At 67.3% G+C, this 95,212-nt stretch carries 90 protein-coding genes and 1 pseudogene; 56 read left to right on the top strand and 35 right to left on the bottom strand.

Going from position 1 to position 95,212, the window contains the following annotated elements:
• The first annotated feature begins 269 nt into the window (after positions 1-269).
• From RMCB_RS16520 to RMCB_RS16500, 5 genes are read left to right on the top strand one after another with little or no spacing between them, the layout of a single operon-like run.
• Complete coding sequence (locus RMCB_RS16520) at positions 270-1,895, top strand: GMC family oxidoreductase (protein WP_062829630.1); 1,626 nt, start codon at positions 270-272, stop codon at positions 1,893-1,895.
• An 8-nt stretch (positions 1,896-1,903) separates the two neighbouring features.
• Positions 1,904-2,296, top strand: a complete 393-nt coding sequence (locus tag RMCB_RS16515) for a hypothetical protein (RefSeq protein WP_029373919.1) — start codon at positions 1,904-1,906, stop codon at positions 2,294-2,296.
• A 26-nt stretch (positions 2,297-2,322) separates the two neighbouring features.
• Complete coding sequence (locus RMCB_RS16510; protein WP_062829629.1) at positions 2,323-3,750, top strand: purine-cytosine permease family protein; 1,428 nt, start codon at positions 2,323-2,325, stop codon at positions 3,748-3,750.
• 9 nt (positions 3,751-3,759) lie between these two features.
• Positions 3,760-5,205 (top strand): purine-cytosine permease family protein, encoded by a 1,446-nt coding sequence (locus RMCB_RS16505; protein WP_062829628.1) that lies wholly within the window; start codon positions 3,760-3,762, stop codon positions 5,203-5,205.
• Positions 5,206-5,230: 25 nt separating this feature from the next.
• Entirely contained in the window at positions 5,231-6,730 is a 1,500-nt protein-coding gene (locus RMCB_RS16500; protein WP_029373918.1) for a PucR family transcriptional regulator, read from the top strand.
• 7 nt (positions 6,731-6,737) lie between these two features.
• Here RMCB_RS16500 and RMCB_RS16495 read toward each other — a convergent pair whose 3' ends face one another.
• The 4 genes from RMCB_RS16495 to RMCB_RS16480 are packed head-to-tail and all read right to left on the bottom strand — an operon-like array spanning position 6,738 to position 10,579.
• Positions 6,738-7,706, bottom strand: a complete 969-nt coding sequence (locus tag RMCB_RS16495) for an ABC transporter substrate-binding protein (protein ID WP_062829627.1) — start codon at positions 7,704-7,706, stop codon at positions 6,738-6,740.
• The gene (locus RMCB_RS16490) at positions 7,703-8,455 is read right to left on the bottom strand and encodes an ABC transporter ATP-binding protein (protein WP_062829626.1); all 753 of its coding nucleotides are present in this window, start codon (positions 8,453-8,455) and stop codon (positions 7,703-7,705) included. The genes RMCB_RS16495 and RMCB_RS16490 overlap by 4 nt, the downstream gene beginning before the upstream one ends.
• Before the next feature lies 1 nt (position 8,456).
• The gene (locus tag RMCB_RS16485) at positions 8,457-9,323 is read right to left on the bottom strand and encodes an ABC transporter permease (protein WP_234792136.1); all 867 of its coding nucleotides are present in this window, start codon (positions 9,321-9,323) and stop codon (positions 8,457-8,459) included.
• Positions 9,293-10,579, bottom strand: a complete 1,287-nt coding sequence (locus RMCB_RS16480; RefSeq protein WP_062829625.1) for an aryl-sulfate sulfotransferase — start codon at positions 10,577-10,579, stop codon at positions 9,293-9,295. The genes RMCB_RS16485 and RMCB_RS16480 overlap by 31 nt, the downstream gene beginning before the upstream one ends.
• Positions 10,580-10,733: 154 nt before the next feature.
• On the opposite strand from RMCB_RS16480, the gene RMCB_RS16475 reads away from it, so the two are divergent.
• On the top strand, positions 10,734-11,741 hold the full coding sequence (locus RMCB_RS16475; protein ID WP_234792134.1) for a LacI family DNA-binding transcriptional regulator: 1,008 nt from the start codon (positions 10,734-10,736) through the stop codon (positions 11,739-11,741).
• 9 nt (positions 11,742-11,750) lie between these two features.
• Here the strand turns inward: RMCB_RS16475 and RMCB_RS16470 are convergent, their stop codons facing one another.
• The 3 genes from RMCB_RS16470 to RMCB_RS16460 are packed head-to-tail and all read right to left on the bottom strand — an operon-like array spanning position 11,751 to position 15,686.
• Complete coding sequence (locus RMCB_RS16470; protein ID WP_062829623.1) at positions 11,751-12,161, bottom strand: GlcG/HbpS family heme-binding protein; 411 nt, start codon at positions 12,159-12,161, stop codon at positions 11,751-11,753.
• A gap of 27 nt (positions 12,162-12,188) precedes the next feature.
• A complete protein-coding gene (locus RMCB_RS16465; protein WP_062829622.1) occupies positions 12,189-13,577 on the bottom strand; it encodes an MFS transporter in 1,389 nt (462 codons plus the stop codon).
• A gap of 57 nt (positions 13,578-13,634) precedes the next feature.
• A complete protein-coding gene (locus RMCB_RS16460) occupies positions 13,635-15,686 on the bottom strand; it encodes an NADH:flavin oxidoreductase (protein WP_029373911.1) in 2,052 nt (683 codons plus the stop codon).
• Between the two features lie 132 nt (positions 15,687-15,818).
• Here RMCB_RS16460 and RMCB_RS16455 point away from each other — a divergent pair, with 132 nt between their 5' ends.
• The 11 genes from RMCB_RS16455 (at position 15,819) to solA (ending at position 28,652) form a co-directional block, all read left to right on the top strand.
• Positions 15,819-17,414 carry an FCD domain-containing protein gene (locus tag RMCB_RS16455; protein ID WP_062829621.1) on the top strand — a complete coding sequence of 532 codons (1,596 nt, stop codon included), beginning with the start codon at positions 15,819-15,821 and terminating at the stop codon, positions 17,412-17,414.
• 217 nt (positions 17,415-17,631) lie between these two features.
• Positions 17,632-18,960 (top strand): SPFH domain-containing protein, encoded by a 1,329-nt coding sequence (locus RMCB_RS16450; protein ID WP_062829620.1) that lies wholly within the window; start codon positions 17,632-17,634, stop codon positions 18,958-18,960.
• 3 nt (positions 18,961-18,963) lie between these two features.
• Positions 18,964-20,418 (top strand): TFIIB-type zinc ribbon-containing protein, encoded by a 1,455-nt coding sequence (locus tag RMCB_RS16445; protein ID WP_234792132.1) that lies wholly within the window; start codon positions 18,964-18,966, stop codon positions 20,416-20,418.
• Between the two features lie 9 nt (positions 20,419-20,427).
• A complete protein-coding gene (locus tag RMCB_RS16440; protein ID WP_062829619.1) occupies positions 20,428-20,724 on the top strand; it encodes a hypothetical protein in 297 nt (98 codons plus the stop codon).
• A 224-nt stretch (positions 20,725-20,948) separates the two neighbouring features.
• Positions 20,949-22,805, top strand: a complete 1,857-nt coding sequence (gene dnaK, locus RMCB_RS16435; protein WP_029373906.1) for a molecular chaperone DnaK — start codon at positions 20,949-20,951, stop codon at positions 22,803-22,805.
• Positions 22,802-23,431, top strand: a complete 630-nt coding sequence (gene grpE / locus RMCB_RS16430; protein ID WP_029373905.1) for a nucleotide exchange factor GrpE — start codon at positions 22,802-22,804, stop codon at positions 23,429-23,431. The genes dnaK and grpE overlap by 4 nt, the downstream gene beginning before the upstream one ends.
• A gap of 37 nt (positions 23,432-23,468) precedes the next feature.
• Positions 23,469-24,647 carry a molecular chaperone DnaJ gene (gene dnaJ, locus RMCB_RS16425; RefSeq protein WP_029373904.1) on the top strand — a complete coding sequence of 393 codons (1,179 nt, stop codon included), beginning with the start codon at positions 23,469-23,471 and terminating at the stop codon, positions 24,645-24,647.
• A 28-nt stretch (positions 24,648-24,675) separates the two neighbouring features.
• A complete protein-coding gene (locus RMCB_RS16420; protein WP_029373903.1) occupies positions 24,676-25,053 on the top strand; it encodes a heat shock protein transcriptional repressor HspR in 378 nt (125 codons plus the stop codon).
• Positions 25,054-25,058: 5 nt separating this feature from the next.
• Complete coding sequence (locus tag RMCB_RS16415; protein ID WP_062829618.1) at positions 25,059-25,952, top strand: LysR family transcriptional regulator; 894 nt, start codon at positions 25,059-25,061, stop codon at positions 25,950-25,952.
• Positions 25,871-27,448 carry an MFS transporter gene (locus RMCB_RS16410; RefSeq protein ID WP_131805544.1) on the top strand — a complete coding sequence of 526 codons (1,578 nt, stop codon included), beginning with the start codon at positions 25,871-25,873 and terminating at the stop codon, positions 27,446-27,448. Before RMCB_RS16415 ends, RMCB_RS16410 begins: the two co-directional genes overlap by 82 nt.
• Positions 27,449-27,500: 52 nt before the next feature.
• Entirely contained in the window at positions 27,501-28,652 is a 1,152-nt protein-coding gene (solA, locus tag RMCB_RS16405) for an N-methyl-L-tryptophan oxidase (RefSeq protein WP_063979625.1), read from the top strand.
• 11 nt (positions 28,653-28,663) lie between these two features.
• Here the strand turns inward: solA and RMCB_RS16400 are convergent, their stop codons facing one another.
• The 3 genes from RMCB_RS16400 to RMCB_RS16390 are packed head-to-tail and all read right to left on the bottom strand — an operon-like array spanning position 28,664 to position 31,798.
• Positions 28,664-29,566, bottom strand: coding sequence for an aldose 1-epimerase (locus tag RMCB_RS16400; RefSeq protein ID WP_062829615.1), 903 nt, complete (start codon positions 29,564-29,566; stop codon positions 28,664-28,666).
• Between the two features lie 43 nt (positions 29,567-29,609).
• Positions 29,610-30,776, bottom strand: a complete 1,167-nt coding sequence (locus RMCB_RS16395; protein ID WP_029373898.1) for an FAD-binding oxidoreductase — start codon at positions 30,774-30,776, stop codon at positions 29,610-29,612.
• Positions 30,777-30,787: 11 nt separating this feature from the next.
• Positions 30,788-31,798 carry a hypothetical protein gene (locus RMCB_RS16390; RefSeq protein ID WP_062829614.1) on the bottom strand — a complete coding sequence of 337 codons (1,011 nt, stop codon included), beginning with the start codon at positions 31,796-31,798 and terminating at the stop codon, positions 30,788-30,790.
• Positions 31,799-31,898: 100 nt separating this feature from the next.
• On the opposite strand from RMCB_RS16390, the gene RMCB_RS16385 reads away from it, so the two are divergent.
• The gene (locus RMCB_RS16385) at positions 31,899-32,528 is read left to right on the top strand and encodes a TetR/AcrR family transcriptional regulator (protein ID WP_062829613.1); all 630 of its coding nucleotides are present in this window, start codon (positions 31,899-31,901) and stop codon (positions 32,526-32,528) included.
• 2 nt (positions 32,529-32,530) lie between these two features.
• Here the strand turns inward: RMCB_RS16385 and RMCB_RS16380 are convergent, their stop codons facing one another.
• The 4 genes from RMCB_RS16380 to RMCB_RS16350 form a co-directional block, all read right to left on the bottom strand.
• On the bottom strand, positions 32,531-33,151 hold the full coding sequence (locus RMCB_RS16380) for a hypothetical protein (RefSeq protein WP_062829612.1): 621 nt from the start codon (positions 33,149-33,151) through the stop codon (positions 32,531-32,533).
• Positions 33,152-33,205: 54 nt separating this feature from the next.
• Positions 33,206-33,517 carry a type VII secretion target gene (locus tag RMCB_RS16375; protein ID WP_062829611.1) on the bottom strand — a complete coding sequence of 104 codons (312 nt, stop codon included), beginning with the start codon at positions 33,515-33,517 and terminating at the stop codon, positions 33,206-33,208.
• Positions 33,518-33,544: 27 nt separating this feature from the next.
• Positions 33,545-35,353, bottom strand: coding sequence for an EspA/EspE family type VII secretion system effector (locus RMCB_RS36835; protein ID WP_264028617.1), 1,809 nt, complete (start codon positions 35,351-35,353; stop codon positions 33,545-33,547).
• Positions 35,354-35,513: 160 nt separating this feature from the next.
• Positions 35,514-36,182, bottom strand: a complete 669-nt coding sequence (locus RMCB_RS16350) for a GAP family protein (RefSeq protein ID WP_062829610.1) — start codon at positions 36,180-36,182, stop codon at positions 35,514-35,516.
• A 117-nt stretch (positions 36,183-36,299) separates the two neighbouring features.
• Here RMCB_RS16350 and RMCB_RS16345 point away from each other — a divergent pair, with 117 nt between their 5' ends.
• From RMCB_RS16345 to RMCB_RS16330, 4 genes are all read left to right on the top strand, one after another.
• Positions 36,300-36,890 (top strand): TetR/AcrR family transcriptional regulator, encoded by a 591-nt coding sequence (locus RMCB_RS16345; protein WP_062829609.1) that lies wholly within the window; start codon positions 36,300-36,302, stop codon positions 36,888-36,890.
• A 105-nt stretch (positions 36,891-36,995) separates the two neighbouring features.
• Complete coding sequence (locus tag RMCB_RS16340) at positions 36,996-37,721, top strand: cysteine hydrolase family protein (RefSeq protein ID WP_062829608.1); 726 nt, start codon at positions 36,996-36,998, stop codon at positions 37,719-37,721.
• 26 nt (positions 37,722-37,747) lie between these two features.
• Complete coding sequence (locus tag RMCB_RS16335; RefSeq protein WP_062829607.1) at positions 37,748-38,695, top strand: aldo/keto reductase; 948 nt, start codon at positions 37,748-37,750, stop codon at positions 38,693-38,695.
• A 46-nt stretch (positions 38,696-38,741) separates the two neighbouring features.
• Complete coding sequence (locus RMCB_RS16330; protein WP_234792140.1) at positions 38,742-39,302, top strand: DNA-3-methyladenine glycosylase I; 561 nt, start codon at positions 38,742-38,744, stop codon at positions 39,300-39,302.
• A 19-nt stretch (positions 39,303-39,321) separates the two neighbouring features.
• On the opposite strand, the gene RMCB_RS16325 is transcribed toward RMCB_RS16330, so the two are convergent.
• Entirely contained in the window at positions 39,322-39,945 is a 624-nt protein-coding gene (locus RMCB_RS16325) for a CYTH domain-containing protein (RefSeq protein WP_029373887.1), read from the bottom strand.
• Between the two features lie 184 nt (positions 39,946-40,129).
• Here RMCB_RS16325 and clpB point away from each other — a divergent pair, with 184 nt between their 5' ends.
• The 6 genes from clpB to RMCB_RS16295 all read left to right on the top strand — a co-directional run bounded on the left by clpB (position 40,130) and on the right by RMCB_RS16295 (position 47,866).
• Positions 40,130-42,676, top strand: a complete 2,547-nt coding sequence (gene clpB / locus RMCB_RS16320) for an ATP-dependent chaperone ClpB (protein WP_062829605.1) — start codon at positions 40,130-40,132, stop codon at positions 42,674-42,676.
• Between the two features lie 159 nt (positions 42,677-42,835).
• Entirely contained in the window at positions 42,836-43,696 is an 861-nt protein-coding gene (gene ttfA, locus RMCB_RS16315; RefSeq protein ID WP_029373885.1) for a trehalose monomycolate transport factor TtfA, read from the top strand.
• A gap of 87 nt (positions 43,697-43,783) precedes the next feature.
• Positions 43,784-45,136, top strand: a complete 1,353-nt coding sequence (locus tag RMCB_RS16310; protein WP_062829604.1) for an ABC transporter substrate-binding protein — start codon at positions 43,784-43,786, stop codon at positions 45,134-45,136.
• Positions 45,133-46,005, top strand: coding sequence for a carbohydrate ABC transporter permease (locus RMCB_RS16305; RefSeq protein ID WP_062829603.1), 873 nt, complete (start codon positions 45,133-45,135; stop codon positions 46,003-46,005). Before RMCB_RS16310 ends, RMCB_RS16305 begins: the two co-directional genes overlap by 4 nt.
• Positions 46,002-46,805 carry a carbohydrate ABC transporter permease gene (locus RMCB_RS16300; protein ID WP_062829602.1) on the top strand — a complete coding sequence of 268 codons (804 nt, stop codon included), beginning with the start codon at positions 46,002-46,004 and terminating at the stop codon, positions 46,803-46,805. The genes RMCB_RS16305 and RMCB_RS16300 overlap by 4 nt, the downstream gene beginning before the upstream one ends.
• Positions 46,802-47,866 carry an ABC transporter ATP-binding protein gene (locus RMCB_RS16295; protein ID WP_062829601.1) on the top strand — a complete coding sequence of 355 codons (1,065 nt, stop codon included), beginning with the start codon at positions 46,802-46,804 and terminating at the stop codon, positions 47,864-47,866. The genes RMCB_RS16300 and RMCB_RS16295 overlap by 4 nt, the downstream gene beginning before the upstream one ends.
• Positions 47,867-47,916: 50 nt before the next feature.
• On the opposite strand, the gene katG is transcribed toward RMCB_RS16295, so the two are convergent.
• Positions 47,917-50,151 carry a catalase/peroxidase HPI gene (gene katG, locus RMCB_RS16290; RefSeq protein WP_062829600.1) on the bottom strand — a complete coding sequence of 745 codons (2,235 nt, stop codon included), beginning with the start codon at positions 50,149-50,151 and terminating at the stop codon, positions 47,917-47,919.
• 34 nt (positions 50,152-50,185) lie between these two features.
• On the bottom strand, positions 50,186-50,638 hold the full coding sequence (locus RMCB_RS16285; RefSeq protein ID WP_029370394.1) for a Fur family transcriptional regulator: 453 nt from the start codon (positions 50,636-50,638) through the stop codon (positions 50,186-50,188).
• Between the two features lie 105 nt (positions 50,639-50,743).
• Here RMCB_RS16285 and RMCB_RS16280 point away from each other — a divergent pair, with 105 nt between their 5' ends.
• Genes RMCB_RS16280 through RMCB_RS16265 form a run of 4 tightly spaced genes read left to right on the top strand, consistent with a single transcriptional unit; the run spans position 50,744 to position 54,195 of the window.
• Positions 50,744-51,520 carry an SDR family NAD(P)-dependent oxidoreductase gene (locus RMCB_RS16280; RefSeq protein ID WP_029370395.1) on the top strand — a complete coding sequence of 259 codons (777 nt, stop codon included), beginning with the start codon at positions 50,744-50,746 and terminating at the stop codon, positions 51,518-51,520.
• 6 nt (positions 51,521-51,526) lie between these two features.
• The gene (locus RMCB_RS16275; protein ID WP_062829599.1) at positions 51,527-52,417 is read left to right on the top strand and encodes a hypothetical protein; all 891 of its coding nucleotides are present in this window, start codon (positions 51,527-51,529) and stop codon (positions 52,415-52,417) included.
• Positions 52,414-53,067, top strand: coding sequence for a TrmH family RNA methyltransferase (locus RMCB_RS16270; RefSeq protein WP_062829598.1), 654 nt, complete (start codon positions 52,414-52,416; stop codon positions 53,065-53,067). The genes RMCB_RS16275 and RMCB_RS16270 overlap by 4 nt, the downstream gene beginning before the upstream one ends.
• A gap of 15 nt (positions 53,068-53,082) precedes the next feature.
• Positions 53,083-54,195 (top strand): glycoside hydrolase family 76 protein, encoded by a 1,113-nt coding sequence (locus RMCB_RS16265; protein ID WP_062829597.1) that lies wholly within the window; start codon positions 53,083-53,085, stop codon positions 54,193-54,195.
• A 6-nt stretch (positions 54,196-54,201) separates the two neighbouring features.
• Here the strand turns inward: RMCB_RS16265 and RMCB_RS36580 are convergent, their stop codons facing one another.
• The 8 genes from RMCB_RS36580 to RMCB_RS16225 form a co-directional block, all read right to left on the bottom strand.
• Positions 54,202-55,527 carry a hypothetical protein gene (locus RMCB_RS36580; protein WP_234792131.1) on the bottom strand — a complete coding sequence of 442 codons (1,326 nt, stop codon included), beginning with the start codon at positions 55,525-55,527 and terminating at the stop codon, positions 54,202-54,204.
• Positions 55,470-56,282, bottom strand: coding sequence for a GntR family transcriptional regulator (locus RMCB_RS16255; protein WP_084388507.1), 813 nt, complete (start codon positions 56,280-56,282; stop codon positions 55,470-55,472). Before RMCB_RS16255 ends, RMCB_RS36580 begins: the two co-directional genes overlap by 58 nt.
• A gap of 110 nt (positions 56,283-56,392) precedes the next feature.
• Positions 56,393-56,905, bottom strand: a complete 513-nt coding sequence (locus tag RMCB_RS16250) for an NUDIX hydrolase (RefSeq protein ID WP_062829595.1) — start codon at positions 56,903-56,905, stop codon at positions 56,393-56,395.
• Between the two features lie 92 nt (positions 56,906-56,997).
• The gene (locus RMCB_RS16245; RefSeq protein ID WP_062829594.1) at positions 56,998-58,362 is read right to left on the bottom strand and encodes an MFS transporter; all 1,365 of its coding nucleotides are present in this window, start codon (positions 58,360-58,362) and stop codon (positions 56,998-57,000) included.
• On the bottom strand, positions 58,359-59,138 hold the full coding sequence (locus RMCB_RS16240; protein ID WP_062829593.1) for an enoyl-CoA hydratase/isomerase family protein: 780 nt from the start codon (positions 59,136-59,138) through the stop codon (positions 58,359-58,361). The genes RMCB_RS16245 and RMCB_RS16240 overlap by 4 nt, the downstream gene beginning before the upstream one ends.
• Before the next feature lie 4 nt (positions 59,139-59,142).
• Positions 59,143-60,342, bottom strand: a complete 1,200-nt coding sequence (locus RMCB_RS16235) for an acyl-CoA dehydrogenase family protein (RefSeq protein WP_062829592.1) — start codon at positions 60,340-60,342, stop codon at positions 59,143-59,145.
• Between the two features lie 44 nt (positions 60,343-60,386).
• Entirely contained in the window at positions 60,387-62,447 is a 2,061-nt protein-coding gene (locus RMCB_RS16230; protein ID WP_062829591.1) for an acetate--CoA ligase family protein, read from the bottom strand.
• On the bottom strand, positions 62,444-63,271 hold the full coding sequence (locus RMCB_RS16225; protein ID WP_084388505.1) for an SDR family oxidoreductase: 828 nt from the start codon (positions 63,269-63,271) through the stop codon (positions 62,444-62,446). The genes RMCB_RS16230 and RMCB_RS16225 overlap by 4 nt, the downstream gene beginning before the upstream one ends.
• A gap of 252 nt (positions 63,272-63,523) precedes the next feature.
• Between RMCB_RS16225 and RMCB_RS16220 the strand changes: the two genes are divergently transcribed.
• Entirely contained in the window at positions 63,524-64,153 is a 630-nt protein-coding gene (locus RMCB_RS16220; protein WP_029370408.1) for a TetR/AcrR family transcriptional regulator, read from the top strand.
• Between the two features lie 9 nt (positions 64,154-64,162).
• Here the strand turns inward: RMCB_RS16220 and RMCB_RS16215 are convergent, their stop codons facing one another.
• The gene (locus RMCB_RS16215; protein ID WP_062829590.1) at positions 64,163-65,119 is read right to left on the bottom strand and encodes a LysR family transcriptional regulator; all 957 of its coding nucleotides are present in this window, start codon (positions 65,117-65,119) and stop codon (positions 64,163-64,165) included.
• A 22-nt stretch (positions 65,120-65,141) separates the two neighbouring features.
• Between RMCB_RS16215 and RMCB_RS16210 the strand changes: the two genes are divergently transcribed.
• Genes RMCB_RS16210 through RMCB_RS16175 form a run of 8 tightly spaced genes read left to right on the top strand, consistent with a single transcriptional unit; the run spans position 65,142 to position 73,620 of the window.
• The gene (locus RMCB_RS16210) at positions 65,142-66,311 is read left to right on the top strand and encodes an XdhC family protein (RefSeq protein WP_072278489.1); all 1,170 of its coding nucleotides are present in this window, start codon (positions 65,142-65,144) and stop codon (positions 66,309-66,311) included.
• Between the two features lie 55 nt (positions 66,312-66,366).
• Entirely contained in the window at positions 66,367-67,257 is an 891-nt protein-coding gene (locus tag RMCB_RS16205; protein WP_062829588.1) for an FAD binding domain-containing protein, read from the top strand.
• 3 nt (positions 67,258-67,260) lie between these two features.
• The gene (locus RMCB_RS16200; protein WP_062829587.1) at positions 67,261-67,737 is read left to right on the top strand and encodes a (2Fe-2S)-binding protein; all 477 of its coding nucleotides are present in this window, start codon (positions 67,261-67,263) and stop codon (positions 67,735-67,737) included.
• Positions 67,734-70,133, top strand: coding sequence for an aerobic carbon-monoxide dehydrogenase large subunit (locus RMCB_RS16195; protein WP_062829635.1), 2,400 nt, complete (start codon positions 67,734-67,736; stop codon positions 70,131-70,133). The genes RMCB_RS16200 and RMCB_RS16195 overlap by 4 nt, the downstream gene beginning before the upstream one ends.
• Positions 70,134-70,144: 11 nt before the next feature.
• Positions 70,145-70,930: an XdhC family protein gene (locus RMCB_RS16190; RefSeq protein ID WP_062829586.1), complete on the top strand. Its 786-nt coding sequence runs from the start codon at positions 70,145-70,147 to the stop codon at positions 70,928-70,930.
• Positions 70,920-71,807, top strand: coding sequence for an AAA family ATPase (locus tag RMCB_RS16185; protein WP_062829585.1), 888 nt, complete (start codon positions 70,920-70,922; stop codon positions 71,805-71,807). The genes RMCB_RS16190 and RMCB_RS16185 overlap by 11 nt, the downstream gene beginning before the upstream one ends.
• Positions 71,804-72,436, top strand: coding sequence for an SRPBCC family protein (locus RMCB_RS16180; RefSeq protein ID WP_062829584.1), 633 nt, complete (start codon positions 71,804-71,806; stop codon positions 72,434-72,436). Before RMCB_RS16185 ends, RMCB_RS16180 begins: the two co-directional genes overlap by 4 nt.
• Complete coding sequence (locus RMCB_RS16175) at positions 72,433-73,620, top strand: vWA domain-containing protein (RefSeq protein WP_062829583.1); 1,188 nt, start codon at positions 72,433-72,435, stop codon at positions 73,618-73,620. Before RMCB_RS16180 ends, RMCB_RS16175 begins: the two co-directional genes overlap by 4 nt.
• Here RMCB_RS16175 and RMCB_RS16170 read toward each other — a convergent pair.
• Positions 73,617-74,264 (bottom strand): DedA family protein, encoded by a 648-nt coding sequence (locus tag RMCB_RS16170; RefSeq protein WP_062829634.1) that lies wholly within the window; start codon positions 74,262-74,264, stop codon positions 73,617-73,619. The genes RMCB_RS16175 and RMCB_RS16170 overlap by 4 nt on opposite strands.
• A gap of 136 nt (positions 74,265-74,400) precedes the next feature.
• On the opposite strand from RMCB_RS16170, the gene fbaA reads away from it, so the two are divergent.
• A complete protein-coding gene (fbaA, locus tag RMCB_RS16165; protein ID WP_029370419.1) occupies positions 74,401-75,438 on the top strand; it encodes a class II fructose-bisphosphate aldolase in 1,038 nt (345 codons plus the stop codon).
• Here fbaA and RMCB_RS16160 read toward each other — a convergent pair.
• Entirely contained in the window at positions 75,435-76,199 is a 765-nt protein-coding gene (locus RMCB_RS16160) for an Rv0361 family membrane protein (protein WP_062829582.1), read from the bottom strand. The genes fbaA and RMCB_RS16160 overlap by 4 nt on opposite strands.
• Positions 76,200-76,263: 64 nt before the next feature.
• Between RMCB_RS16160 and RMCB_RS16155 the strand changes: the two genes are divergently transcribed.
• Positions 76,264-76,680 carry a DUF3151 domain-containing protein gene (locus RMCB_RS16155; protein ID WP_029370421.1) on the top strand — a complete coding sequence of 139 codons (417 nt, stop codon included), beginning with the start codon at positions 76,264-76,266 and terminating at the stop codon, positions 76,678-76,680.
• 25 nt (positions 76,681-76,705) lie between these two features.
• Here RMCB_RS16155 and RMCB_RS16150 read toward each other — a convergent pair whose 3' ends face one another.
• Positions 76,706-77,602, bottom strand: a complete 897-nt coding sequence (locus RMCB_RS16150; RefSeq protein ID WP_029370422.1) for a cation diffusion facilitator family transporter — start codon at positions 77,600-77,602, stop codon at positions 76,706-76,708.
• A 124-nt stretch (positions 77,603-77,726) separates the two neighbouring features.
• Here RMCB_RS16150 and RMCB_RS16145 point away from each other — a divergent pair, with 124 nt between their 5' ends.
• Positions 77,727-78,158 (top strand): hypothetical protein, encoded by a 432-nt coding sequence (locus tag RMCB_RS16145; RefSeq protein ID WP_062829581.1) that lies wholly within the window; start codon positions 77,727-77,729, stop codon positions 78,156-78,158.
• A 7-nt stretch (positions 78,159-78,165) separates the two neighbouring features.
• Here RMCB_RS16145 and RMCB_RS16140 read toward each other — a convergent pair whose 3' ends face one another.
• The gene (locus RMCB_RS16140) at positions 78,166-78,945 is read right to left on the bottom strand and encodes a site-2 protease family protein (protein ID WP_029370424.1); all 780 of its coding nucleotides are present in this window, start codon (positions 78,943-78,945) and stop codon (positions 78,166-78,168) included.
• Positions 78,946-78,973: 28 nt separating this feature from the next.
• Entirely contained in the window at positions 78,974-79,564 is a 591-nt protein-coding gene (locus RMCB_RS16135) for a hypothetical protein (RefSeq protein ID WP_062829580.1), read from the bottom strand.
• A gap of 85 nt (positions 79,565-79,649) precedes the next feature.
• On the opposite strand from RMCB_RS16135, the gene RMCB_RS16130 reads away from it, so the two are divergent.
• Genes RMCB_RS16130 through RMCB_RS16120 form a run of 3 tightly spaced genes read left to right on the top strand, consistent with a single transcriptional unit; the run spans position 79,650 to position 82,247 of the window.
• Positions 79,650-80,945: an adenylosuccinate synthase gene (locus RMCB_RS16130; RefSeq protein ID WP_062829579.1), complete on the top strand. Its 1,296-nt coding sequence runs from the start codon at positions 79,650-79,652 to the stop codon at positions 80,943-80,945.
• On the top strand, positions 80,942-81,571 hold the full coding sequence (locus RMCB_RS16125) for a PaaI family thioesterase (RefSeq protein ID WP_062829578.1): 630 nt from the start codon (positions 80,942-80,944) through the stop codon (positions 81,569-81,571). Before RMCB_RS16130 ends, RMCB_RS16125 begins: the two co-directional genes overlap by 4 nt.
• A gap of 19 nt (positions 81,572-81,590) precedes the next feature.
• Positions 81,591-82,247, top strand: a complete 657-nt coding sequence (locus RMCB_RS16120; RefSeq protein WP_062829577.1) for a hypothetical protein — start codon at positions 81,591-81,593, stop codon at positions 82,245-82,247.
• On the opposite strand, the gene RMCB_RS16115 is transcribed toward RMCB_RS16120, so the two are convergent.
• The 4 genes from RMCB_RS16115 to RMCB_RS16100 are packed head-to-tail and all read right to left on the bottom strand — an operon-like array spanning position 82,230 to position 87,239.
• Positions 82,230-82,421: a ferredoxin gene (locus tag RMCB_RS16115; protein ID WP_062829633.1), complete on the bottom strand. Its 192-nt coding sequence runs from the start codon at positions 82,419-82,421 to the stop codon at positions 82,230-82,232. The genes RMCB_RS16120 and RMCB_RS16115 overlap by 18 nt on opposite strands.
• Positions 82,422-82,426: 5 nt before the next feature.
• Positions 82,427-83,632, bottom strand: a complete 1,206-nt coding sequence (locus RMCB_RS16110) for a cytochrome P450 (RefSeq protein WP_062829576.1) — start codon at positions 83,630-83,632, stop codon at positions 82,427-82,429.
• Between the two features lie 21 nt (positions 83,633-83,653).
• Positions 83,654-85,654: an MMPL family transporter gene (locus RMCB_RS16105; protein ID WP_062829575.1), complete on the bottom strand. Its 2,001-nt coding sequence runs from the start codon at positions 85,652-85,654 to the stop codon at positions 83,654-83,656.
• On the bottom strand, positions 85,647-87,239 hold the full coding sequence (locus RMCB_RS16100) for a Na+/H+ antiporter (RefSeq protein ID WP_062829574.1): 1,593 nt from the start codon (positions 87,237-87,239) through the stop codon (positions 85,647-85,649). Before RMCB_RS16100 ends, RMCB_RS16105 begins: the two co-directional genes overlap by 8 nt.
• Positions 87,240-87,281: 42 nt before the next feature.
• On the opposite strand from RMCB_RS16100, the gene RMCB_RS16095 reads away from it, so the two are divergent.
• From RMCB_RS16095 to RMCB_RS16055, 9 genes and pseudogenes are all read left to right on the top strand, one after another.
• Entirely contained in the window at positions 87,282-87,584 is a 303-nt protein-coding gene (locus RMCB_RS16095; protein ID WP_029370433.1) for a UBP-type zinc finger domain-containing protein, read from the top strand.
• 24 nt (positions 87,585-87,608) lie between these two features.
• Entirely contained in the window at positions 87,609-88,919 is a 1,311-nt protein-coding gene (gene purT / locus RMCB_RS16090; RefSeq protein WP_084388504.1) for a formate-dependent phosphoribosylglycinamide formyltransferase, read from the top strand.
• Positions 88,920-88,948: 29 nt separating this feature from the next.
• Positions 88,949-89,368, top strand: a complete 420-nt coding sequence (locus RMCB_RS16085) for an Rv0361 family membrane protein (RefSeq protein WP_051243900.1) — start codon at positions 88,949-88,951, stop codon at positions 89,366-89,368.
• Positions 89,365-89,775, top strand: a complete 411-nt coding sequence (locus RMCB_RS16080) for a rhodanese-like domain-containing protein (RefSeq protein WP_029370436.1) — start codon at positions 89,365-89,367, stop codon at positions 89,773-89,775. Before RMCB_RS16085 ends, RMCB_RS16080 begins: the two co-directional genes overlap by 4 nt.
• 4 nt (positions 89,776-89,779) lie before the next feature.
• Positions 89,780-91,015, top strand: a complete 1,236-nt coding sequence (locus tag RMCB_RS16075; protein ID WP_062829573.1) for an O-succinylhomoserine sulfhydrylase — start codon at positions 89,780-89,782, stop codon at positions 91,013-91,015.
• Positions 91,016-91,018: 3 nt separating this feature from the next.
• Positions 91,019-91,426, top strand: coding sequence for a hypothetical protein (locus RMCB_RS16070; RefSeq protein WP_062829572.1), 408 nt, complete (start codon positions 91,019-91,021; stop codon positions 91,424-91,426).
• A 37-nt stretch (positions 91,427-91,463) separates the two neighbouring features.
• Positions 91,464-92,393, top strand: a complete 930-nt coding sequence (locus tag RMCB_RS16065; RefSeq protein WP_062829571.1) for a LysR family transcriptional regulator — start codon at positions 91,464-91,466, stop codon at positions 92,391-92,393.
• Between the two features lie 105 nt (positions 92,394-92,498).
• Positions 92,499-93,890, top strand: a pseudogene (locus tag RMCB_RS16060) (APC family permease); the annotation flags it as partial.
• A 165-nt stretch (positions 93,891-94,055) separates the two neighbouring features.
• Positions 94,056-95,075, top strand: coding sequence for an aminotransferase class IV (locus RMCB_RS16055; protein ID WP_062829570.1), 1,020 nt, complete (start codon positions 94,056-94,058; stop codon positions 95,073-95,075).
• The last annotated feature ends 137 nt before the right edge of the window (positions 95,076-95,212 follow it).

Here is a 95,212-nt window from a genome sequence, read left to right as displayed (position 1 = left end):
ACCAGCTTTGCTAGCCGATCACCAAACCGAACACAATCCTCGGAAAACGACACGACCACCGCAACCTCTCACATCGAGAGCATTGCGACGACCACGTGAACCCGCACGGCGTGTCGCGGACTTTGAGGTCTGCTCGGCAGGGAGTTGGCAGGACGTTGCCAGGCTTTGTGCGCATGCACAAGGCAGGTTTAGCGTTTTGTGCGGATCACTTCTCGCGCCGTCAGTGTGACGCACGCATCATTATTCGCACAGCAGCCGTCTGACCTGGAGTGCGAGTGGTGAATACCCGAGAAATCGACGAGCAACCTGATGTCCTCATCATCGGCGCAGGTGCGTCCGGCGGGGTGGCGGCCCTGGAACTGGCCCGCCACGGCCTCAATGTCGTGTGCCTGGAGCAGGGCGATTGGAACCTGCCCGACGACTTCACCGCGGGCAAGCCGGAGTGGGAACTGACCCGGCTCAAGCAGTGGAATGCCAGCCCCAACGTGCGGCAGAACCCGGCCGACTATCCCATCGACAGCACAGACAGCCCCGTCGAGCCGTTGATGTTCAGCGGCGTCGGCGGCAGCACCATCATGTTCTCCGGCCATTGGGTGCGGCCCATGCCGTCGGACTTTCGGGTCAAGACCCTTGACGGGGTGGCCGAGGACTGGCCGTTCACCTACGAGGATCTGCGGCCGTTCCTCGACGAGGTGACTCACCACATCGGGGCGTCGGGCCTCGAGGGCGATCCGGCCTACCCCGACGCGCACACCTTTCCACTGCCGCCGCTGCCGATCGGCAAGTACGGCCTGATCGCGGCCAAGGGCATGGACAGGCTGGGCTGGCACTGGTGGCCCGCGCCCAACGCCATCGCGTCGCGCAAGTACAAGAACCAAGAAGCCTGTATGCGCTACGGCGCCTGCGAATCCGGCTGCCCCGTCGGAGCCAAGGCCAGCACCGACATCACCCACTGGCGCGACGCGATCAAGCTCGGCGTGCAGCTGGTCACCGGAGCGCGCGTCAGCCGGATCACCACCAACGAGCGCGGGCTCGCGACCGGTGCCGAATACATCGACCGCGACGGCAGTCTGCACCATCAGGCCGCGCGGGTGACGGTGTTGGCGGCCAACGGAATCGGCACGCCGCGGCTGCTGCTGAACTCGGCGCCCGACGGCCTGGCCAACTCCTCGGGCCTGGTCGGCAAGCGCCTGATGACCCACCCGTACGCCTCGGTCTACGGCGCCTACGACGAGGACATGGAGACGTGGCTCGGCCCGGCCGGGCAGGCTCTGCAGTCGCTGCAGTTCTATGAGACCGATACCGATCGCGGCTTCGTCCGCGGTGCGAAGTGGAACCTCATGCCGACGGGTGGCCCACTGGCGCAGACGCTGTGGGAACCCGGCGACGACTGGCGTGAGGGCTTCGGGGCGAACTTCCATCCACGTCTCAAGCGGACCTTCGGCCGCTACACCGAGTGGGGCATCACCACCGAGGACCTGCCCGACGAATCCAACACCGTGACACTGGATCCCGACGTCACCGACTCCGACGGCATCCCCGCGGCGAAGATCCACTACACCATCGGTGAGAACTGTCAGCGGATGCTGGAATTCAACGTCGCGCGTGCCGTGGAAGCCCACGAAGCCGCGGGAGCCGTTGAGATACACCCGATTCCGGTGGTGCGCCACAGCGCCTGGCATCTGCTGGGCACCACGAAGATGGGAACCGACCCGGCCAACTCCGTCGTCGACGAATGGTGCCGCACCCACGATGTCCCGAACCTGTTCATCGTGGACGGCAGCACCATGGTCACCTCGACCGGCATGAACCCCACCGCCACCATCATGGCCGTCGCCCTACGGGCCGCGCGGCATCTGGCCGAAACCCGTTCCAGCATCCCCACTCCCTTCTGAGGACCGCCATGCTCACTCCCGAACAGCGTCAGGTGTTCGCCATCCTGGCCGAAACCCTCATCCCGGCAAGCGACACCATGCCGTCGGCCACCAGCGCAGAGGTGTCCGGCGCCCTGCTCGACCAGGTGCTTGGCTACCGGCCGGATCTCGTCGCCGCGCTCACCGCAGCGCTGGATTCCAGTGCGGGCAAGGATCCCGAAGCCGCGTTGGACAGCCTCGCCACCGAGCAGCCCGAGCGATTCGAGGCGCTCACCGTCCTGGCCGCGGGGGCCTACTTCCTCAGCCCCGCAGTGAAAGCCGCCATGCCCTATGACGCGGCACCGCGCCCCGCGCGCGACGATATGGACAGCTACGTCGACATGCTGGAGCACGTCGTCGACCGCGGCTTCGTCATCCGCTGATCCGCCACCACCCGAAAGAACCCATCATGAGCGAAACCCGCAGTAAATCAGCGGAATCCATCTCCTCGATCGAGGAGAACACCATTCAGCAGGTGCCGCTGGATCAGCGCCACGGCCGCAACCGGGACATGTTCACCATCTGGTTCGGCACCAACATCATGATCCTGGCCATCGTCACGGGTGCGCTGGCGACCACGGTGTTCGGCCAGCCGGCATGGTCGGCCGTGTTGGCGATCGTCCTCGGAAACCTGTTCGGTGCGATCTTCATGGCGCTGCACTCGGCCCAGGGCCCGACGCTCGGTGTGCCGCAGATGGTGCAGACCAAAGGCCAATTCGGTTCGCTGGGTGCGGTACTCATCGTCGCTGTCGTGGTCTGTATGTACACCGGCTTCTTCATCTCGATCCTGGTGTTCGGCGGTGAGTCGCTGGCCTCAGTGCTTCCGTTCCTCGGCGTCAAGGGTGGCATCCTCATCCTCGCGTGCGTCAGCATCGCGGCGACGATCTGGGGGTACACGCTGATCCATGCCTACGCACGGATCATGACCTGGGCGTCGGGTATCACGTTGGTGCTGGCCTTCGTGTGGGCGTTCGGTGTGCACCCGATGCCCGCGGATTTCTTCCACAGCACCGGCGCCACCGTGGCTGGCTTCCTGGGTACCTTCGCGGCTGCCGCGGTGTGGCAGATCGCCTATGCCCCTTACGTTTCCGACTACTCCCGGTACCTTCCGAAGGCCACCGGCGCCAAGCCGGCCTTCTGGATGAGCTACTGGGGCACCACGATCGGATCGATCCTGCCGATGGTGCTGGGTGCCGGGGTCGGTCTGTTGGCCCTCGACGACGATCCGGCCATTGCGCTGACCAAGGCCACCGCCGGAATCAGCGTGCTGGTGGTCGCGGTGTTCAGCGTCGGCGTCGCGGCGACGAACGCGATGAACCTCTACTGCGGAACCCTGTGCACCATCACCATCTTGCAGACCTTCTTCCCGAAATTCACCGCACGGGCCCGCGAACGCGCCATCATCGCCGCGTGCATCTGCGCCTTCGCGGTGGTTGTGGCCCTGTCGGCCGGTGACGACTTCGTCGCCAAATACAACAATCTGCTGATCCTGCTGCTGGGTGCGCTGGTCCCGTGGACCGCGGTCAATCTCGTCGACTTTTACCTGGTGCGCCACGGTGACTACGTCGTGGAGGACTTCTTCAAGGCCGACGGTGGCCGCTACGGCCGGGTCAACTGGCCCGCGGTGATCTGCTATCTGATCGGTGTCGCCGTGCAGCTGCCGTTCATGATCATCGGCACTGCCTACACCGGTCCCATGGCCAAACTGCTTGGAAATACCGATATCTCGTTCATCGTCGGCCTGGTCGTGGTCTCGCCGCTGTACTATTTCACGATGACCTCGCTAGCGCGCCGGCAGAAGACTTCCATCCCCATCGTCGGCAGCCACGCCGAGTAGGCCCCGACCGTGGACAGCGCCGAGACCGACATCCACCAGTTCGAAGAGGTTCTGCAGCCCATTCCGGAAGCTGTTCGCACCAAGCGAGTATCGGGACAGTTCTGGATCTGGGCCGGCGCCAACATCGCACCGATCAACTGGGTGCTCGGTGCGCTCGGTATCGAGTTGGGCCTCGGTCTGCGGGACACGCTGATCGTCCTGATCGCCGGAAACGTCGTCGGCATGGGGTTGTTCGGCATCTTCGTGGTGATGGGCCAGCAGACCGGCGTCACGGCCATGGTGCTGTCGCGAGCCGCCTTCGGACGCCGCGGAGCCTACGTGCCCGCTGCGATCCAGGCGGCCCTGGCCGTCGGGTGGTGCGCGGTGAACACCTGGATCATCCTCGATCTAGTCATGGCGCTGCTGGGCAAGCTTGGGCTGGTCGATCCGGACGCACCGAACATCGCGGCCAAGATCCTCGTCGCCGCGATGATCATGGGAATCCAGGTGACCATCGCCTGGTTCGGGTATCGGACCATCGCCGCCTTCGAACGCTGGACGGTCCCACCCACGCTGGCGGTGCTGGTGTTGATGACCGTCGTCGCCTGGTTCCACCTGCACATCGACTGGTCCTACGCCGGGCCCGCCGGTCAGGAACTGCATGGCAGCGCGCGCATCGTGGCCATGTCGACCGTGATGACGGTGATCGGAATAGGTTGGGGCATAACCTGGTTCACCTATGCCTGTGACTACTCCCGATTCGTCAGCACCACGGTGCCGCAGCGCAGGCTGTATCTGGCCAGCGCTCTGGGCCAATTCATCCCGGTCGTCTGGCTGGGTGCACTCGGCGCCAGCCTGGCGACCACGAACGGGTCGGTCGACCCCGGTCGGTTGATCGTGGACAATTTCGGGGCACTGGCCCTGCCGGTGCTGCTGCTGGTGATCCACGGTCCTATCGCGACCAACATTCTCAACATCTACACGTTCTCGGTGGCCGCCCAGGCGCTTGACATCAAAGTGCACCGGCGCAAGCTGAACGTGCTCGTCGGTGTCCTTGCGCTGGCGGCCATCGTCTTCTTCATCTTCCAGTCCAGCCTGGCCACCGTGCTCGACACCTGGCTGGCGGCGATCGTGGCATGGGTCGCGAGCTGGGCGGGCATCATGCTGGTGCACTACTACGTCGTCGAGAAGGGCCGCGTCGACGCCCAGCGGCTGTTCGACCCGGTCGGCTCGCGACGACTGCCGGATGTGAACTGGGCGACCATGTTCTGCTTCGCGGCAGGCATCGTCGCCACCTGGATGTTCATGTACGGGGCGACGGGAGCCATGCAAGGCTTCGGATCGCGCGCTCTCGGCGGCCTCGATCTCTCCTGGCTCGCAGGCGGACTGGTGGCCGCGGCTCTGTACGCGGTGCTAGGGCCGCGGGTGAGCCGGCAGGAGAGTCATGCGGCGGTCCTCGACAAACCCGTTCCCTGACGCGATCCAGCGATACGGTTGGCTGGTGAGCATCACGGTGCGCGAGCTGTTGGACATGCCGCACCTGCAGCTGCGACTACATTCCGGCAAGGCCGGGCTGGATCGTCAGGTGTCCTGGACGCACACGTCGGACCTGCCCGAGCCGTGGCAGTGGGTCAGCGCCGGGGAGCTCCTGATGACCAACGGCATGTCGTTCCCCGCGGGGGCGGCCGAGCAGGAGCATCTCCTCGACGAACTGCAGCGGGTCGGCGCCAGCGGGCTGGCCATCGGCGAGGAGATGTACTGCCCGCGGCTGACCCAGCGCTTCACCCGGGCCAGCGAACGGCTCGGCCTGCCGGTGCTGTGGATCCGCTATCCCATGCCGTTCGTGGCGATCTCGCGGGCCATCGCCGAGGCCACGCTGCTCGAACAGTCGCAGCGGCTCATGCGTACCGCCCGGATCTACGATGCCCTGCGCAGGACCACCGCCGGCGATGTGGCGCGCTCCCGTATCGCCGACGCTCTCACCAAGGAGCTGCGCTGCTCGGTGTTCGTGTGCGACCGCGTCACCGGGGACGCCTATCACCCCGACGGCCCGCACCCCGGCGACGAGGTCAAGGAGACCGTCCGCGCGGCATCGCAGGGCACGCTCGCCGCGGGGGCGCGGTCCATCCTGACCCCCAGCGGGGTCGAGGTCCTGGTCGGCGAGGTCCCGACGCACGAACACGCGGTGCTGGCCGTCATCCGGGAAGGCGGAGTGGCCCTCGACGGCGTGCTGATCCAGCACGCCGCGACAGTCGTCGCACTGGAGCTGTCCCAGACCCACCTGGCGCTGGAGCACACCCGCCGCTCGGGTGCCGAGCTCACCGCTCAGCTCATCGACGGCCGTATCGATCAGCGCGTCGGGCGCAGGCAACTGCAGTCAGCGGGGCTGGATGCGGCGACGTCGATGTTCGTCTCGGTGACGTGTGCCGACGAGCGCAGGCTGCGGGATCTGCATGTGGCGTTGTGGCGGCGGCGAATTCCGCATGTGACAGCGTTCCGCTCCGGCGTCGCACATGCGGTGGTTCCGGGTACCGACGCCGCGGTCGACGCCATCGCCGCATCGCTCGGCCCGACCGCCAGGGTCGGAGCCAGCAGGGTGATGAAGACCGTGGGTCGCTCGGCCGAAGCCGCCCGTGAAGCGACCTGGGCCCTGGGCACTGCGCAGCGGACCGGCGATGCCATCGTGCGGTACGGCACGGCGACGTCGTGGGTCGGGATGGGCGGTGTCGAGGACGCCCAGGCCATGGTCGAGCGGTGGCTGGGCCCGCTCATCGAGCACGATGCGCAGCACCGCACTGGCTTGGTCGAGACGTTGGAGGCCTTCCTCACCAACCAGCGTTCATGGCAGCGCACCGCCGCCGCCATGAACGTGCACCGCCAGACCGTGCTCTACCGCGTGCACAAGGTCGAAGAACTCACCGGCGCACGACTCTCCGACACCGCCGATATCGCGCAGCTGTGGTTGGCGTTACGGTCCCGGGATCTGCTCGACGGTCGTTGATCGCCTGCTAGGCAGCGGGTTTCGGTAAGAAGCGGCTGTCCAGGAACTGTGCGTAATCGGGCAACGCGGCCGTGGCGTCGATCGACTTCTGGGTCTTGGCCCATTCGCCCAGTTCGGTCAGCTTGGTGGCGAGATCCGGATTGAGCTGCAGCGTGAAGTCGAATTCTTTGAGCACCGGCCGTAGTAGGCCCACGTCGAGTTGCGTGGCTTTGGCCACAGCATCGATCGCCGCGTTGTCCTGGTGGGCCAGTGCGGATCCGGCGTCGGCCAGTGCGGCGAAGAAGCTGGTGAGCGCCGGGCCTTTGTCGGCGATCGCCTGCTGGGTGGCGAGAAACAGGCTGTGCTGGTGATAGGTGCCGCCATCGAGCTCGACGGCATCGGTGTTGAGCGCCTGGATGGTTTGCGCCTGGTACGGCTGGAAGATCGACACCGCGTCGACGTTGCGTTGGGTGGCCGCGGTGACGACGGCCGACGGCGCCACCTGGACCAGCTGAGCGTTGAGGTTGTTGTGCGCCAAAGCATTCGAGATGTAGTAGGCGGCGCTGGTGCCCAGCGGTGTGCCGATCGACTTGCCCGCAAGGTCGGCGAGCGTGGTGATGCCCGCGCTGCGCCGCGCCACGATGCGTGAACCTTCCCACCGCGATCCGTCTCCGACGATCCGCAGGCTCGGTGTGCGGGTGAGCGCGGCCGACGTGGGAACGTCTGCGGCAGTGGTGATGTCGACCTGATCCGCCGCGGCGGCCTGCAGCGCCTCGACCCCGGAAGAGAAGTTCACCACCTTGACCTTGACGCCGTGCTTGTCGAACAGCCCGGTCGAAGCCGCCACCGGGACCTGCGCCCACGATGGGTCGACGACGAAGCCGACGGTCAATTCGTCTGCGTTCGCGGTGCCTGAACTCGTGCAGGCGGCGACGGACACGGCGAGCGCAGTGGCGGTCAGTGCGGCGGTGAGCATCCGCCGGAGAGTGGGTTTCACGTTCGGGCTTCCTCGAGTTGACGGTGCAGGGTCTTGCGGATCTCGCTGTATCCGGGCTGATCCGCCAGCGCGTCGGCGGGCCTGGGCCGGCTCAGGGGGTTGACGATGTGGTCGGCGATCCTGCCGTCTCGCAGCACACTGACGGTGTCACCGAGGCGGATGGCTTCGTCGATGTCGTGGGTGACGAAGACGATCGTGCGGTTCAGTCGGGTCCACAGGTCGATCAGCAGATCCTGCATCCGCAGCCGGGTGAGCGCGTCGAGTGCCGCGAACGGCTCGTCCATCAGCATCACCGACGGTTCGCCTGCGAGAACCCGGGCGATGCTCACCCGCTGCCGCATACCGCCGGACAGTTCGGTGGGGCGTTGCCGCGCCACGTCTGCGCGCAGGCCGACGAGGTCGAGCAGGATACGGATCTGTTCCTGGCGTTCGGTTTTGGCGAGATACCGTGCGGTCAAGGCGAAGTCGATGTTGTCGGCGACCGTCATCCATGGGAACAGCACATCGCGCTGGAACGCCACGCCGCGGCGCGGATGTGGTTCGGTGACGGGTTCGCCGTTGTCGGTCACGGTGCCGGAGGTGGGCGCGATGAGGCCGGCCAGGCAGTGCAGCAGCGTGGACTTGCCGCTGCCGGAGGCGCCTACCAGTACCGCGAACGATCCGTCGGGAACGGTCACTGAAATGTTCTTCAGCGTCGGCTCGCGCTGCCCCGGGAACTGCACGACGAGGTCGTGGGTCTGGATGGCCATGTCAGCGTTCCTCCTGCGCCCACCGCGTGAACGGTGTGGTGACGGCGTTGACGGCCAAGTCGCACAGCGCACCAAGGATGCCAAGGACGACCAGGCAGAAGATGAGCCGGTCGGCCTGGGAGAACAACTGTGCTTGATAGATCCGGTAGCCGATACCCGCTGTGGTGCCGGTCATCTCGGCCACCACGATCAACACGAACGCCATCGCGGCACCCACCCGCAGACCCGCGGCGATGTCCGGCGCGGCTTCGGGCAACACCACCTTGCGCAGCGTCTGCCACCGGCCCGCTCCCAGGCAACGGGCGGCTTTGAGGTAATCGGCCGGTGTGCTCGCGAGCCCGGAGTGACTGTTGATCCACACCGGGACGAACACTCCCAGTGCGATCACCAGGGTCTTGCTGTTCTCGCCCAGGCCGAACCAGAGAATGGCCAACGGCACCAGCCCGATCGTGGGAATCGGCGCGAACACGCGTAGCACGGGTTGCAGGACGTTGCGGCCCGCCGCGGTGGTGGCCGTGAGCACCGCGACGATCACGCCGACGGCCGCACCGATCGCGAAACCGACTGCGGCCCTGCGCAAGCTGGCGCTGATGTCGTCGAGCAGCAGCCCGTCGGCCCACAGTGCGTGGCCCGCGGAGAGGATCTGCGGCACGCTCGGGAAGAGTTGACGGGGGAACCGGCCCGTCGCCACCACCAGCGACCACACCGTGGACGCAAGGACCAGGCCGGCGATGGTCCAGCCGAGCGTGGAGAACCTGGACAACACCGAGCGCAGTCGGGCCGGCGCGGGGCGCCTGGATGCGCCCGTCGCCGGTGTCCGGACCGCGACGCCCACCGTCATGAGCGTGGCCCGCCAAGGGGAGTCCACTCGAACGGTACGGCCTGGGCCCGATAGACCAGGGCGGTCAGGGTAAGGCGATCGACTCCCGGGACGCGGGGCTGCTTGACCTCGGGTTCCCCGGCGACGCCATACCCCTCGTAGGGGCTGTGGTACTCCCATGCGACGTCACCGTCGGCCGTCACCTGGAACAGCCGCCCGTGCATGCCTTCGGTGATCAGGGTGTTGCCGTTGGGCAGGCGCTGGGCGTTGCTCACGAACGAACTGAAGAACGTCCACGACGGGCGGCCCGAATCTTCTGCGGTGTACTGCCACACGATTTCCTCGGTGGCCGGGTCGATTTCGAGAACCCGCGAGCCGGCGTAGATACCGAGCGGTGCGGGTGGGTAACCCGCCCCGCCCTGGTTGTCGAACACCAGGATGTTGCCCGCGCCGGGCAGACCCGCGGCGATCATGTGCGGATTGTGTTGTCCGGAGGTCTGATCCAGCGGGCGCGGGACCTTATGGGCGTTGATCCGCTGGTGCTGGGCTCCGGCTTGCGCGGCGTAGTACGGTCCGAGTCGCCAGGCGACGACTCCGGACGACTTGTCGATGAGCGCGATGATGTTGGCCTTGCGGAAGCTCACCAGGATGTTGTCGGGCTGGAACACGGTGTCGGGCTGTGCGTCGTGCCAGCGGTTGGCGCCAAGAGATTTGGCGCTGTTCATCTCCAGGTAGCCCCATGGGTCCTCGGGGTCGCGGGCCACCGTCTCGCGCAGCGCGGCCCAGCCGGCTTCGGAGAAGCCGAATTCGTCGAGATGGTCGCCGGCCAGCCAGGTCCACACGATCTCGCCGTCCGGTGCCACCTCATAGAGGCCCTGATCGCCCACGACGTGGTCACCCAGGCCCGGTACGACGCGCGGTACCGTGACCAGGATCAGCCGGTTGCCGCTGGGCAGCAGCTCCCAGTCGTGGTTCTGCCGGGCCGCCCCACCCGGTGCCTGCAGGCCCCATTCCCACACTCGGTTGCCGTCCCAATCCAATTGTCCGACAGTCCCGTTGGCGTAGATTCCGCCGCGGGCATCGCCGCTGTCGGAGAGCTGCACCCCGACGTCGCCGATGCGGCCGCCGTTGAGGGCCGGATCCAGGATGCGTGGCGGCACGCCCGCGTAGGGCCACTCGTGCACGACGGTGCCATCGAGGGCGATGAGACGGGTGACGGAGTCGGCGCCGGTGAACAGCACGTAGCTGTGGTGAGCGAGTTCCGGGTCGAAATGCGTGACGCCGGACTGTCGTACGAATGCCATGTCAGCTACTCCACCAATGTCGTGTTACGTCCACGGGTCTTCCCCGTAACGGTTCTAATCGATTAGCGTAATGAGCGAAGCTGCGCGCGTAACCGTCATAATCGGCGTGATCGAAAGTCTGGCGAAGCGTCGCCGGAGGACGGGGAATCCAAGGGTGAGTGGGAAACGTCCGACCCTGGCCGACGTGGCGAGCCGCGCCGGTACGTCGACGGCGGTGGTGAGCTACGTGCTCAACAACGGACCGCGCCCGGTGTCAGAGTCGTTGCGGGCGAAGGTGGTCGATGCCATCGACGCGCTGGGCTACCGTCCCGATCTGCGCGCCCGGGCGCTGCGACGGCCGCGACGGTGGCGTCAGATCGGTCTGCTGGTTCCCGACCTCGGGCTGCCGCTGTTCGGTGAGTTCGTCGGACGGATCGAAGTCGAAGCCAGGGCCCGCGACCACCTGACCATGATCGGCAACACGGGCTACGACCCCGAGCGGGAGCTGGAATTCGCCACCGCGTTCGCCGAGGTGGGCATCGACGGACTGGTGGTGATCGGCGCCGCCAACGCATCTGAAACAGCCGAGCTGTGCCGCCGTGAACGCATCCCCGTGGTATGGCTGCACAACATCCGCGGGGATGTCGCCGCCGACATCGTTGGGGTGGACCATGCGCACGCCGGCGCACTGGCCGCCCGCCATCTGCTTGACGAACACGCATGCCGCGACACGGTATTCGTGGGTGGTTTCACCGAATCCGATGTGCGCCATGGCGACCGGGAAACCGTCGAGCAGCGGTATCGGGGCGTGGCTTCGGTCGTCGGTGCGAAACTCCGGCACATCCGCACCGATCTCACACCCGCGGGAGCCTATGCCGAGGTGAGCGCGTTCCTGCGCTCGGAGCGCCCACCCCGCGCAATCGTCGTCGGCACCTACGGGCAGTCGGCTGCCACCATCCGGGCCATCACCGATGCGGGCCTACCGATCCCGGACCGCGTCCGCGTCGTCGGATTCGACGGTGGCACAGACGATTATGGTCAGCCGAGGCTCACGGCGGTGCAGCAACCGGTCGCCGCCCTGGCGTGCCGCGCCTTGGGGCAGCTGCTGGGGGAGTCTGGCGTCGACGAGGAGATCACGACGTCGCTGCGGATCGGGGATACCTGCGGCTGCTCGGTCCGGTGAGGCTGGCGCTCAGCCGAACGCCGCGACCGCGGCCTCGGCACACGCCACGTCGTCGGCGGCGCTGGCACCGCTGACCCCAACACCACCGACGATCACACCGCCGGCCCGCAGCGGGATGCCACCACCGAAGATCACGAACCGGCCGCCGCCGTTGGCCTGCAAGCCGAAAAGCTCACCGCCCGGGGCGGCCAAGACGCCCAACTCCGCGGTGGGAGTGCTGTTGGCCACCGCGGTATAGGCCTTGTCGACGGCAAGGACGGGGCCGGCAATCTCGGCCCCGTCCATCCGCCCGAACGCCACCAGGTGTCCACCCGAATCGACCACCGCGGCGGATATGGTCACCGCCCGCCGCTGTGCTTCGGCGTGCGCGGCTGCCACCAGGCGTTGCGCTGTGGTCAGGTCGACACAGGGAGACGTCATGCGCGCCAACCTACTGCCGACTGCCGGTCAGTGCGCCAATGTGGTCGCGGTTTCGGCCAGGCTCCTGCCCTTGGTTTCCGGGGCGAGCCACTGGGACAGCGCGGCTCCCACCAGCGCGACACCGGCCGCGATCAGCATGGTCACGGACATGCCCAGGTGCGCGATGGACCAGGGCAGCAGGAATGTGCCCATACCCGCACCGATCCGGCTGAACGCGGCGGCGAAGCCGGTGCCGATGCCACGGACCTCGGTCGGGAACACCTCGCCGGGGTAGACCTGGGTCAGCGTGGTGTAGCCGGCGTTGAAGAACGAGAACGCCAGGAACATCGTCAGCACAGCGACCGAGGGGGCCCCGGTCCACAACCCGATCACGCCCAGCAACACGACACACAACCACTGCGTGGGGACCGAGAGCACGCGTCGGCCGAGCTTGTCGAGCAGCAGCGCCGTGCCGAGAACACCGAGGCATGCCAGCGCCGACAGGCCGACACCGCTGGCCAGGCCTTCACCCATGCCGTACTGCTTGAGCACCTTGTCGGCGAAGGTCGCGATGGCGAAGTACGGGGTCACGGCGCAGAACCAGAAGCCGGCGGTGAACAGGGTCGCGCGCCAGTTGTGTTTGTTGAACAACATGAGGAAGGTGCCGTTGACGCCCGGTTTCTGGTCGCATCCCTCGCTCTCGCGGGTCACGGCGGCGGCTTCGAGCACGTCCATGTACTTGTTCGCGATCGACAGTGCTTCTTCGCGTCTGCCCTTGAGGATCAGCCAGCGTGGCGACTCGGGGAGGCCTAGCCGGGCCAGGAACAATCCCGCGGCGATCACCGTGCTGGAGCCGATGATGATCCGCCAGTTCACGCCGGCGTCCATCAGCCCGTGCGCCACGATGAACGCGACCATGAAGCCGACGTACCAGGCCACCAGGGCGGCGCCGAGCAGGCGGCCACGCAGCCGGGCCGGCGAGAACTCGGTCATCAATGGCATGCCGATCGAGTACTCGCCGCCGATCGCGATGCCCATCAGGAAACGGATGATGAGCAGCTGGATGGCCGAGGTGATGAAGAACTGGCCCAGCGCCACGAAGAACTGCAGGAAGGACGCCAGCACGAACAGGCCCATGTCGATCAGGAACATGGGTTTGCGGCCGTATTTGTCGGTCAGCCAGCCGCCGACAGGGGCGCCGACGAAGATGCCGAACAGCGTGCCTGCCGCGATCAGGCCGATCCACAGGTCGTTGACCTGCAAGTCGTCTTGGATGAGGCCGGTGACGGGACCGATGATGCCCAGGATGTAGCCGTCCAGGAACATCCCGCCGACCAGAACCGCGGTGAGCCGGAACAGGAATCGGCGCCTGAACTTCGGAGTGCTTACGGATTCACCGGTGGCGTATTTGCCCGCCGTGCTCTGTGGCGAAGACATGGCTGTACTCCTCGTGTGGGTGGGCTGTGGAGGGTTTGGAGGGGTTTTGGTGGATGTTCAGATGGCCAGGCAGAGGCGGTAGGAATCGAGGATCGCGGCGTGGATGTTGCGGCTCGCGACGGCGTCGCCGACTCGATACAGGGCGTAGCGACCGTCGGGATTCGCCGTTGCAGGCTGCGGCGAGCGGGCCAGCAGTTCGCGGATCGCGATCTGGCCGAGGTTGACCGAGCCGGGCAGCAGCGCGTCGTACAGGTCGTTGTCCGGTTCGGTGCCGTGTTCGACCACGACCGCGTCGACAACGCGCTCGGTGGCGGCCTTGGCGCCCTCGACCTGCAGCCGGGCCAGCAGACGGCCGTCGTGCTTCTCGATCGACACCAGCCGGTGCAGCACGCCGGTGGTCACATCGTGGTCGGCGAACAAGGCGAAGTACTGGCCGGCCGGGGAGGCCCCGACATCGACGGCGACGCTGCGCTCGGGGGTCGCGTATTCGACCGTGCCTGCCGTGCGGATCAGTGCCTCGACCGCATCCATCGCCTGGTGGCCGCCGAGGTCGTCGTACACCAGCACGTCGCCTCCGACCTTGCGGGCACCCGAGATGATGTCCCAGGTGTCGACGGCCAGCTCACCGCCCGGAATGCCGAGGTCGGGGTTCGGGAGGCCGCCGGTGGCCAGGATGACCACGTCCACGGACTCGGTAAAGGCTTCGAGTTCCGACGGGTCGACGTAGTGGTTGCGCTTGAGCTCGACGCCGAGCCGCTTGCACTCGTCGTACCGCCAGTCGACGATGCCGATCAGATCGCGCCTGCGCTCGGAGACCGCGGCCAGCGCGACCTGCCCGCCGAAGCGGTCGCCCGCCTCGTACAGGGTCACGGTGTGGCCGCGCTCGGCGAGCACGCGCGCCGCCTCCAGCCCGGCGGGTCCGCCGCCGATCACCACGCACCGCTTGCGCTGCTCGGCCGGGGCCGGGGTGACGCGCTGCGGCAGCTGGGTCTCCCGTCCGGTGGCCGGGTTGTGGATGCACATCGCCGAGCCGTGGGTGTAGATGCCGTCGATGCACACGCTCGCGCCGACGCAGGGCCGGATCCGGTCGGCGTGGCCCTCCTGCGTCTTGTTCGGCAGATCCGGGTCGGCCATCAGGGCGCGGACCATGCCGACCATGTCGAGCAGTCCCTCGCTGATCGCGTACCGGGCCGTGGCCACGTCGGCGATGCGCGACGAGTGCATGACCGGAACCGACAGCTGCTTCTTGATCCAGCCGGCGAATTCCAGGTGCGGGTTGGCCGGCGTGAACATCGGTGGGATGACCTTGGCCAGTTCCCAGTCCGTGTCGGCGTTGCCACGGTTGACGCTGAAGAAGTCGACGCCTGCGTCCTGCATCGCGGCCGCGATCTGCAGCGCGTCGGCAGGGACCATGCCGGAGTTGTCCGGCAGCATCTCGTCGAAGGACATGCGCACGCCGACGATGAATTCGTCACCGACGGCTGCGCGCACGGCGTTGATGACCTGCAACGGGAACCGCATCCGGTTCTCCAGCGAGCCGCCGTACTCGTCGGTGCGGTGGTTGTGCCGGGGAGACAGGAAGCTGTCGAGCAGGTGACCGGTGTATGCGGAGATCTCCACACCGTCCAGGCCGGCGGCCTTGCACCGGGCCGCGGTGTCGGCGAAGTCGCGGGCGATGCGCTCCAGATCGCGGACATCGGCGACGCGGGAGAACGACCGGTGCGCGGGCTCGCGGGTGCCTGACGCCGACAGCGCCGGAATCCAGTCATGTGTGTAGTTGTCGGTGCGGTGGCCCATGTGCGTCAGCTGGGTCATCACCGCGGCGCCCTGCTCGTGCACGTCGTCGGCGAGCGCGCGCAGCAGCGGCTCGGCTTCGTCACGCCACAGCTGCAGGTTGCCGAACGGCGGCATCGAATCCGGGCTGACCAGCGCGCTGCCGCCGATCATCGTCAGTGCCACGCCACCGCGCGCCTTCTCCCGGTGGTACATCCGGTAGCGGTCCTTGGGAAGCCCGTCCTCGCTGTAGGCCGGCTCGTGCGACGTGCTCACGATGCGGTTGCGCAGCACCAGATTCTTCAGCTTGAACGGAGTGAACAACGGGTCACTCATGTCTTTCGAACTCCCTTCGGCGCGGTACTCGCGGATCCACTGGTAGTACGATGCGTGATGCAGATCACCACGGACTAGTCTGTGTGACGGATCCAATCCGGATTGATTCACAGGAAAGTTATGGTTCGAAGCATGGTGAGCGACGCGAATACCCTTCCGCTGGAAGACCGGGAGGAACTGCTGCGGATCACCCGATCGCGCCAGGTTTCCCATGGTCAGGGCGTGCGGGCCCGGGTGGTGCTCGACTGCGCGGAGCTGGGCGTCGCCGAGGCCGCCCGGCGCGCATCGGTGAGCACCACGTCGGTGAGTCGCTGGTGGCGCACATACCGGAACGGCGGAGTCGATGCCCTGCTTGCCGTGACCCCGCCTCAGGGGCGCCCGACGGTGACCGACGACATGCTGCGTGCAGTGCTGGGCTGCTCGCTCACCGCCCCGCCGGAGGGTCGTGACCGTTGGACCACCCGTGCCGTGGCCGCGGTGACCGGAGTCAGCCAAGCGACGGTGAGCCGGATCCGCCGCCAGCATTTCCCGCCGACGACCGGCCTCGATGCGGGCGAGAAGACGCTGATCCTGAGCTACGTCGACGTCGGCCCCTGCGGCTGCGCGCTCGGGTTCGAACGCGAGACGGTCGAGCTGACTGCGGGGGATCCGTCCGCGACCCTGACCGATGCCGTCGAGACGGTGTTGTGTGCGGCGCTGCTGCGTCGTCCCCCTGCCGACGCCGCGACGACGCCCGACGGCGACGTGCTCGCCCTGCTCCGGCGGGCGGAACGGGAGTGGCTGCCCGAGGCACCCGTGACCCTGGTGGTGGACCAGCCGCTGGATTCGGCCGCCCGGCGCTGGCTCACCCGGCATCCGACGGTGACGGTGCTGGCCCGGCCCGGACCGGAGTGGCCGGCCCAGCTGCACCACCTCGCCGCGCGTATCGCGCCCACCCAGCTGCGCGAGTTGCGGGCTCTGCAGAAGCGGATCCGGGACGAAGCGGCCACGGCGACTGGCGACGAGCCGTGGACGTTCACCTGGAGCCGCGGTCTGCCCCGGGCGACGCCGCCACCCGAACCCGTGCCTGCGGCGCCGGCGTCGGTCCAGGACATCTCGGACACAGTGGCCGCCATGTGCTCGGCGATCGCCGAGGGCGGGGTCAGGCCCGGCGAGGCGATCTCGGTGCGACTGATCTCGGGCCTCTCGGGGCTGTCCCGCCCGCGTACCACCGAGGTGCTGAACTACCTGGCCGACCAGGCAATCCTCGACCGCCGGGCGGGCCACCTGTGGTTGCCCGCCCCGACCCCGCGCGACGTGATCGAGACGTACACGGCGCGCGGTCTGCTGGGCACGGCGCTGATGCGGACCATGGCCGCGCAGCGGATCTCGCCGCCGGCGTACGTGGACACCACGTTGGCCCGGATCGCGGTATGCGCCGAGCACCGGCTCGATGCCGAGACGTACGCCCTGGACATGGATCTGCAGGACCAGCTGGCGCTGGCCGCCGGGATGCCGCGAATCAGCTGGATGTTCGTGCAGCTCACCGCGCAGGTGCGGCTGTTCATCGCGATCCTGGGCCTGGACTACCGGTATCCAACGGCCGAGATCATCGCCGATGACCAGCGAATCATCGACGAGCTCCGCAGCCAGGACCCGGCGCGGGCAGTGGAGGCCTGGCGGACCAAGGTGGACAACTGCGTGCGGTACATGCTCGGCCAGCTCACCGTGGAGGATCGCCGCGCGTGACCTGCGCGCGCCGCGCGTGTACCCGAATGCTGTCGCCGATCACGAGCACCGGCGAAGAATGTGCCCCGCAGGGCAACGGGTGTGCCCTGTAGACCGCCCTGTCCGAAGGGTTTGCGCGGGTACGCTGTGGCTGCCAACCAAGGGCAAATGCCCTCTCCGTCGAGGCGATTGACGGCTCCCGCTGTCGGATCGCTGCGAGGTCTAAGGAGCGCCAACCGTGGGATTCATTCAGGCTTTCGCAGGCGCGTTCGGCGGGACGCTCGCTGACCAGTGGAAAGACTTCGTCGTGCCGCCGCAGGTCGCTCCGACCGCGGCGATCTTCCCCGGAGTTCCGGTCGGACAGAACGCCGGCCGTGGCTCCAATACGCGTGGGTCGCAGAACATCATCAGCAACGGGTCGAAGATCGTCGTTCCCGAGGGCACGGGCCTGTTGACGTTCCAGGACGGCAAGATCACGGGCTTCATCGCCCAGCCGGGCGGCTACGAGTGGCGTTCCGATGACATCAACTCGCAGTCGATCTTCGCCGGAAACGGGATCGTGAGCCCGCTCGTCACGCAATCGTTCGAGCGCTTCAAATTCGGCGGTCAGCCGGGCAGCCAGCAGCTCGTGTTCTACGTGAACCTGCGCGAGCTGCCCAACAATCGCTTCGGCACGCAGTCGGAGATCTATTGGGACGACGCATATCTCGGTGCTCAGGTAGGTGCCATCACCCGTGGCACATACACCATGCGCATCATCGACCCGGTGCTGTTCGCCACCCAGTTCGTGCCGCTGACGTACCTGCAGGCGGGTGGTCAGGTTTTCGATTTCACCGACTTCGACAATGACGCGGCCACGCAACTCTTCAACGAGGTGGTGTCGTCGCTCGCGCCGGCGTTCTCGCACTATACGAACGACCCGAGCAAGGGCAATCGGATGGCGCGCATCCAGGGCGACTCGATCGGTTTCGCTCAGTCGCTCTCGGCCGCCGTCGACAGTGCCTACCGGTGGACCAGCGGGCGCGGTATCACGATCGTCAACGTTGCGATCGCCTCGATCGAGTACGACGAGGACACCCGCCGGCTGCTGTCGGACGTCAAGAAGGCCGATGCCCTGAGCGGTTCTCGCGGCAACTCGTTCCTGCAGCAGTCGGTCGCCCGCGGCATGCAGGCCGCAGGCGAAAACGGTGGCGGCGCTGCGGGAATCGCGATGATGGGCATGGGGATGAACGCCGCAGGCGGCGCGATGGGCGGCCTGCAACAGCCTCCCGGGCCTGCGCCGTATCAGCAGGTGCCCCCGCCGCAGCAGGGATATCAACAGCAGGGTTATCCGCAACAGGGTTATCCGCAACAGGGCCAGCAGGGGTACCCGCAGCAGGGCTATCAACAGCAGTACCCACAGCAGGGCTACCAACAGCAGGGGCCCCCTCCGCAGAACCCACCGCAGCAGGCACCCGCCGGCGACGATCCGGTCGCGAAACTCGCGCAGTACAAGAGCATGCTCGATCAGGGCCTCATCACGCAGGCCGACTACGACGCCGCCAAGGCCAAAGCGCTCGGGCTGTAGGCCATGTCCGGCCCTTACAACCGGGGTGACCGGTCTGGCGGCTATCCGCCGGACAACGGCCAGCCCCCGCCGAATCAATGGCCGCAGCAGGCTCCGCCGTCGCAGCCATATGGATACGCGCAGCCGGGCGGGGTGATCCCGCGCGACCGGGCCGTCGAGGTGACGCCGCCCGGCGAATTCACCAACGCCACATGGGACGACGTGAACCGGGCGCGCGAGGCCGAGCGCAACGCGGGCTACGGCCCCGGCGAAGCACCCGTGGTCACTTACGACCAGCACGACGGGCCGCAGGTCATCCAGACGTCGACGGACCGGGCCGACGGACTCAACAAGTGCCCGCGCTGCGGAGCCACCGACATCGGCTTCGACATCAAGGGCAGCCAACTGGTGTGCCGGTTCTGCCGATTCGCGTGGAGCGAGAAGAACGCCGCAGAGCTGTTCAATCTCAACTCACCGATCAGGGAACTGCGTGGCCGCCAGGTCGGTTCAGCGGCGGGCAACATCGTGCCGGGCGTCGACCAGGTCGTGAGCTTCAAATGCAGTGCGTGCGGCGCCGAGGTGTCGATCGACACGGCCCATGCCGTGCAGGCGCGCTGTCACTGGTGCCGCAACAAGCTTTCGGTCAATGAGCAGATCCAGAACGGCGCCGTACCCGATGTGGTGCTGCCGTTCTCGTTGCCCAAAGCCGAGGCCGTCGCTCGTATCTCTGAATTCGTCTCGGCCCGAAAGTTTTTCGCCAACCGGCGGTTCACAGCGGAGTTCGCGCCCGAGAACGTCATGGGCGTCTATCTGCCCTACTTGATCATCGACTTCAACAGCTCGGTCGAGTTCGTGGGCTTCGGCGAGCACACCACTCGCAGCTACACCGTGCGGATCGACGACGACAGGTCGGAGACCCGTTACGACTTCGACGCCTATCGCGTGGCCCGCAAGTTCGACCTCTACGTCGACGACCTCACGATCGAATCGGCCGCCGACAAACGCGACTTCCACACTGATCGCAACACCAACAACATCATCAACTCGATCATGCCGTTCGACACCAAGAACGCCGTGCGCTACGACCCCAACTACCTCTCGGGATTCACCTCGCAGCGGCGCGATCTCGACATCGACGCCATGTTCGAGCCCGCGCGCCTGCAGGCCCAGGACATCGGCAGGTACCGCGCCGCGGAGACCCTGGACTTCTACGACCGCGGCGTGCGGTGGGACCAGCAGCGCATCGATGTCCATGGCGAGCGGTGGGTGTCGGCCTACCTCCCGGTGTGGCTCTACAGCTACTACGAGCGCAAGAGCAGCGGGAAAGAGCTGCTGCACTACATCGCCGTGAACGGACGCACCGGCGAGACCATGGGCTCGGTGCCGATCAACACCACCCGGTTGTGGGTCGCCTCCGGCGTGGCCGAATTGTTCGGGCTGGCAGGGACATTCCTCTCGGCGCTGGTGTTCTGGAGGTAGGGGGCACAGGTGGACATCTCCATGTTGTCGATGGCTGTCGACATCGTCGCGTCGAGCCATCATCACTCGTCGTCCTCATCGTCGGGCGGCAGCGAGTGGATCCCTTTCCTCTTCCTGCTCACCGGACCGGCGTTCTTCATGTACCAGTACTCGCGCTACCGCAACAAGAACAAGCGGCACCACCACGAGAGGGAGACCCTCTCGGAGATCGCCAACATGCAGGCGATGGACCAGTTCGCGCAGAGCGTGACCAACTCCCGCGACTCCCGCATGTCAGGTGCCAACGAGCGGGAAGTGCTCGGATAGCCGCGGGGCCGTGCCGCCGTCACGGTGAACCTCTGAGCAGGCCGTTCGGCATTCTCCGAAAAAAATCTCGCGGTGGGGAACAAATCCGAGAAAACCCCCGTTGACCCGTTCGACAACAAGTTGAGTGAATCAGGCTCAAGTTTGGGTTGACAACCGATGGTCGACCAGAGCAAGCTTGAGCGCAGTCCGCTCAGACCCCTATATGTCTAACAGGAGGCAACACTATGGCTCGTGCGGTCGGTATCGACCTCGGGACCACCAACTCCGTCGTCGCGGTTCTGGAAGGTGGCGACCCCGTCGTCGTCGCCAACTCCGAAGGCTCCCGCACCACCCCGTCGGTCGTCGCGTTCGCGCGTAACGGCGAGGTGTTGGTCGGTCAGCCCGCCAAGAACCAGGCAGTGACCAACGTCGACCGGACCATCCGTTCGGTCAAGCGCCACATGGGCAGCGACTGGTCCGTGGAGATCGACGGCAAGCACTACACCGCGCAGGAGATCAGCGCGCGTGTGCTGATGAAACTCAAGCGGGACGCCGAGGCCTACCTCGGTGAGGACATCACCGACGCGGTGATCACCGTGCCCGCGTACTTCAACGACGCCCAGCGTCAGGCCACCAAGGAAGCCGGCCAGATCGCCGGCCTCAACGTGCTGCGCATCGTCAACGAGCCGACCGCGGCCGCCCTGGCCTACGGCCTGGACAAGGGCGAGAAGGAACAGACCATCCTGGTCTTCGACCTCGGTGGCGGCACCTTCGACGTCTCGCTGCTGGAAATCGGCGACGGCGTCGTCGAGGTCCGCGCCACCTCCGGTGACAACCACCTCGGTGGCGACGACTGGGATGACCGCATCGTCGACTGGCTGGTCGACAAGTTCAAGGGCACCTCGGGCATCGACCTGACCAAGGACAAGATGGCCATGCAGCGGCTGCGTGAGGCCGCCGAGAAGGCCAAGATCGAACTCTCGAGCTCGCAGAGCACCTCGATCAACCTGCCCTACATCACCGTGGACGCGGACAAGAACCCGTTGTTCCTCGACGAGCAGCTGACGCGTGCCGAGTTCCAGCGCATCACCCAGGATCTGCTGGACCGCACCCGCAAGCCGTTCCAGCAGGTGATCAAGGATGCCGGCATCGCCGTGGGCGACATCGACCACGTCGTGCTGGTGGGTGGCTCTACCCGTATGCCCGCGGTCACCGACCTGGTCAAGGAGATGACCGGCGGCAAGGAGCCCAACAAGGGCGTGAACCCGGACGAGGTCGTCGCCGTCGGCGCCGCCCTGCAGGCCGGTGTGCTCAAGGGTGAGGTGAAAGACGTTCTGCTGCTTGACGTCACCCCGCTGTCCCTCGGTATCGAGACCAAGGGTGGCGTGATGACCAAGCTCATCGAGCGCAACACCACCATCCCCACCAAGCGGTCGGAGACCTTCACCACTGCTGACGACAACCAGCCGTCGGTGCAGATCCAGGTGTTCCAGGGTGAGCGCGAAATCGCTGCGCACAACAAGCTGCTCGGCTCCTTCGAGCTGACCGGTATCCCGCCGGCCCCGCGCGGTGTGCCACAGATCGAGGTCACCTTCGACATCGACGCCAACGGCATCGTGCACGTGACCGCCAAGGACAAGGGCACCGGCAAGGAAAACACGATCAAGATCCAGGAAGGCTCGGGCCTGTCCAAGGAAGAGATCGACCGGATGATCAAGGACGCCGAGGCGCACGCCGAGGAAGACCGCAAGCGTCGCGAAGAGGCCGACGTCCGCAACCAGGCCGAGTCGCTGGTGTACCAGACGGAGAAGTTCGTCAAGGAGCAGCGTGAAGCCGAGGGCGGCTCGAAGGTTCCCGAAGAGACGCTGAGCAAGGTCGACGCCGCCATCGCCGACGCCAAGAAGGCGCTGGAAGGCACCGACATCGCCGCGATCAAGTCCGCGATGGAGAAGCTGGGCGAGGAGAGCCAGGGTCTGGGCCAGGCCATCTACGAGGCCACCCAGGCCGAGCAGGCCGCCGGCGGTAGCGCCGCGGGCTCGACCAGTTCCGATGACGACGTGGTTGACGCCGAGGTCGTCGACGATGACAGGGAGACCAAGTGAGCGAGAACGATTCGCACGAGCCGGTGACCATCACCGACAAACGGCGCATCGATCCCAACACTGGTGAGGTTCGTGAGGCGGCGCCGACCCCGGCAGGGGCGGCGCCGGCCGCGGCCGCAGCACCGGAGTCGGCAGGCGATAGCGACGAGGTCGCCGAGCTCAAGAGCATGCTGCAGCGGGTCAAGGCGGAGTACGACAACTACCGCAAGCGCGCGCTGCGGGACCAACAGCTGATCGCCGAGCGGAGCAAGGCCGGCGTCGTCACCCAGTTGCTGGGTGTGCTCGACGACCTGGAACGGGCCCGCAGCCACGGCGACCTGGAATCCGGTCCGCTGAAGTCCGTCGCCGACAAGCTCGTCGGCGCCCTTGAAGGGCTTGGACTTTCCGCGTTCGGCCAGGAGGGCGACGAGTTCGACCCGTCACTGCACGAGGCCGTGCAGCACGAGGGCGACGGCACCCATCCGGTGGTCGGAACGGTGATGCGCCGCGGCTACAAGGTCGGTGATCAGGTGGTGCGGCACGCCATGGTCGGTGTCGTCGACACCGTGCCCGACGCCGCGTCGGCGGCCGGCGCTGCCGATAACCCGGACGCAGCCGGTCCGCAGGCCCCAGAATCAGACAAATAAGACCAACTAGAGAGACGAGGTAAGGAGGTGGCGCAGTATGGCCCAGCGCGAATGGGTCGAGAAGGACTTCTATAAGGAGCTTGGCGTCTCCTCTGACGCCAGCGCCGACGAGATCAAGAAGGCCTACCGGAAACTGGCCTCCGAACTGCATCCCGACCGGAATCCCGATGCGGGAGCCGCGGAGCGGTTCAAGGCGGTATCCGAGGCCAACAGCGTCCTGTCGGACCCCGCGAAGCGCAAGGAGTATGACGAAACCCGGAGGTTGTTCGCCGGGGGCGGCTTCGGTCGCCGGTTCAACGGCGGCAGCGGTGGCGGCTTCAGCGGCGGATTCGGTTCTGACGGAGCCGAATTCAATCTCGGCGACCTGTTCGACGCGGCCGGTCAGAGCGGCGGCGCGAACATCGGTGACCTCTTCGGCGGGCTGTTCGGGCGCGGTGCGCAACCGCGCCCGAGCCGGCCCCGGCGGGGTAACGACCTGGAGACCGAGACCGAACTGTCCTTCCTGGAGGCCACCAAGGGCGTGGCCATGCCACTGCGGCTGACCAGCCCGGCGCCGTGCACCAACTGCCACGGCAGCGGTGCGCGGCCGGGGACCAGCCCGAAGGTGTGCCCGAACTGCAACGGTTCCGGTGTGGTCAACCGCAACCAGGGCGCGTTCGGATTCTCCGAGCCGTGCACCGAATGCCGGGGCAGCGGCTCGATCATCGAGCACCCATGTGACGAGTGCAAGGGCACCGGCGTCACCACCCGCACCCGCACCATCAACGTCCGGATCCCTCCCGGCGTAGAGGACGGGCAGCGGATCCGGCTGGCCGGGCAGGGTGAAGCCGGGTTGCGGGGCGCACCATCCGGTGACCTCTATGTCACCGTGCATGTGCGCCCGGACAAGGTGTTCGGCCGTGACGGCGACGACCTGACCGTCGCGGTCCCAGTCAGTTTCCACGAATTGGCGCTCGGCACAACACTTTCGGTGCCGACGCTGGACGGCAAGGTCGGCGTGCGGGTGCCCAAGGGCACATCCGACGGCCGGATTCTGCGGGTTCGTGGGCGCGGAGTGCCCAAGCGCTCCGGTGGTCATGGCGACCTGCTGGTCACCGTGAAGGTGGCGGTACCGCCGAACCTCGAAGGTGAGGCGGCCGAGGCGCTGGAGGCATACGCGAAAGCCGAGCGGGCCAGCGGATTTGATCCGCGGGCCGGATGGGCAGGGAACGTATGACGAGCGCTCGCGCGAGGAATCGACTGCTATGAGCAAGCGTAAAGAGGAAGCACGCACGTTTCTGATCTCGGTGGCAGCCGAGCTGGCCGGTATGCATGCGCAGACCCTGCGTACGTACGACCGGCTCGGCCTGGTCACCCCGCAACGCACTTCCGGTGGGGGACGGCGGTATTCGGAGCGTGACGTCGATCTGCTGCGCGAGGTGCAGCGCCTGTCGCAGGACGAAGGCGTCAACCTCGCCGGCATCAAGCGCATCATCGAACTGACCAATCAGGTCGATGCTCTGCGCGCCCGGGTTTCCGAGCTGACCCAGCAGGTAGAACAGCTCAGTGCAGGCTCCCGCCACGATGTCGGGATGACCTCCAAGGCCGTGGTGGTCTGGCAGCCCCGGCGGGGTGCCCGCTAGCTGCTATGGAGCTCCGCCATCTGCGTTATTTTGTCGCCGTTGCAGAGGAGCTGAGTTTCACGCAGGCGGCCAAGGTGCTGCACATCTCGCAACCGCCACTCAGCCAGCAGATTTCGCAGTTGGAGAGCGAACTGGGTGTGCAGTTGTTCGAACGCACGCCGCGTCGGGTGATCCTCACCGACACCGGGCGGGTGCTGTTGGGCGAAGCTCGACGCATCCTCGCCGGAGCGCGGGATATGCAACGGATCGCTGCGGGGGCGGCGATGGATTCGATTGCCAGGCCCCTGCGACTCGCTAGCGTGACCTCGGGATTCTCCGAGCTTCTGCCGAAGATCGTGCCCAGGTTCAGGGCGGAGTTCCCTGGTGTCGCACTGCTGATCGAATCGGTGGATCCCGCCGACCAGACACACCGAATCCGGCGTGGTGACCTGGACATCGGCGTGCTCAGGACGGCGGGGGACAGACGGATCGAAGGGCTGCAGCTCCATCCGATCGAGGTCCAGCCCTTCGTCGTTGTTCTCCCGGTCGATCATCCGCTTGCCGCGAAGGATCAAGTGGCGATATCGGAGTTGGCGGGTCAGGACCTGTTGCTGCTGCCACGGCGCCGCAACCCCGATTACACCGACGCGGTGACCAGCGCGTGTACTGCAGCCGGGTTCAGCCCCCGCGTCGTCTTCGAGCCGGACGACGACCAAGTCCTGCTCGGTCTGGTCGCCTGCGGAATGGGATTCGGCATCGTACCGTCCTGCGTTTCCCATCTGACACTTCCCGGAACGGTCTACCGCAGCCTGCAGCCACCGGCGCCCACGACGACGCTGTGTCTGGCCCAGGCAACCAACCGTCCGTCACCCTACTTCGATGCTCTGAAGCGGTTGGCCACCGAATCCACATCCTGCTGACCGGGCGGCGAGCTATATGCCAAACATATCGCTGCAGCGGGAAACAGGTATTGGACGATAGTCGCCGTACCGGGCTTCAATGTTCTCCACCAAGGGCACCGTGCCCGATCGTGGGAGAAAACATGAGCCATGACGCAGCAGCAGTTTCGCTTGACGACGTTCCCCTTTCGCGCTTCCATCTGCGTGTCACCGCATTCACCGCGGGCGGATTATTTTGCGACGGTTACATTTTGGGGATAGTTGGCATCGCGCTCGCCATCTACGGGCAACACGTGGGCTTGCCCGACATGTGGCTTGGACTGATCGGTTCGGGCGCATTGATCGGCTTGTTCCTCGGCAGTCTGATTTTCGGTCCGATCATCGACCGATTGGGACGCCAGACGATGTACGTCATCGATCTGACGATCTTCGTGGTGTGCTCGTTGCTACATCTCGTCGCTGACGAACCGTGGCAGCTCTTTGCGATCCGCCTGGCACTGGGGATCGCTATGGGTATCGACTACGCGATCGGGGCCACGCTGCTGTCCGAGTTTCTGCCACGCAAGCATCGGGGAACGCTGCTCGCGACGTTGAACACCACGTGGACTGTCGGCTTCGTCGTGGCATTTGTCATCGGGTACGTCCTACGTGATGTCCTCGGTGAAGATTCGTGGCGCTGGATGCTCGCGAGCGGTGCAGTTCCCGCGGTCGTGGTTCTGCTGCTGCGCCTCGGTGCGCCCGAATCACCGCGATGGCTGGCTGCTCACGGCCGCGCCGACGAAGCGCGCCGCGTGCTCGACAAGTACTTCGGCGAACACGTGGTGATCGACGAAAGTCCCGATACTGCAGCACATTCGAATAAGTCGGCGCGATTGTTGGTGCTATTCACCAGACCATGGAGGCGCCGTACGCTCTTCGCGTCAGTATTCTGGTTCTGCCAAGTACTTCCGTACTTCGCGCTGTTCACTTTCGCGCCGACGGTCCTGTCCGCGGTCGGGCTAGGCGACGGTTTCACCGGCGGCTTGATCATGAACCTGTTTCAGCTGGCCGGTGGGATCGTGGGCGTAATTGTGATGGATCGCCTCGCGCGCCGTGGATTCACACTGTGGTCGTTTGTCGTGATGGGCCTGGCGCTGTTGCCGCTAGGCATCTTCGCGGCGCCGAGTGCTGCGGTGATCGTCGCATGCTTCGCGGTGTACGCGTTCGCCATCTCTGCGGCAGGAACGCTGTGCCATGTGTATCCAGCCGAACTCTTCCCAACCGATTTCCGGGCAACCGGTGTGGGTTTCGCGGCCGCGATGAGCCGGATCGGTGCCGCGGTAGGCACATTTCTGCTCCCGTTGTCGCTGAGTCACTTGGGAAATCGCGAGACAATGCTGCTCGCGGTGCTTGTCCTTGCAGTCGGCGTTGTGGCCACTGCCAAATGGGCGCCGGAAACCCGGGAACTCGCTTTGCAGGAGGCCTCCGCTGCCGACTCGACTGGACGCGGTTCGCCGGCTGTCACGGTTGATCGCTGAGTATCCGCGCACCTGTCACATGTACCCGCAGAACACGAAAGCAGAGAAATAGATGGATGCCCAAATTGCTGTAGTCGGGGTCGGGACGATCGGCTCGATGGCGCTCTGGCAGCTGGCGAGAGCCGGTGTCGCCGCAATCGGCTTCGAGCAGTTCACCGTCGGTCACGACAAGTCGGCTGCCGGTGGCGAGTCGCGAATCTTTCGTACCGCGTATGTCGAAGGGCCAGAATACATCCCGTATCTGCAACGTTCGCTGGACCTGTGGCGTGACCTTGAGAGTGAGACCGGGGCCGAGATCCTCACGCTCACGTCCGGCCTGACCATCGGATCGCCCGGCGGCCCCGCGATCACGCAGGTACTCGACGGATGTCGTCAGTACGGACTGGACCATGAGTTCCTCGACCATGCAGCACTACAGGCGAGATACCCGCAACACCTTTTGCATTCCGATGAGGTCGGTGTCATCGACCCGCATGCGGGAGTCATCAGGCCGGGGCGAGCGATCGCCGCGGCAGCAAAGGCGGCCCGGGACGGAGGTGCTCACATCGTCGACGGCACGCGCGTCGACACGATCACCTCACTGCGCGGACATGTGGAGATTCAGGCGGGCGACCGCATATGGAAGGTCGCGCAGGCTGTCGTCACGGTCGGACCGTGGATTGCCGCAACGGTGCCTGCGCTGGCCCGTCTCGTGGTGCCGCACCGGGTTCAGCTGGCTTGGCACACCGTTTCGGATCCGGACCAGTACGGGCTGCAGCGCAGCCCTGTGTTTCTCCGTGAGTCCCCGCACGGCCTTGTGTTCGGGTTCCCGTCACTCGACGGCGCGACGGTCAAAGTGGGTATGCACCAGTCCTATTCGGATTTCGGCCCGTCAGAAATGGTCACCGACCCTGACCGGCTCGATCACACGGTGAACCGGAGCCGGATCACAGCGACAGGGCGGGAGCTGTCCATGCTCCTCGCGGGCCTGACGCCGGAACCGGCGCGCGTGGAGACCTTCATGGACGGCTACACCGTTGACGGCGCCCCCGTGGTCGGTCGGGCTCCGGGGCTGGACAACGTCTGGATACTCGCAGGGTTCTCGGGGCATGGCTTCAAGATGGCGCCCGCCTTCGGCGAGGTCGCCGCGCAACTGGCTCAAACCGGTACAGCTGAGCTGCACACCTCAGCGTTCGGCCCAGACCGTTTCGCGCGAGTCGGTTGAAAGCGGCCCGGCTAGCTGACCTTGATCGAGAACGTGCTGGTTTCCGGCTGCCCCGGAACCGCCATCGGATAGTTGCCGCGGCGCAGAGAGTCGGTGGGCGCGGCCATCGGCTCGATCCCGATCACGTCGTCGTTACCCGGCGCGAACAGTTGCGCGGCGGGGTAGCCGCGCTCGAACGTCACCTCCACGCGACGGCCGCCGCCCGAGATGGCGAACACCGAGCCCTCGCGAACCTGGTCGAAGCCGTGGTCGAGTTCGGTGGTCTTGAGCGGCTCGGTGCCGCCGGGCCATTCCTCGGTTTCTCCGGTCGGGATGCCCCAGTTGTCCACCGGCAGATGGCGCATCGTCGGCGTCTGCAGCTGCCATTCCTCCCGCGGCACATCCGGGATCTTGAGATACGGGTGGTAGCCGTAGCACAACGGCACCGACGCCGCCGTCGACGGCATCACGGTGGTTGCCACGGTCAGGGTGCGGTCCGCGAGCGTCACCGTCATGGTCAGGATGTGCGGGAACGGGAAGGTCGTCAGCAGTCGCGGCTTGCCGCCCCAGTCGAGGATCGCGACGAGTTTGTTGTCGGTCTGTTCGATCACCAGCCACCCGGGGTTGGCGGCGAGTACGCCGTGGATGGGTACGCCGTGCTGGTCACTGCGCACCCCGGCCACCCCGGGCGTCAGCGTCACGACCGCGCCGTTGATGGCATATTTGCTGGCGCTCAACCGATTTGCCCACGGGTACAGGATCGGGATGCCCATCGTCTTACCGGTGGTGATGTAGGCCTCCAGGCCGCGCCGCTGGCCCAGGAACTCCGCACCGTCATCGGCCAGCGATGTGCAGACCATGCCGGCGACCGGTACATACGTCGCAGTCAGTGATGACGACGGGTCGCGCAGGATGACAGGTTGATAGTCGGCCATGGCGCCAGTCTGTCATGCGGTGGTTGCGGTCACACCAATACGGTCAGTCTGTCAGTGGGTCGTGCTGGATGTGTTCAGGCGGTGCGCCTCTGGCGATCAGAGCGGCTTTCGTCGCCTCCACCATGCCGGGACTGCCGCAGATCAGGATCTGGCGATCGCCCCAGTTGCCGTAGCGGGTCACCACGTCGGGAAGCAGACCGGTCTGGCGGACATGCAGGCCGCGCGGCGGCTGAGGGTCGGGATAGTCGGCGGCCCACGGCGGATCGGTGCTGTATTCGGAGACCGGGGTCACCGACAGCCACGGGTTCGACGAGGCGATCTGCCACAGCGTCTTGAGATCGTAGAGGTCACACGGGTACCGCCCGCCGAAGAACAGGTGCACCCGCGGATTCACCCCGTGCTGGGTCATGTCCATGATCAGCGTGCGCAGTGGTGCCAGGCCGGTGCTGCCTGCGACCATGAGCACGTCCTCGCCGCCGCGGTCGACCTGCATGGCGCCGTGCGGGCTGGATATCCGCCACCGGTCGCCGACGCGGGTCTCGGCGACGATCGCGGTGCTGACCATGCCGCCGGTGACCGAGCGGACGTGGAATTCGACGGCGCCCGACCGGTCTGCGGGGATGGCCGGACTGAGGTAGCGCCACCGCCGCGGCCATTGCGGCACTTGCACTGTCACGTATTGGCCGGGGTGATAGAACAGCGGCTGGTCGAGTTGCAGGCGGATCACCGAGACGTCGCGGGTGACGCGGAGGTGCTCGATGACGGTGCCGTCGCAGTAGGCCGGGGTCTGTTCGGCATCTGCGGCTCCGCGCATCACCCCGACGAACAACCCGACCGCCTCATGCGCGGCGTCGGCGATGCGGTCGGTGAACCCTGCGCCGAGATGCGCGCGCATGGTGACCAGCAAGGCTTCCCGCATGGAGTCGTAATGCTGTTGCGTCACACCGTATTTGCGGTGATCTCGGCCCAGCTGGGCGAGGAACGCCACCGGCTCTTCCGCGCGTTGGTCGATCAGTTCGCCGAAGAGCCACGTCATCGCACGGGCGAACACCGTACGTTGCTGGGTCATGTCGGGCGGGAACAGGTCTCGCACGGTCAGGTCGGTGGCGAACCAGTGGGTGTAGAAGTCGCGGATCAGCGCGTCGGACCCGTGCTCGGGGTCGACCGCATCGCGGAGTATCTGCAACGCGTCACGGTCATCGAGGCCCACGCGGTCGCATTCTAACCGTGTCGCCGCGGGGGCTGCCGCAAAGCGGCCGTCACCACCAGCGCCGCACCCGCAAGCGCCCAGCAACTCAACACCACGATCGCGGTGGTCGCACCTGCGCCGTCGAAGAACGCCGTGGACCGCAACAGTGTGGCGTTGGCGCCTTGAGGCAGCAGTTGTCCGGCGAATCCCCATCCGCGGGGCAGCATCTCGGGCGCCGAGGTGAGCCCGGACAGCGGGTTGCCGACCAGAAGCGCCAGCGCTGCGCCCAGTGCCAGCCCGGCCTTGCCGAACAGCGAGCCCATTCCCAGCATGAACAGCCCGGCCGCGCCGATGCCGAGGGTTAGACCTGCGGCCACGCCCCACATATTGACCTCGATCGAGCCGAACACGTAGTACAGCAGCGCTGCGATGGTGACGCCGGCGATCCCGGAGAACACGACGGTGGCGACGAGCCGGGTCCACACCTCACGCTTGAGCGCGAGCACCAGGGCGATTGCCGGCAGCATGCCTGCCAGGGTGATGGGAAGGGCCGATGCGGCCAGACCCGCGCCGCGGGGATCCTTGGCCGGTGGCGGGGCCACATCCTGAGTGCGCAGCGCGACGCCCGAGTGCTGTGCGATGCCGGTGCCGACCTGGGTGAGCAACTGCGCGACCGCGGGACTGGCTCCGGTGGCGATCAGCATCAACGGACCCTGCGGACCGAAGGCGATGCCGCCGTAGACATTTCGATTGCGAATGGCATCGCGCAGCTCGGCTTCGCCCGGGTAGTAGGTGACGGCGAACGCGCCCGGTGCCTGCTGCTCGAGGCGTTCGGCGACCTGGCTGCTCGCCGCCTGTCCTCCTGCGGCGCCGATGGGAACGTTGTGAGGTTTGGACCGTGCCGCGGGCAGTGCGAAGGCGACGGCGACGAGCGCGATCGCGGCGGTCAACAGGGCGATGATGCCGGTCGCGCGCAGCGCGGCGGGCGGACGATGTTCGGGAGCGGCGTGGTGTGCGGGGGCGGGGAACGCGGTTGTTGTCACGGGACCAACCTTTTCATCCAGTGTTGAATTAATGCGCTGCGCCGAGCGTAACGCCGCCCTGGCAATATTTCAACGGGCATTGAAATGATAGTGTTCGCGCATGGCTTCACCTGCGCAAACCAAGCGCCGCGGCCGCAGGCAGGGCGATCCGGTCTCTCGGGACGCGGTGCTGGCGGCCGCGAAAGTCCGGTTCGCCACCGACGGTTATGAGAAGACGACGCTGCGCGCCATCGCCCGCGATGCCCACGTCGACCCGTCGATGGTGCTCTACCTGTTCGGCTCCAAGGCCGACCTGTTTCGCGAATCCCTGCAGCTGATCATCGACCCGGCCAATCTGGTGGCGGCGCTGGAAGGGGCCGGCGACGACATCGGCACCCGGATGGTGCGCACCTACCTCGGCATCTGGACCGCACCGGACACCGCCGCGAGCATGCGGGTGATGCTGCAGTCCGCGACATCGAATACCGATGCGCACGAAGCATTTCGGGGTTTCATGCAGAACTACGTGCTGACCGCGGTTTCGGGAGTGCTCGGCGGCGGCGAACAGGCGCGGTTACGGGCCATGCTGGCCGCGTCGAGCCTCGTGGGCGTTGCGTTGCTGCGGTACGTGATGGAGATCCCGCCGCTGGCGACGTTGTCCGATGACGAGGTGGTGCGGTTGGTGGCGCCGACGGTGACGCGCTATCTCACCGCCGACGCCGACGAACTGGGGCTGCCCGGGGTGGGCTGACCTCATTCCCGCCGATACTGCGCGACGAACTCGGCCTCGGCTTCCTTGGCCTGCTCGATGTTCGGCAGGTGCATGCCGAACTCCACGAAATTGCGCGCCGACGAATGATCCATGCCTTGCTTGACCAAGGTGCTGTACACGAAGAAATTCAGCCCCGCCTGTGCCTTCTTGATGGCGACGGCCGCGGTCCGCTGGATCTCGTGGCCGAGCTCGGACTCGGTCATCTTGCTCGCCTGAGGGGAGAGCTGAATCTGCTGCAGCTGACCACTGATCGCGGCGGTGACGCTGACCGTGCCCGGGGGATTGGTGACGACAAACAGCGGAAACAGCGTTTCCTGTTCCTCGTCGCCGGGCTGCGGATCGGGGTCATGGAAGGCCGCGAGGTCGCCGTCGGTGTCGTGCTCGGCGGCCGGTTCATCCACGTACAGCGCGGCGAAATCGTCGTCCTGCGCGCTGTCGTCGCTGTGCGTGCCGGAATCGTGCGATTCGAAACCGCCGAACGAGTCCAGGCTCGTATCGTCGTCGTCCACGGCGTCGGGGGTCGAGAAGTCGAACGCACCCAACCCGTCGTCGTGCGAGCCGCCCCACTCGTCGGCATCGTCGAACCGGTCGTGGTCAGCCATTGTTCAACCCCTTGAAGGCGCAGATGGGACAGTGCGGCGCGCGGCGTCGCGCCATCAGGTGTGCATCGTGGTGTCGAGCTCTGAGGCCTGCGTGGAGTCGGTCTGGTCGTATTGCGAGGCGGCCGTATCCAGCATCTCCGACAGGGTCGACGAGACCTTCGCCGCGGCAGCGCAGGCGGCCCCTCGCGCGCCGTCGGCTGCCATCACCGCCATGTTCGTGGCGGAGCAGACAAGGCCGTGCGAGCTCCACATGTTCATCGCCGTGCCTTGCGTCGCAGCGGCGGCTTCGGTGATGGCGCTCGCGGCTTCGCTTTGCTGGCTTGCCAATTCGCGCAGATGAGCCGTGGTGACGTTCAAATTTCCCATGGGGATCTCCCTCTAGTCGGAGTTCGGTCAGACCTGCTGGGTGGGCGGACGGGAGACGACGGGTGCGGCGTTGGGGTGATCCGGATCGAGTGTCACGTTGACCGGCCCGTGCACCTGCTCGCGGTCCATGTCGAACTCGAAGTGAATCGGGGCCCGCTCGCCGGGAGCGCCCGGCCCGGCCTGGGCGCCGGCCGGTTGCGCGTTCTCGGGTTTGACGTCGGCCTTTCCGTCCTTGTCGGCGTCGCCGTCCGCTTTGTCGCCGTCTTCGTCCTTGGCGTCCTTCTCCAAGTCCTTACCGTCTTTGTCCTTGGCCCCGTCCTTCTCGCCGGGGCCGGGCTCCTGGGCCTTCTGGTTCTGGGCATTCTGGGCGGCCTGGGCACCCTGCTGGGCAGCCTGGCCGATCAACGAACCGAGCGCACTGCCGAGGCCGCTGAGCAATCCGCTCGGGGAGCCGCCGCCGGAGGCACCGCCGCTGGGCAGGCCACCGGGCACCCCGCCGGACGATCCGGTGGACATGCCGGCCGGGTTCGCAGCCCCTGATCCTTGGCTGACCGGAGCTCCGCCGGTCCCACTGCCGCCGGTGCCTGCGGCCGGGTTGCCGCCGCCGCTGCCGGTGCCGCCACCTCCGCCGCTGGCTGTGCCGCCGCCACCTCCACTGCCAGTGCCGCCGCCGGTGCCGCCACCGCCTCCCGGATACATGCTCTCGCCGCTGCCCGGTGTCGCGTTGTCGCCGAGCGGGGTCTGGTTGAGCCACGGGGGTGTCTGGGACTCGGGCTTGCCGTGGGGGTCCTTTTGATGCGGCCGGCGGTTACCGCGCGTCGACGGCGAGAACGACGGCGAGCCATCGAGTTTGGCGTTGGACGCGACGTCGCGATAGGAATTGGCGGCCTGTTGGATGGCCTGGGCGTTCTGCATCGAGTTGCTCACCATGTTGGCCATCGCCGGAGTCGCGATGGCCATGCCGCTGGCCACCGCGGCGATCTGGATGGCGACCGAAACAGCCTCGCCCCCAAGGGGGTCGGCCATCGCGATGGAGGCCGGCAGGATGGCGAGCTGGAGAATGGTTGCGGCACTGTTGAGTTGCTGCACCGTGACGCCCAGTTGCTCGGCTTCCTGAGCCAGGACCTGCGCGACGGTGCTGTCGGTCTCGGCGAGCGTCTGCATCCGGCCCTGCTGTTTGACGTTCTGCTTGGAGTAGGCGCTCGCGCCGCCACCCTCCCAGCTGTCATCGGGCGCAGCGGAATCGAGGGACTGACCGACGTTGTCGAGCTGGTCGGCGCCGCCGGCGAAGCCCTCACCCGTGTCGGGGCTGCCGTCGCCGCACATGTCGCTCATGCCGTTGATGACTTTGAGGCCCGCGTCGATGATCGGTGTCTCCGGTGCGTTGGAGAAGAACTGCCTGCCGATGTCGATGAGATTGCCCAGGCCACTGGCCAGGCCGCCGAACGTGCCGCTGAATATGTCTTTTACGTCGCTGGCGACATCGGAGACCGTGTCGGTGATGTCCTTGACGTCGGAGACGATGTCTTTGATGTCGGAGACGATGTCCTTCGCGTCGTCGAACGCGTTTTTGATCTTGCTGAAGATGCCACCGCCGTGGCCGCCCTCGTTGCCGGGATGGTGGCCGCCGGGATTGTGCGGGTGGTGGCCGCCGGGAGTGCTCGGGTGGTGCCCGCCGGGATTGTGGGGATGCTGGCCGCCGGGATGAGGGTGGTGTTCGCTTGAATTCGGCTGGTGCCCACCGGGATTGCGCGGATGGTGCCCGCCGGGGTTGGGGTGGTGGCCGCCCGGATTCGGGTGATGCCCTCCCGGGTGGTGTGGAATCCTCGGCGCCATGTGGCAACGCCCCCTCTCGTCGAAAATGAGGCTAACAGCGCATCGATGGGGGTGAACGCACCAATTCGCCGCGACGGGAGAGGCCTACTGTGAACGCTACCAGCGACTTTCCAGCTACTTCACAGAAAGTGTGCCGCCGAGCCAAAGCCCGGTCGGCCCATTAGAGCGCGTGAATGCCCTTGTACAGCACCAAGAGTCCGATCACCACGAGGATCCCCGCCACGAGCACCGCATGTTGGCGCTCCATCCAGTCTTTGAGGCGGGTCAGCAGCGGGTCCAGCCGCTCACCCGATACCGCATACGCCAGGATCGGCAGTGCCACTGTCGAACTGGCGATCACCACGTAATAGATGACGGCAGGCCACGCCCGGTGCTGGCCCAGCCCGGCGCTACCGATCGCCAAACCTGCTGCGGCACAGATGAACAGGACCTTGGGGTTGACTGCCGTGAGCGCCGCGCCCGTGACCGCCGCGCGAGGCGGGCTCAACTTGCTCATGCTGCTCAGCCAGGCCGGGCTGTGTTCGGACTTCGCCCGGGTGAGCCAGCGGTACACGCCGAACACGACAAGGGCGATGCCGATCACGATGCGTAGCCACGACGCCCATTTCGGCGCCTTGTCGAGTCCGCCGAGCAGGTTGGACACCTCGACGAACACCGCCGTCAGGACGAAGAGCCCGGCGAGCCAGCCGGTGAGGAACGCCAGGCCGGTCGGCCGGGGCCGTGGGGTGTGCAGCACCAGCACGGCGGGAATGATCGACAGCGGTGACAACGCCACCACCAGTGCCAGTGGGATGAGTTCGGTGAGCACCGACCCCCAGCTTTCGGACATGGCCGGACCTCTCTTCGCAAGTGTCAGTGCAGAAGGTAGCAACGAAGCCGCCGCCGTGCGACGGTGCCGGCCGGCCCGTTGCTCTCGATAGTTGACCGGTCGCCTAATATCAAAGGTATGCCACGACCGTCAAATCCCGAAGTGCGTCGCCGGCTCCTGCGAGCAGGGCTCGACCTCGTGCACGCGCGTGGGTTCTCGGCCAGTGGCGTCAAGGACATCACCGACGGTGCCGGTGTGCCCAAGGGATCCTTTTACGCGTATTTCCCCAGTAAGGAGGAGTTCGCCGCCGCGGTCCTGGAGCACTACTGGTCCGATATCGAATCGCGGCTGCTGCCGATCCTCGACGCGGACGGTCCGGCACAGCAGCGGATCGCACGGTTCTTTCACGCGCTGGCCGACGAGCACGAGGCCGGCGATTTTCTGCTGGGATGCCTCGTCGGGAACCTGTCACTGGAACTCGGCGGCGCCAGTGAACCGGTGCGCGCCGAGCTGACCCGCATCCTCGACCGATGGGACGACGCACTCACGGCATGTCTGCGTTCGGGGCAGCGCGACTCGGGGGACATCAGATCGGATCTTGACGCGGAGGAGTTGGCCTCCGTGCTGATCGAGGGATGGGAGGGGGCGGCCCTTCGCGGGAAGGTGACCCGTAGCCGCATCCCGTACGACCGGTTCGAATCGGTCACCCTGCCGGCGCTGCTGCGCTGAGCTGCTCTGTCGCGGAATGCGGGGCATCGATCTCTTGTTAGATAGACGACTGGTCATTTATTATTGCGGACGTTGAACCTTCCGCTCCGAACCGAGGATGACCCCATGACCGACGCGAGCATGTACACCGAACCGCAGCATCCCGCCCTGCCGCCGTCCGGATTCGTACTCGACCCCGAGCGCGCCGCGCTCGTCATCACCGATCCGCAAATGGATTTCCTCAGCCCCGAAGGTGTTTCGTGGCCGGTTTTCGGCGACAGCATCAGCGCGAACGACACCGTCGCTCACATCGGCGAACTGTTCGACGCCGCGAAGCTCGCCGGTATCACCGTCGCGGTGTCGCCGCACTACTTCTATCCGACCGACAAGCAGTGGCGCTTCGGCGATCCACTGGAGAAATTCATGGATGGCGTCGGCATGTTCGCGCGCACAAACGCCTACTCGATGGACGGCTTCGCAGGCTCCGGCGCCGATTTTCTGCCCGCTTACCAACATCACATCCACGACGGGCGCACTGTGGTCACCTCACCGCACAAGATTGTCGGCCCCGAGTCGAACGATCTCGTGCTGCAGTTGCGCAAACGCGGTGTCAGCCAGGTCATCCTCGCGGGAATGGCCGCCAACCTGTGCGTCGAAGGCCATCTGCGCGAACTCGTCGAGCAGGGCTTCGAGGTCGCCGTCGTCAAGGACGCCACGGCGGGAGCCCGGCTGCCCGAGGGGGACGGCTACCTCGCCGCGTTGGTGAATTTTCGCTTCCTCGCCAGTGCGGTCTGGACCACGGTCGAGGCCGTCGGCCAGCTCGCAGTGGCCACACCCCAACCAGCCCAATGAGATTGACAATAAGGAGGTCATCCACCATGACATCGAACAAGAATCCGCAGCAGCGCAGATTCGTCTTGAACAACAGCGGCGAGATGCCTGCGCTCGGATTCGGGACCTTGGTCTCCGATAGCAACGAGACGCGGAATGCCGTCAAGGCCGCGGTCGAGGCGGGATTTCGCCATCTCGACGCCGCCGAACGGTACCGCAACGAGGCGGAGGTCGGCCTGGCACTCAAGGAATTGTTCGCCGACGGAACCGTTCGTCGGGAGGACCTGTTCGTGACCACCAAGCTGTGGAACAACAACCATCGGCCTGAACGGGTCGAACCCGCGTTGCGGGCCAGCCTGGACAGGCTTGGGCTCGACGCTGTGGATCTCTATCTCATGCACACACCGTTCGCGTTCGCGCCCGGCGACGATCAGGACCCCCGCGACGCGCATGGCGCTGTCATCTACGACGACGGGGTGACGCTCGAACAGACTTGGGAGGCAATGGAAGCCCTTGTCGATGCGGGACTGACCCGAGCGATTGGGCTGTCTGACATCGGTGTGGAAGGCACGCGGCGGATCATCGACGCCGCTCGCATCAAACCGGCGGTCGTAGAGGTCGAATCGCACCCGTATCACCCGCAGTGGGAACTGCATGAGTTGTGTGCGGCCGAGGGCATCATCCTGCTGGCGTTTGCGCCGCTCGGGCACGCGGTCGAACCGCGACTGCTCGACGATCCACTGGTGGTGTCGCTGGCGCGCCGCTACGGAAAGACGCCCGCGCAAGTGCTTCTCGCCTGGGGTATACAGCGCGGCACCGCGGTGCTGACATCATCGGTCAAGCCGGCGCGCATACGCGAAAACTTCGATGTCACAGCACTTCCCGAGGATGCGATCCGCGAGATCTCCGAGCTGGAAACTCGCTACCGGTTCAACTCCGTCGTGGACGGCGGCGAGCCTGGATTTGTCGAAGTGCCGCAGGGCAGCGGGGTCTGACTTGAAGGCGATGGCCGGTGTGGGGATGGCGCCGGAGTTGGCCACGGTGATCACCGGCGCCGACGGTGTCACACGTTGCCGCTGGGCGACCGCGGCGGGCCGCGACCTGACCGGCTACCACGACAGCGAATGGGGCACACCGACTCACGATGAAGCGGCAGTGTTCGAGGCATTGGTCCTGACGTACTTCGAGAATGGCCTGTCCTGGGCCACCGTCTTCGACAAGAGGGACAACCTGCGCGTGGCATTTCGCGGATTTGACCCGGCCGCCGTGGGAGCGATGACCGCTGACGACGTTGAACGACTGATGGCCGACACGTCGATCATCCGCAACCGGCGCAAGATCGAAGCCACGGTGCACAATGCCGGACTGCTGGTGAAATCATCGCTGTCGCAACTGGTCTGGCGATACCGTCCGCGCGGGCACCATCGATTGCACAGCTGGGCCGATGGGCGAATGGCGACTGCGGAGTCCTGCGGGATGGCGCTGGCATTGCGAGAGGCAGGGTTCAGGATGGTCGGTCCTGTGGTGGCTCACTCCTTCATGCAGACCATCGGAATCGAGAACGGCCATTTCGAAGGCTGTTTCCGCGCCGCGCCGCACTGATCGCTGACGCCAGAGGCGGTCAACTGCCTTCGAATTGGTTGCGGCCCAAGGTGTCGACGAACGTCGGGCCCAGGGCGTCGAGTTCGCGTCGGTACTCCTCGGCCCATCCGCCGAACGGGTGGTACGCCAGATATTCGTTGCGGAACCGGTCGTCCTCGGATACCTCGGTCACACAGAACGCGGGGATCGCCAGGTCGACGACCGGGCCACCGCGTTCCACCTCGGACAGCACGAGCGGGCTGTTGCCGCCGAGGAACCGGTCGATGATCCAGCCGTCCTCACCCAGCCATGCCGAGTACCGCACCTTGGCGACGACGTGCTCGGCCCGGCGCACAATTTGGCCCGCGACCATCGGATCGAGTTCGCGTTCGGCCTCGTAGCGGGTACCGCCCACGGCGGGCCCCTTGGCGGTCATGGTCCCGATCGACTCTTCTCCCAGAGCCTCGACGAGCTCGCCGGGTGTGGTCTGCAGGTCGGCGGGGGCCGGCCCCTGGACCCGGACCCGGACCGCGTAGCCGTCGGCGGAAAACAGGTAAGCCTGCACGATCAAGGCGGGGGTGGGATCCGACGCCGCCACGGCGGGCAGCTCGCGGACGAAGAACTTCCGCTCGTATTCGAAGTCACCGAAGCCGGATTCGGACATGCGTAGACGGTAGCCCCGTCCTGCCGAAACGGCGTGGACCTTGGCCGATTGCCGGCGTCCGGTCACCGGAGCCGGGCCGATCGGAAATTGACCGAAAAATTTTCAGAGTTGAGCGGAACAGACTCAACCTTGACTACGTTGTACATCGCGACAAGCATTTTCTTCATCAGAAAAGGGAGGTGTCGTGGACTCGTTCAACCCGACGACCAAGACTCAGGCGGCGCTGACCTCAGCGCTGCAGGCGGCCAGCTCTGCCGGTAACCCGGAGATCCGGCCCGCCCACCTATTGATGGCACTGCTCACTCAGAACGATGGCATTGCCGCACCCCTGCTGGAGGCCGTCGGTGTCGATCCCGCGACGATCCGGGCCGGAGCGCAACGGCTGCTCGACCAGCTGCCCAGCGCCAGCGGCGCCAGCTCGCAACCGCAGCTGAGCCGGGAATCGCTGGCTGCCATCACCACAGCCCAACAGCTCGCGACCGAGATGGACGACGAATACGTCTCCACCGAACATCTGATGGTCGGCCTGGCCACCGGTGACTCCGAGGTCGCCAAGCTGCTCAGCAACAACGGCGCGTCGCCGCAGGCCCTGCGCGAGGCGTTCACCAAGGTTCGCGGCAGCGCCCGCGTCACCAGCCCGGACCCCGAGGGCAGTTATCAGGCGCTGGAGAAGTACTCCACCGACCTGACCGCGCGCGCCCGCGAAGGCAAGCTCGACCCGGTCATCGGCCGTGACAACGAGATTCGTCGCGTCGTGCAGGTGCTGTCGCGGCGTACCAAGAACAACCCCGTGCTCATCGGCGAACCCGGCGTCGGCAAGACCGCCATCGTCGAGGGCCTGGCCCAGCGCATCGTCGAAGGCGATGTGCCGGAAAGCTTGCGGGACAAGACCGTCATCGCCCTGGACCTCGGATCCATGGTGGCCGGTGCCAAGTACCGCGGTGAATTCGAGGAGCGCCTCAAGGCCGTCCTCGACGACATCAAGAACTCCGCGGGCCAGGTCATCACGTTCATCGACGAGCTGCACACCATCGTCGGCGCCGGTGCCACCGGCGAATCCGCGATGGATGCGGGCAACATGATCAAGCCCATGCTGGCCCGCGGTGAGCTGCGGCTGGTCGGCGCCACCACGCTCGAGGAATACCGCAAGTACATCGAGAAGGACGCCGCCCTGGAGCGTCGCTTCCAGCAGGTGCTGGTCGGCGAACCGTCCGTCGAGGACACCGTCGGCATCCTGCGCGGCCTCAAGGACCGCTACGAGGTGCACCACGGCGTGCGCATCACCGACTCGGCGCTGGTCGCCGCGGCGACGCTGTCGGACCGCTACATCACCAGCCGGTTCCTGCCGGACAAGGCCATCGACCTGGTCGACGAGGCCGCGTCGCGGCTGCGCATGGAGATCGACTCCCGACCCGTCGAGATCGACGAGGTCGAGCGGCTGGTCCGTCGTCTCGAGATCGAGGAGATGGCGCTGTCCAAGGAAGAGGACGACGCGTCCAAGGAGCGGCTGGAGAAGCTGCGCGGCGAGCTGGCCGACTACAAGGAGAAGCTCGCCGAGCTCACCACCCGCTGGCAGAACGAGAAGGGCGCCATCGACGTGGTCCGCGAGCTCAAGGAGCAGCTGGACACGTTGCGCGGTGCAGCCGACCGGGCCGAGCGTGACGGCGACCTGGCCAAGGCCGCCGAGCTGCGCTACGGACGCATCCCCGAGGTCGAGAAGAAACTCGACGCGGCGCTGCCCGTGGCCGAGGCCCGCGAGAACGTGATGCTCAAGGAAGAGGTCGGCCCCGACGACATCGCCGAGGTGGTCGAGGCCTGGACCGGTATCCCGGCAGGCCGGATGCTCGAGGGCGAGACCGCCAAGCTGCTGCGTATGGAGCAGGAGCTGGGCAAGCGCGTCATCGGACAGGCCGAGGCGGTCGTCGCGGTGTCGGACGCGGTGCGCCGCAGCCGGGCCGGGGTGGCCGACCCCAACCGGCCGACGGGCTCGTTCATGTTCCTGGGCCCGACCGGTGTGGGCAAGACCGAGCTGGCCAAGGCGCTGGCCGAATTCCTGTTCGACGACGAGCGCGCGATGGTCCGCATCGACATGAGCGAGTACGGCGAGAAGCACTCGGTGGCTCGGCTGGTCGGTGCGCCTCCCGGCTACGTCGGCTACGACCAGGGCGGCCAGCTGACCGAGGCGGTGCGCCGGCGTCCATACACCGTGGTGCTGTTCGACGAGATCGAGAAGGCCCACCCGGACGTGTTCGACGTGCTGCTGCAGGTGCTCGACGAGGGCAGGCTCACCGACGGCCAGGGCCGCACGGTCGACTTCCGCAACACCATCCTGATCCTGACCTCCAACCTGGGCGCCGGTGGCACCCCGGAGCAGGTGATGGCCGCGGTGCGGGCGGCGTTCAAGCCGGAGTTCATCAACCGGCTCGACGACGTGCTGATCTTCGACGCGCTCAAGCCCGACGAGTTGGTCTCGATCGTCGACATCCAGCTGCAGCAGCTCGACAAGCGGCTGGCGCAGCGCAGGCTGTCGCTCGACGTCTCGCTGGACGCCAAGAAGTGGCTGGGTGACCGTGGTTTCGACCCGCTCTACGGCGCGCGTCCGCTGCGCAGGCTGGTGCAGCAGGCCATCGGCGATCAGCTCGCCAAGAAGCTGCTGGCCGGTGAGGTGCACGACGGTGACGTGGTGCCCGTGAACGTCAGCGAGGACGGCGAAAGCCTCGTCCTGGGCTGATTTCCCCCGCCGAGCAGACGTGAGCACCCCCATTTCCACGCGGAAATGGGGGTGTTCGCGTCTGCTCGCGAGAAGAGTCGGGAAGAGAAAGCGCACGTAACCGGGTTGTGACCTTAGTTAGTTCGAGCAACCGGCCTACCAACAAGTAGGCTAGGTGCGATGGTCCCGCTCTGGTTCACGCTGTCCGCACTCTGTTTCGTGGGTGCGGCAGTGCTGCTGTACGTCGACATCGACCGTCGACGTGGGTTGGGGCGACGCCGCAAGTCGTGGGCGAAGTCGCATGGCTTCGACTACGAGCATGAGTCCGACGAGATCCTCAAGCGCTGGAAGCGCGGGGTGATGTCGACTGTCGGCGACGTCACGGCCAAGAATGTCGTGCTCGGCCAGATTCGTGGCGAGGCGGTATTCATTTTCGACATCGACGAAGTCGCCACGGTGATCGCATTGCACCGCAAGGTCGGCACCAACGTCGTCGTCGACCTCCGACTCAAAGGCATCAAGGAGCCGCGGGAGAGCGACATCTGGCTGCTCGGCGCGATCGGCCCGCGGATGGTGTACTCCACCAACCTCGACGCCGCCCGTCGCGCGTGCGACCGCCGGATGGTCACGTTCGCCCACACGGCCCCCGACTGTGCCGAGATCATGTGGAACGAACAGCACTGGACGCTGGTGAGCATGCCCGTCACCAGCACCCGGGCCCAGTGGGACGAGGGGCTGCGCACCGTGCGGCAGTTCAACGATCTGTTGCGGGTGCTGCCGCCGGTTCCGCAGAACGGCTCATCGGCACCGGCCAGCCAGGCCGCGCTGGTGCGTCGCGCCGGATCGCCGAGTCGTCCGCTGCAGCCCACCTCGGCCGGACGGCGCGAGCTGCCGCCGGGCCGCGCCGACGCGCCCCCCGGACGTGGTGACGTGAGCCGCTACACGCAGCAACGCCAGGAGCCCACCCGCTCGGATACCATCCGCAGGGCTGTGCCGCCGCAGGCGCGCAACGGGCGCCACGCTCCGCACTACCAGCGCTAGCCGGCGGCCGGCCGGGGCCGGCCGATCAAGATCGTCCTGAGTTTTTCCCTCGTGCGGACCCCGGTCCTTTTCGTACCGTCACGTCGCGTGACGTCTTACGCCCTCTCGCGCCGTCGTGCGCTGCAACTGTTCGGACTCGCCGGGGGAGCGGCGCTGCTGGGTCCCGCGCTGGCGGCGTGCGGATCCTCCGGCGGCGGCAATGCGCTGGCCACCGACACGGCCGTCTCCGGCAAGTTCGACGGTGTCACACTCAAGCTGCTCGTCAACCAACCGCACGTGACATCCTTCCGCGACGTGCTCGCCCCGGCGTGGAAACGGGAAACCGGCGGCACGTTGGAGGTGACGGCGGCCCCTTACGATCAGCTGACCAGCAAGCAGATCCTCGATGTGCAAAGCGGCACAGGGGAATTCGACGTCTTCGACTACTTCTACTTCGGCCTGGGCGATCTCGTGGACGCCGGCGCGCTGGTTGACCTGACCGGTTGGATCCAGACCAACAAGTCCGCCATCGGAGTGGACGGTTACCTGAAGTCCGTCTACGACCCGTACACGCTGCTGGATGGCAAGCGTTACGGCCTGCCCTACGACGGCGACGTGCACATCCTCTTCTACAACGCCGAACTGCTGGACAGATACAAGCTGGAACCACCCAAGACCTGGGACGACTACGACACGATCGCCGCCAAGATCACCAAGGATTCCCGCGGTGCGGCCTACGGAGCCATCGTCTCCGGCCAGCAGGTTCCGATGATCCTCGGCTGCTCCTACATCAACCGGCTCACCGGCTACGGCGGCGAATTGGTCGACGGCAGCGGGAAACCCACTCTGACGTCCGACGCGTCGATCGCCGCCCTCAAGCACCTCGTCGACGTCGCACCCGTGGCGTTGCCCACACCGCTGCAGGTCGGCTTCGATCAGGCCAACACCGCCTTCCTCACCGGGCAGGGCGCACTGCTGGACACCTGGACCGACATGGCGCTGCGGGCCGAGGATCCGACCGCATCCAAGATCGCCGGCCGCTGGGGTGCGGTGACGCTGCCCGTCGGTGGCGCCAACACCACCCCGCGGACCGCGCTGGACGCCGGTTTCGGGCTCGGCATCTCGACGGCGTCCAAACATCAAGACGCCGCGGCGGCGTTCCTCACCTGGGCGACCGCCACGCCGCAGAACCTCAAGCTGTCCTCGACGGCGGGAAGCGGTATCGACCCGGTGCGCGGCGACGTGCTCAACTCGGACGGCTACGCCAAGGTCGTCACCAAGGCGATCGGCCCGATCCGGCAGGGCCTCGACGGCGATCCGCTGGTCTGGCCGAAGGCGAAGGGCGCGCCGAAGTTGTTGCAGGACTTGGTCGATCAGCTCGCGCTGGCGATCGCAGGCACCCAGACGGTGGAACAGTCCCTGGAGAACGCGCAGAAGAGCTGGGAGAGCGCCGCGGCATGACGCGACGCATCCCGCTCTGGCTGGCCCTGCCCGCCGTCGCCGGACTGGTGTTGTTCCTGGTCTACCCGACCGGCTATCTGATCGCGCTGGCGCTCACCGACTCGTCGCTGGCCCACCCCCTGCGCGCGTTCAACGGCGCCCACAACTTCCAGACCGCCTTCGCCGCACCGGCTTTCCCGCCGTCGTTGTGGCGCTCCACCCTGTTCGCCGTTGCCGCGACCGGGTTGACCACCGGTGTCGGTCTGGTGCTGGCAGTGCTGTTGCGTGCCAGGGGCACCCGCTTCGGGTCGATCGGGGCGCTGCTGTTGCTGCCACTGGTCACCGCACCCGTGCTGATCGGCGTGTCCTGGAAATTGCTGCTGGCACCGGTCGGTGGAGGTCTGGCCGATGTGTTCGGCTCTGTCGGGCTGAGCGGGTTCAACCCGCTGGGCTCTGGCACGGGGGCCTTCGTCGTCCTGCTGGCGATCCACGTGTGGCAGTGGACCCCGTTCGCCGTGCTCATCCTGTTCGCCGCCCTCGGTGTGGTGCGCCAGGAGTTGTTGGAATCCGCCTACATCGACGGTGCCGGACCGTGGCGCACGTTCACCACCGTGACGTGGCCTGCGATCGCACCGACCGCGCTGGCGGTCCTGGTGCTCGAGTTGGTGATCGGCTACAAGGTTTTCGATCTGATCGTCGTGATCACCTCGGGCGGGCCGGGTTTCGCGACCTCGCTGACACCGTACGTGATCTACCAGACCGGTCTGCGCGGCAGCTTCGACATGGGGACCGCCGCCGCGCAGACGCTGGTTTTCGCCTTTGTCGTCGGCGCGGTGGCCACGATGTTGACCAAAGCCCGGGCCCGCGTGGTGAAAGCTGAGCAGTCATGAGGGCCCGGTTGCTGATCCGGGTAGGTCTGGTCGCGGCGGTCGTCGTCGCGTTGGTGCCCATCGGGTATCTGGTGTCGCTGTCGTTGCGTCCACCGGGCGATGTGCTGAACTCCAGTCTGCTGCCGACCCAGTGGACGTGGCACAACTTCGTGTCGGTGTTCGACACCATAGCGCTCGGCACGATGTTGCGGAACTCATGGGTATCGGCTCTGGGAGCGGCGGTGCTAGCCGTGCTGATCGCCACGCCCGCAGCGTATTTCACCGCGCGCCGGGTCGGTGGCGAGCGCTTGCTCACCGCACTGCTGGCCGGCTACTGCGCCCCGCCGATCGTCGCGATCATCCCGCTGTTCTTCCTGCTGCGTGATTTCGGGCTGACCAATCATGTGCTGGGCCTCATCGTCGTCAACGGCGTGGCCAACGTTCCCGTCGCAGCCTGGCTGCTCGACGGTTTCGTGCGCCGTATCCCCGTCGAGATCGATGAGGCCGCGGTGATCGACGGGCTGTCCGTGGCCGGGGCGTTTCGCAAGGCGGTGCTGCCGTTGCTGTGGCCGGGCATCGTCGCCGCCCTGCTGGTGGTGTTCTTCCTGAGCTACAACGACTTCCTGTTCGCCGTGTATCTCGCCGTTACGAAGGAGAGCCAGACGTTGACCGTCGGATTGTCACTGTTCCAAGGAGACCGCAACGTACAGTTCGGCCAGCAGGCCGCTGCGGGTCTGCTCGGCATCATCCCGGTCTACGTGCTCGCGCTGGCCGCGCAGCGCTTCCTGGTGGGCGGGCTGACCGCGGGTGCGACCAAGTGACGACGGTCGAATTGGCAGGCGTCACCAAGACCTACGGCGGTGCTCCGGTGGTCGACGGGCTCGACCTGAGCTTGCCGGATGGATCGCTGACCGTGCTGGTCGGGCCGTCCGGTTGTGGCAAGTCCACCACGCTGCGCATCACCGCCGGGTTGGAGGCGGCCGACAGTGGCAGCGTGCGCATCGGTGGCCGCGACGTCACTGCGGCTACGCCGCGGGATCGCGACGTGGCCATGGTGTTCCAGAACTACGCGCTGTACCCGCATCTGAGCGTGGCGGGCAATATCGCGTTCCCGCTGCGCAATGCGGGTGTGGGCAAGGACGAGGCGTTGCGGCGGGCGCGTACCGCGGCCGCCCGGGTCGGGATCGAGGACCTGCTGGCGCGCAAACCGCGGCAGCTGTCCGGCGGTCAGCAACAGCGGGTGGCCATCGCCCGCGCGCTCGTGCGCACCCCGTCGGTGTTCCTCTTCGATGAGCCGCTGAGCAACCTGGACGCCAAGCTCCGTGTGGAGCTGCGGTCCGAGATCCGACGCCTGCAACAGGAACTCGGCATCACCGCTCTGTATGTCACCCATGATCAGGAGGAGGCGATGACCATCGCCGATCAGCTGGTGGTGCTCAACGCCGGCCGGATCGCGCAGCGGGGGACCCCGGAGGAGCTCTACGGCGCCCCAGCCGACACGTTTGTCGCGGGTTTCATCGGTTCACCGAGCACCAACCTGATCGACGGGGTGATCGGCGACGGCGTGTTCACGGCGGAGGGCCTGGCATGGCCGGCACCGGACGGCGTCGGTGGGCCTGTGACGTTCGGAGTGCGGCCCGAAGATCTGATCGTGGTACCGGACGCCGAGGGGACCGCGCGCGTCGACCTGGTGGAACTGCTGGGCCCGCGCTATGTGGTGATCGTCAAGGCCGGTGCGCGCCGGCTCACCGCGGTGGTGGAGGCGTCGACGGTGGCCGGCTGGCCAGGGGTACCCGTACCTGGTGACCCGGTACGGGTACAGGTGCGCGCGGGCCGGGAACATCTCTTCGATGCCGTCACCGGAGCCCGCCTGCCGCAGTGATTCGTGCGCGTTCCGTAACGCCAGGCGTTACGGAACGCGCACAAGCCGCGCTACTTCTTGACGTCGAACCGATCGTTGTCGGTCACCTTGACCCACGCGGCGACGAAGTCGTTGACGTACCGCTGCGCACCGTCGGCCTGGGCGTACACCTCGGAGATGGCCCGCAGCACCGAATGTGAGCCGAACACAAGGTCATTGGCCGTCGCGGTCCACTTCAGATCGCCCGACGCCCGGTCACGGCCCTCGTAGACGTTCTCCTGCGACTCCGCAGGCTTCCATTCGGTGCCGATGTCGAGCAGGTTGACGAAGAAGTCGTTGCTCAGTGTGCCGGGACGGTCGGTGAACACACCCTGCTTGCTGCCGCCGTGGTTGGCGCCCAGCGCCCGCAGACCGCCGACCAGCACCGTGAGCTCGGGCCCGGTGACGCCCAACAGGTAGGCACGTTCCAGCAGGAGCTGCTCCAGCGGCGTCTTCTCGCCGGGCCGGATGTAGTTGCGGAAACCGTCGGCCCGCGGCTCCAGCACCGCGAAGGACTCCACGTCGGTGCTCTCCTGCGTGGCATCGGTGCGGCCGGGGGTGAACGGTACGGTCACCGAGACACCGCCGTCCGTGGCGGCCTTCTCGATCGCGGCGTTGCCCGCGAGCACGATGACGTCGGCCAGCGACACCTTCTTCGAACCCGCGGCGTTGAAGTCGGCCTGGATCTTCTCCAGCACCGGCAGCACCTTGTCCAGCTCGGACGGCTCGTTGGCCTCCCAGCTGCGCTGCGGCTCCAGCCGCAACCGTGCCCCGTTGGCGCCGCCGCGTTTGTCGGTGCGGCGGAAGCTCGATGCCGCGGCCCACGCGGTCTTCACCAGCTGCGGCACCGTCAGGCCCGAATCCAGGATCTTGGCCTTCAGGGCGGCCGCGTCGACGTCGTCGATCAGCTCGCCCTCGACCGCAGGCACCGGGTCCTGCCACAGCTGCGGTTCGGCCACCCACGGGCCGAGGTACCGCGAGATGGGCCCGAGGTCGCGGTGCAGCAACTTGTACCAGGCCTTGGCGAACGCCTCGTTGAGTTCCTCGGGATGGTCCAGCCAATGGCGGGTGATCTTGCCGAACTCCGGGTCAACGCGAAGCGCCACATCGGTGACGAGCATGGTCGGTTTGCGGTTCGGCGCGCCCGGGAACGGCGGCGGGATGATCGCCTCGGCGTCCTTGGCCTCGAATTGCCATGCCCCAGCCGGGCTCTTGGTCAGCTCCCACTCGTAGCCGTACAGGATCTCCAGGAACGAGTTGCTCCACTTGGTGGGCGTGGGGGTCCACACCACTTCGAGGCCGGAGGTGATGGTGTCACCGGCGTTCCCGGATCCGAAGGGGCACTTCCAGCCCAGACCCTGCTGTTCGATCGGGGCACCCTCGGGCTCCGGGCCGACCAGGTCACCGTCGCCCGCCCCGTGGGTCTTGCCCAGGGTGTGACCGCCGACGATGAGCGCCGCGGTCTCCTCGACGTTCATCGCCATGCGGCCGAACGTCTCCTTGATGTCGATGGCCGCCTGCAGCGGATCCGGATTGCCTTCGGGGCCTTCGGGATTCACGTAGATCAGACCCATGGTGGTGGCGCCGTAGGGCTGCGCCAGCTCGCGCTCGCCGGAGTACCGCTTGTCGGTACCCAGCCAGGTGTCCTCTTCGCCGAACAGCACCTCTTCGGGCTCCCACACGTCCTCGCGGCCGAAGCCGAATCCGAACGTCTTGAACCCGGCCGATTCGAGGGCGACGTCGCCGGCGAAGATGATCAGATCGGCCCAGGAGATCTTGTTGCCGTGCTTCCGCTTCACCGGCCACAGCAACCGCCGCGCCTTGTCGAGGTTGGCGTTGTCCGGCCAGCTGTTCAGCGGGGCGAACCGCTGCAGGCCCTGCCCGCCGCCGCCGCGTCCGTCGAAGATGCGGTAGGTGCCTGCGGCGTGCCAGCTCAGCCGGATGAACAGACCCGCGTAGCTGCCGTAGTCGGCCGGCCACCAGTCCTGCGACGTGGTGATCACATCCAGGACATCGGCCTTGAGGGCATCGACGTCAAGCTTTGCGAATTCCGTTGCGTAGTCGAAGCTTTCGCCCAGCGGGTTCGACGCCGGCGCGTGCGGGTGCAGCCGCGACACGTCGATCTGCTCGGGCCACCAGTCCTGGTTGGTCAGCGGGGCGTGCGACTGGGGCTTCGGCGAGGCGATGGCCGGGTTCTCGCTCTCGCTGCGGCTCGCAGTGTCGGCGTCGGGGTGGGGTGGGCGGCTGTGGGACGTATCGGATGACACAACATTTCCTTCCGGGTTTTCGATAGGTCTGTGATCAGGCGTGCGATCGGGAAGCCGAGGCCGAGCAGTCGGGACACAGGCCCCAGTAGATGACCTCGGCCTCATCGACCACGAAACCGTCGATGGCCTCGTCGAGGTCCGACGGTGTCAAGCAGGGCGCAGCGCCGATCGCGCAGTCGATGTCGGCGATGGTGCCGCAGCTGCGGCACACGACGTGGTGGTGGTTGTCGCCCACGCGGGTCTCGTACCGGGCCACCGAACCGAGGGGCTGGATCCGGCGCAGCAGCCCGACCGAGGTGAGGGCGCTGAGCACGTCGTAGACGGTCTGGCGCGAAACCTCCGGCAAGACCGTGCGCACGGCGCTGAAGATGGTCTCGGTGTCGGCGTGCGGATGGGTGCGCACTTCCTCCAGGACAGCGATGCGCGGCCGGGTGACGCGCAGCTGGGCGGCGCGGAGCTGGTCCGCATATTCCGCCGTTGTTGCCACGGCATCACTATTGCCCGCTATCTGGAATGGATAAACGTTTTATTGCGGTCGTGCGTTTAAAGCCGGCAGCCATCGGGTCGCTTACCGTTCAGTAATGTGTCGGGCATGTCCCGCCCCGTCGCGCTGATCACCGGACCGACATCGGGGCTCGGGGCGGGATTCGCCCGCCGATACGCCCGGGACGGCTATGACCTGGTGCTCGTCGCCCGCGACACCGCCCGCCTGGAGCAACTGGCGGCCGAATTGCACGACGAGGCGGGTGTCGGCGTCGAGGTGCTGCCCGCGGACCTGGCGGTGTCCGCCGACCGGGCCAAGGTCGCCGATCGGCTGCGCTCCGGCGTGCAGGTGCTGGTCAACAACGCCGCGTTCGGCACCTCAGGGGAGTTCTGGACCGCTGAATTCGCCCGGCTGCAGGCCCAATTGGATGTCAATGTCACCGCGGTGATGGAGCTGACGCACGCGGCGCTGCCGACGATGGTCGAGGCGGGCAGGGGCACCGTGATCAATGTGGCCAGTGTGGCGGGGCTGATTCCGGGACGCGGGTCGACGTATTCGGCGTCCAAGGCGTGGGTGGTGTCGTTCAGCGAAGGGTTGGCCAACGGCCTGGCGGGCACCGGAGTGGGCGTGCACGCGTTGTGCCCGGGGTTCGTCCGCACCGAATTCCACGCGCGGGCAGGTATCGACATGGCCGATACCCCGTCGTACATGTGGCTCGAGGTCGACGACGTGGTGCGCGAATGCCTGGCCGACGTGGCCAAGGGCAGGGTCGTCATCGTGCCGGGTCTGCAGTACAAGGTGCTGACGACCGGGAGCCGGCTGGTGCCGCGCAATTTTGTGCGTGCGGTGACGAGGGTGGTAGGCAAGGGCCGTGGCAGAACCTGAGGCACAGTGCGGGCACTGATCGCGGCGGTGACGGCGATGCTGCTCGTCGTCGCCACGGCCTGTTCGTCCGACGGCGCCCCGCGCCGCACGTACGAGGCTCTCACTGCGTCGTTCGGTGCCTCGCTGACGGTGCTGGGCTGGCATTTCACATTGAACAACCTGCGGTTCGACAACGAGCACGTCCTCGTCGATGTCGACGCCTCGGCCGCCGGTGACCAACGGGCAAAACCAGAGGACCTCCGGTTCGGTCTGTACGGCGCACTGTCGCACCCGCTCGAAGCCAACGGATTGGGCGGGTGCACCGGGGTGAACAGCCTGGGTATCCGGCCGCTGGCTGCCTCCGGTCCCGACAAACTCAGTGGCACAGTCTGTTTCGGTCCGTTGCGCGACCAGAGCCAGGTCCGCGGGGTGTACGTCTATTCGCCGCGCGAGCGCATTCCGAAGACTACCGTGGCCTATCCGGCCGCCTTCCCGGTCGGAATGCTGCCCACCGATGCGGGCGATACCGGCATCACCATCAAGACGACCAGTGTCGACGCGTTCAGTGCCGACGGTGCTCAACTGGCCCCGACCGCGATGGGCGCACCGGACGCCTTCAAGGGCAACGGCTACATGCTGCTCGGACTCGAAATCGACGGCCTGGCAAAGCGTTACCGGGACGACTCGGCGCAGCGCGGCGGGCCGCTGATGGTCGTGGCGGCTCCGACGCTACCGCCGCCAGGGCTCAGCTACGCCTGTTCGGCTTACGGGTCTTCGGTGCTGTTGCTGCCGGACGCGTCGCGCGAAGCGGTGAATACCCGGACTTCGCTGTGCACACAAGGCGAGATCAACGCCGCACTCCTGTACGCCACGGTGTCGGTGATCGGCACACACGCCGCGTTGTGGACCAAGCCATGAGCGAGCCACTGGGCCCAACGGAATGGGGACAGACACCCGGGGTCGGCCCGTGGCCGGGCCCGCTTCCCTCGGGAGACGACGCCGCGCGCTACGACCCGGAGCTCCTGCGGACCGGCGACACCCGCAATGTCGTTGACGCCTACCGATATTGGACCCGCGAAGCGATCGTGGCCGATATCGACCGACGCAGACATGCGCTGCACATCGCGATCGAGAACTTCGGCAACGATGCGAACATCGGCGCGGTGGTGCGCACCGCCAATGCGTTCGCAGTCCACACCGTCCACATCGTCGGCAGGCGGCGGTGGAACCGGCGTGGCGCCATGGTCACCGATCGCTACCAGCGGTTGCGCCATCACGACACCACCGCCGACCTGCTGGCCTACGCCGCGGAGGAGAACCTCACGGTCGTCGCCGTCGACAACGTGCCGGGCGCGACCCGGCTCGAACAGACCGAGTTGCCGCGCGACTGCCTGCTGGTGTTCGGCCAGGAAGGTCCGGGGATCACGCCGGAGGCGCAGGCCGGTGCGGCGCTGACGGTGTCCATCGCGCAGTTCGGATCGACCCGCAGCATCAACGCCGGGGTTGCTGCCGGAATAGCCATGCACGCCTGGATCACCCGACACGCCGACATTTCGGCGGCCTGGTAGGGCAGGATCGGGGTCATGGATCAGCTATGGGCCAACCGCGCGGGCAGCGCCGAAGCTGCGATCATCCAACGACACCTGAGCAAACTCTGGTACCTGCCGGGTACCCAACTCGGCGTGGTGGCCTGGCCGTCGACGCCGAAGTACCGGCATTTCGGCACCTGGCACTACTGGTGGCAGGCCCATCTGCTCGACTGCCTGGTCGATGCGCAGGTGCGCGATCCGCAGCCCGATCGCAAGCTGCGCATCGAACGGCAGATCCGGTCGCATCATCTGCGCAACACCGGGTGGACCAACGACTACTACGACGACATGGCTTGGCTGGCACTGGCTTTGGAGCGCGCGGGCCGGCTCGCCGGAGTCGAGAAGCCCGGTGCGCTCAAGAAGCTGTGTGAGCAGTTCGTCAACGCCTGGGTGCCCGAGGACGGCGGCGGAATCCCGTGGCGCAAGCAGGACCAGTTCTTCAACGCCCCGGCCAACGGCCCCGCAGGCATCTTCCTGGCCCGCTACGACGATCGGCTGCGCCGCGCCCAGCAGATGGCCGACTGGATCGACGAAACCCTGATCGACCCGGAAACCCATCTGGTGTTCGACGGCATCAAGGCCGGTTCGATGGTGCGGGCGCAGTACACCTACTGCCAGGGGGTCGTGCTCGGCCTTGAGGTGGAGCTTGCGGTGCGCACGCAGGATCCCCGGCATTCCGAGCGCGTGCGTCGACTCGTCGCGGCGGTCGCCAAAGAGATGACCGAGGACGGCGTCATCAAAGGGGCCGGTGGCGGTGACGGCGGGCTGTTCAACGGCATCCTGGCGCGGTATCTCGCTCTGGTGGCGACGACGCTGCCGGGCGACACCGCCGAGGATGCCGCGGCGCGCGACACCGCCAAGTCGCTAGTTCTGAAATCGGCGGAGTCGGCGTGGGATTACCGTCAGACCGTCGACGGCCTGCCGCTGTTCGGCCCGTTCTGGGATCGCAACGCCGAGGTGCCCACGTCCGCGGGGCAGGAAGCCGAGTTCGTCGAGGGTGCGGTGAACGCCTCGGCGATCCCCGAGCGCGACATGTCGGTGCAGCTGTCGGGGTGGATGTTGATGGAGGCCGCCCACACCCTGTCCGACGAACCTGACCATGGGTGAGCACGCTCAGGCAGTCTTGATTGCGTGCACGGTTTGGGCTTGTAGCTGATCGAGACTGCTGGTGGGCAGTGCCGGATCGCCGAGGGTGCCCTTGACCACGGTGGCGTGGGCGCTGCTGATGACGATGAGTCCGCGCACCTGGGTGACGCGTAACGCATCGGTGCCTTCAGCGCATCGGTCGTAGCCTTGCACATTTTCCACCCGCAGCCAGCGCTGGGTGATGCGGAGGGTCTCCTCGCCGTCGGCTACCGCCGAGTCGGTGTCGAGTGTCTGGTGCATATCGTGGCCGGCGCACAATGCCGGAATGTCGGTGAGATGTGCTGTGCACGTGGTGATTTCACGGCGCACCTCAGCCAGGGCGGCAGTGCCGGGCAGTGCCCGCGAGATTTCTACGCCAGGAGGCAGGGTCTTGTCCGTGACCTGCGGGTTGGTCGGCCGGCGCCAGCTCGCCTGCGGGTCGTACAGCGAGGCGTGTTCCGCCTGAGGACAGAGCAGCCACCGGCTGTCGGGCAGGCTCGCCTGGGCGTCGATGCTGACCCCGACGTCCAAAGCTGGGAGTAGAGACGAGATCTGGGCCCGGTTCCAGTCGGTGAGCGCGGGCGGCAGCGCCGAGCGCGGCCGGGGCCGGCCCGCGGCACGCAGGATCTCGGAGAACACGTGGTTGCGCGATGCCGCGGAGAGGTCGCTGGTGCGGTAGAACGCCTGCACCATGACACCGTTGGGCAACTCGGTGGCGGCCATATGGGTGACGAAAGGCCATTGGTCGACGTCGCCCGCCTGGAATTTCTGGAGTACGTCTGCCGACTCGGCGATGATCCAGGCGTGGATTCCGTTGTCGTTCATGGTGGTAGCGACGCTCCACATGCGGCAGTGGTCGGCCCACTCGTTCATCTGGGCCGTCATGTCATCGCCGGTTCGGCCGACCATGAATCGAACGTGAAAGTCATCGCCGTTGTTGGCCGGGAACCGGTTGCCCGAAGCCGGCACGGGCCGGTAGGCGACATCGAACTCCGGGTCTGGCCGGGCGCCCAGCCTGGGCAGGCTCCGGCAGTCTTGCGGTGCGTCTTCCCGTGCCGATGATGGCGGCAGGACCGCAAAATCCGGTATCGGGCCGTACCCGGTGACCATGTCGAACAGATCCGGCTCGATATCGGCCAGCCCGGGAACACAGCGCACCAACTGGTCGGGGCCGCACGCTGCGAGTTGCGTGGGCGCCGGTGTCAGCGTCACCGGGCGGTCTTTGGCCGGCGGGGTAGGCGTCGCGCATCCCGCGGTTACCAGGACGACGCTCGCAGCGACGGCTGCCGCAATGGTTCCGACCAATCCGCGCATGGTGGCATTTTCCCCTGTGTTCTGCCTCGGAGGGGGCAGCGATTTTCGGGCGGGCCGGTGTGAATGGGTCGTAGCTGCGACGCAGGCAGCACCTTGCTCAGCCCCTCCAGCGATGGCGCCCGACCGTGCTCGATGTGGGCCAGCGCGAGCGCCCCGGCCAGATCCGGATTGCCTGCGTAGATCGCATCGCACAGCGCCCGGTGCTCTGTGTATTCCACCTCGGGATCACGGTCGGCGGTCAACGCGAACACCCAGCGCATGCGGCCCAGCAGCGGTGCCATCGTGGTGGTCAGCAGCGAGTTCCCCGCCATCGCCACGATCTCGGCGTGAATCTCGGTGTTGATCTGGCGAATCGCGACGATGTCACCGGAGCGGGTGGCGCGCAGGGCGGCGACCAGCAGCTGCTGCAGCTTGTCTCCGGCCCCGCCCTTGGCGACCGCCAGAGCCGCTTGCCGCGCGGCCAGAACCTCCAGCGACAGCCTCAGATCGAACAGTTCGACCACGTCGCGCATCGTCAGCTGGGTGACGACCGCACCACGGTTCGGGCTCGTGGTCACGAAACCTTCGACTTCGAGTTGGCGCAGTGCCTCGCGTACGGGTATCCGGGACATCTGCAGGGTTTCCGAGAGGTCGCGCTCACGCAGCCGGCTACCGGGCGGGTACCGGCCCTCGATGATCCCCTCGCGTATGGCGTGTGCCGCCACCTGGGACATGGAGGTGGTGCCCTCGCCTCCATTCGCCTGGTCTGTCGACATGCTTCGCCCTCCCCGCCGGGCGGCATACCCACTACGCGGCCCGGCTGATCAAGGCTAGTCAGCCGGTTGTTCCGCTCACCGGAAAGGGTCTGGTATCCGCGGCAGGTGTCCTACACCCGCGTGAACGCGGGCTGCCGCAGCTCTGCCACCCTGATGGGGCGCCCGAGCAGAGCGACCTCGCGGAACTGCAGCAGGATGGCTCCGGTCGGCGCATGTACCACCATGTTGCTCCGCAACGGCATCTGCAGCAGCGGGCCATCGGCGGTGAGCGCCCACCGGGGCAGTTCGTCGCTGACCAGACGACTCAGCGCAATCCGGTGCAATGAGTGCACCTCGGCCGGATTGCGTTGCAGCCTGGGTGATCCCGTCACCATCGCGACGACGGGAGTGATCACGAAGCCCGAGTCGGTCACATAGTCGTCGAGCATCCCGACGACATCGTCATCGGTCAGCTCGACACCGACTTCTTCATGCAGTTCGCGCAGGGCGGCGGGGGTGGCTGTCTCGCCGGGTTCGATGCGTCCGCCGGGGAGTGCCCACTGGCCGCTGTTGAGCCCTCGCGGGGCCCGTTTGATCATCAGCACCCGCGCGTCGCGCTCGGCATCGAGCACGCACACCGTCACAGCGGCCGCTCGGCCCCCCCGATTGGGAGGCCGAGCGGGTGAACTCGGCGAGGTTGCGCCGAATGATGTCGGACCACGCCCCGGCTGACGGCTCAGCCACGGACAGGCGCCGGCGCGGGCGTCAGGCCCGAAACCTCTTCGAGGGTCTTGCCCTTGGTCTCCGGCGCCATGAACAGGCACACCACGAAGGCTCCGGCGGTCAGGATGGCACCGAACAGCATGGTGGTGCCGGTGCCGAGCGACGAGATGCTCAGCGGTAGGAGGTAGGTTCCGGTGGCGGCGCCGAATCGGCTCACGCCGGTCGCGAAACCGACTGCGGTGGCGCGTAGTTCGGTGGGGAACAACTCGTTGGGGTAGATCCACACCAGGATGCTGGGCCCGCCGGAGATGAAGGCGTACACGCAGAAGCATCCGACGATGAACCACAGCGGCCCGCCGGCCCACAGCCACAGACCGGCCAGCGGCAGCACCATCAGCCCGAGCGGCACTACCGCGATGGGGCGACGTCCCCAGCGCTCGACGAGCCACAGGGCCGGTATCGAACCGGCGACGATCAGACCGATGATGACGGTCTCGACCACGAGTCCCATGGGACCTTCACCGGAGATCTTGAAGCCCTGCAGGATCGTGGGCAGGAAGGTGAGCAGTGCGTACAGCGGGGTGACCACTGCCAGGTACAGTGCCGAGCACATGATGAGACGTCGTCCGTACTGCCCCTTGAGGATCGACGACAGCGGCGCCTTGGCCTTCGGTTCGTCGGTGTCTGCGCTCACCTGGCTCAGATCGAGCTTGACCCCGTAGATGCGCTCCACGACGGCCTCGGCATCGGCGACCCGGCCGTTGTTCATCAGCCAGCGCGGGGATTCCGGGATACCCCGGCGGATCAGGATCACGACGATCCCGAGCACGGCACTCGACGCCAACAGCCAGCGCCAGTTCTGGTTGCCGCCGGAGACGGCCACGACGACCGCGCCGACGACGTAGGCGGCGACGGCGCCGGCCGACCACGCCACCGCGGACATGCCGACCATGGCGCCGCGCTTCTTCGACGGGGTGAACTCGGTCAGCAGGGAGGTCGCGATCGGGTAGTCGGCGCCGATGGCAGCGCCGATGACGAACCGCAGGAGGATCAATTGCCAAGGGGCCGTGACGAATACCGACAACGCGCAGCCGGCGACCAGGACGACCAGATCGAGCGCGTACATCTTCTCCCGGCCGACCCGGTCGGTGATCACCCCGAACACCGTGGCGCCGAAGAAGATGCCGATCAGCGATGCGGCACCGATCAGACCGGACTCGGTGGTGCTGGGATTCATGTCCTCGCCCACGCCGATGAGGGCTACGCCGATGATGCTCATGACGTACCCGTCGAGGAACGGGCCGCCGCAGCAGGCGATGAGCAGTTTGGTGAGGAACCCACGGTTGGTGGGCCGGTCCAAGACGTCGAGCGGGTTCATCGAACTTCTCCAGTGGATTGTTCAGCGCCGTGGCCGGCGGTGTTGTTGAGCAGGGCGTAGGCGAGTTGTTCCAGCACCAGTGATGCGGACTGGGACGCGTTGATGCTCGCGTCGAGTACTTGTTTGTTGACCGCCATGGTCATCGGGTGGTATTCGGCGAGTTCGCCGGCAATGGCCAGTGCGGTCGCCACATGCTCACCCGCAGAGGTGATTTCGGTGATGAGCCCCCATCGCTCGGCGACCGCGGCATCGATTCGCCGGCCGCGGAGAATGAGGTCTCGCGTACGGCCTGGGCCGAGGATCCGGGTCGCGCGGGTGACGCCTCCGGACGACGGCAGGATGCCGATGCCCACCTCGGGGAATCCGAAAACCGCTGCGGGGTCGGCGATGCGGATGTCTGCGGCCAGCGACAGCTCGAGTCCGCCGCCCAGGCAGTAGCCGGTGATGGCCGCGACGGTGGGCTGGCGAAGTCCGGCGAAGACTTCGTACACCGATCCGGACTCACGGTAGTAGTCAGCGATGGCGGCCGGGGTCATGTCGCGCAGCTCGGTGATGTCGGCACCGGCCGAAAACACCGTATCCCCACCGGTGATCACGACCGCCCGGCTGGAGGTGACCGCATCTGTGCGCAGTGCACGCAGCAGTTCGGCCTCCATGTGGGTCGACAGCGCGTTGCGCTTGCTTTCCCGGCGCAGGGTCACGACGGCGACGTTGCCCTCGCGGCGTACCTCCACGCTGCCTTGGTGCTGTGCGTCGGTGGTTGTCCCGGCCGCCATCGGACTACTTCCCGTCCGCGGCGTACGGGAAGGACAGCAGCTTCTCGAGGCCGCGCTTCTTGGTCTCGTTGGCAATGACCAGGCGCTGGATCTCGGACGTGCCCTCCCAGATCCGGTCGACCCGCAGCTCACGCCACAGCCGCTCGACGGGGTAGTCGCGGATGTAGCCGCGGCCGCCGAAGATCTGTACGGCCCGGTCGGCCACGCGGTTGGAGGCCTCGGAAGCGGCCAGCTTCACAGTTGCGGCCTTGGCGTGCAAGGTCTTCCGCTGCTCGGCGTTGTTGGGATCGGCCTGGTCGAACTCCCATGCGACCTGGTGGGTCAGGGCCCTGTTGGTGGCGATGTCGCAGACCGAATCGGCGATCATGCCCTGGATCAGCTGCCGGTTGATCAGGGTGTCGCCGCCCTGGACTCGCTCACGCGCCCAGTCCACGGCCAGCGTCAGCGCACGCTCGGCCGCGCCGATGGTCCTTGCGCCGATCATCAGGCGCTCCTCGGTGAACCAGTCGCGGGTGAGCTCCAGGCCTTCGCCGATGCCTCCGAGTACGGCTTCGGGGCCGACTTTGACGTCCTTGAAGGTGAATTCGGGATGCTCGTAGACGAAGGTGTGGGTGAAGCGCGGCACGTTGGTGATGCTCACGCCGGGGCTCGGCACGTCGATCAGGAACATCGTCGGCGCGTTGTCGGGCTGCACGTAGGCCAGCACGATCAGGTAGTCGGCGACGTCGCCGACGGTGACGAACCACTTCTCGCCGTTGATGACGTAGCCGCCGTTGCCGTCGGGCGTGGCGGTGGTCTTGGCGGCGGAGAAGTCCGAGCCGGCGTCGGCCTCGGAGATGGCCACCGCGTCGCGGCGGTCACCGCGGGCCCCCGGGATCAGGTAGCGCTCACGCTGTTCGGGGGTGGCGTGGGCCAGCGGGTTGGCCGGGCGCCACACCGCGTCCCACAGTGCGTTGGTTAGCTTGCCCAACTCGTCTTGCACGACAACCTGTTCCAGCACGCTCAGGCCGGCCCCGCCGAACTCGACCGGGGTGTTGATGGCCTGCAGGCCGGCCTCCAGCACAGCGGCCTTGATGACGGCGTGCGACTCGGCCGAGAGCCCGTTGTTCTGCTCGCATTCGAGCTCGAACGGGATGATCTTCTCGGTCAACGCGCGGGCCCGGTCCTTGAGCTCCGCCAGCCGCGGCGTGTATGCGAATTCCATTGCGGGGTATTTCCTTTCGATATCTATGGGGTTCGTGGTGTCGATCAGGGGGCAAGGACGATGCGGGCGTCGAGGCCGAGTGCGCCGGTCGGCGTCGCCAGCAGGGGATTGACCTCCAGCTCGGTGATTTCCGGATGGTGTGCGGCCACAGAGGTGACCGCTGCGATGGCAGCCGCGGCCGCATCGAGGTCGACCGGAGGCCGCCCGCGGACACCGCGCAGCAGAGCCGCAGCCCGCAGGCCGTCGAGCATCTCCCGCGCGGTGGCCCGGTCGACGGGGGCCAGCGCGAAGGCGACGTCCTTGAGCACCTCGGTGAAGATGCCGCCGAGGCCGACCATGGCCACCGGGCCGAAGCGGGGATCGCTCTGCACGCCGACGATCAGCTCCACGCCGTCGCTCAGATCGGCCATCGCCTCGACGCAGAATCCGGGAGGGCTCAGTCGCTGCCGCATGTCCTGCACGGCGGCGCGCAGCTGGTCCTCGTCGGCCAGGCCGAGTGCCACCCCGCCGGAGTCCGACTTGTGCAGCAGGCCCATGGCTTTCAGCACGACCGGATAGCCGATCGATCGCGTGGCCTCGGCGGCGGCGTCGGCCGATTCGACCAACGCAGCGCCGGGGAAGCTGAGCCCGGCGGCGCGGAACAGTTCGCGTGCCTCCCAGTAGTTGTCGGATTCGGCCGGCTGATCGGCGGTTTCGGCCAGCTCGGGTACCGGCGGCGGGGTCTTGCCGTCGCCGAAGACGGCGAGCGTCCGGGCGGCGTCCTCGACCGCGGCGAACACCGGAAGACCGGATTCGGCAAGCACTTTCGCGGCCTCGCTGGCGTGGTGCATGGTGTGCACCACTACGGGCTTGCCGTGGGCCTTGGCGATGCGGGCCATCTCGTGGGCGGTCTCGATCTCGCGGGCGGCCAGGGTGTCACCGTAACCGCCGTAGCCGCCGAAGTACCCGGTGATCAGTACGGCGTCGAGGTGCTCGCTGGACAGCGTGGTCTCCAGCACCTTGGCGAACGACGTGATGTCCTGTTCGCCGGCCCCGGCGAGGTCGACCGGGTTGGTCACCGCGGCCGACGGCGGCAGCAGCGCCCGCAGTGCGTCGCTCACCGAGGCGTCGAACTCCGGGACGTTCAGGCCTGCGGCCTCGACGATGTCCGATCCCACGCCGGCGTGACCGCCACCGTCGGCGACCACTCCGACGCGTCGTACCCCGGTGGGCCCGAAGCTCAGCAGTGCCGCTGCGGCGTCGGCGAGTTCACGCGGGGAGTGCACCCGGTGGATTCCGGCGGCGCGGCACGCAGCTGCGATCACGGCGCTGTCGGACGTCAGTGCACCGGTGTGGGATTGGGCACCGCGGATCGATGCCTCGCTGCCTCCGACGGTCAGCAGCAGCACGGGCTTGCCCGCGGCGGCGGCCTCGGCGGCGGCAGCTACGAACGCCCGGCCGTCGCCGAAGTCTTCGCAGTAGACCGCGATCACGTCGGTGCCCGGGTGGCGGGTGCATGAGCGGATGACGTCGGCGACGCCCAGGTCAGCTTGGTTGCCGAGGGAGACGAAGCGCGAGAAGCCGTGGCCACGGGCGGCCAGGAAGCCGGACAGTTCCAGGGCCATGTTGCCGCTCTGGGACAGCAGTGCGACCCCGCCGGTCGGCATCGGGTTCGATGCCAGGTAGAGCTCGGTGGTGGAGTCCAGCACGCCCAGGCAGTTCGGGCCGAGCAGCAGCGCACCCGCGTCGCGGACCCGCTTGACGATGCGTTCCTGCAGGGCCCTGCCCTCGGTGCCGAGCTCGGCGAATCCCGCTGTGACGCCGACGATCGCCTTCGCCCCGGCGGCCAGCGCGTCCTCGACGGCCTCCTCGAATCCCGCGGCGGGTACTGCGACGGCCACCAGGTCGACCGGCTCGGCCACGTCGGTGAGCGCTTTCACGGTCTGCCGGCCCAGCACCGGTTCGCCGCGCCGGTTCACCAGGTGCAGGGTGCGGGTGCCGGGCATGCGAAGGGCCTGCACGCTCAGCCAGTTGCCGTACTTCGTCTCGTCGTTGCTGGCGCCGATGATCGCGACAGAGCGCGGGTCGAACAGGGCCGTGAGGTCGCGGGGCGCGGAGGCGGTCATTCGTCGTCCTTCAATTGCGGAGCGGGATGGGCGGTGCCCCAGGCGTCGGCGCCGCCGTCGATCACGACGGTGGTGCCGGTGATGTAGCCGGCGGCCGGCGAGGCGAGAAAAGCGATGGTCGGCGAGATGTCCTGGGCAGTGCCGAGACGGCCGAGTGGGACCGCCGAGGCCCATTGGGCCCGGGCCTCCTCGGTGTAGTTGGCGTCCATGCCCTCGGTGGCGATGGTGCCCGGGGCGATGCAGATGCTGCGGATCCGGTATTTGCTCCACTCCAGCGCCAGCCCGCTGGCCAGGTTCTCCAGGGCTGCGCGGGCCGAGGTGGCGTGGACGAACGACGGGATGCCTCGGCGGGGGGAGAACGCCATGAAAAAGATCACGCCGCTGCGCTGCGGAATCATGGCGCGTGTCGCCACCTCATGGGTGACCGCCCAGGTGCCGTCGACGGCCAGTCGGTGCACCGCCCGCCAGCCTTTGAGGCTGATGTCCTCGGCGGGCGCGGAGAACTGCCCGCCGGCGTTGTTGACGAGCACATCGACCCGACCGAAGCGGTCCAGCGTCTGGGTGACCATCTCGGCGACTTGCTCCTCGTCGCGGATATCGGTCGGTACCGCGAGGGCTCGGGCCCCGAGCGCCTCGATCTCGGCGACGGTGTCCTTGAGCGGTTCGGCCCGACGGCCCGCGATCACGACGTCGGCACCGCAGCGGGCGAACTCCACGGCGGTGGCCCGGCCGATGCCGGTGCCGCCACCGGTGATCAGCACGGCCTTGCCGCGGTGCAGCCCCGGGCTCAGGGCGCCGGGTGTCGGGCTCGACGGCTCTGCCACGATGACTCCTCGCGTTTGACTGATGCATCAGTTATAGCGTGAGCGGACACACGTCAGTCAATTGCATGTGACGTGTATCACAGTGATTCCGCTCGCGAATCTGGCAGGTGAAGTGCACTTTTGTGCAGGTGAACGCGGGTAATGCCAGCATGTACGAGCCGTCTGACGCTCGAGTCGAATCTGACTGACGCGTCAACCTAGTTAATGTGGTTTGATTGCTGAGTCAGGTAGCAACGGGAAGAAAAGACCGACGTGACTGCTGAGAATGGCGACGATTCCAGGAAGGCCGCGATACTCGACGCCGCGGCGCAGCTCATCGCCGAGCGCGGCTACCACGCCGTCCGCATCTCGGACATCGCGCAGGTCGTCGGCACCAGCACCGGCACGGTGCACTACTACTTCCCCGGCAAGAACGACGTGCTCACCGCCGCGCTCAAACACTCGATCGACCACGCCTTCGGCAGGCAGAGCGCCGAGCTGAAGGCCATCGACGACGCGCACCAGAGGTTGCTCAAGCTCATCGACATGCAGTTGCCCCGGGTGGGAGCGGTCCGCGACGAGTGGTCGGTGTGGATCCAGTTCTGGGCCGAGGCGCTGATCCGTCCCGAGCTGCGGCCGATCCACGGCGCATATTACGAACGGTGGCGCGAGACCATCAGGCGCGTCGTCGAACGCGGACAGCGTCAGGAGGTGTTCCGCACCGACGTCGACCCCGAGACCATCGCCCTCCGGCTGTCGGCGCTGACCGACGGGATGGCGATCCAGGTGCTCACCGGCACGCCCAACATGACGGTCAGCGCGATGAAAGAAGTGCTGGTCGAATTCATCCAGGACGCGCTCATACCGCGGGCGGCAGCGGTGAACCGGAGCGAAACCGCCTGAGCGGAGAGCTCAACTCCACAGGGTCACATGCACTTTCGGCCGGAACCGGGCGACCCCGACGCCGGTGCCGCGGATCATGGCCTGCGTGCAGCGCGGGGTGGTGATGAACCGCACCAGTTCCGACACGGCCGGTTGACGCGCCGCCGCGGGCAGCGTCGAGGCGAACCACTCGCCGGCGACCTGCAGGCCGGGACCTTTGACGTGGGCGAGCCGGCCGCTGGTCAGATCTTTGGCCACCGCGAATCCGATCGTCGGCATCGCACCGCCGACCCGCTGAACCTCGTCGAGTGCGGCGGCGTCGCTCTGAAAGATGCGTTGGTGGGCTTCGGGAATCGCGAGATTCCGTAGCATCGAGGCGATTTCGCCGTCCACGCTGCCGCCGGAAGGGCCCAGCAGCCAGAGCTGCTCGCGCAGCAGTGCCGGAGTCGGAGTGCGGGTGGCCAACGCGCCGTCGGGCGTGGTGACCGTGATGATCTGGTACTTCAGGAACGGGCGCACGGCAAGGTCCTGGCCGTTGGCCTCGGGCGGTAAACCGAGCGCGATATCGACGGCGCGCGAGGTGATCAGATGCGCGAACTGGGCGGCCGGATGCACGCTGAGCTCGACCGAAAGGTCATCGGCGCGCGACGAGAACAGTTCGATGAGGCCCGGCGCCGCGTGCTCCGCGAAGGCGCTCGACGCCGCGATGCGCAGCAACCGGCGGCCGTGCGCGGCTTCGGTCACCTCGATCGCCGTCTGCTGCTGCAAGCCCAGGATCTCGATGGCGCGGCTGGCCAGCCGCAGACCGCCTGGGGTGAACGCGAGCCCGGCCGCCGTCCTGGTGAACAGCGGATCGTCAAGTTCTTTGCGCAGCTGTGCGACGTGCATCGACACCCCGGCATCGGAGACGCCGAGCTCCTCGGCAGCCGCGCGCACCGAACCGAGCCTGACTACCGCCGAAAATGCACGCAGTTGCGCAGGTGTCACGTATGCAGCCTAAATTGAAAATGTGAGAGAGGTGCTGAGCACTCTGTTAGCAGTCTGGCGGGCGGGCGGCACCGCCGGTCTCGCGACGGTGGTGCGCACATTTCGATCGGCCCCGCGCCCGCCCGGTGCCGCGATGGTGGTGACTCCCGACGGCACGGTGAGCGGCTCGGTGTCGGGCGGGTGCGTCGAAGGTGCGGTGTACGAACTGGCGTCCGACGTGGTGGCCACGGGCGTGCCTGTCCTGCAGCGCTACGGAGTCAGCGACGACGACGCGTTCGAGGTCGGGCTCACGTGCGGCGGAATGCTCGACGTCTTCGTGGAACCGTTGTCGCAGAGCACTTTTCGGGAGTTGGACGCCGTCGCTGCTGACATCGACGCGCACCGCCCGGTCGCCGTCGCCACGGTCATCACGCACCCCGACTCGGCCTGGGTCGGCAGGCGGTTGGTGGTGCGCCGCGACCCGGGGGACGGTCCAGTCGACGGCTCACTCGGGTCTTTACGGGCGGACGCCGCGGTGATCGACGATGCGCGCGGCTTGCTCGCGGCGGGCCGTAGTGAGATTTTGACCTACGGGCCGGATGGCCAACGGCGCGGCGAGGGGATGGAGGTGTTCGTCGCGAGTCATGCGCCGCGGCCGCGCATGCTCGTGTTCGGGGCCATCGACTTCGCCGCCGCGGTCGCGCAGCAGGGCGCGTTCCTGGGCTACCGCGTCACCGTGTGCGACGCGCGCCCGGTGTTCGCCACCTCGGCGCGGTTCCCGACGGCCGACGAGGTCGTCGTCGATTGGCCGCACCGGTATCTGGCCGCGCAGGTCGCCGCAGGCGCGATCGACTCCCGCACGGTTATCTGCGTACTGACCCATGACCCCAAGTTCGACGTGCCGCTGCTGGAGGTGGCGCTGCGGTTACCCGAGAACTCGCGAGCTGCCTACATCGGTGCGATGGGATCGCGACGCACCCACGAGGACCGGCTGCAACGGCTGCGCGAAGCTGGGCTGACCGAGGACGAGCTGGCCGGCTTGTCGAGCCCGATCGGATTGGACCTCGGCGGGCGGACACCGGAGGAGACCGCCGTGTCCATCGCGGCGGAGATCGTGGCCCGGCGGTGGGGCGGCGGCGGGCGTCCCCTGGCCGAGACCGGCGGCAGGATCCACCATGAGCTGGGGCAACGGGAGTCCCAACCGGCGAGTTAAGTGATCGCTTAACTCGCTATTGACGCCGACGACAGGCAGGCGTGAGCTGGGTCACATGCAAGTTCCCGGCCCCTTCGAGTACGAACGCGCCACCAGCGTCGACCACGCCGTCGGTCTGCTGGACAGATTGGGTGAGGACGCCAGGATCGTCGCCGGCGGGCACAGCCTGCTGCCGATGATGAAGCTGCGGATCGCCAATCCCGAATATCTCGTCGACATCAACGATCTCGCCGCCGAGCTCGGCTATATCGTCACCGACCCCACCCTCGTCCGCATCGGTGCCATGGCTCGGCACCGCGAGGTGCTGGACTCCGATCCGCTGGCCGCGGTGTGCCCGATCTTCCGCGACGCGGAACGGGTGATCGCCGACCCCGTCGTCCGCAACCGTGGCACCCTCGGCGGGTCGCTCTGCCAGGCCGATCCGGCCGAAGACCTGACCACTGTGTGCGGTGTCGTCGGTGCGGTCTGCTTGGTGCACGGACCATCGGGGGACCGGGAGATTCCCATCGACGATTTCCTGGTCGGGCCGTACGAGACCGCGCTGGACCACAACGAGATGCTCATCGAGGTGCGGATCCCGGTACGCCACCGCACTTCCAGCGCGTACGCGAAAGTGGAACGCCGCGTGGGGGATTGGGCGGTTACGGCGGCCGGTGCCCAGGTGACGCTCAATGACGACGCCATTGTGGCCGCGCGCATCGGGCTGACCGCGGTCAACGCCGACGTCCAGGCGCTGCGCGCGCTCGCGGGCTCCCTGACGGACCAACCGGCGACGGAGGAGACCTTCGCCGCGGCGGGAGCTGCCGCCGCGCAGGCCTGTGAACCGGTCAGCGACATGCGCGGCAGCGCCGACTACAAGCGCCACCTCGCATCCGAGCTGACCATCCGCACGCTACGTACCTCGGTCGAGCGTGTGCGTAACGCCCCTGCACCGGAAGGGAATTAGCTCATGCAGGTCAACATGACGGTCAACGGCGAAGCCGTCAGTGCCGAGATCGAGCCGCGGATGCTGCTGGTGCACTTCCTGCGCGACGAGCTGGGCTTGACCGGAACCCATTGGGGCTGCGACACATCCAACTGCGGCACATGCGTCGTGGACGTCGACGGACAGCCGGTGAAGTCGTGCACCATGCTGGCCGCGATGGCTTCCGGGCACGCGGTGCGCACGGTCGAGGGCATGGAGGTCGACGGCCGGCTGGACCCGGTACAAGAGGGTTTCATGCAGTGTCACGGCCTGCAGTGCGGCTTTTGCACACCGGGCATGATGATCACCGCGCGGGCCTTGCTGGACCGTAACCCGGACCCGACCGAAGCCGAGATCCGGGAAGCCATTTCGGGGCAGATCTGTCGATGCACCGGCTACACCACGATCGTGCGCTCCGTGCAGTGGGCGGCACGTCATGCCCGGCAGGAGGCGCAGGCGTGACCACTTTGGAAAATCCGGTCGACCGGCCCGAGGACACCGCCGTCAACGACGAGAAGCCGTGCGGTCACGGCAGGATGCTGCGCAAGGAGGATCCACGGTTCATCCGCGGCCGCGGTACCTACGTCGACGACGTGAAACTGCCCGGCATGCTGCACCTGGCGATACTCCGCTCACCGTATGCGCACGCCCGGATCGTCAGCATCGATGTCAGTGCGGCGCAGGCACATCCGAAGGTCAAGGCGGTGGTGACCGGCGCCGACCTGGCGGGTAAGGGCCTCGCATGGATGCCGACGCTGTCCAGCGATGTGCAGGCGGTGCTGGCGACCGACAAGGTGCGGTTCCAGGGTCAGGAGGTGGCCTTCGTCGTCGCCGAGGACCGCTACTCGGCGCGGGATGCCTTGGAGCTCATCGACGTCGAGTACGAACCGCTCGATCCCGTGATCGATGCCCGGCACGCGCTGGACGCCGACGCCCCGGTGATCCGCACCGATCTCGACGGCAAGAGCGACAATCACTGCTTCGACTGGGAGACCGGCGACGCCGCCGCCACCGATGCGGTGTTTGCGACGGCCGATGTGGTGGTCAAACAGGAGATCGTCTATCCGCGGGTGCATCCGGCACCGATGGAAACCTGCGGTGCCGTGGCCGATCTCGACCCCGTCTCCGGCAAGCTCACACTCTGGTGCACCTCGCAGGCCCCACATGCGCACCGCACGCTGTACGCGCTGGTCGCCGGTCTGCCCGAGCACAAGATCCGGGTGATCTCCCCGGACATCGGTGGCGGATTCGGCAACAAGGTGCCGATCTATCCCGGATATGTCTGCGCCATCGTCGGCTCGCTGCTGCTGGGCAAGCCGGTCAAGTGGATGGAAGATCGCAGCGAAAACCTCACCAGCACAGGGTTCGCCCGCGACTACATTATGGTCGGTGAGATCGCCGCGCGCAGTGACGGCAAGATCCTCGCGATCCGGTCCAATGTGCTGGCCGATCACGGCGCGTTCAACGGCACTGCCGCTCCGACGAAGTACCCTGCCGGCTTCTTCGGGGTGTTCACCGGCAGCTACGACATCGAGGCCGCGTACTGCCACATGACCGCGGTGTACACCAACAAGGCACCGGGCGGCGTGGCCTATGCGTGCTCGTTCCGCATCACCGAGGCCGTGTATTTCGTCGAGCGCATGGTCGACTGCCTGGCGTTCGAGCTGAAAATGGATCCCGCCGAGCTGCGCCTGCGAAACCTGTTGAAGCCCGAGCAGTTTCCGTACAAGTCGAAGACCGGCTGGGTGTACGACTCCGGTGAGTACGAGAAGACCATGCGCCTGGCGATGGAGATGATCGACTACGACGGGCTGCGGGCAGAGCAGCGCGAGAAACGCGAGCGTGGTGAACTCATGGGCATCGGCATGTCCTTCTTCACCGAGGCCGTGGGCGCCGGGCCGCGCAAGGACATGGACATCCTGGGGCTGGGCATGGCCGACGGCTGTGAGCTGCGGGTGCATCCGACCGGAAAAGCCGTGGTGCGCTTGAGCGTCCAGACGCAGGGGCAGGGGCATGAGACGACGTTCGCGCAGATCGTCGCCGAGGAGCTCGGCATCCCGCCCGAGGACATCGACGTCGTGCACGGCGACACCGATCAGACACCGTTCGGCCTGGGCACCTACGGCAGCCGATCCACTCCGGTGTCGGGTGCCGCGGCTGCGCTCGTCGCCCGCAAGGTGCGCGACAAGGCCAAGATCATCGCCTCGGGCATGCTGGAAGCCTCCGTCGCCGACCTCGAGTGGGACAAGGGCAGCTTCCATGTCAAGGGCGACCCAACGGCGTCGGTGACCATCCAGGACATCGCGATGCGGGCCCACGGGGCGGGGGATCTACCGGAAGGCATCGAAGGTGGCCTCGATGCCCAGATCTGTTATAACCCAGAGAATCTCACCTATCCGTACGGCGCGTACTTCTGCGTCGTCGACATCGACCCCGGTACCGCCGTGGTGAAGGTGCGCCGGTTCCTCGCGGTCGACGACTGCGGCACCCGGATCAACCCGATGATCATCGAGGGGCAGGTGCATGGCGGCCTGGTCGACGGCATCGGCATGGCGCTGATGGAGATGATCGCGTTCGACGCCGACGGCAACTGCCTGGGCGGATCGCTGATGGACTACCTGATCCCCACCGCGATGGAAGTGCCGCACTTCGAGACCGGTCACACCGTGACGCCTTCGCCGCACCACCCCATCGGCGCGAAGGGCATCGGCGAGTCCGCCACGGTCGGTTCGCCGCCCGCCGTCGTCAACGCCGTCGTGGATGCGTTGGCGCCGTTCGGGGTTCGGCATGCCGACATGCCGTTGACGCCGTCGCGGGTATGGGAAGCCATGCAGGGCCGGGCCACGCCGCCCATCTAGAGGGAGACCGGATGACGCTGACCGAGCGGGTCGCGCAACTGCGACAGGCCCGAACCCCGTTTGTGCACGCCACGGTGGTGCGCGCACAACCACCCGCGTCGGCCCACGCCGGTGACGAGGCGATCCTGCTGGCCGACGGCACCATCGAGGGGTTCGTCGGCGGTCAGTGTGCCCAAAACTCGGTACGCAAGGCCGCATTGGGGGCCCTGCAGGTCGGCCAGAGCGTGCTGCTGCGGGTGCTGCCGGACGGTGACGTGCATTTCCCCGAGGCGCCGGGCGCGTGCGTCGTGGTCAACCCGTGCCTGTCCGGAGGCGCGTTGGAGATCTTCCTGGCGCCCGAGGTGCCCGCACCCCTCGTGCAGATCGTCGGTGCCACACCGGTAGCCGATCGGGTGGCCGACCTGTGTGCGGTGCTCGGGTACGACGTGCGCCGCCCGGCCGGCGTCGACGACGCCGACTTCGGCGACACCACCGCGGTTGTCATCGCGAGCCTCGGCGGCCCCGAAGCCGAGATCGTCAGGGCCGCACTGGATGCCGGGGTGCGCTATGTCGGTCTGGTGGCCAGCCGGGTACGGGGCACCTCGATCCTGGACACCATGCAGCTGGCACAGGCCGAACGTGCGCGCGTCCACACCCCGGTCGGACTGTCCATCGGCGCGAAGACTCCGGCCGAGATCGCGGTGTCCATCGTGGCCGAGGTGATCCAGGGCATCCGGGTCGGTGGCCTCGCGAAACGTTCGTACGATACCCACGCCGGGCCGTCCGTCGAACACCACTGCGATGCCCATGGCCACTGAACCATTCGGCAGCGTCGCCGATGTGGTGCGACGCTTCGACGGCCACGACTACCTGCTCGGCAAGGGTACCGCGACGGCGATCTACCTGGCGGTGACCATGGGCCGGCCGCTGCTGTTGGAAGGCGAACCCGGTGTCGGTAAGACGACTGCCGCCAAAACCCTTGCCGCAGTGCTCGATACCCCGTTGATACGGCTGCAGTGCTACGAGGGGTTGACGGCCGGTGAAGCCCTCTACGACTGGAACTATCAGCGCCAGCTCTTGTCGATCCGGTTGGCGGAGGCTCACGGCGGGCAGACGGTCGGCGAATCCGACCTCTACACCGAGGCGTATCTCGTCGACCGGCCCATCCTGCAGAGTGTCCGGCACCGCGGGCCGAGCCCGCCGGTTTTGCTCGTCGACGAGATCGACCGTGCCGATGACGAATTCGAGGCTCTGCTGCTGGAATTCCTCGGCGAGGCCGCGGTCACCGTGCCCGAGCTCGGAACGTTCGTCGCCGAGCAGCCGCCGATCGTGGTGCTGACCTCCAATCGCAGCCGCGACCTGCATGACGCCCTGCGTCGGCGCTGCCTCTATCACTGGATCGAATATCCCGACCGGCTCACGGCCGTCGCGATCGTGCGGCGCACCGTACCCGGCGCGACCGATGCGCTCATCGAACGCGCGGCCCAATTCGTCGGCGCGGCACGCGGTCTCGACCTCGACAAGCCGCCGGGCATCGCCGAAACCATCGACTGGGTGGCCGCGCTGGTGGTACTGGGGGTCGGGGACCTGGTCGACCCCGCGGCGCTGGGCACGCTCGGCGCCCTGGCCAAAACCCCTGACGACAGCCGAATCCTGCACGACGCCATGCTGGAATTGAGAGGGAGCGCACTATGAAAATCGCCAACGAGTTCACGGTCAGTGTGCCGATAGAGGACGCGTGGGATCTGCTCACCGATCTCGACCAGGTGGTCCCGCTGATGCCGGGCGCACAGCTGACCGGGCAGGACGGCGAGGACGTACTGGGCAAGGTCAAGGTCAAGGTGGGTCCGGTGACCAGTGAGTTCAGTGGCAAGGTGCGCTTCGTCGAGCAGAACCGAGACGAGCATCGCGCCGTCATCGACGCCAAGGGCAAGGAAGCCCGCGGCACCGGCAACGCTGCCGCCACGGTGACCGCCCGATTGCACGACGCGGGCCAGACGACCCGGGTCACCGTCGACACCGATCTCAAGGTCGTGGGGAAGCTCGCGCAGTTCGGCAGCGGTATGTTGCAGCAGGTTTCCGAGAAGCTGTTGGGCCAGTTCGTCGAGTCGCTTGAGGCCAAGCTGGCCGCCGACCAACCTGCGGCGGCCACTGCGCCCGTCGCTTCCGCGCCGCCGGCAGCGGACCTGCAGCCCATCGACCTGCTCGACCTGGCCGGTGGCAGCGCCCTGAAGCAGTACGGTCCCCGGATCGCGGTGGCGTTCCTGGTGGCTGTCGTGGTGTTCACGATCGGGCGTGTACGGATGGCCCGCGCCCGCCGATGACGACTCCGCGCCTCCTGCGTGGGGTCGACCTCGCGGCGTTCGCGGTTGCGCTGGTCGACCGGTTGCGTGGCGCCGGAGTAGCAGTGTCGGCCGTCGGATCCGCCGGCCTGGTGCAGGCGATGCACATCCTGGCTCCCACAGACCGGTCCCAGCTGTACTGGGCGGCGCGGCTGACCCTGGTGAGCCGGGTCGACGACCTTGCGGCTTTCGATGCGGTATTCGATGTGGTGTTCGGCGACGCCGTGCTCGGCCTCGATCCGGTGAGCCTGAAACGCCCCCTGGACCCGTCGCTGACTCTCTCCGGGCGATCCACGGCCGACCCGAACGCGGCCGAGGACGGTGTCGGGCTGCCCTGGACCACACGGCCGGCCGCGTTCACCGGGGCGGCGCCCGCGCCCGAGGGTAGTGCGCTGCCTCAGCTGATGCCGAGCCGGCTCGTTGCGCACGCCGACACGCCGTTCGAACAATTCGACGCCGACGAGCTGCGTCGCATCGGAGCGTGGCTGCAGAGCGCGCAAACCCACTGGCCGCAGCGGCGCACACTGCGTCGTCAACGCCATCCGGCAGGTCAGCACGTCGATCTGCGCGCGACCATCAAGGCATCTCGCACGACCGGGTGGGAGCCGGTTCGGGTGGCTCGCACCCGTAGGCGGGCGCGGCCGCGCCGGGTGGTCCTGGTCTGCGACGTCAGCGGTTCGATGCAGCCGTACGCCACCGTCTATCTGCACCTGATGCGGGCGACGGCACTGCGCTCCGCCGGGCTGCATCCCGAAGTGTTCGCGTTCGCGACCACGCTGACGAGGCTCACCGCGGCCCTGTCGCACCGCTCGGCCGAGACCGCGCTGGCCCGAGCCAACGACAAGGTGATGGACCGCTACGGCGGCACTCGCGTGGGCCGATCGATCGCAGCCCTGCTCACGCTGCCGCACGGTAACGCCCTGCGCGGTGCTGTCGTGGTGATCGCTTCGGACGGCTGGGACGCCGACGAGCCGGACACGCTGCGCCACGCCATGAGCCGGCTACGGCGTCGCGCACATCTGGTGATCTGGCTCAACCCTCGCGCGGCCGCCCCCGGATTCGCCCCACTCGCCGGGGCGATGGCCGCGGCGCTGCCGTACTGCGATCACGTGCTCTCCGCGCACAGCCTCGTCGGGCTGCAGGAACTGTTCGACGTGCTCAGCTAGGAGGTCTCGGTGGCGTCCTTCGCCGCGCGGCGGCGCTTGAGCCATTCGAAGAACATCGGAGCGACCGAGGCCAGCACGATGACGATGAAAATGGGTTCCAGCAGCTTCTGGATGATCGTGAACTGGCCCAGCCAGTACCCCAGCAGGATCAGACCGACACCCCACACCACCGCACCCAGGACGTTGAAGGTCGTGAACACCGAATAGCGCATCTTCGCGGCGCCTGCGGTCAGCGGGGCCAGGGTCCGCACGATCGGCACGAAGCGCGCGATCACGATGGCGAACGGTCCGCGCTGCTCGAAGAACGCGTGCGCCTCGTCGAGGTAGCGCTGCTTGAGCACCTTCGCGTCGGGCTTGAACATCGACGTGCCGATGGTGCGCCCGATGAAATAGCCGACCTGCCCGCCGAGGATCGCAGCCAACGGGATGAACACCAGCAGCTGCCACAGCTGGAAGTTCGCCTGGGCGTCGATTCCCCGCGCCGCGGTCCCCGCCGCGAGCATGCCCGCCACGAACAACAGCGAGTCGCCGGGCAGGATCGGGAACAGGACTCCGGACTCGACGAACACCACGACCAGGATGCCCACCAGCGCCCACGCGCCGAAGTATCCGATGAGGTTGAGCGGATCCATGAAATTCGGCATCAGCGCCAGATTGGTCGTAACCTCTGGGATGGCGGTGGCGATCACGAGTCCCAAGGGTACCTGCGCCCTGTCACCGCCCCGCACCTGCGAGAACCTGCGCCGCAACCATCAGCCTGGGACAGGAAAGGACACTGTCATGCCCATCGCCACTCCCGAGGTCTACGCCGAGATGCTCGGCCGGGCCAAGGAGCACTCGTTCGCGTTCCCTGCGATCAACTGCGTCGGGTCGGAGAGCATCAACGCGGCAATCAAGGGTTTCGCCGACGCGGGTAGTGACGGCATCATCCAGTTCTCCACCGGCGGCGCGGAGTTCGGCTCGGGCCTCGGGGTCAAGGACATGGTCACCGGCGCGGTGGCGCTGGCCGAATTCGCCCACGTGATCGCCGACAAGTACCCGATCACGGTCGCGCTGCACACCGACCACTGCCCGAAGGACAAGCTGGACACCTATGTCCGGCCGCTGCTGGCCATCTCGGCCGAGCGGGTGGCCGCCGGGCGCAATCCGCTGTTCCAGTCGCACATGTGGGACGGCTCGGCCGTGCCGATCGACGAGAACCTGTCCATCGCCCAGGACCTGCTCAAGCTCGCGGCGACCGCGAAGATCATCCTCGAGGTGGAGATCGGCGTGGTCGGCGGCGAGGAGGACGGCGTCGAAGCCGAGATCAACGAGAAGCTCTACACCAGCCCGGAAGACTTCGAGAAGACCATCGACGCCCTGGGTGCCGGTGAGAAGGGCCGGTACCTGCTGGCGGCGACGTTCGGCAACGTGCACGGCGTGTACAAGCCCGGCAATGTGGTGCTCAAGCCCGAGGTGCTGGCCGAGGGGCAGCGGGTAGCCGCGCAGAAGCTCGGATTGTCCGGCGACGCAAAGCCTTTCGACTTCGTGTTCCACGGCGGCTCAGGTTCGCTCAAGTCGGAGATCGAGGATTCGCTGAAGTACGGCGTGGTCAAGATGAACGTCGACACCGATACGCAGTACGCCTTCACCCGCCCGATCGCCGCGCACATGTTCACCAACTACGACGGTGTGCTCAAGGTCGACGGCGAGGTCGGCAACAAGAAGACCTACGACCCGCGCAGCTACCTCAAGAAGGCCGAGGCCTCCATGACCGAGCGCGTGACCGAGGCCTGCAACGACCTGCACAGCGCCGGCCGGAGTGTGACGGCAGGCTAGCCCGTGGGGGCCTGGCAGATCTTCCACTGATCGTCGCGGAACTGCAGGTCGAAGCTGCGAGTCGACCGCGTCTGGGGCGCGTACGCCATGAAGGTGGTGACGTTGGCCTCGGCGTGGTCGTCGTGGACCACCACCTGGTCGACGCTGGACACCACGGGATACTGCTTGGCCGCGGCCACGCGGGCATGGGTTTCATCCCAGGCCTGCTGGTCGTAGTTGACGTAGTTCTCACGCGTGCTGCCGCAGGTGATGGACCGCAAGGCGGCCAGATCGCCGCTCTGGACTGCGGTGTCGAAGTTCTCGATGGTGGCCCGCACCTTGTCTTCCTGCGACGACGCTGCCGTGGAGTTTCGGGTGAGCAGCACGGTGCCCAGGATCGCGATGGCCACCAGCGCGGCGATCACCAGCAGGACCGCGATCACCCAACCCCAGCTGCGCCGGGACGGCGCCTCGGGCGCGGGCGGTGGGGGCGCGCCGTCGCGCGGCGGAATCATCTGGGGGGCCGCCGCTTTCGCCGTCGGTGGGGCGAACACCTCGGTTTCCGGGTCCGGCGGGGTGTCGATCTTCTGCGTCGAACCGTCGAAGCCCGACGGTGCGGTGAAGCGTCGCTCGTCGTGCTGCTGCGCCGCTTCTGTCATGGCGGTCGCGGAGCCGATGATCTCGGTGGTGGCCTCGGACTCGGCGTCCACCCTCATCTGCTCGGTCTGGTCGTCTGCTCGCCCCGGCCTACCGGCGTCGTCCGGCTCCGATGGATTCGACATCCCTGTTGCGGTCCTCCCGTACGTCGCTACCGGTGGAGCTTATAGGCCGGTGCACAATAGGCCCATGACGCGGATGGGTGATCTGCTAGGACCGGATCCAGTGTTGCTCCCGGGCGACCCCGATGCCGAGGACGAACTCGCCGCGGGGGAGAAGCCCGCCGTGGTGGCCGCGGCGCATCCCTCGGCGTCGATCGCGTGGGCCGTGCTGGCCGAGGAGGCGCTCGCCGACGACAAGGCCGTGACCGCGTACGCCTATGCGCGCACGGGCTACCACCGCGGGTTGGACCAGCTGCGCCGCAACGGGTGGAAGGGCTTCGGCCCGGTGCCGTTCAGCCACGAGCCCAATCAGGGATTCCTGCGGTGCGTCGCGGCGCTGGCCCGCGCCGCCGACGACATCGGCGAGACCGACGAGTTCCAGCGCTGCCTGGACCTGCTCGACGACTGCGATCCGTCGGCCCGCGCCGAGCTCGGCCTGGGCTGACTGACCGGCCGTCGCGTCTGGGTGGTCACCACGTCGATTCGCACGGGCAGTCCCCGCTCGCGCCTGGCGCCTCCACCTGCACCGTGGCGTGCTCCAGGCCGCGGGCGGTGAGCACCGCGCGGGCGCCGTCGAGCACGGTTGCCGCGTCGGCGGTGCTGGTCAGGTGTGCGGTGACCATGTCCTTGCCGGGCACCAGCGTCCACACGTGCAGATCGTGCACGCCGGTGACGCCGGCCACCCCGCCGAGCGCGCTGCGCAGCTCGTCGACATCGATGTGGCGCGGCGAGGACTCGCTCAGGATGCGCAAGGCGGCACGGGCCAGGGAGATGGCGCGGGGCAGCACCCACAGCGCCACCAGCACCGCGACCACCACGTCGGCGTAGGGCCATCCGGTGGTGACCGTGACGATGCCGGCGATCAGCACCCCGATGCTGCCGACGGTGTCGGCGACCACTTCCATGTACGCACCCTTGACCGCAAGGCTGGTTTCGGAGTGCGAGCGCAGCATCAGCACCACGGCCGCGTTGGCCAGCAGTCCGACCAGTGCCACGACGATCATCGGCACACCGGGAATCTCGGGTGCGTCGCCGAGCCGCTCGAACGCCTCGTAGAGGATGAATCCCGCGACGCCGAGCAGCAGTACGGCGTTGGCGACGGCGGTGAACACCTCGGCGCGGTGCCAGCCGTACGTGCGGGCCGGCGATGAGCTGCCCTTGCGGGCCAGCAGCACCGCGGTCAGGCCCATGAACATCGCGACCAGGTCGGTCAGCATGTGTCCGGCATCGGCGAGCAGCGCGATGGAGTTGATGGTCAGCGCGGTGACCAGTTCGACGACGAAGAAGATCGACAGGATGGCGGCAGCCATGACCATCCGGCTGACGCGCGTGTCCGTCGAATGGCTGTGATCGTGGCCTGCACCCATGGACGCAATATATGCGCATACTCGCATATGTCGCAAGTGTCACGTTCGCCACGGTCCGGCGAGCGTGTCACCTTCGCCGCGTTTTCGGAATTGCGCAGCGAGCCCACCCGTTGTCCCGTTCGAGATGACTTACGACAACGCCTTCGATGGATCCCCGCTGGCCCGGCTGGCCGCGTGGGTGTTTGCCTGGCACTACGACCAGCAGCTTGTCGACGGCGCGATCATCGAGCCGGGGAGCCCCTTGGCCATGCACGTCCAGCGGCTGACCTCCGACCGGTACCGCCACGAACTCGCACAAACCCTGGATCTGGCGGTGCAGCGAGCAGAAGCCGACCCGGTGTTCTACACGGCGCGGATCCCGACGCACAGGGGCGCGGTGATGTCGGCCGTCGACCAGATCGAGGAGATCCGGCAGCGGCTGGAAGGCCCGCGGCCGGTGCGCGCGCACGGGGTGGCCCGGCTGCGGATACTGCTGGCCGACGGCGTGGGTCCGTTCTACGTGCCGGGACGCCGAGGGCTGGCCGACGCGCTGCGAGCGGTGCTCGCCGACCTCTAGGGACCGGCTACATCCACGCTGACCAGAACCGCGTCAGCTGCCCGCCGATCTGCATCAGGAACCTGGGCACGCCGGACAGCTCGCAGGCCCAGTAGACCAGGCCGAAGAACCACCGGTTGAGGGTCGGCGTGATGAGCAGGATCAGCAGGATGAAGAAACTCCACTGCTTGGCCGGCTCGAGGGCGCGCTGCGTCTCGGGGCTCAGGTGGGGTTCCAGCGCGTTGTAGCCGTCCAGCCCCGGAATCGGCAGGATATTCAGCACGAGCGCGGTGACCTGCAAAAAGCCCAGGAAGGCCACGCCGGACCAGAACACGCCGTGCGCCGGGTCGTAGAACACCCTCGTGGCCACGAGCAGCAGCACCGCGAGCACCAGGTTGGCCGCCGGGCCGGCGAGGCTCACGATGGTCCGCTGGCGGGCCGTCATCCACGACGTCCGCACGTATACCGCCCCGCCGGGGAACCCGATGCCGCCGAGCGCGATGAACAGCACCGGCAAACCCAGCGACAGCATGGGGTGCGAATACTTCAGCGGGTTGAGGGTCAGGTAACCGCGCACCGCCACGTCGTGGTCGCCGAACCGCCACGCCGTGAAGGCGTGCCCGAATTCATGCAGGCACAGCGACACCAGCCAACCCGCCACCACCAGCACGAACACACCCGCGTAGGACAGCGGCCGCACGGTGTCGCCGGCCAGCCACGCGGCCACGCCGCCCGCGGCGGTGATGGCGACGACAGCCAGGAAGACCGGGCTCGGGCGCACCGATTGATGCAGCGGACGGATGTTCACGATTCGACGCTACCGGTTGCTGCGCTGCTCAGCCGACCCGCAGCCAGCCCTCGGTGTGCCGGTAGAACGTCGACCGGCGCACCTTGCGTGGGACGGCCACGCCGTCGCGCTCGACCCGGGCGCCTGTGGTGCCGAGCTGGGCGGCCCGCCCGGTTATCCACGCGCGGGGTCGCCCGCGTTCGCTGAGCACGGCGGCACGCAGGCCCGGCATCGAGAGCGTGGGTTCCACCCGCACACCCGGGACATCGCCGTCGAACAGCAGATGATCGTCGACCACCGCCTCGCCGTGCAGTGGCCCACCGTCGACGCCGCGCCACTGGGCAGCCGACACGATGACCGCCCCGGTCTCGTCGCGGATCAGCGGCACGCGGCGGGCCGGGGCGCCGAGCGCACGACGCGCGGAGAGGTAGCCGGTGGCATGGGCAACCTCGACGTCGAGCCGGTCGGCCCGCAGCAACGCGGTCAGCACGGCGGCCAATTCGGCTGCCCCACCTGCGACGACGACCCGGCGCTGGGTGGCGACACCGTCGAGCTCGACGGTCGGCAGGCCGCGCAGCGGCCTCGGCACGGCGCTGCCGAAGACCGCGACACCAGGCGCGTCGGGCGTCTGGTTGGGCAAAATGTGTGCTCCTCGCGTGCGCTGGGATAAGGTGACCTACCGGCTGCGCCAGTTCAAGACGCGGAGATAGGCGGGAGATTACGCCATGCCGGCAATCGTGCTCATCGGTGCCCAGTGGGGCGACGAGGGCAAAGGTAAAGCCACCGATCTACTCGGTGGCCGGGTGCAATGGGTCGTTCGCTACCAGGGCGGCAACAACGCCGGACACACGGTCGTGTTGCCCACCGGGGAGAACTTCGCCCTGCACCTGATCCCCTCGGGCATTCTCACGCCCGGTGTCACCAACGTCATCGGCAACGGTGTGGTCGTCGACCCCGGTGTGCTGCTGACCGAGCTCAGCGGCCTCGAAGAGCGAGGCGTGGACACCTCGGGACTGCTGATCTCCGCCGATGCGCATCTGCTGATGCCGTACCACGTCGCCATGGACAAGGTGGTCGAGCGGTACGCCGGCACCAAGAAGATCGGCACCACCGGCCGCGGCATCGGGCCGTGCTACCAGGACAAGATCGCCCGCATCGGCATCCGCGTCTCCGACGTGCTCGACGAGCAGTTGCTCAGCGAAAAGATCGGGGCCGCACTGGAATTCAAGAACCAGGTGCTGGTCAAGATCTACAACCGCAAGGCGCTGGACCCGGCCGAGGTGGTTGCGAACCTGCTCACCCAGGCCGAGGGATTCAAGCATCGGATCGCCGATTCCCGGTTGCTGCTCAACAAGGCCCTGGAAAATGGCGAGACCGTGCTGCTCGAAGGGTCACAGGGCACCCTGCTCGACGTCGACCACGGCACCTACCCGTTTGTCACCTCGTCGAACCCGACGGCCGGCGGCGCATCGGTCGGATCGGGCATCGGCCCCACCCGCATCACCACGGTGCTGGGCATTCTCAAGGCATACACAACCCGTGTCGGTTCGGGGCCGTTCCCGACCGAACTGTTCGACGAGCACGGGGCCTACCTGGCCAAGACCGGCGGCGAGGTCGGTGTCACCACGGGGCGGCCGCGCCGCTGCGGCTGGTTCGACGCGGTGATCGCGCGGTACGCCACCCGGGTCAACGGCATCACCGACTACTTCCTGACCAAGCTCGATGTGCTGTCGAGCCTGGAGACCGTGCCGGTCTGCGTCGGGTACATGGTCGACGGCAAGCGCACCGACGAGATGCCGATGACACAGTCCGACATCCACCGTGCCGAACCGATCTACGAGGAACTGCCCGGTTGGTGGGAGGACATCTCCGGCGCCCGCGAGTTCAGCGACCTGCCCGCCAAGGCGCAGGACTACGTGCTTCGCCTCGAAGAGCTTGCCGGCGCGCACATTTCGTGCATCGGTGTGGGCCCGGGTCGGGACCAGACCATCGTGCGGCGCGACATCCTGGCTGTGACGTGACGGACGGGCAACGCGAGTCCGTATTCGAACAGCACGGTGGTTTCCCGGTTTTCGAGGCCGCCGACCCCGGGCCGGGTTTCGGCCGGTTCGTGACAGCGATGCGCCGTGCCCAGGACCTTGCGGTATCGGCGAACCCCGACGCCGACGTCTGGGACGCGGCCGCCGACCGCATCGAGGAACTCGTCAAACTGCTCGCCCCGTACGAGGCGCCCGAGGGAGTCGGCCCGGCCAACCGCGTGCCGTCACTGCCCGGCGCGGGCAGCCTGCTGATGCCGCCTTGGACCGTCGCCAAGTTCGATCCCGACGGTGTCGAAGTGCAGGTGGATTTCAGCCGTTACTACGTGGGCGGCAACTACGCCGTGCACGGCGGGGTGCTGCCGCTGTTGTTCGACTCGGTGTTCGGCATGGTCATCCACGCCGCCGGTCGGCCCATCAGCCGCACCGCATTCCTGCATGTGGACTACCGCAAGGTGACGCCCATCGACACGCTCCTGACCGCCCGCGGCTGGGTCCGGGAAGCCGAGGGGCGCAAAGCGTTCGTCAACGCCGAATTGCGTGACCCGGACGGGAATCTGCTCGCCGAGGCGCACGGGCTCATGGTCAGATTGTTGCCCGGGCAGCCCTGAGCCGTGCGAACATGACGCGGTGGCTCAACAGCATCTGCGCCGACTCTCCACGCCCCGCGCGGCAGCACTCGCCGGCGTCCTGTTCGCCCTGCTGTGTGGCACGGCGCTGGTCCTGATCCGCATCGCGCTGCCGGAAGGCGCCGAGCCGGGGTCACAGTGGCTGGTCACCGGCAGCACCAATCTTCAAGTGGCAGCGACGATCATGCCGTTCGCAGGCATCAGCTTCCTGTGGTTCATGGGTGTGATGCGCGACGGTCTCGGCCGCTACGAGGACAAGTTCTTCTCGACGGTCTTCGTCGGCAGCGGCACGCTGTTCCTGGCCATGCTCTTCGTGGCCGCCGGTGTGGGTGCCGGCCTGGAACACAGTGGGGGCGCGATGGATCCGAGCGTGGCGACCTTCGGCCAGTTCGTCCTCCTGACCATCTCGAAGACCTACGCACTGCGGATGGCCGCGGTCTTCATGATCTCGCTGGCCACCATCTGGCTCAAGACGGGCCTCATGCCGCACTGGCTGGTGATCACCAGCTACGTGCTGGCCGTGGGGCTTCTGGTGGCCGGCGACGTGTCCATGTGGTTGACGCTGGCATTCCCGGCGTGGGTGCTGGTGGTGAGTGTGCTGGTGCTCATCCGGGCCGGTGTGATCGAGCTGCCGGGGGAGTCAGTCCACGAGGCGTAGCGCGCCGGCGGGGCACAGTTTGACGGCTTCGCGGGCATGGTCGAGTTCGGCGTCGGGAACCTCCTCCACGAGGGGCTGAACCACACCGTCGTCGTCTTGGTCGAATACCGCCCCGGCGACCATCACACAGTTGCCCGATGCGATACAGGCGTCCCGGTCCGCTTCAATCCTCATGGCGCTCACCACGTTACCGCGAGCGATCGCAGGCCGTAGATGAAGTGGAACGACCGGTACTGCACCTCGTCGAACGGTTCGGCGAGGGCCAGGCCGGGAAAGCGCCGCAGCAGGGCGGGAAACGCGATCCGCATCTCCATGCGGGCCAGTGGAGCGCCGAGGCAGTGGTGCACGCCGTGGCCGAAGGCCAGGTGTCCGGGCGCGCCGCGGCGGATGTCGAGAGTATCTGGGGAGTCGATGAACTCGGGATCCCGATTGCTCGACGGCAACGACGCGAACACCAGCTCGCCTGCCGGTATCTGGACTCCGGCGATCTCGACATCGGTGGTGGTGATGCGCGGGATCGCGTTCTGCACGATCGACAGCCAGCGCAGCAGCTCCTCGACCGCCGGGCCGACGGCCGCCGGATCGTCGCGCACCGCGGCGAGCTGGTCGGGGTGACGCAGCAGCGCAAGTACGCCCAGCCCCAACATGTTCGACGTCGTCTCGTGCCCGGCGAGCAGCAGCAACCCGGCGATCCCGATCAGCTCGTCATCGCTGAGCTCGTCGCCGTGTTGGCGCACCAGCATGCCGAGAATGTCCTCGCCCGGATCGCGGCGCGCGTTCTCGACCAGGCGGCGCATGTACTCGCGGCCCTCGCGCTGCAATGCGAGGCGTTCGGGGATCGGTGCGGACAGGTCGAGCTGTCGGGTGGAGCGGCGCTGGAAATCGTCGCGGTCCGCGTAGGGGACACCGAGCAGCTCGCAGATCACCAATGACGGTATGGGCAGGGCGAACTCGGCCACCAGATCGGCAGGCGGCCCCGCGGCCGCCATGGCGTCCAGTTGCGCCTCGACGATCTCGACGACCCGTGGCTCCAGCCGGTTCATCCGCCGGATGGTGAACTCCGCGGTGAGCATGCGGCGCAGTCGTTGATGCTCGGGCGGGTCGAGCCCCAGCAGGTTGCCCGCCCGGGCGCTGGCCTGCTCGTCGGCGGTCATCTCCGGAGCACCCGGCAACGCGAAGCCCGGCGGTCTGCTGTTGGAGAACCGCTCGTGATCGGCCAGCACCATCTTGACGTCGTCGTGACGAGTGACCAGGTGCACCGACATGCCCAGAGCGTTGACGACGGTGCGCACGCCGTCGGTCTCCCGGACCTCCCGCAGATAGGGTGTCGGGTCGAAGGCGTTGCGCCGCATGTGCAGTGGCGGCAGGACCTCGGGCGCAGTCATGAATTCGACGGTACGCCGCCCTCACGTGCGCAGCCCAGGCCACCAGATCCGCGGGCCGATCAGCGTGAACAGCGCCGGGACGATCACCGTGCGGACGACGAACGTGTCCAGCAGGATTCCGAGGCCGACGATGATGCCCAGCTGCGTCAAGACGATCAGCGGCAGGACACCGAGCACGCAGAACACCGCCGCCAGCACGATGCCTGCGCTGGTGATGACGGCGCCGGTGGCCGACACCGCGCGCACGATGCCCTGCCGGGTGCCGTACTGCGGCGTCTCCTCCCGCGCCCGGGTCACCAGGAAGATCGTGTAGTCGACGCCGAGTGCCACGAGGAAGAGGAACGCGAACAGCGGGGTGCTGTTGTCCAGCGCCGGGAAGCCGAAGACGTGCACGCTGGCCCAGCCGCCGAGCCCCAGCGCGGCCAATGCGCTGAGCACCGTGACGGCGACGAGCACCAGCGGCGCGAGCGCCGACCGCAGCAGCAGGTACAGCACGGCGAGCACTACGGCCAGGATCGCCGGAATCACCACGAGCCGGTCGCGTTGCGCGGCAGCGGCGGCGTCCCCGGCTTGTGCGTCCGAACCGCCCACCACCGCGGTGTCGTCCACCGCGTGCACCGAGTTGCGCAGTGCATCAACGGTTTTGAAGGAATCTTCCGATGCGGGGGCGGCCCGCAGGATCACCGACCACTGGCTCAGCCCGGCAGGCGACTCTCCGGCCGGGGTGGCGCTGACGACGCCCGGGGTTTCGGTGATGGCCCGCTGGACGGCGTCGGCCTTGGCGGTCGCGGCGATGACCCGGGTCGGATCGGTGAGGCCGCTGGGGAAGTGGGCGGCCAGCGTCTCGTACCCGGTGACCGATTCGGCCCGGACCCGGAACTGCTCGGTCTGGGACAACCCGATCGGTGTGCTCAGCAGCCCGACGCACAGCAGCGCCAGCCCCGCGGTGGCCACCACCACGACCCGGCCGGGCCGCTTGGCCACCGCGTCGGCGATCCGGTGCCAGATACCGCTGTCGGTGACGGCCGTGGCGCCGGGCTTCGGGATGAACGGCCAGAACAGCCGGGTGCCGCACAGCGCCAGCAGCGGCGGCAGCACCACGAGCACGAAGATGGCGGCGACCACCAGGCCCGCGGCGGCCTGAACGCCGAGGCTGCGGTTGCTCGGCGCCGACGCGAGCAGCAGGGTGAGCAGCGCCAGCACCACAGTGGCGTTGCTGGCCATGATCGCCGGGCTCGCGGCCCGGACCGACACCCGCAGTGCCTCGCGGTGGTCGGTGTGCGTGTTGAGCTCTTCGCGGTACCGCGAAATCAGCAGCAGCGCATAGTTGGTGCCTGCACCGAACACCAGCACGCTGGTGATCCCGCCGGTCGACCCGTCGGGGTGCAGGCCGAGGCCGGACGCGACGGCGGTGCCGAGCACGCCACCGACTCGGTCGGCGAACGCGATCACCAGCAGCGGCACCAACCACAGCACGGGCGAGCGGTAGGTGACGATCAGCAGCAGGGCCACCACCGTCGCGGTCACGGCCAGCAGCGTGATGTTCGCTCCGGCAAAGGAATTCGCGATGTCGGCGCCGAATGCCGGTCCGCCGGTGATTTGTGCGTGCAGCCCCGGCGGCAGGCCTGCCCCGGCCTTGTCCCGCAGCTCGCGCACAGCGTCGTTGAGCGCAAAGCCCGACAGGCCCGCGTCCAACGGGACCGTCGCCACTGCCGCTTTGCCGTCGTCGGAGACAAGGACCGGTGGACCCGGGGCATCCGTCATACGCCGGCGCGCCAACGCAGTCGCATCGATGTCCTCGGCGCCGAGCTCGGCTCCGTCGGTGCGGGTCACCACAAGGATGGCAGGAACCTCTCGGCCGCCCGGGAATTGGGCCCGCAGCGCGTCGGCCCGCGCGGATTCGGCGTTCTCGGGAACGGCGACCGGTGACGCCGACCCCGACTGGTCCCCGCTGAGCAGGCCCAGCAGCGCGCCGGAGACCAACACGACCAGCACCGCAAGCCAGGACAGTCTCCTAATCACGGTTCAGCGTCGCTTCTTCCAGGTCAAGGCCGCGCAGCACGGTACGGAGCACCTCGTCGTCGATATGACCGGCATCGCGCTCGGCGATGAACGTCTTACGTTCGGCGGCAAGCATTTCCAGCCGCAACCGGCGGAAAGCCGAGGTGGGGCTCTCCCCGATGTCGGCATCGTCGCGGCCGAGCCGTTCCCAGGCGGCGTTGCGGCGCCGGGTGTTCCACGCCCGCAGGATCTCAGCCGCCCGTTCCGGCACATCGGTGCCCGCAGGCTGTTCGGCCAGCAGCTCGTCGAGCCGGTCGGCCGCGGCCCTGGCCGCCCGGTCCTGGGCCGCCGCGGTGGCGATGGCGTCGGCATGCGCCTCGTTGCCCTGCACCCCGAGCATCTTGATGAACCACGGCAGGGTCAGCCCGTGCAGCAGCAGGGTTCCCACCACCACGACGAAGGTCAGGAACACCAGCTGCGGCCGGCCCGGGAACGGCGCGCCGGACAGCGTCGTGGCGGGCACGCCGAAGGCCGCGGCCAGCGAGACCACGCCGCGCATGCCCGCCCACGCCAGGATGAACACCTGGCCGGGCGGCGGGGCAGGCTCGCGGGCCCGCACCTTCGCCGAGAACAGCCGGGGCAGATACGCGAAGCAGTACACCCAGATGATCCGCACCACGATCACCGCGGTGAGCACGGCCGCCGAGGAGATCGCCAGGGTGGCCGCCGAGATGCCCGTCAACTCGCCGATCACCTTGGGCAACTGCAGCCCGATCAGGAAGAACGCGAAGGACTCCAGCACCAGCTGCAGCGCCTTCCACACCGCGCTGTCCTGCAGGCGGGTCGCGTAGCTTGCCTCGGTTTCGCGCTGTCCGAGCAGTAGTGCCGCCACCACAACCGCGATCACGCCGGAACCGTGCACCTCTTCGGCGACCAGATAGATCGTGAACGGCGCCACGAGCCCGATCGCGCTTTCCACGAGCGGATCGTCGAGCCGAGTGCGGATGTAGTGCACGACCATGCCCAGGGCGACGCCCACCACGATGCCGCCGACCGCGGCCAGGGCGAACGTGCCGAGGCCGCGCTGCCAGGTGGCTGCCGCGCCGATCGATGCGGCGAGCGCCACCTTGTACGCGGTCAGGGCGGTCGCGTCGTTGAGCAGGCTCTCCCCGCCGAGCAGCGTCATGATGCGGCGCGGCAACCCGAGCCTGCGGCCGATGGCGGTCGCCGACACCGCGTCGGGCGGCGCCACGATCGCGCCGAGGGTCAGTGCGGCGGGGATGGTCAGTTCGGGCACGGTGTGGAATGCGACGATCCCGACGACCAGCGTCGTGGCGAGCGGTAGGCCGACCGCCAGCAGCCCGATGGTCCGGATGTTCTTGCGCATCGCCACGTAGCTGCTCTCCAGCCCGGCGGACCACAGCAGCGGCGGCAGGATGACGTACAACACCAGCTGGGGGTCGAGGTGGACGTCGTGGAGAACGGGGATCGCACTTGCGGCCAGCCCGGCCACCACGAGCGCCAACGGCGCCGAAACGTCGCAGCGGCGGGCAACCGCGGCCAGCAGCACCGAGACCACCAGAGCTGCCAAGAGTGGGACACCCACGTCGTCGATCCTCCTTCGCGTCCGGTCCTATCCTTGATCAACATGTTGAGGAGATCACGCCGGCGCGAACCGATCGCGGTGCCCAAGACCTGTGAGCACCTCGCCGCCGCCGTGGACGAGCCTGAACCGATTACCCCCGGGCGGTGTCAGGAATGCGCGCAGGACGGCGAGAACAACTGGGCCCACCTGCGGATGTGCATGACGTGCGGGCACGTCGGCTGCTGTGACTCCAGCCCGCACCAGCACGCCACCGCGCACTTCAAGCAGACGGGCCATGCCGTCATGCGGTCGGCGGAACCGGGCGAGAGCTGGCGTTGGTGCTACATCGACCATCGTGTCGGATGACGATCTGGCAGTCTTGGTGGCGCGATGAGTGACTCGACTGACGCAGCCCTCGAAGAGGCCGGCGAGAAGACCGAAGAAGCCGAAGCGGCGCAGGAACCTTCTGCGTCGGAAGCGGTGGAGCCCGAGACCCCGGCGGAGGTAGAGCCGACGGCACAAGCCGAGCCCGAGGGCACCCCGGCGGAACCTGAGCCGGAGGAACCCGCGCCGCCCACGCCACGGCAGACCACCGCGCTCATGCTGGGCGCCGGTGAATCCAGCCGTGAGCTGGCGCTGGCGTGCGAGCGGCTGGGCGTTGCCGTCATCGCGGTGGACCGAGGAGACGACCCGGAAGAACTCGCCGCGCTGGTCGAACGTGAGCGTCCGCACTACGTGGTGACCGAGTCCGGGTCGGTCGCGGCGGACGCCTTGATCGCGGTGGCCGAACAAGGCGACACCGAGGTGCTGCCGACGCCGCGCAGCATCCGGCTCAGCCAGGACCGGGAGGGTCTGCGCCGGCTGGCTTCCGACGAGCTCGGGTTGCCGACCGTGCCGTTCTGGTTTGCCGGGTCGGTCGACGAGCTGACGGCTGTCGCCGAACATGCCGGATACCCGCTGCTGGTCAAGCCGGTCGCGGGTTCACTGGACGACGGCCAGTCGGTGTTGCTGCGGCCCGATGACATCGAGCCGGCGTGGGAGCGTGCGACCTCTGCGGGTGGGATCATGCGGGTGCTCGCCGAGTCGGTGGTCGAGGTCGAACACGCGGTCACCCTGCTCGTCATCCGCACCACCGGCCCCACCGGACCGGGCGTGCATTTCTGTGAACCCATCGGCCACCGCGCCGACGACGCCGACGTCTTGGAGGTGTGGCAGCCGCAGCAGCTCGCGCCTGCCGCGATGGACGGCGCGAAGTCCATCGCCGCGCGCATCGTCAACTCGCTGGGCGGGCGCGGCGTCTTCGCCGTCGAGCTGCTGGTGCAGGGTGACGACGTGTACTTCGCCGATGTCCGGGTCGGCCCGGGGGACAGCGGCCTGGTCACCGTGCGTTCGCAGCGGCTGTCCCAGTACGAGTTGCACGCCAGGGCGATCCTCGGTTTGGCGGTCGACACCATCATGATCTCGCCGGCCGCCGCCGAGGTCAGCTACGGCACGGCCGAGCCCGCCGACCCGAGCAACGTCACCGCGGTGCTCGCCGACGCGTTGGCCACCTCGGAAAGCGACGTGCGGCTGTTCGGCCGCGGCGACGAGTCCGACGGCAAGCAGCGGCTCGGGGTGGCTCTGGCGACCGCGCCGGATGTCATCGTCGCGCGCGACCGGGCCCGACGGGTGGGCACTGCCCTGCGCAAGCTCTTCTCGTGACGGCCGACGAGCCGGTCGACCGGCCCACCATGGCGCCGTTTCTCGGGGCGTTGGCCATCATTGTGCTCGTCGTGATCGCCATTGTGGTGTCCAATCTGCTGTCCAGCGGCGACGGCCTGTCCGAGGAGCAGCGGGTGGGGCGCGCCGCGGTCGGGCAGAACGACGCCATGCAGCGCGAGAACTGGAGCGCGTTCGGTGACTACACCTGTCGTGACCAACGTGGCACCGAAGCTGATTTCCTTGCCCGGCAACGTGATTCGGTGAGCAAGCAAGGCGCCCGGTTCGTCGACGACGTGACGGGCGTGCGCATCGACGGTGACCGGGCCACCGCGACCGTGGTGTATCACTTCGACAAGACGCCCGACACCAAGCTCAACGCCGAGACGGCCTTCGTGCGCGAGGACGGCGCATGGCGCGTCTGCGGTGGTGTGAAAGACTCACGGCCGTGAGCTATGCAGGTGACATCACGCCGCAGGAGGCTTGGAAACTGCTGAGTGAGGACCCGCGCGCCGTGCTGGTGGATTGTCGGACCGATGCCGAGTGGCGCTTCGTCGGCGTTCCGGATCTGAGCCAGCTGGGCCGCGACGTGGTCTACATCGAGTGGAACCGCACCGACGGCAGCCACAACGATGCGTTCGTCGAGGATCTGCGGGGGAAGGTCGAATCCGGTGACCGCCCCGTGGTCTTCCTGTGTCGCTCCGGCAACCGCTCGATCGGTGCCGCCGAGGCGGCGACCGCTGCCGGCTACCACCCCTCCTACAACGTGCTCGACGGCTTCGAGGGCAACCTCGACGAGAACCGCCACCGCGGCGGTACCGGCTGGAAGGCCGTCGGTTTGCCCTGGAAGCAGAGTTGAGGACATGACTGACAACCCTTCTGTGCCCTCTGTGTCCTCTGTCCCATCAGTGCGGATCCCCGCACCGCTGCCCGACGGCGTCAGCCAGGCCACCATCGGGGTGCGCGGCGGCCTGCTCCGGTCGGAGTTCGAAGAGACGGCCGAGGGCCTGTTCCTCACATCCGGATACGTCTACGAGAACGCGGCGGCCGCCGAAAAGGCGTTCACCGGCGAGATCGACCGCTTCGTGTACTCGCGATACGGCAACCCGACCATCTCGATGTTCGAGGAGCGGCTGCGGCTGATCGAAGACGCTCCGGCGTGCTTCGCCACCGCCACCGGGATGGCCGCGGTGTTCACGGCGCTCGGCGCGCTGTTGGGCGCGGGTGACCGCCTGGTGGCCGCCCGCAGCCTGTTCGGCTCGTGCTTCGTGGTGTGCAACGAGATCCTGCCCCGGTGGGGTGTGGAGACGGTGTTCGTCGACGGCGACGATCTCTCCCAGTGGGAGGAGGCGTTGTCGGTGCCGACGCAGGCGGTGTTCTTCGAGACGCCGTCCAACCCGATGCAGTCGCTCGTCGATATCGCCGCGGTCTGCGAACTGGCCCATGCCGCCGGAGCAAAGGTGGTGCTGGACAACGTCTTTGCCACCCCGCTGCTGCAGCAGGGCCTGCCGCTGGGCGCCGACGTCGTGGTGTACTCGGGCACCAAGCACATCGACGGCCAGGGCCGCGTGCTCGGTGGGGCCATCCTCGGCGACAAGGAGTACATCGACGGCCCGGTGCAGAAGCTCATGCGTCACACGGGCCCGGCGATCAGTGCGTTCAACGCCTGGACGTTGCTCAAAGGCCTTGAGACTCTTGCTGTTCGGGTGGACTACTCAAACCGGTCGGCGCTTCGGGTCGCGGAGTTCCTGGAGGGCAAGCCGGGTGTCAACTGGGTGAAATACCCGTTCCTGGAGTCACATCCGCAATACGACCTGGCCAAGCGGCAGATGCGGGGCGGCGGCACGGTCGTCACCTTCGAACTCGACGGCGGCAAGGAGCGGGCCTTCGAGGTGCTCGACAAGCTGCGCGTCATCGACATCTCCAACAACCTGGGCGATGCGAAGACCCTCATCACCCACCCCGCCACGACGACTCACCGGGCCATGGGGCCCGAGGGGCGCGCGGCGATCGGGCTCGGTGACGGCGTGGTGCGCATCTCCGTCGGGCTGGAAGGCACCGAGGATCTGATCGCCGATCTCGACCAGGCCCTGGGCTGAGGCGTGTCCCGCGGCTCCGATGCGAAGAAGGCCCGTCGCAAGAAGCGGCAGGCCACCCAGAACTCGCGCTGGGTGCCTCAGGAGGTCGTCGAACAACTGTCGGCCATCCAGGACGCCGTCGTTGCCGATCTGGCCGAATTCGATGAGCGAATCACCGAGCGCGGCTGGACTTTTGACGAGGAAACCTCCGGTGACGAGGTCGCCGCGTGGTTCTACGAACCGTCTGGCGCGCAGGTCGACGACGGCCTGCCGGTCACCTCGCTGTGGCTCGACGCGGCCGAGGACGGCGCGGTGGTGCGAGTGGTGTTCGTCGGCCACACCGACAGTCACGAGTTCGGGCACGACGAGTTCGTCGAGCACCTCGACGCCATCGAGGCCTACCGCGTCGGCGACCCGGTCCCCGACTTCTAGGGCCGAGCAGGGTGGTTCGGCGGGATAGCCTTGCCGCATGACCGACGTCACCCTGCGTCAACTGCGGTACTTCGCGGTGCTGGGTGAAGAGCTCAACTACCGGCGCGCGGCTGAGCGGCTGTTCATCACCCAGCCCGCGTTGTCGACGGCCATCAAACAGTTGGAGCAGGCGTTCGGGGTGGTGCTGCTCAACCGCAACACCCGCGAGGTCGCGCTGACCGATCTCGGCGCGGCCTGGCTTCCGCAGGTGCAGCAGGCCCTGGCCGGTGTCGACGCGGTGGTGGCCAACCTCGTGACGCTCTCGGGTACCCGCCAGGGCCGGTTGCGGGTCGGGTATCTCATCGGCACCGGCGCCGACCTGCTGTTCCGGATCGTCCGGCACTTCGAGGCCGCCTATCCCGACGTCCGCGTCGAACCCATCGAATTCGACTTCGCCGACCCGACCGCGGGGCTGGCGTCGGGGACCACCGATGTGGCGCTCATCCGGCCGCCGGTGGATCTGCCGGAGCACCGCATGCTGATCCTCGACTCCGAGACCTGGGTGGCGTGCCTGCCGCGCGATCATCGGCTGGCCGACCGCACCGAGGTCGCAATCGCCGAGCTGCTCGACGATCCCATCGTGTGCGCGCCGGTCACGGCGGGTACCTGGCGGGACTATTGGCTGGCGATGGACGCCCGGGGCAACCGTCCGCCGACCATCGCGGCGGTGGCGGCGACGTACGAGGCGGAGACGACGTCGATCGCGCGCGGGTTGGGCATCAGCTTCACCACGTCGTCGGTGGCGCGGTTCTACGATCGGCCCGGCATCGTCTACGTGCCCATCGTCGATCGGCCGGCCAGCCATGTCGCGCTGGCGTGGCACCCCGCCGCGATCACGCCGCAGGCCGACGCACTGATCCGGCATGTGCAGCAGGAATGGAATTTCGGCGAGGGCGAAGAAGTGGCCGTACCCGCCACGCAGCACTGATAACGCACGGTTATCACTCCATCAAAAGATGGAACTTCCGGTTGCCGACCGGTGGCGATTTCCTTACATCAGTCGTTCACTTGCCTTACCTGACCTGGAGTGATCATGACCGACGCACTGGCTTCATCCACTCATTCACCCAACCCTGACCTGCCGCTGGACGCTGAGGACGCCAAGCTGGCTGAGTTGGGCTACACCCAGAAGCTGGACCGGTCGGTCGGCAAGCTGGCTTCGTTCGCCATCGGATTCGCCACCATCAGCGCCACCACCGCGGTGTTCACCGGCTTCGGTGCCGGCTACTTCACGGCGGGCGGACCGTTCGTGTGGACCCTGCTGCTGGCCGGCGCGGTGTTCGCCCTGTGGGCGTTGATCGCCGCCGACCTGACCGCGAAGCTGCCGCTGGCGGGCTACTCGTATCAGTGGATCAGCCGGATCAACGGACCCGACCTGGCCTGGTTCACCGGGTTCGTCGCGCTGATGGGCTGGGTCTGCGGCATGACCGGTGTCGGCTTCATCCTGTCGGGCTATCTCGGTGGACTGTTCGGCTGGACCATGAGCCAGAGCGCCCAGATCCTGCTCGCCATCGGCGTCGTCTTCGTCTGCGTCCTGATCAACATCTACGGTGTCCGCTTCGCGACCATGGTGAACAACATCGGCGTCAGCCTCGAACTCGTCATCACGGTCGGCGCCACCCTGCTGGTCGCGATCATCGCGTTCTCGGCGCCCGAACATCATCAGCCCATCTCGGTGCTGTTCACCGGCGGTGAGTCCGGCGATAAGGACTCCTACGTGCTGGCGTGGCTAGCGGCTGCGCTCGGACCGTTCTTCGGGTTGATCGGCGTGGAGTCCGGTGCCGATGTCGCCGAGGAGACCCGCAATGCCCGCCAGGTCGTGCCAAGGACGATGTTCTACGCGCTGGTGACCTCCATCGTCATCGAACTGCTGATGTACATCGTGTATGTGCTGGCGATCCGCGACGCCGGTGCGGTCGAGGCCAACCAGGCCGCGCCGATCGAGGAGATCATCAACCAGCAGGCCGGCCCGGTCGTCACGAAAATCGTTGTCGCCGTGGCTCTGACGAACATCCTGGCCTGCCTGCTGGCCAACATCCTGGTCGCCACCCGGCTCACCTACTCGATGGCCCGCGACAACATGCTGCCGTTCTCGCACATCTGGCGCCACGTCTCGCCGACCCGCAAGACGCCGACCTACGCGGTGATCGGGCTGGGCTGCCTGTCTGCGCTGCTGTTGTTGTCCGCCTTGGTCAATGAAGAGGCGTTCAACTACATCATCGGCATCGCGTCACTGCTGTTCTTCTTCGTCTACATCCTGCAGACCATCGGCCTGCTGGTCGGCTACCGGCGCGGCACCATCCCCGCCGCCGAACCCGGCACATTCGATCTCGGTCGGTTCCGGTTGCCGCTCTACATCACCGCCCTGGTGGTCTTCCTGTCCGTCGCCGTCACCCTGCTCTTCCTGCCCCAATTCACCAACAACAAATGGGTTTTCCTGGGCGTCGCCGCCATCGCGGCCGCCTGGTGGGCCACCGGGCTCAAGGCGCGGCTGCGCCGCGGCGATGCCGGTGCCGACTACGTCAAGACCCACGCCGTGTGATCCCCGCGCCTGCTTCGTATCTACCGCCAATCCCCGAAAGGACCTGTCATGACCACACTCAGCGATGCCGGCACCAGCAACCTGGTCGCCGTCGAACCCGGTGCGATCCGTGAGGACACCCCGGCGGGCTCGGTGATCCAGTACAGCGACTACGAACTCGATGAGTCGAGCCCCTTCGCGGGCGGCGCCGCGTGGATCGAGGGTGAGTTCATCCCCGCCGAGGACGCCAAGATCTCGATCTTCGACACCGGGTTCGGCCATTCCGACCTGACCTACACCGTCGCACATGTCTGGCACGGCAACATCTTCCGGCTCGGCGACCATCTCGACCGGCTGCTCGACGGTGCCCGCAAGCTGCGCCTGGACCCCGGTTACTCCAAGGACGAACTCGCCGAGATCACCAAGAAGTGTGTGTCGCTGTCGCAGCTGCGGGAGTCGTTCGTCAACCTGACGGTCACTCGCGGATACGGAAAACGCAAGGGCGAGAAGGACTTGACCAAGCTCACCCACCAGGTCTACATCTACGCCATCCCCTACCTGTGGGCCTTCCCGCCTGCCGAGCAGATCTTCGGCACCACGGCCGTCGTGCCGCGGCATGTGCGCCGGGCCGGGCGCAACACCGTCGACCCGACCATCAAGAACTACCAGTGGGGTGATCTCACCGCGGCCAGCTTCGAGGCCAAGGACCGCGGCGCCCGCACCGCCATCCTGATGGACGCCGACAACTGCGTGGCCGAGGGGCCGGGCTTCAACGTCGTCATCGTCAAGGACGGCAAGCTGGCCTCCCCGTCACGAAATGCCTTGCCGGGCATCACTCGTAAGACGGTGTTCGAGATCGCCGAGCAGATGGGCGTCGAGGCCACGCTGCGGGACGTGACCAGCCACGAGCTCTACGAGGCCGACGAACTCATGGCCGTCACCACCGCGGGCGGCGTCACACCGATCAACACCCTCGACGGCGAGCCCATCGGCACCGGCGAGCCCGGCCCGCTGACCGTGGCGATCCGAGATCGCTTCTGGGCCTTGATGGATGAGCCCTCACCCCTGATCGAGGCCATCACCTACTAGCGCGAGCAGACGCGGAGGTACCCGGACACGCTGCGGGTTCACGTGGTCGTCGCAATGCTCTCGATGTGAGAGGTTGCGGTGGTCGTGTCGTTTTCCGAGGATTGTGTTCGGTTTGGTGATCGGCTAGCAAAGCTGGT

It is taken from the genome of Mycolicibacterium brisbanense, from assembly GCF_001570425.1.
Taxonomy (GTDB): Bacteria; Actinomycetota; Actinomycetes; order Mycobacteriales; family Mycobacteriaceae; genus Mycobacterium; species Mycobacterium brisbanense.
The sequence above is the reverse complement of the archived record's forward strand: the minus strand, read 5'-3'. Positions and strand labels throughout refer to the sequence as shown.

Bases quoted from the DNA above. Each gene is read 5' to 3' on its own strand.
- RMCB_RS16515 (WP_029373919.1), top strand. From the start codon at position 1,904: ATGCTCACTCCCGAACAGCGTCAGGTGTTCGCCATCCTGGCCGAAACC.
- RMCB_RS16510 (WP_062829629.1), top strand. From the start codon at position 2,323: ATGAGCGAAACCCGCAGTAAATCAGCGGAATCCATCTCCTCGATCGAG.
- RMCB_RS16490 (WP_062829626.1), bottom strand. From the start codon at position 8,455: ATGGCCATCCAGACCCACGACCTCGTCGTGCAGTTCCCGGGGCAGCGC.
- RMCB_RS16480 (WP_062829625.1), bottom strand. From the start codon at position 10,579: ATGGCATTCGTACGACAGTCCGGCGTCACGCATTTCGACCCGGAACTC.
- RMCB_RS16470 (WP_062829623.1), bottom strand. From the start codon at position 12,161: ATGACGTCTCCCTGTGTCGACCTGACCACAGCGCAACGCCTGGTGGCA.
- RMCB_RS16465 (WP_062829622.1), bottom strand. From the start codon at position 13,577: ATGTCTTCGCCACAGAGCACGGCGGGCAAATACGCCACCGGTGAATCC.
- RMCB_RS16460 (WP_029373911.1), bottom strand. From the start codon at position 15,686: ATGAGTGACCCGTTGTTCACTCCGTTCAAGCTGAAGAATCTGGTGCTG.
- RMCB_RS16455 (WP_062829621.1), top strand. From the start codon at position 15,819: ATGGTGAGCGACGCGAATACCCTTCCGCTGGAAGACCGGGAGGAACTG.
- RMCB_RS16445 (WP_234792132.1), top strand. From the start codon at position 18,964: ATGTCCGGCCCTTACAACCGGGGTGACCGGTCTGGCGGCTATCCGCCG.
- dnaK (WP_029373906.1), top strand. From the start codon at position 20,949: ATGGCTCGTGCGGTCGGTATCGACCTCGGGACCACCAACTCCGTCGTC.
- dnaJ (WP_029373904.1), top strand. From the start codon at position 23,469: ATGGCCCAGCGCGAATGGGTCGAGAAGGACTTCTATAAGGAGCTTGGC.
- RMCB_RS16420 (WP_029373903.1), top strand. From the start codon at position 24,676: ATGAGCAAGCGTAAAGAGGAAGCACGCACGTTTCTGATCTCGGTGGCA.
- RMCB_RS16415 (WP_062829618.1), top strand. From the start codon at position 25,059: ATGGAGCTCCGCCATCTGCGTTATTTTGTCGCCGTTGCAGAGGAGCTG.
- solA (WP_063979625.1), top strand. From the start codon at position 27,501: ATGGATGCCCAAATTGCTGTAGTCGGGGTCGGGACGATCGGCTCGATG.
- RMCB_RS16400 (WP_062829615.1), bottom strand. From the start codon at position 29,566: ATGGCCGACTATCAACCTGTCATCCTGCGCGACCCGTCGTCATCACTG.
- RMCB_RS16385 (WP_062829613.1), top strand. From the start codon at position 31,899: ATGGCTTCACCTGCGCAAACCAAGCGCCGCGGCCGCAGGCAGGGCGAT.
- RMCB_RS16380 (WP_062829612.1), bottom strand. From the start codon at position 33,151: ATGGCTGACCACGACCGGTTCGACGATGCCGACGAGTGGGGCGGCTCG.
- RMCB_RS16375 (WP_062829611.1), bottom strand. From the start codon at position 33,517: ATGGGAAATTTGAACGTCACCACGGCTCATCTGCGCGAATTGGCAAGC.
- RMCB_RS36835 (WP_264028617.1), bottom strand. From the start codon at position 35,353: ATGGCGCCGAGGATTCCACACCACCCGGGAGGGCATCACCCGAATCCG.
- RMCB_RS16350 (WP_062829610.1), bottom strand. From the start codon at position 36,182: ATGTCCGAAAGCTGGGGGTCGGTGCTCACCGAACTCATCCCACTGGCA.
- RMCB_RS16345 (WP_062829609.1), top strand. From the start codon at position 36,300: ATGCCACGACCGTCAAATCCCGAAGTGCGTCGCCGGCTCCTGCGAGCA.
- RMCB_RS16340 (WP_062829608.1), top strand. From the start codon at position 36,996: ATGACCGACGCGAGCATGTACACCGAACCGCAGCATCCCGCCCTGCCG.
- RMCB_RS16335 (WP_062829607.1), top strand. From the start codon at position 37,748: ATGACATCGAACAAGAATCCGCAGCAGCGCAGATTCGTCTTGAACAAC.
- RMCB_RS16325 (WP_029373887.1), bottom strand. From the start codon at position 39,945: ATGTCCGAATCCGGCTTCGGTGACTTCGAATACGAGCGGAAGTTCTTC.
- ttfA (WP_029373885.1), top strand. From the start codon at position 42,836: ATGGTCCCGCTCTGGTTCACGCTGTCCGCACTCTGTTTCGTGGGTGCG.
- RMCB_RS16305 (WP_062829603.1), top strand. From the start codon at position 45,133: ATGACGCGACGCATCCCGCTCTGGCTGGCCCTGCCCGCCGTCGCCGGA.
- RMCB_RS16300 (WP_062829602.1), top strand. From the start codon at position 46,002: ATGAGGGCCCGGTTGCTGATCCGGGTAGGTCTGGTCGCGGCGGTCGTC.
- RMCB_RS16280 (WP_029370395.1), top strand. From the start codon at position 50,744: ATGTCCCGCCCCGTCGCGCTGATCACCGGACCGACATCGGGGCTCGGG.
- RMCB_RS16270 (WP_062829598.1), top strand. From the start codon at position 52,414: ATGAGCGAGCCACTGGGCCCAACGGAATGGGGACAGACACCCGGGGTC.
- RMCB_RS16265 (WP_062829597.1), top strand. From the start codon at position 53,083: ATGGATCAGCTATGGGCCAACCGCGCGGGCAGCGCCGAAGCTGCGATC.
- RMCB_RS36580 (WP_234792131.1), bottom strand. From the start codon at position 55,527: ATGCGCGGATTGGTCGGAACCATTGCGGCAGCCGTCGCTGCGAGCGTC.
- RMCB_RS16255 (WP_084388507.1), bottom strand. From the start codon at position 56,282: ATGTCGACAGACCAGGCGAATGGAGGCGAGGGCACCACCTCCATGTCC.
- RMCB_RS16245 (WP_062829594.1), bottom strand. From the start codon at position 58,362: ATGAACCCGCTCGACGTCTTGGACCGGCCCACCAACCGTGGGTTCCTC.
- RMCB_RS16240 (WP_062829593.1), bottom strand. From the start codon at position 59,138: ATGGCGGCCGGGACAACCACCGACGCACAGCACCAAGGCAGCGTGGAG.
- RMCB_RS16235 (WP_062829592.1), bottom strand. From the start codon at position 60,342: ATGGAATTCGCATACACGCCGCGGCTGGCGGAGCTCAAGGACCGGGCC.
- RMCB_RS16230 (WP_062829591.1), bottom strand. From the start codon at position 62,447: ATGACCGCCTCCGCGCCCCGCGACCTCACGGCCCTGTTCGACCCGCGC.
- RMCB_RS16205 (WP_062829588.1), top strand. From the start codon at position 66,367: ATGCAAGTTCCCGGCCCCTTCGAGTACGAACGCGCCACCAGCGTCGAC.
- RMCB_RS16200 (WP_062829587.1), top strand. From the start codon at position 67,261: ATGCAGGTCAACATGACGGTCAACGGCGAAGCCGTCAGTGCCGAGATC.
- RMCB_RS16190 (WP_062829586.1), top strand. From the start codon at position 70,145: ATGACGCTGACCGAGCGGGTCGCGCAACTGCGACAGGCCCGAACCCCG.
- RMCB_RS16185 (WP_062829585.1), top strand. From the start codon at position 70,920: ATGGCCACTGAACCATTCGGCAGCGTCGCCGATGTGGTGCGACGCTTC.
- RMCB_RS16180 (WP_062829584.1), top strand. From the start codon at position 71,804: ATGAAAATCGCCAACGAGTTCACGGTCAGTGTGCCGATAGAGGACGCG.
- RMCB_RS16175 (WP_062829583.1), top strand. From the start codon at position 72,433: ATGACGACTCCGCGCCTCCTGCGTGGGGTCGACCTCGCGGCGTTCGCG.
- RMCB_RS16170 (WP_062829634.1), bottom strand. From the start codon at position 74,264: ATGCCGAATTTCATGGATCCGCTCAACCTCATCGGATACTTCGGCGCG.
- fbaA (WP_029370419.1), top strand. From the start codon at position 74,401: ATGCCCATCGCCACTCCCGAGGTCTACGCCGAGATGCTCGGCCGGGCC.
- RMCB_RS16160 (WP_062829582.1), bottom strand. From the start codon at position 76,199: ATGTCGAATCCATCGGAGCCGGACGACGCCGGTAGGCCGGGGCGAGCA.
- RMCB_RS16155 (WP_029370421.1), top strand. From the start codon at position 76,264: ATGACGCGGATGGGTGATCTGCTAGGACCGGATCCAGTGTTGCTCCCG.
- RMCB_RS16150 (WP_029370422.1), bottom strand. From the start codon at position 77,602: ATGGGTGCAGGCCACGATCACAGCCATTCGACGGACACGCGCGTCAGC.
- RMCB_RS16145 (WP_062829581.1), top strand. From the start codon at position 77,727: ATGACTTACGACAACGCCTTCGATGGATCCCCGCTGGCCCGGCTGGCC.
- RMCB_RS16130 (WP_062829579.1), top strand. From the start codon at position 79,650: ATGCCGGCAATCGTGCTCATCGGTGCCCAGTGGGGCGACGAGGGCAAA.
- RMCB_RS16115 (WP_062829633.1), bottom strand. From the start codon at position 82,421: ATGAGGATTGAAGCGGACCGGGACGCCTGTATCGCATCGGGCAACTGT.
- RMCB_RS16110 (WP_062829576.1), bottom strand. From the start codon at position 83,632: ATGACTGCGCCCGAGGTCCTGCCGCCACTGCACATGCGGCGCAACGCC.
- RMCB_RS16095 (WP_029370433.1), top strand. From the start codon at position 87,282: ATGTTGAGGAGATCACGCCGGCGCGAACCGATCGCGGTGCCCAAGACC.
- purT (WP_084388504.1), top strand. From the start codon at position 87,609: ATGAGTGACTCGACTGACGCAGCCCTCGAAGAGGCCGGCGAGAAGACC.
- RMCB_RS16085 (WP_051243900.1), top strand. From the start codon at position 88,949: ATGGCGCCGTTTCTCGGGGCGTTGGCCATCATTGTGCTCGTCGTGATC.
- RMCB_RS16075 (WP_062829573.1), top strand. From the start codon at position 89,780: ATGACTGACAACCCTTCTGTGCCCTCTGTGTCCTCTGTCCCATCAGTG.
- RMCB_RS16065 (WP_062829571.1), top strand. From the start codon at position 91,464: ATGACCGACGTCACCCTGCGTCAACTGCGGTACTTCGCGGTGCTGGGT.
- RMCB_RS16055 (WP_062829570.1), top strand. From the start codon at position 94,056: ATGACCACACTCAGCGATGCCGGCACCAGCAACCTGGTCGCCGTCGAA.